The organism is Streptomyces sp. NPDC030798 (assembly GCF_055572275.1).
Genome location: NZ_JBVIDR010000004.1, coordinates 150,991 through 266,333, shown reverse-complemented (window position 1 = coordinate 266,333; position 115,343 = coordinate 150,991). Strand labels below are relative to the sequence as shown.

Here is a 115,343-nt window from a genome sequence, read left to right as displayed (position 1 = left end):
TGGATCATGGCGGCGTCGGTGGACACGTCGAACTGCCCGCCGCCGAGGTCCACCTGGATGCGAGCGTGCCGGAACGCGGGGGCCAGACGATGGGCGATCTGGGTGGCGAGCTGGGTCTTTCCGACGCCGGCCATGCCGTGCAGGACCACCACCGGGGCGCTGTCCGCCAGCCGGTCGGTGAGCAGGACGGCCGCCCTGGCCATCGCCCGTTCCCGGTCGGTGAAGTCCGACACCGCGCGGTTCAGGGTGGTGTGACGGCTCGCCGGGCGTGCGGTGCTCGTCCCGGCATGCGGCAGGGCGACCCAGGTGCCCGGCTCGAGGTCCCGCCACCACGGCGTGTCCCGCAGCAGTTCCCTCAGTGCCGTCACCGGTGCCACGGTCAGGGCCGACGCTCCCTCGGGGAGGTGGTGCTCGGTGACGACGCCCACGGCCAGCGCACCGAGCTCGGGGTCCTCGGCGAACACCACCGCTCCGGACATGCCCTGCCACGGCGAGGCGCTGCCCGCGCGCGGTCCCGGGAACTGCGGCGCCGAACTCGTCTGCAGCGCCAGCAGTCCCCGCCGGACATGGGAGCCGGGTGGGATGACGCCGTGGATCTGCACGCTGTCGCGCAGGGGCACGTCGGCGTCGTCCACCACGTGTTCGTTCCATCCCGGATAGCCGATCGCCCAGCAGTTCTCCACCCGTCTGGTCTGGCCGCGGTCGATCCGGGCGAACCGCACGGCGGGCATGTCGTCGAGGGTGGGGTCGGCGTCCACCTGGAGCAGGGCGATGTCGTCGTCCCCGTCCGCGACGAGCACCTGGGCCTTGAGCCGGCTGCCGTCCGAGCGCCGCACGGTGACGAGGTCGTCGGCGAGGTCGCCGGTGAGGACGTTGTGCGCGGCGGTGAGCACCAGCCGGCCACCCACCAGGTAGCCGGAGCCGACGCTCCAGGTGCCGACGGCACGTCTGCGCAGCACTTCGACCGCGCGATCGAGCGGGCTGATCACGACGGGTGTCCCGGGCGGGCCGCGTCAGGGCTGGACGAGGGAGTCGCGCGTCACCTTGACCGGCCGTCCGGTGCGGTCCGTGGGCGCCTCCAGGGTGAGCAGGATCCGCTGGATCTCCTCCCGGCGGTACCCGGCGTCGCCGCCGAGTTCCACCACCCAGAACTTGGCCCGGCCGGTGCCGGACGCCTCCCGGGTGATGCCGACGTTCACCTCCAGCTGCACCTGGCCCACGGTGAAGCCGAAGTCCGCTGCCGCGCCGGCGCCGACGGCCTCGGCGAGTTCCTCCCGCAGCGCGGCGATGGTGTCGGCGAGCCCAAGGTTTCCCACTGCGGTTCTCCCCCCGGTTTCCGCGTCCCCCGGACGCGTCTGCGAGGCGAGTATGCCCCGCAGCGGGGGACGGGAAAGCGGGAATGGCCAGAACTCTCCCAGGCCCTGTGCAACGGTGTGCAACCGTGCGATTCTGGCCAGTTGGGCGGCCGGCTGCTCAGTCGCCGGCCAGGGCGAAGACGTGCAGGTCGGGGTTGCGGGGAAGGCGGACGGACGTGATGGTGCGGCCGGCCGGTGCCGTGACGGGGCGGGTGGCGAACACGTAGGTGGCGACCGGGTCCTGGCCGGCGCCGGCGACGTTGCGGTACGCGGTCCTGGCGACGACCTCGTTGCCGTACTGGACGGTGCCGCCCCCGCCGCCGACGGTCCAGTCGGTGAAGGAGAGGTCGACGGTGCCGGTGGTGCCGTCGGAGTAGGTGACGGTGGCCTCGGTCCGCTGGTTGCCGTTGACCGCGCTGCCGACGAAGGAGAGCCGGGTGGCCGGTGCCGCCAGGTCGATCGTCCGGCCGGTGCCGGAGGCGTTGTCCGGGCGGCCCGCGGGCGAGGCGGGCCAGGTGAAGGTGAGGCCGTCGACCGTGCCCCGGCTGCCCGGGGTCAGGCCGGCGGCGGCGAGGGCCTGGCGGGAGTAGCTCCAGCCGCCGCCGTCGTAGTCGGCCTCGTCGTGGTCGCCCCGGTCGTCGGAGATGCCGGTGTTGTCGTAGGCGGCGAGCAGGGTGCCGGGGGCCGCGACGGTCAGGGTGACCGGCTGCTCGTAGGAGGTGTCGCCGGAGGTCACCGTGACCGTGACGTCGTAGAAGCCCTGGGGGGTGTCCTTGCCCGGCGTCAGGCTGATCCGCCGGGAGCCGTCCGTGACCGTGCCCTCGGCGGGGGTGGCCGTGACGCCCGCGGGGGTCCGGACCTGGAAGCGCACCTCGGGACCGGTGCCGCCGCTCAGCGCCAGGGCGCGGACGGCGACCGTGGTGCTGTCGCCGGGGGCGACGGTGGCGGCGGTGGGACCGACGCCGATCTGGTACGGCTGCTCGCCCTGCCGGAAGGAGGGCGGCGGGGAGTCCGCGCCCCAGGTGCGGTCGGGGGTGGTGGAGAGGGTGAGGTCGAGGCGGCCCCCGTCGCGGACGAAGGAGGCGGGCAGCCAGGGGCGGGCGGAGGTGCGGCCGTCGAGCTTCAGGGAGTGGATGTACGGGGCGTCGGGCGCCGCTCCCCGCGCGTGGAGGGAGATGTCGTTGCCGTGCGGGCGGCTGATCTCCACACGCTCGAACAAGGGTGAGGCCAGGACGAGTTCGGCGCGCGAGGGAACCTGCGGGTACATGCCGAGGGCGGAGAAGACGTACCAGGACGACATCGCGCCGAGGTCGTCGTTGCCGGGGATTCCTCCGGGCTCGGTCGACCACAGCGTGCGCATGGCCGCGCGGACGGTCTCCTGGGTCTTGTACGGGGCGCCCGCGTAGTCGTACAGGTAGGGCACGTTGATCGACGGCTCGTTGTCCAGCTCGGACTTGGTGCCGCCGCTGCCGGTGAAGGCCCAGCCGCCGTCCGCGTCGTGGAAGAAGGCGTCGAGGCGGGCGAGGGCCTTGTCCCGGCCGCCCATCGCCGCGAAGAGTCCCGCCGGGTCGTGCGGGACCATCCAGGTGTACTGCGCCGCCGTGCCCTCCACGAAGCCGGTGCCGGTGCCGGGGGTGAAGCCGGTGGCCCAGCTGCCGTCGGCCTTGCGGTCGGCGATGTAGCCACCGCCCGGGTCGGCCGCGATGTCGAAGGCGTTCTGCCACCACTGCGCGCGCCGGGCGAAGGCCGACGCCGTTTCCTTCTCCCCCGCCGCCGTGGCCAGTTGGGAGAGGGCGAAGTCCGCCGTGGACATCTCCAGGGTCTCGGCGGCCCCGCCCCAGGCGTTGGACACACTCGGCATGTAGTGCAGCTTCAGGTACTTGTCGAGCGAAGGGCGCTGGCCCACCGAGAGCACCGGCTTGCCGGCCGCCGACAGGTCCTGCCGCGTCGGTACGGTGGCCGCCTCGACCAGGGAGCGCAGCGCGCCCCTGAGGTCGAAACCGGTGCCGCCGAAGGCGTGGATGCCGGCCAGGGCGGTCGCCGAGGGGTCGCCGTTCATCACGTGGGTGCCGCTCGCGCCGTGCAGCCAGCGGTCCCAGACGCCGCCGTTCTGCCGGGCGAGCGCGTAGAGGGACTGGGCGATGTCGGAGCCGGTGCGCGGGTCGAGGAGGGTGAGCAGCTGGACCTGGTCGCGGTAGACGTCCCAGCCGGAGAAGGTGCCGTACTGGGCGCGGTGGCCGTGGCCGACCCGGTGCACCCGGCCGTCGCTGCCCCGGTAGCGGCCGTCGGCGTCGCTGATGACGTTGGGGTGCAGCAGGGCGTGGTAGAGGGCGGTGTAGAAGGTGGTGCGGTCGGGGTCCGTGCCGCCGCCGACCCGGACCGCGCCCAGTCGGTCGCGCCAGGCGCGGCGGGCCGCGTCCAGGACGGCGTCGAAGGACCGCTTCGGCGGGTTCTCCGCCCGGAGGTTGGCCTCGGCGGCCGCCCGGCTGACGTAGGAGATGCCGACCTTGACGTTCACCGGGCCGCTGCCCGGTGCGAACTCGACGTACCCGCCGGCGCCCTTGCCCGCGACGGGCCGCCCACCGTGGGAGAAACCGCCGGTGCCGCCGGTGGCGCTCGTGGAGCCGGGGTCCAGCCTGTCGTCCTGCCAGGTGCCGGCGGCCTTGAAGGCGCGGTCGAAGCGGGCGGTGAAGTACAGGGTGTAGTAGGAGCGTTGGCCCTCGGGGTCGAGGTAGCCGCAGAAGTTGCCGGAGGTGACCGAGCCGGAGACGGTGCGGGTCTTCGGGTCGATCGTGACCTTGGAGTCCGCCGAGCCGACCTCGGAGTTGGCGGTGCGGATCAGCAGCGATGCCGGGGTGTCCGCCGGGTAGGTGAGGCGGGCCGAGCCCGTGCGGGCGGTCGCGGTGAGGTCGGCGGTGACGCCGGAGGCGAGGCCCACCCGGTAGTGGCCGGGCTCGGCGGTCTCGTCGGCGTGGCGGAAGTCGGAGGCGTAGACGGCGTCCTTGGTGTCGCTCGCCGGCGAGGAGGTGACCGTGCCGGCGTAGGGGAAGAACGGGATATCGCCGCTGCCGCCCGCGCAGCCCGTGCCGGACATGTGGGTCAGGCTGAAGCCGCGGATGCGGGTGGCGTCGTACTGGTAGCCGCCGGGCGCGGCCGTTCTCGTGGCGTCGCCGCGCGTGTTCTCCGGGCTCCAGGAGAGCATGCCGAACGGTACGACGGCACCGGGGAAGACGTTGCCGCCGTTCCGGGTGCCGATCAGCGGATCGACGTACGGCGTCGGGTCCTTGACGAGTCCGGGGGGCGCGGCGGTCGCCGCGAGGGCGGGGGTGGCACCGCCGGCCGCGAGCACCGCGGCCAGCAGCAGGGACGTGGGACGGAAACGCATGACGCGGCCCTTCCTCCTGAGCGGACGGGTCGCGCACCACAGGTCGCACAAGCCGCTGGGACAGTAACGTGCGCCACCGCCGGCACGGAAGACCGCGTACGCCCCGCGGGGTGCGCGCCGGGTTCACCCGGTCGGGCTACCTCAAGTGGGTTGACGGGGCTGTCGGTTGAGGCGGTACAGTCATGTACAGACCATTCGACAACGTTGTCGCACTCAGGTCGCTCCACAAGCCGGCACCACCCGGGCAGGGCGTCACCCCCCTCACCTGCCCGGCTCGCGGACCCGGTGCCCAAGGCCACCGGGTCCGCCCAGAGCGGTTCAACCGACCTGACAGGCAAGGCCGGTGGGGCTGTCGTCGCCCGACCCCCGGACGACATGGCCGAAGGTCGTGCTCTGGCCCGGGCTCAACGAGCCGTTCCAGTCGGCGTTGTGGACCATCACGTCCTGCCCGGTGTAGGTGGCGTTGCCGTTCCACAGGTCGGCCACCGACTGTCCGGCGGGCAGCGTCCAGTCGACCATCCAGCCGAGCATCGGCACGTCACCGGTGTTGGTCACGGTCACCTCGGACTGGTGGCCGCCGGGCCAGGTGCCGGTCGTCCTCCGGGTGGCGGTGCAGGCGCCGGGCGGGGGCTCGGTGGGGTTGCCGGGTTCGTGGACGCCGGTCACCTCCCCGTTGCCGCCGTCGAAGATCACGTCGGAGCAGGAGTAGAAGGTCTCCGGGCTGTCCGGGCGCTGCCACACCATGTAGATGATGTGCCGCCCCGTCTTGTCCGAGGGCAGCTTGCCGGTCCAGGAGTAGTGGGCCTCGACCGTGCCCGGGGTGCCGTTCAGCGGCGGGTGGTCGGCGGTGAGGAACGGCTGGTCCTCCATCTCGTCCCAGGTCAGCGGCTTGGTCGGGTCGTAGCCGTCCCTGGTCACGTAGAGGTGGAACGAGCCGGGGTGCGCGGCCCAGGCGTTGTAGGAGAAGTCCATGGCGGCGCCCGCCGTCAGATGGGTCACCGGCCAGTCGTCGCGGGCCAGGTCGAAGCCCGTGAAGTCGGGGTTGCCACCGCTGCACAACCGGCCGTCCGGCACGAAGCCGCGGGTGCGGCCGGCGCCGTCCGAGCGGAGCACCGAGAACCAGTTGTAGAACGGCGTGGTGCCGCCGGTCTGCTGGGCCGCCCTGCAGGCCGGGTTCACGGGCTTGATCTCTCCGGTTCCGGTGAGCGCGTCCTGCCGGCACAGGAAGGTGCGGCTGCCCGGCTCATGGGGGTGCCGTGGGCGGAGGCCGGGGTGCTCGTGGCGAGGATCAGGCCGAGGGCGGGGAGGGCGGTCAGCAGGGCCAGGAGGGTGAGGAAGAGGGCTCTGCGGCGGGTGCGGTGCGGTAATCGCGGGCGGCGCGGCCGGTCCGACGCGCGCCGAATAGACGTGAACATGACAGGTTCACCTCCGGGTTCCGTCGTGCGGGAAGGCCGTACGAGATGTGGTGCGAGAGGTGGTGCGGAACGGTCACGCAGCGGGGTCGCACGGAGATGCGGTGCGACGACGGGCGGGGTGGGAGCGATCCGTGCGACCCAGGCGGGTTCCGGTCCACCGAGGCCGCGCACGCTGCCATGGGAGCGCTCCCACCCCTCATCCGTGAAGCTAGCGCGCCGAGCGCGCGCTGTAAACGCTCACCGCCAGTGCTGTGACAGAAGGGTTCGGGCCATAGCCACCCGGGAAAACACAGTGCTAGAAATGTCGCATGTCGGACCCAATCGCCCGATTCGGGCGCATCTCCTGGCGGTCCGTGATCGGCAGGAGTCGGCGCAGCCTCGCGGGACAGGTCTTCCTGCTCCAGCTTGCCCTGGTGGCACTGCTCGTGGTCTGCGCCGTCATCGCCCTCGTCATGCAGTCGGAACGCGACACCAGCACGGAGGCCAAGCGGCGGTCCATAGCCGTCGCGCAGACCTTCGCGCACTCCCCCGGTGTCGTGCAGGCGCTGCACACCCGCGATCCCTCCAAGGTGCTCCAGCCGCTCACGGAGGCGGGGCGCAGGTCGGCGGGCGTCGACTTCATCGTCGTCATGGACACCCACGGCATCCGCTACACCCACCCCATGCCGAGCAAGATCGGCAAGCGGTTCGTGGGCACCATCGGCCCCTCGCTGGCCGGGCGCGTCTACACCGAGAGCGTCCACGGCCCGCTCGGGCACGAGGTGCAGGCGACCGTGCCGATCGACGATGCCCACGGGCATGTGGTCGCTCTCGTCTCCGCGGGGCTGAAGGTGAAGAGCGTGACGAGCCAGATGGACCGGCAGCTGCCGCTCATCCTGGTCGCCGGGGCGGTCGCGCTCGCGGTCTCGACGGGCGTGACGGTCATGGTGGGCCGCTGGCTGCGGCGGCAGACGCACAGCCTGGCCCCGGACGAGATGACCCGCATGTACCAGCACCACGACACGGTGCTGCACTCGGTGCGTGAGGGCGTGCTCATCGTCGGGGGCGACGGGCGGCTGCGGCTCGCCAACGACGAGGCCAGGCGCCTGCTGGAGCTGCCCCTGGAGGCCGAGGGGCGCCCGGTGCGGGAGCTGTCGGGCCTCGACGCCGACATGGTGGAGCTGCTGGCCTCCGGGCGTACGGCCACCGACGAGGTCCACTTCGCCGGGGGACGGCTCCTGGCGGTGAACCAGCGGCCCACGGAGCGTGTGGGGTGCCGGGGCACCGTGATGACGCTGCGGGACTCCACCGAGCTGCAGGCGGTGTCCGGCAGGGCGGAGGTCGCGCGGGAGCGGCTGGAGCTGCTGTACGACGCCGGGCTCGGCATCGGCACCACCCTGGACGTGGTCCGCACCGCCGACGAGCTGGCGCGGGTGGCCGTGCCGCGCTTCGCCGACTTCGTCACCGTCGACCTGGCCGACGCCGTGCTGCAGGGCGAGGAGCCGGCGCCCACGGCGGCGGACCTGCGGCGGGTCGCGGTGGGCGGCATCCGTGACGACCATCCGCTGTACGAGAAGGGCCGGCTGATCGACTTCCTGCCCTCGACCCCGCAGGCCCGCGGCTACGGCGGTCGGTCCGAGGTGGTCACCGACCTGGCCACCGCCGACGGCTGGCTGGTGCAGGACCCCGAGCGGACCCGGCAGATCCTGGACTACGGCATCCACTCGCTGATCTCCGCCCCGATCCAGGCCCGTGGTGTCGTGCTGGGCGTGGCCAACTTCTACCGGTCCAAACGGGAGCCCTTCGACGTGGAGGAGCTGTCGCTGGCGGAGGAGCTGGTGGCCCGGGCCGCGGTCAGCATCGACAACGCCCGCCGGTACACCCGCGAGCACGCCCTGGCGGTCACGCTGCAGCGCAGCCTGCTGCCGCGGGCGCTGCCCGAGCAGAGCGCCCTGGACGTCGGCTACCGCTATCTGCCCGCGCACTCGGGGGTGAGCGGCGACTGGTTCGACGTGATCCCGCTGCCGGGCAGCCGGGTGGCGCTGGTCGTCGGCGACGTGGTCGGCCACGGGCTGCACGCGGCGGCGACGATGGGGCGGCTGCGCACCGCGGTGCACAACTTCGCCACGCTGGATCTGCCGCCCGACGAGCTGCTCTGCCATCTGGACGACCTGGTCGGACGCATCGACCAGGACGAGGCGTGCGTGGAGGCGGCCGCGGAGATCGCCGGCGCCACCTGCCTGTACGCGATCTACGACCCGGTGACGCGCCGCTGTGTCATGGCGCGGGCCGGTCATCTGGCGCCGGCTCTGGTGCGGCCGGACGGCAGCGCCGAGTTCATCGACCTGCCGGCGGGGCCGCCGCTGGGGCTCGGCGGGATGCCGTTCCAGACGGCCGAGGTGGAGCTGGCCGAGGGCAGCCAGCTGGTGCTGTACACCGACGGCCTCGTCGAGGACCGCCGGCGTGACCTGGACGTGGGCATGGAGCTGCTGCGCCGGGCGCTGGCCGGGCATCCCGGGCGGGCGCCGGAGGACAGCTGCCGGGCGGTGCTGGAGGAGCTGCTGCCCGAGCGGCCCAAGGACGACGTCGCCCTGCTCGTCGCCCGCACCCGGGCGCTGCCGCCCGACCGGGTCGCCGACTGGGACGTGCCGCGCGACCCGGCCGCGGTGTCGAAGATGCGCCTCGCCGTCTCCGGGCAGCTGGAGGAGTGGGGGCTGGCGGAGCTGGGCTTCGGCATGGAGCTGGTGCTGAGCGAGCTGATCACCAACGCCATTCGCTACGGCTGCGACCCGGTGCATGTGCGGCTGATCCACGACCGGACGCTGATCTGCGAGGTGGCCGACGGCAGCAGCACCTCACCGCATCTGCGGTACGCCGCGACGACGGACGAGGGCGGGCGCGGTCTGTTCCTGGTCTCCCACCTGTCCGAACGCTGGGGCACCCGGTACACCCCCCAGGGGAAGGTGATCTGGGCGGAACTGGCCCTGCCCGACCTCGCCGAGCTGTCGGGGCTGATGGAGCCGCCCGGGATCGATGGCCGGGAGCTCGACGGTGAGGTCCCTTCGGCCCGGGGCGCCGGCGACGTCGAGGGTGCGAGGTGATCCGGCCTGAAGCGGTCCTGCCGGACCGGGCGGAGCTGTCGGGCCCCGGGGAGCCGCCCGAGGCCCGAGGGCGCCGTGCAGGCGGCTGACGTCCCTCACGGTGCCCCCCCCGACGCTGCGGGGGCGGCGGCACGACCGGGCCGGTCCGGGTGATGGCCGCGAGCCCGACGGTGAAGGCCGATCGGCCCGGGGCGCCGGCGACGACGAGGGTGCGAGGTGATCCGGCCTGAATCGGCCCTGCCGGACCGGGCGGAGCTGTCGGGCCCCGAGGAGCCGCACGAGGCCCGAGGGCGCCGTGCAGGCGGCTGACGTCCCTCACGGTGCCCCCTGACGCTGCGGGGGCGACCGCGGCACGCCCGGGCCGGCCCGGGTGGTGGCCGCGAGCCCGACGGTGAAGCCGATCGGCCCGGGGCGCCGGTGACGTCGAGGGTGCGAGGTGATCCGGCCTGAAGCGGTCCTGCCGGACCGGGCGGAGCTGTCGGGCCCCGGGGAGCCGCCCGAGGCCCGAGGGCGCCGTGCGGGCGGCTGACGTCCCTCACGGTGCCCCCTGACGCTGCGGGGGCGACCGCGGCACGCCCGGGCCGGTCCGGGTGGTGCCGGGAGGGCGACGGTGAGGTCCGTTCGGCCCGGGTGCCGGCGACGTCGAGGGTGCCGCCGTGGGCCCGGGTGATCGCGGCGGCGACCGCCGGGCCGAGGCCGGAGCCGGGCGTGGAGCCGGAGGTGCGGGAGCGGGAGGGATCGGCTCGGGTGAAGCGGTCGACGACCCGTATGACCGGGGCGGAACGGGCGAAGGGCCGCACCCCCGGCACCGGGGATGCGGCCCTCGACGGCTCTGCCGTGCCGTACCGCCTACTTGCGGATCAGGCTGCGCAGCACGTACTGCATGATGCCGCCGTTGCGGTAGTAGTCGGCCTCACCGGGGGTGTCGATGCGGACGACCGCGTCGAACTCGACACCGGTGTCGGTGGTGACCTTGACCGTGCGCGGCGTGGTGCCGTCGTTCAGCTCGGTGACGCCGGAGATGGAGAAGGTCTCCTCGCCCGTCAGACCGAGGGACTCGGCCGTCCGGCCCTCCGGGAACTGCAGCGGCAGCACACCCATGCCGATGAGGTTCGAGCGGTGGATGCGCTCGTACGACTCGGCGATGACGGCCTTGACGCCGAGGAGCGCGGTGCCCTTGGCGGCCCAGTCGCGGGACGAGCCGGAGCCGTACTCCTTGCCGGCCAGGACGACCAGCGGGATGCCGGCGGCCTGGTAGTTCTGCGAGGCGTCGTAGATGAAGGAGACCGGGCCGCCCTCCTGCGTGAAGTCACGCGTGTAGCCGCCCTCGGTGCCCGGCGCGATCTGGTTGCGCAGGCGGATGTTGGCGAACGTACCGCGGATCATGACCTCGTGGTTGCCACGGCGGGAGCCGTAGGAGTTGAAGTCACGACGCTCCACACCGTGCTCGGTGAGGTACTTGCCGGCCGGGGTGTCGGCCTTGATGGCACCGGCCGGGGAGATGTGGTCGGTGGTGACCGAGTCGCCGAGCTTGGCGAGGACGCGGGCGCCGGAGATGTCCTGGACCGGCTCCGGGTCCATGCCCATGCCCTCGAAGTACGGGGGCTTGCGGACGTAGGTGGACTCCGGGTCCCACTCGAAGGTGTTGCCGGTCGGGACCGGGAGGGACTGCCACTGGGCGTCGCCGGCGAAGACGTCGCTGTAGGACTTGGCGAACATGTCCTCGCCGATGGCGGCGGCGACGACGTCGTTGACCTCGGCCTCGGACGGCCAGATGTCCTTCAGGTACACCGGGTTGCCGTCCTGGTCGGTGCCCAGGGCGTCACGGGTGATGTCCACCTTCATGGAGCCCGCGATGGCGTAGGCGACGACCAGCGGCGGGGACGCCAGGTAGTTCATCTTGACGTCGGGGTTGATGCGGCCCTCGAAGTTCCGGTTGCCGGAGAGGACCGAGGTGACCGCGAGGTCGTGGTCGTTGACCGCCTGGGAGACCTCCTCCGGCAGCGGGCCGGAGTTGCCGATGCAGGTGGTGCAGCCGTAGCCGACGAGGTTGAAGCCCAGCTTGTCCAGGTACGGGGTCAGACCGGCCTTCTCGAAGTAGTCGGTGACGACCTTCGAGCCCGGGGCCAGGGTGGACTTGACCCACGGCTTGCGGGTCAGGCCCTTCTCGACCGCCTTCTTGGCGACCAGGGCGGCGCCGATCATGACGTACGGGTTGGAGGTGTTGGTGCAGGAGGTGATGGCCGCGACCGTCACCGCACCGTGGTCCAGCTCGTAGGTGGTGCCGTCGGGGGCGGTGACCTGGACCGGGTTGGACGGTACGGCGCCGGTGCCCTGGCCGTGCTGCGGGGCGCCGGCACCGTTCTCCTCGTGGCCGTAGGCCGGGGCGTCGGAGGCCGGGAAGGACTCGGCGCTGGCCTCGTCGACCACGGAGGAGGCGGCGGCAGGCGTCTGCGCGACGGGCGCCTCGACGTAGTTGAGGACGTCCTTGGCGAACTGCTGGGCGGCCTCGGCGAGGACGATGCGGTCCTGCGGGCGCTTCGGGCCGGCGATGGACGGCACGACCGTGGACAGGTCCAGCTCGAGCTTCTCGGAGAAGTCCGGCTCGGCCTTCGGGTCCAGCCACAGGCCCTGCTGCTTGGCGTAGGCCTCGACGAGGGCGACCTGCTGGTCGGAGCGGCCGGTCAGGCGCAGGTAGTTCAGGGTCTCGTCGTCGATCGGGAAGATCGCGGCGGTGGAGCCGAACTCGGGCGACATGTTGCCGATGGTGGCGCGGTTGGCGAGGCTCGTCGCGGCCACGCCCTCGCCGTAGAACTCGACGAACTTGCCGACGACGCCGTGCTTGCGGAGCATCTCGGTGATGGTGAGCACGAGGTCGGTGGCGGTGGTGCCGGTGGGCAGCTCGCCGGTCAGCTTGAAGCCGACGACGCGCGGGATGAGCATGGAGACCGGCTGGCCGAGCATCGCGGCCTCGGCCTCGATGCCGCCGACGCCCCAGCCGAGGACGCCGAGGCCGTTGACCATGGTGGTGTGCGAGTCGGTGCCGACCAGGGTGTCGGGGTAGGCCTTGCCGTCGCGGACCATGACGACGCGGGCCAGGTGCTCGATGTTGACCTGGTGGACGATGCCGGTGCCGGGGGGTACGACCTTGAACTCGTCGAAGGCGGTCTGGCCCCAGCGCAGGAACTGGTAGCGCTCCTTGTTGCGGCCGTACTCCAGCTCGACGTTCTGCTTGAAGGCGTCGTTGGTGCCGAACTTGTCGGCGATGACGGAGTGGTCGATGACCAGCTCGGCCGGCGCCAGCGGGTTGATCTTGGCCGGGTCGCCGCCGAGCTCCTTCACGGCCTCACGCATCGTGGCGAGGTCCACGACGCAGGGGACGCCGGTGAAGTCCTGCATGATCACGCGGGCCGGCGTGAACTGGATCTCCTGGCTGGGCTGGGCCTGGGAGTCCCAGCCGCCGAGGGCGCGGATGTGGTCGGCGGTGATGTTCGCGCCGTCCTCCGTGCGGAGCAGGTTCTCCAGCAGGACCTTGAGGCTGTACGGCAGGCGGGCCGAGCCCTCCACCTTGTCCAGCCGGAAGATCTCGTACGACTCGTCGCCCACCTGCAGCGTGCTGCGGGCGTCGAAGCTGTTCGCCGACACGACAGTCTCCTTCATTGATGTGCGCGTACCACCGTCAATCGTGCCGCCACGCCGACGTGGCCGGAGCAGTAAGGTCAGGCTAAGTTAGGCTCGCCTTACTGAAGTGGCGGCTGCGGTGCGCCTCGGCAGATATCTCGATGTCGAGATAACTCTAGTACATGGGGGCTGGCTGGTCATGTCCGACCGCCCCCCGAAGCGCTGCCGCGCTCCGGCAACGGCCCGCCACTGCCCCATCGGGCGACAATCCGCACCAATCGCCCACATCGCCACCGTCCCCTCATCGCCCCCGTTTTCGCTGGTCACTGACACCTCATCACCCGAACGGACCCCTCAACAGGCGCCATCTCATATCTGAGATAACCTCAGGCTCATGGCAGACGACTACCTCGTACGCATCGGCAAGCTCATCCGTGACGCCCGGCAACACCGCGGCTGGACACAGGCGCAGCTCGCGGAGGCGCTCGGCACCAGCCAGAGCGCGGTCAACCGCATCGAGCGCGGGAACCAGAACATCAGCCTTGAGATGATCGCCCGAATCGGTGAGGCCCTGGACAGCGAGATCGTGTCGCTGGGCTACGCGGGGCCGATGCATCTGCGGGTGGTCGGCGGCCGCCGGCTCTCCGGTGCCATCGACGTCAAGACGAGCAAGAACGCCTGCGTGGCCCTGCTGTGCGCCTCGCTGCTGAACAAGGGGCGCACGGTACTGCGCCGGGTGGCCCGGATCGAGGAGGTGTACCGCCTGCTGGAGGTGCTGGGCTCCATCGGCGTGCGCACCCGCTGGATCAACGACGGCGTCGACCTGGAACTCGTCCCGCCGGCCGAACTGGAGATGGCGGCGATCGACGCGGACGCCGCCGTGCGCACCCGCTCGATCATCATGTTCCTCGGCCCGCTGCTGCACCGGATGGACCGCTTCAAACTGCCGTACGCCGGCGGCTGCGACCTCGGCACGCGGACCATCGAGCCGCACATGATCGCGTTGCGCCGGTTCGGCCTGGACATCGCGGCCACCGAGGGCCAGTACCACGCGCAGGTGGACCGCGCGGTCCGCCCCGACCGCCCGATCGTGCTGACCGAGCGCGGCGACACGGTGACCGAGAACGCGCTGCTGGCCGCCGCCCGGCACGACGGCGTGACGGTCATCCGCAACGCCTCCTCCAACTACATGGTCCAGGACCTGTGCTTCTTCCTGGAGGCGCTGGGCGTGAAGGTGGAGGGCATCGGCACCACCACCCTCACCGTGCACGGCGTGCCGAACATCGACGTCGACGTCGACTACTCCCCCTCCGAGGACCCGGTCGAGGCGATGAGCCTGCTGGCCGCCGCCGTGGTGACGGAGTCGGAACTGACCGTGCGGCGCGTCCCCATCGAGTTCCTGGAGATCGAGCTGGCGGTCCTGGAGGAGATGGGTCTCGACCACGACCGGTCGCCCGAGTACTTCGCGGACAACGGCCGCACCCGGCTGGTCGACCTCACCGTGCGCCCCTCCAAGCTCGAGGCCCCGATCGACAAGATCCACCCCATGCCGTTCCCGGGCCTGAACATCGACAACGTCCCGTTCTTCGCGGCCATCGCGGCGGTGGCCTCCGGCCAGACCCTGATCCACGACTGGGTCTACGACAACCGCGCGATCTACCTGACCGACCTCAACCGCCTCGGCGGCCGCCTGCAGTTGCTCGACCCCCACCGCGTCCTGGTCGAGGGCCCCACCCGCTGGCGCGCCGCCGAGATGATGTGCCCGCCCGCCCTGCGCCCCGCCGTGGTCGTCCTCCTGGCCATGATGGCCGCCGAGGGCACGTCGGTCCTGCGCAACGTGTACGTCATCAACCGGGGTTACGAGGACCTGGCGGAACGGCTGAACTCGATCGGGGCACAGATCGAGATCTTCCGGGACATCTGAGCCAGGCGCCGGAACGACCCGGCGAGGGTCTCAGGCGGAGCCGGTCTCGAGGCGGTGGAGCCCCTGCACCGGGCCCCGCATGCCCGTCCACTCCTCCCACACCGTTCGGGGGCCCTCGTCGGTGAGGTAGGTGGCGAGGAGCCGGCCGTCGGGGGTGCGCAGGAGGCGCACCTGGTGGGCGGGGTCGTCGATGTGCCAGGTGGTGGAGTCGGTGGAGGTGGTGAGGGTGATGGTGAGGCCCTCCTGCGACGCGGTGGCCTGGGCGTTCAGCCGGCGGTCGCCGAGGAGGGCGACGTCGGTCGTGGCGGGGTCGGCCGGGCGTGACCGCTCCATGCGGAGCCAGCCGTCGGCGAAGTGGTCGCACCACAGTTCCCGGCTGCCGTCCGGGCGGACCAGGGCGGCCTCCAGCTCGCCCCAGACGTTGAGGGCCAGAGCGGCGCGGGTCGCCGGGCCGGTGCCGACCGGGCGGCGGTCGGGCAGGCCGTGCGGCGGGCCCGGCCAGGTCCACAGCTCCACCCGGCCCGGGAGCCCGACCAGCAGGCAGGGGTGGCCGTCGCGGTCGCGGGACGCCGCCAGGACCTCCGTCGGGGCCCCGGTCGGCGTCGACAGCGGCTCCGGCATCTGCTCCGGGCCCGGGTCCGATGCCGGTCGGGGCCGGTACAGGTGGACGCCCGAGGCGTGTCCTGCCCACAGCAGCGTGGACGCCCCGGGTGTGTTCAGGGCCACGACGCTGCGGACCTCCCAGGCCACCTCGCGCCAGCGGGCAGCCGTGCCCAGCCAGAGAGCGCCGCGTGTGTCGATCGCGGCGACGGCCGGGCCGTCACCGCCGAACGGGCCGGACAGGCAGGCGAGATCGCGTACGCCTCGCGGGGCGCCGGGGGCGACGGGCGGAGGGTGCCGGGAGTGACCGGGCGGGGCGTACCAGTGGATTCCGGAACGGCCGCCGGTCACCACCAGGGGGTGACCCACCCCCTGGGGCAGGGCGTCGAGGCAGGTGTGCGGGGCGTCCCGGTCGGCGGTCAGCAGGTCGCGCAGCTCCTCGGCCCAGGCGGTCAACGGGGCGGGGCGCCGGGCCGGGTCGGGGTCGAGGGCCCGGACCAGGCAGTCCGCGACCTCCGACGAGTAGCCGTGAGCGAGGAGTTGGCGGTGTGTCGTGCGGGCCGCGTCGTGGTCGCCGAGGCGGCCGAGGTGCGGCAGCAGCAGGGCGCGGGCCACGGCGCCCACCGAGAAACGGTCCCGGGCCGGGTCGGGGCGCCTGCTCGTGCGCTCCTCGACGGCCGGGGCGTAGCCGGGAGTGTGCGGGGTCTGGGTCAGGGTCCGCTCGAGCGGGGCCAGGAACGTGATGTCGATCAGCCGGACCTGTCCCTCGTCGGTGACCAGGACGTTGCCGCCGGAGATGTCCCGGTGGACGTAGCCGAGGTCGTGCAGCCGGTCGACGATCACGCACAACGCCCGCAGCACGCGGGCCCGTTCGACCGCGTCGGCCGGCGAGGCCCTGGCCCACAGATCGGCGGGCGTGCCGTCGTACCACGGGGAGAGCAGGTAGACGATCTCGGCGCCGGACGGCCGCTGGTGCGGCGGGCGCGGCACCGGGCCCACGAAGTAGTTGTACGGGGTGGCCAGGCCGGGTATGTCGAGTCCGATCCGCCGGTGCACGCTGTCGCCCCAGCGGTCCCGCCAGACAGCGCGCTGTTCCGGGGGCACTTCCTCCTCCGACGCCTTGAGGATCTTCAGGGCGATGTAGCTCTCGTCCCCGTCCCGCAGCCGTCGGGAGGCACGCCAGACCTCGCCCTCGCCGCCGGTGTGCAGATGACTGACGAGGGTGTACTCGTCGGGCCGCTCCGGGGGGCCGCACTGCCAGCCGGGTTCCCAGCGGGGCCGCTCCTGGCTCACTCCTCACCCCGGTAGCGGAACAGGGGTGTCGTGACCGAGGGCTGCTCCTCCGGTTCCGAGGCCGGCGGGGTGTGGCCCGCGGCGACGGGCTGGGCTGCCGGTGCGTAGGGGCCCGTGTCGGTGCGGTCGTAGCCGCCGTCCGGCGAGGCCGGGGTGGCAGCCGGCGGCGCGTCGTACCGGCCGTTCGCCCCGGTCGTGGGCGCCGTGGCCGTCGCCGGGCCACCGGGGGCGGCGGCCGGCGCGTCGGGCAGCGGCTCCAGCGCGCGCACCAGTGCGTCCATCGCCGCCGCGAGTTCCTGCACCCATGCGGCGCGGCGCCCGGTGTCCCAGGCCGGGCCCTGCCGGGCCTCGCCGAGCTGCTCGACCAGCGCGTCGAGGGTGTCCAGCGGCGCGGTGAGCGCCGGGGGGACCGAGGCGGGGCGAGCGGGGGCGAACGAGGCCAAGTCCCGTTCGAAGGTGCGGCTCGGCCGGGTGTGCAGGGTGACGACGGACCGGTTCACGGCCGTCATCACCCGGCCCTCCTGGAACAGGGGCCGGCCCAGCGCGCGCCGGGACTCGCGGTTGGCGACGCCTGTGGACTCCCTGAGGCGGTCGCCGAGGGTCCGGCCGTCCGCCCCGGGCTGGTGGGCGGGCCCGCCGGCCGCGCGCACGCGGCTCTGCTCGGCGAGCAGGCGCAACTCCTCGGCGAGCCTCGGGGGCAGCGCGGTCTCCGGACGGGGGCGCCGGCCCAGGGAGACCCGGCGGGTCATGCCCGCGCCGAGGCCGGAGAAGTAGCGGGCGAGCACGTCGAACCCGCCGATGGCCGCCTCGTCGCCGCCCCCGACCCGGACGAGCTGCTGGAGCAGTTCGTGGTTGGGCTCGAAGACCTCGCCGCCGCGGTTGCCGGCGGCGATCCACCGCCGGTACATCGCCATGGTGCTGACGCCCACGGCGTGCAGCCGCACCTTGGTGTTGAGGTGGAGGTGTTCCATCAGGCTGACGGGCTCCCGGTCGGCGAACACCACCTCGCCGACCCCGTCGTTGCCGCGGCGGGTCCAGTGCGCACCGTCGCTGACCAGGACGATGAGCCGCTCGTTGCCCGGCTTGCCGTGCAGGTAGAGGAGGTTGGCGGCCTCGTGGAGGGCGTTGCCGATGTCCGTGCCGGCGTCCTCCGGGCGCAGCAGCGCCACGGCGTTGCGGAACTCCTCCACTGCGGGCCCGGTGGTGCCGGCGTCGAGTTCGGCCATGCCGCCGGTCCGCGGGAAGACGTGCTCGACGGTGTGGGTGAACTTCAGCATCGCCAGCCGGGAGACGCGGCCGCTGATCCTCAGCCGCATCTCCAGCAGGTCGGTCAGGGCGCTGCGCAGGACGTCCATGCGCGGGCGGCCCCGGGTGCCGCCCCGGCCGAAGGAGCCGCCGTAGGCGCTGCCCTCGCTGTACTCGGGGATGTCGGGGACGCTCATCGAGCCGGAGCAGTCGGCGAGGATGACGATGTCGACCCCGTTGCGGGCGCTGGAGACGAACAGTTCCACGTCGGTGCGCTCGCCGATCTCCACGAGGACGCCGCGTCGGCCGCCCGCCTCGAGTGCCCTGACCCGGAAGGAGGCGGAGCCGGGGACGTCGATCCAGAGTTCGGTGTCCTGCGGCGGGATCCACACCAGCGTGCCCTGCAGGCCCGCTTCGCCGATCTCGCGGGCCAGCACGTCGAACGGCGCCTCCACGGAGGATTCCAGGGTCAGCGACTTCACCGGCTCGACCGGTACGGCGTCCAGCCGCCAGTCCCGGCCCTCGGTGTTCCCGTCCAGCCCGAGCCCGGCCGCCAGGTCCTCGTTGACCGCCACGACGCCGTCCGGGACCGCGTCGAGCGGAACGAGGCGTACGGCGGCGGAGACCGGCTCGCCGGCGGGGTTCGTCGTGAGCAGGGCGGGTACGCCGTCGGGTCCCGTGTGCGCGGGCAGACTGGCCGCCGGGACACCGATGCGCTGTCCGGTCAGCGGTCCCTCGGCGGGCACGAGGTGGAGCCGGTGGCGGTCGGGGCCGGGCATCGGCAGGCTCATCGGGACGTCCTCCTCCGGCCGTGCACGTCGACCATCACACCGAGGATTTCGGAGTACTTGTCCACGCGGGACCGCTGTCTGCCCTTGAACGCGCCGATCAGGTGCTCGGGCAGACGCACCCACAGGCCACCGCCGAACTTCGGCGGACGCGGGGGTTTGTACTCGCCGAGGGACAGGGCGGACGCGATCTCGGCTCCGAAGCGGGCGTCCTGTTCCCGTACGAGCGCACGGAGCCGTTCGAGCAGCCGCTCGCCCTGCTCCACGTTGATCATCAGCTCCTCGAGCTGGCGGTCCCAGTCGGTCCCGGCCCGCTCCACGGCGCGCAGCGCGGGCGAGGGGGCCATGGAGCGCAGCCGGTTGTGCAGCCCGGTGAGGCGGGCCCGGATCGAGGGGTAGTCGGCCGAGAGGTCGGTGTGCCCGGCGGTGCGCAGGTTGTGTCCGAAGGCGGCGAGGGACGGCATGCGCTGGCCACGACGGCGGCCGGCGGTGCCGCAGATCTGCCAGAGGATCTCGTCGGGGGTCAGGGAGCGCACCCGGTGGTGTTCCTGGCACAGGCCGATGCCGACGCGCTCGTACCCGAAGACCTGCCAGCGGCGGGCGTGCCGGGTGCAGGCGGAGCGGCCGCAGGCACGCCCGGCGGGGTCGAGCCAGTCGCAGTGCGCGGTGCCCACGGCGGTGCAGCCGGGCTGCTCGCAGACGGGGAAGGCGCGCCGGTAGCAGTCCGGGCAGTAGTCGGTGTCGGGGTCCTGCGGGTGCCGCTTGCGGTGCTCGGCGCACCAGGCCACGGTGGCCCTGCAGTCACGGCCGGCGCACCAGAACACGGCGGCGCGGCCGCAGCCGTGGCACGCGGGCCGGTGGTCGGGACAGGAGGGGACCAGCGCTCCGTCGAGGACCACGGCGTGCTCGACGCAGATCCGGTCGGGGCGCCCGGCGTCGGCGCAGCCGCGGCAGCGGAAGGAGCCGTAGCCGGACCGGTTGCCGCGCTCGCACACGGCGCACCGGTAGACCAGTGCGGCGCGCTGGCGTACGGCGGCGATGGCGAAGTGCGTGTCCGGGCCGGGCTGTCCCAGCCGGGAGTCGACACGCACGATCTCCACCGTGATGCGCCCGGCGTCGGACTCCCACACGTGGACGGCACCGGCGGCGAGCGGCTTGGCGTGGAGAGCGGGTTCCAGTTGCTGCCAGAGGCCGACGAGGGCCTCCTGGCCGTCGGTCGGGGTGGGCCAGTGGCGCAGGTCGAGGACGACGTCCACCTGGCTGTCGGGAGTGAAGGTCGCTGCTGTGGTCACGTGTCACTCATTCCGCTGCGTGGCGAGCCGGGTCCTTGTCCACCCGAGCCTCCGGGGTCCCACCCGCGCCGGCCGTCGGTGGAGCCGCGCCGGCCGTCCCGGCCGGAGGAGCCGAGCTGAGGGTCCCGGAAGGGGGCGCCATCGCTGCCGGGACCGCGCCGGGAGCCACGGCCGGAACCACCGCCGTCACGCCGGCCGTCACGAGCCGGGGCACCCCCGCCGTCGGAGCCACGCCGGGCGTCACGCCCGGAACCACCACCCTCACCGGAACCCCGCCGGCCGTCACCAGCCGGGGCACCCCCGCCGTCGGAGCCACGCCGGGCGCCACGACCGGAAGCACCACCCTCACCGAAGCCCCGCCGGCCGTCGCGACCGGAAGCACCGCCCTCACCGGAGCCCCGCCGGCCGTCACCAGCCGGGGCACCCCCGCCCTCGGAGCCACGCCGGGCGCCACGACCGGAACCACCACCCTCCTCGAAGCCCCGCCGGCCATCGCGACCGGAAGCACCACCCTCACCGAAGGCCCGCCGGCCGTCGCGGCCGGGAGCACCGCCCGCACCCGGGTCGTCGCTGGGGCGTGGGGTGCGGTCCTGGTCGTTTCGGGAGCGGTGGGGGTTGCCCCGCTGGGGGCGGCCGGAGCGGTCCGGTCGGGCCGAGCGCCTGCCGGTGCCGCCGGCACCCCGGGCGCGGTCGGAGCCGCCCTGAGGAGCCTTCCCGCCGGGCTTCCCACCGGGCTTGTCGCCGTTCTTGCCGTTCTTGCCGTTCTGGCGGCGGCCGCCGGAGGCGGAGCGGCGGCTCTCCTCGGACCGCGCCAGGCGGCGGGTCCAGGAGCCGAGCAGCAGCTCGACGCGGCCGGGGGCGTCCCGGCGGAGCGAGTCGAGGAGCAGGCCGCCCGGGCGGGAGTCGAAGAGCAACAGCTCGGCGGTGGCGGCGAGTTCGTGGGGACCGCGGCGCGCGGCCGCCGTCAGGAGGTCCTGGCTGCGACTCGGCGGGAGCCCGGTGTCGGGCCCCTCGACGGGCACCAGCAGCGGGACGAGTTCCTCGGGGCTCGCCTCCAGCCGGCCGAGCGGCAGCAGCAGTTCGTCGAGGAGCCGGCGCACACTCTCCCGGGCCGGGACGGTCTCCGTCGCCTTCGCCCCGCGGTCGCCCTCGGGCAGGAACCGGGCCCTCAGCCCCTGGGTGACGGCACGGGCCCGGTTCTTCTCCAGGGTGGCCTGCGGAATGTTGCCCTCCCGGTTGCCCGCCCGCACCTTGCGGCGGGCGTACAGCGCGAGGGCCGCCAGCAGCACCGCCTGCGCACGCAGGTCGGTCACGGAGAGCTGGGCGTCGATGCAGCGGACGAGGACGGCGGCGGGACGCGTGCCCGACTCGGGCACGGGGGCGACGTCCATGCGCGTCAGGTCGGCGATTCCGTCGCGGCGCCGGATGTCGGCGCGGACGTGTTCCAGGTGCCGGGGGTCGGCGGAGGCGAGGTAGCGCGTGGTGAGGTGCTCGCGGGAGTCCGTCAGCCAGCGGGACCCCACCCGGTCCGGCTGCGGCCCGACCGCGCCCCGGCCGCAGAGCGCGATGAGGGCGGGGCTGTACCGGCGCAGGAGGTTGACGAGGACTTCCTGTTCCGCCGCGTCGGTGACGTACAGGGTGTGCAGGTCGCCCGCGGCGGGCGGCGAGGAGGGGCCGAGCGAGACGCCCGGGGCGTGCAGGATTCCGCCGAGCCGCTGGGCGGCATCGGCCAGCGCCCGTAACTGGGCCAGCAGATACCCGCAGGCCTCGTCGCGTGCGGCGGGCGTGCCGAGCCAGAGACCCTCCAGGGTCACCCGTAAGAGGCCCGGCCCGCGCGGGTCCGCCTCGGTACGGGCGGCAAGGCCCGGCGGCGGCGCGGGCGGCCATGCGGAGGCCACCACCTCCTGGGCGTCCGCGCCCGTCACGGCCAGCGTCTTGGTGAAGGACTGGCGGGCCGCCCCCACCACAGTCAGGCTTACCAGCACCTGGTCACGATATCCGAGTCCGGTGAGCCGTGAGGAGTGTTCATACGTCAAACACCCCTGCGGTGACTGGAGTCGACAGGCCTCTGTCACATCAGCTCGGTGGCGGCCGCGGCCGTCCCCGATGCCGGAGGCAGCCCGCGCTCCCCGGGGAAGTGCAGCCGGCCGGACAGCCTGAGCCGCACCGACCCGGCGAGCACGAGTGCGTCGTCGGAGCCGATGACCGTCTCCTCGCCGGGGACCAGTTCCCGGGTCCGGCCGCCCTTCCCGCAGGGCTCGAGGACGGTGCCGTTGCTGGAGCCGAGGTCGGTGACGGCGAGGCGGCCCCCCTTGCCGGCGCCGTGGAGGCCGGACAGCGACAGCAGGAGGTGCTTGCGGCTGATGCGGCCGGTGGCCGCCGGGTGGGGCAGGTCGGGGGCGGCGAGGCTCACCCCGTGCGGCAGGGCGCCCCGGCCGACGAGCACGGACGTCTCCGTGGCGAGCGGGAAGCGCAGGATCTCCGCGTCCGTCGACGCCTCGGACACCACCACCACGCGCACCGGGGGCCGCGAACCCCGCGCCTGGAGGCGTGCGCCGCAGGACGGGCACCGTGCGCTGCCGTCGCGGCGGGCGATGGCCGGCCAGAGCAGCAGGCGGTCGGGCCAGAGCATCGCCTGGTAGCACGAGGCCGACACGCAGCGCCAGTCCTGTTCCAGGACGCGGGCGTGGGCGTCGCGCCGCGGGTTGATGCCGCTGCCGTGGACGAGTTCCTTCTCCTCCTCCGCACGCGACTTGCGCTGCTCGGGCACCTCGCGGACGCCGCTGCGCACGAAGCGGAGGCCGTCCGGCCCCTGGCGCCAGGCGAGGAAGCGCGCGGACGCGGACGGGATCCACGGATGGGCGCGCCGGAGGTCGATGAACTGGTCCCTGCTGATCACGTACAGCTCGGAGTCCCGGGCGAGGGAGAGGAGTTCGGGGTCGGCCGTGGGCGCGAACCTCAACTCCCCGGCCCGCGCCAGGGCGTCCAGGCGCGGCCGTTCCCCGACGGGGAGTTGCCGGCGCAGGGAGTCGTCGGCGATGAGCGTCAGCCGGGCGCCGGGGCCCCGGCTGCGGCGCCAGGCGTCGCGGAGCAGGTCGAGGCGGCCGAGGAGGGGGCGTTTCACACCGAGCGGGTCGATCTCGGGCGACCAGCAGACGTTGGACACGTCGACGACGGCTCCGGGCTCGCTGGGCGGCACGCGCGGCTCCTTTGCGTCAAACCCCGGCAGGGGGACGAGAACCGCTCGGCGTCAGGCCCGCCGTGCTCCCCCTGGGCAAGGTCGTACAGGAGGCGTGACGGCCGCGCAACCCGGCGGGGTGGGCCGGCGGACTTGCCGATGCAAGCTGCCGTTCGCCGCGCTCGCGGCCGTGCTGGCGCTGCTGTGGACCCGGGTCCTGCGCCCCCGCCTGCCGCACCGCCGGCAGCCGGCCCCGGCGCCGATGACCGCGACGGGCCCCCTGCCCCATGCGCGCCCCGTACCGTCTCCCTTACGGAACGGCGGGCGGGCGGCCGTCAGGCTGCCGGGGCCGGGACGACGGGGGCGCGCCACGGGATGCGGGTGGCGGTCAGGGTGACGATCAGGGCCGAGGCGGCCACCGTGGCCATGCCCAGGGTCAGGCCGCCGGCGCCCGCGACGAAGCCGATCAGGGCGGGGCCGGCCAGCAGTCCCGTCGTACCCATCGCGGCGACCAGCGACAGCGCGTCCGAACCGCGCTCGGCGGCGGCGACGTACACGCACGGCGTCACGGCGGCCGCTCCCAGTCCGACGCAGGCGAAGCCCAGCAGGGTGGCCGGTACTCCGCCGGCGGCCAGGGCGAGGGCGAGGCCGAGGCCGGCCACGGCGCTGCCGATGCGCACGACGCGCCCGTCGCCCCAGCGGGCGCGCCAGCCGTCGGCGCGGACGCGGGCCAGCAGCATCATGACCGAGACGACCGCGATGCCCAGCGGCGCCACCGTGGCGGAGGCCTTGACGGCGTCCCTCAGGTAGAGCGTGGACCAGTCGTTCATGGCGCCCTCGGTGATGGTGCCGAACGCCATGGCGCACCCCATCAGCAGGGTCTTCCCGGACGGCGGGGTCAGCCGCGCCCGCTTCGTGGGCGGGTCCGCGGGCCCGGGTTCCCGGTGCGGCAGCAGACCCCGGCGGGCGTGGGCGAGCAGGCCGAGCAGGAGCACGGCGGCCACCGCGAAGTGGGCCGGCACGGAGGCGGTGACGGCGGTGACGCCGGAGGCCAGGAGGGCGGCGGCGAGCAGTCCGGCGCTGAAGGTCGCGTGGAGCCGGGACATGGCGGTACGGCCGTACGCCCGCTCCAGTGCGGCGCCCTGCGCGTTCATGGCGACGTTCAGACAGCCCACGGCGACGCCGTCCGCGCACAGGACCAGCAGGGCCAGCGGATAGTCGGGCACCACCGCCAGCGCGGCCAGGAGTGCGGTCAGGCACAGGGCGGCGGCGAGCGACAGACGGCGGGAGCCGAGTCGCCGCATCAGCACGGCGACGAGCGGGAACGAGGCCGCCGCGCCGGCGCCGCAGGCCATCAGCAGCAGACCGAGTTCGCCGGCGCCGAGGTCCAGCCTGGCCTTCAGCGCGGGCAGTCGGGCGGCCCAGGTGGCGTACTGCAGGCCGAGGAAGCAGAACAGCGCCGCGATCGCCCCCTGGGCGCGGCGGAATCCGGCGGGGTCGGGGGTCGTCATCGTCAGCCCGCCTTCCGGCGCGCGGCCACCGGGGCCGACATGTAGACGGCGCCCGGGCCGTAGGCGGACGGCAACCGGGCCTCGCGGTGCGCCCGGTAGCCGTTGGCCCGCCAGAAGGGCTCCTTGCCGGCGACCGCGATCAGCGAGGTCGTCCGGAAGCCGCGCATGCCGGCCGCGTCCCGCAGGTGCCGTGCCAGTGCGCTGCCCAGGCCCCGGCGGCGCAGGGGCGCGTCGACGACGAGGTCGTGCAGGTGGAGGTTGGCCGAGTGGGGGGCCGTCGGCTCGGGCCGGGTCAGGTCCGGGTAGCGGTACATGGGGTACGGCAGGGCGAGGACGTAGCCCGCGACGCGGCCGCCGAGGTCGAGGACGAAGCAGGTGCCCGCCGCGGCCCGGGTGCGCAGCGCGGCCTCGCCCTCCGCCAGCCCGGTGCCCGCGTAGGCTCCGGCCTCCAGAGCGGCGACCCGGGGCCAGTCGGCCTCGGTGAGGGCGCGTACGAGGCCTGTCATGTCAGTGGTCTCCTTCGGGGGCGCGGACGCACACGCAGGGCAGCGGGCGGATGCCGTTGAAGCCCCGGGTGGTGTAGCTGGTGGCGTAGGCGCCGGCGGACAGGATCCAGACCGGGTCGCCGGAGGCGGCGGCGCGCGGGACGGGCAGCGGGTGCCGGCCGCCGCCGTAGGCGTCGTCGCTGTCGCAGGTCGGGCCGGCGACGACCGCGGGGACGTACCCCCCGAGGTCCGGATGGCCGGGGAAGACCAGTCGGTGGGTCACCTGGTCCATTTCGTAGAGGCCGTTGAAGCGGCCCACGCTCAGGTAGAGCCAGCGGGCGTGCGTCCCGTCCGGCTGTGCCCGCAGGGTGAGCCGGCCGACGTGGGCGCGGACGGCGCCGTGGTCGGCGACCAGGTGGCGGCCCGGTTCCATGACGAAGGCGAGCGGGGCGGTGGTGAGGCCGCTCAGGTGCTCCATGCCCTCGCGGATCACGGTGAGGATCTTGTCGAGGGGCGGGTCGAGGGGGTGGCCGTGGCGGTCCAGGTAGCCGAGCGCGGGCAGGCCGCCGCCGAGGTTCACGTGGTCCGGTACGATCCCCAGCCCGCCCAGCGCCGTCAGGGCCTCGGCGAGCGAGTCGAGTGCCTGCCGCCAGGCTTCGCCGGTCATCTGCTGGGAGCCGACGTGGACGGACAGGCCGGCCGGGGTGAGGCCGCGGGCGCGGGCGGTGGCGAGGACGCGGACGGCGTCCCCGGCCGAGCAGCCGAACTTGCGGTTCAGGCCCCACAGGGCGCCGTCCCCGCTGGTGGCGAGCCGGCAGAACACGCGGGCGCCGGGGGCGTGCCGGGCGAGGGCGGTGACGTCCTGGAGGCTGTCGGTGGCGAAGGTGCGCACGCCCAGCCGGTGGGCCTCGGCGATGTCCGCGTCCGACTTGACGGTGTTGCCGTAGTGGACGCGGTCCGCGGGCACGCCCGTGCGCAGCGCCTGCCGGATCTCGGCGGGGCTCGCCGCGTCGAAGCCGGCGCCCCGGTCGGCGAGGCAGCGCAGCACCTCGTCGACGGGGCAGGCCTTCAGCGCGAAGCGGACCCGTACGCCGGGCAGTTCGGCGGTGAGCCGGTCGTACTGGGATTCGATGCCGGTGAGGTCGTAGACGATGCGGTCGGTTCCGGCGGCGGCGAGCGCGCCGGCCAGAGGGGTGCCGAGGGGGCCGCTCATGGGCGGGCCGCCTCGATCAGCGCGGGCCATGCCTCCGCCAGGTCGGCATGGGCCTCGATGTCGGCCGGGGCCTCGTGCAGCAACCGGTCGCGCTCCGCGCCGAGTTCGTCCGCGAACGCGGCGTATCTGCCGCCCAGTTTGCGGTAGGCCGTGTCCACGCGGTCCAGGCGCCAGAGGTTCTCGGTGCGGTCCAGGCCGCTGCTCTCGCGCAGGAACTCCACGACCCGTTCGGTCCGCACCTGCCGGCGGTCGTTCAGCAGCCGGTCGCCCTCGGCCGCCATCCGGTCGTACACGTCGTGGAGGTAGAGCATCGACAGCAGGAACTTCACGAACCGGCGCTGGTAGGCCGGGAAGCCGGTGTCGGTGCGGCGTTCGGGGGTGTGGAAGTTCTCTATGTGGCGGTTGTGCAGGATGCCGGGCAGGCCGGCGTCGTGGACCAGGTGGAGCAGGAAGTAGTCGCTGCCGATGGTGTCGGTGGCGGGCGGCAAGGGCATCCGTTCGTAGACCGCGCGGTCGAAGGCGATGTTGCACATGTCGACGCGCAGGGGGTCGACCCGGGTGAGGAGCGCGCGGTCGCCGGTGAACGGGGTCGTGCCGGCGCCGGTGAAGGACTCCTCGACCAGTGCGCGTCTGCGGTCCTCGGGCCAGTCGCCCGGCGCCCAGAGGCCGGCCACGTCGTGGTAGACGCCTTCGTCCAGGCGCCGTATCTCGCCGATGTCGACGGAGAGTTCGCCGATGAAGGAGGCACCGGCCAGGGACACCGGGCGGTCCAGCAGCGCGGGGGCGAGGTCGGCGCGCAGGCCTCCGCCGGCGGCCTCGGCGGCGGTCCTGCCGAGCCAGGGCAGTTCGTGGTGGACGGGGAACACCGGTGCACCGTCGTGGAGTTGGTAGGTGCTGTCGGAGTCCCTGCGGTGGACGGAGGAGCAGCCGAGGGCGGTGGCGAGCAGGAAGGCGCGGTTGGTGCAGGCGCCGTAGGAGACGGCCGGCGGGAGCATCAGGTGCAGGAGCCGCTCGGGGGCGGGCAGTCCGGCGCGCTCGATGGTGCGGCGCAGGAAGGCCTGTTGGGCGGTCTCGTCGAGGTGGTGGACGGTGACGCCGGGTGCCGGGGGCAGTGCGGCGACGGTCCGGGCGTGTCCGGCGCGGGTGCGGTCGTCGGAGGAGTCGAGGATCAGGAGCTGGACGTCGGCGCCGAAGCGGCTCGCGGCGTGGGCGGCCTCCGCGTGGATCGCGGTGAGGGTGGCGGCGCAGGCCCGGTTGGTGGGCAGGCACAGGCAGATGCGGTTCACTGTGCCCCTTCCGGGGCGGTGGTCCAGGGATCCAGGCCGAGCAGTCGTCTGCCGAGGGGGTTGAGCGTGGCCGGCCCGTAGCGGTCGGCCTCCGGCTCGCGGGCGTCGCCCAGGAGGGTGCCGTTCCAGGTGGGGGTGGCGAGCGTGCGCCAGGAGTCGACGCGGGAGTCGCGCAGCGCCGTGTGCTCCTCCAGGGCGGGCATCATCGACAGGTACTGCACGGCCCGGACGCCGCTCGCGGAGAGGTTCGGGGCGACGCCGTGGGCCAGCAGCCCGTTGAAGATGAGCAGGTCGCCGGCTTGGAGGTCGGGGCGTACCACGGGGAACTCGGCGTGGTCGATCGCGGGCCGGACCGGGTCGCGGCCGGCCGGCTGGGCGACGCGCCACTGCTCGAAGCGGCGGAACAGCTCGGGGGCGCACTGGAAGCCGCCGAGTTCGGGCCGGGTGTCGGTGAGGGCGAGGATGCCCTGGACGCGCTGCGGGAGCACGGCCAGGGTGGTGTCGACGTCCCAGTGCAGCTCGATGTCGAAGCCCTCGTCGGAGGGGTCGATCAGGGAGCGGGAACGGGTGCGGACGTTGGGCGGGTTGAGGTTGAGCCGGTCCAGGGTGACCCACAGCTCCGCGCAGTCCCACACGTCGGCGAAGGCGTCGTACACGCGTCGGCTCTGGCGGCTGTCCCACAGCAGTTGGTGGTGGTAGGCCTCCACGAAGCCGTAGATGTACAGGTGCCGGTCGAGTTCGGAGCGGAACTCCGGCTCCTCGTACCAGGTGTCGGGGCGGTCGGGGTCGAGGCCGGTGAAGTCCCAGGCGAACTCCAGCAGGCTCTTGGCCTCGCCGGGGGTGACGGCCTCGCGGAGGACGACGTGGCCGTAGGTCTGCCAGTGGGCGAAGTCCTCCTCGGACAGCACCCGCAGGGGCCGGGTCTTCTCCAGGTCGCGCAGCGGGGTCGGGGCGAGGTAGGTCTCGCCGTCGGCGCTGAAGTAGGGGCGGGCGGAGGCCGCTCGGTGGAGGTAGGGGGCGGTCTGGTGCATGCCGTCACTTCCGTGGTGGTCGAACGGTGGCGCCCCCTCAAGCTGGACTAGACCAATTGCGGGTGTCAACGACTACCGGGCGGTACCCCTCGGGAAATGCCGGTCGACTGCCGCCCGGATGCCGGTCGTCGGGCAACGCGAAGGCCGGCACCGAGTGCTCCGGTGCCGGCCTTCGCGTGCGCGCGGTTCAGCCCGCGACGACGGCCTCCGCCGCCGCCACGCCGCAGACGCGGGCGGCGCCGTGGGTGGCGATGTGCAGGGCGCCGCGCGGCGGGGCCTGCGGGACGCCCATCTCGACGACCACGGTGTCCGGGCGGGCAGCGAGCAGGGTGTCCAGGGCGGCGCCCATCCAGGCGTGCCGGTGCTCGTCGCGGACCACGGCGACGATCCGCCGGCCGTCGGCGGCCGCGAGGGCGTCCCGGCCCGCGTCGGGGCCGCTGAAGGTGCCGGCCGTGGTGCCGGGCAGCAGCCGCGTCAGCTCGGCGGCCGGGCCCCAGGGGGTCTCGTCGCCGACGGCGATGTTCGGCGCCGGGCTGAACCGGGCCACGTGGACCGGCTCCGTGAGCGGCGCTCGGACCCCGGCCCGGGTCACGGTCAGCGCGCGGCGGGCCGCGACCAGGCCGATCTCCGGCTCCGGTACGGCGCCCCCGGCGCCGCTTCGCGCCCCGGTGGTCCAGCGCGCCAGCTGCCGCACCCGGGCGGCGGCGTCGGCCAGGCGCTCCTCGGGCAGCTCGCCGGAGCGCACGGCGGCCACCAGTGCGTCCCGCAGGCTGAGCACGGTGGCCTCGTCGCACAGGCCGCCGCCCACGCAGATCGCGTCGGCGCCCGCGGCGATCGCGAGGACGACGCCGTGCTCCAGGCCGTAGGTGGCGGAGATCGCGCGCATCTCCATGCCGTCGGTCACGATCAGGCCCTGGTAGCCGAGCTCACCGCGCAGCAGGTCGGTGAGGACGCGGCGGGAGAGGGTGCCTGGGCGGTCCGGGTCGAGGGCGGGGACCAGGATGTGCGCGCTCATGACGGCCCGGGTGCCGGCCGCGATGGCGGCGCGGAACGGCGGCAGTTCGCGCGCGTGGAGGGTGTCGGCGTCGACGTCGATGCGCGGCACGGCGTGGTGGGAGTCGACGTTGGTGTCGCCGTGACCCGGGAAGTGCTTGGTGCACGCGGCGACACCGGTGGACTGCAGCCCCTCGACCCAGGCGGCGGTGTGCCGGGCGACCAGGGCGGGGTCGGCGCCGAAGGCGCGCACGCCGATGACGGGGTTGTCGGGGTTGGCGTTGACGTCGGCGGAGGGCGCCCAGTCGAAGTTGACGCCGCACGCCGCCAGGCGCCGGCCCAGCTCGCGGGCCACGCCCCGGGTGAGGCCGGGGTCGTCGACGGCGCCGAGGGCGTGGTTGCCGGGGAAGGACGAGCCGGTGCGCACGTCCAGCCGGGTGACGTCGCCGCTCTCCTCGTCGATGGCCACCAGCAGATCGTCCCGCTCGGCGCGCAACTCGGCGGTCAGGGCGGTGACCTGCTCCTCGCTGACGACGTTGCGGCCGAACAGGGCGACGGAGGCGAGACCCTCGCCGACACGGCGGCGCACCCAGTCCGGCGCGGTGGTGCCGTCGAACCCCGGCTGCAGCACCGCGAGGGCGTCGCGGGTGAGGGTGTCTGCGCCCGTGGCAAGTGTGGTCATCGGCGGTGTCATCCCTTCACGGCGCCGTCGGTCAGCCCGCTGACAGCCTTGCGTTGCAGGAAGATGAAGAGGATCAGGATGGGCAGCGCGAACAGGGACGAGGCGGCCATCGTGGCACCCCAGTCGTCGCCGAAGGCGGTCTGGAACTGCGACAGCCACAGCGGCAGGGTCTGCTTCTCGATGTCCTTGTTGAGGATCAGGACCAGCGGGAACTCGTTCCAGGCGGTGATGAACCCGAACAGCGAGGTGGCCATCAGGCCGGGCGCCAGCAGCGGGAAGATCACCTTGGCGAAGGCCTGGGGGCGGGTGCAGCCGTCGACCATCGCGGACTCCTCCAGCTCCTTGGGCACGGCGGCCACATAGCCGCGCAGCGTCAGGATGGTCAGCGGCAGCACCATGATCGCGTAGAAGACGGTGAGCGGGACCAGGCTGTCGAGCATGTCGTTGTCGCGGACCAGCATGTAGATGGCGATGACCATGACCTCCCAGGGCGCCATCTGCGCCAGCATGAAGGTCACGATGAAGCCGCGCCGGCCCTTGAACCGCATCCGTGCCAGCGCGAAGGCGGCGAACAGGGCGATGACGAGCGACAGCAGCACCGCGCTGACCGTGACGGTGACGGAGTTGGCGACCAGGGTCCAGAAGTGGTCGGCGTGCACGGCCTTGCCGAAGTGGCCGAAGGTGACGTGGGCCGGGAACCACACCGGGTTCTCGGAGATGATGTCGCCGGTCGGTTTGAGGGCCGTGGCGAACATCCAGTAGACGGGGAACGCGAAGCCGACGAAGAGGACGAGGGCGGTCGCGTTGGGCCAGATACGGCCGAAGACGGAGCGCTTCACAGCTCGTCCTCCTCTTGCTTGAGCACCATGCGCAGGTAGTACGAGGTGATGACGAGCAGCACCAGGATCGTCAGGAAGGAGATCGCCGCACCCACGCCGAAGTGCTGGTTGCCGACGCCCTCGACGAAGGCGTAGATCGGCAGCGTCTCGGTGAGGTGGTCGGGGCCGCCCTCGTTCAGGGCGAAGATCTGCGGGAACGCCTTGAACACCCAGATGACCTCGAGGAACGTCGTGGCGTACAGGAAGGGCCGCAGGAACGGGAAGGTGACCGAGGTGAAGCTCTTCCAGGCACCGGCGCCGTCGAGCGACGCGGCCTCGTACAGCTCCCGGGGGATCGTGGTGGTGGCGGCGTACAGGTTGATCGCCACGAACGGGATCGACTGCCAGACGATCAGCAGGGTGATCACGGAGAAGGTGGAGAACTGGGAGCCGAACCAGTTGTAGTCGGCCATGGAGTGCCACCCGAGCTTGTCCAGGACCCAGTTGACGACACCGAAGCGCTGGGCGAACAGCCACTGGTAGACGGTGGTCGCCGCGATGACGGGCATGGCCCAGGCGAGGACGAGGCCCAGCATGAGCAGCAGCCGCATCTTCCGGCCGAGGCGGGCCAGCAGCAGGCCGATCAGGGTGCCGGACAGCATGATCAGGACGACGTTGGCGGCGGTGAAGATTACCGAGCGCTCGACGACGTGCCAGAAGTCCGAACCGCTGAGGACTTCGCGGTAGTTGTCGATGCCGTTCCACTCGGTGAGGTGCTGGATGAGCTGCCGGGGGTTGAGGTTCTGGAACGACAGCATGCCGTTCTTCACCAGCGGCCAGCCGAGCAGGACCAGGGTGGCCAGCAGCGCGGGCAGCAGGAGCAGATAGGGAGCGGCGGCGGCGCGGCGGGCGGGCGAGGGTCCGGGCCCGCGGTCCTCACCCCTCGGCGGCGCCGGCACCCGGGCCTTGTGGACAGCGGGCTCCCCGGCCGTGTCCGTGCCTTCGGTCTGCACTGACATGAGTTGCCATCTCTTCCGTGGCGGTACCGGCCGTAGGGGCCGTACGAACGACTGAGCCGGGGGCGTCCGCCGACGCCCCCGGCGCGGGTCATCAGTTCTTTTGGGCCAGGCGCTTGTTGATCTCGCCCTCGACCTGCTTGGCGGCGGCCGCCGGGGACTTACCGTTCAGCACGGCGGTCATGTAGGACTTGATCGGGTTGGGGGTGTTCTCCACCGCCGCCCACTCGGGGATCAGCGGGGTGGTGCCACCCGCCGCGGCGCCCGGAGCGGCGGCCTCGGCGACGGCGTTGCCCTTGAGGTTGGTCTCCAGGGACTGCTTGTTCGGGATGACGCCGTTGAGCTTGGCCAGCTCGCCCTCGTACTGGTCGGACAGGGCGATCTTCAGGAACTCCTTGGCCAGGGACTGCTTCTTGCTGCCCTGGGCGACGGCCAGGTTGGAGCCGCCGAGGAAGACGCCCTCGGGCTTGTCGGCGGTGGCACCCGGGATGGTGAAGTAGCCGAGGTCCTTCTCGATGGCCTTGTTGGCCTGGACGGCGGTGCCGGCCTCCCAGCCCATGCCGATGAACGCGCCGGTTTTGCCCTTGGCGAAGACCTGGGCCTGCTGCGGGGTGGCCTCGTCCTTGTCCTTGGGCGCCTTGGAGTAGGAGGCGTACTTCTTGTAGATCTCCATGGCCGCGGACACCTTGGGGTCGGCCAGGTTGGAGACGTACTTGCCGCCCTGCTTCTTCACCAGGTCGGCGCCCTGGCCGATGGTCAGGCCGTCGAAGAAGTACCAGTTCTGGCCGGGCAGGTAGAGCGGCTCGGCGTCGGTCTTCTTGCCGATGGCGTCCAGGTCCTTGAAGAACTCGTCCCGGGTCTTCGGGGTGCCCTTGATGCCGGCCTTGGCCCAGATCTTCTTGTTGTAGATGACGACGCGGTTGGCGAAGTACCACGGGGCGGCGTACTGCTTGCCGTCGTAGACGGAGGACTGGGAGACCGACGGGGTCCAGTCCGAGCCGATCTGCTGCTTGAGGTCGCTCAGTTCGGCGAGGCCGCCGGTGGCGGCGTAGGCCGGGGTCTGGGTGTTGCCGACCTCGAGGACGTCCGGCGGGTTGTCCTCGGAGAGGGCGGTGGTGATCTTCTGCTGGATCCCGTCCCACTTCTGCGTCTCGAACTTCAGCTTGGCGCCGGTCTTCTTCTCGAACGCCGCCTTGACGTCCTTCGTCCACTGGGGCGGCGCCGAGCCGTCCATCGTCCAGACGGTGAGCGTCTGGCCCTTCCAGCTGTCCGGTCCCGCGTCCTTGCCGCTGTCGTCGTCGTTCCCGCCACACGCCGAGACGGAGACCATCATGCCCGCGATCACGATCGCGGCCGCAAGCTTGCGCTTCACGCCACCCTCCTCAGGGATGCCACCAACCCCCCACGCCCTCGCGGTGACCTGCGTACGACGCTGTTGCACGTAGGGCTCGGGACCGGCCACTAATGGTGTAGACCAGTAGGGTGGAGCTTGGCCTAGACCTTTTGGAGTGTCAAGGGTGGTTCGGCAAGGCGCCGCGGCCGTTACGAGAAAGTCACCGGAGGGGATCCATCCCCTTTTTCGGGCGCCCCGCCCGCCGCACCACCCGTCGCGCCTACTGGACTAGACCTCCCGCAGGGGTTGGACTAGACCATAGGACGGTGGGTCGCTATAACGGGAGGCCCACCCCACAGCCGGGAAGGCAGGCATGGCCACCGACGTCAGCAGCGCCCAGCACCCCGCGGGGGTGCCCGGTCGCACCGCGCGCGTGCCGAAGTACTACCGGATCAAGCAGCAGGTGCTGGAGATGGCGCAGGCGTTGCAGCCCGGCTCGGCCATGCCCGCCGAGCGCCTGCTCGCCGTCCGGCTCGGCACCTCGCGCACCACCGTCCGGCAGGCGCTGCAGGAGCTGGTGGGCGAGGGCCGGCTCGACCGCATCCAGGGCAAGGGCACCTTCGTCGCCCAGCCCAAGCTGTACCGGACCCTCCAACTGACCTCCCACACCGAGGACATGCGCGCCCAGGGCCTCACGCCCGCCTCGCAGGTGCTGGACATCGGCGAGATCCCGGCGGACGCCGATCTGTCCGGGCTGCTGGGCATCGCGGCCGGGGAGCGGGTGCTGCGCATCGAGCGGCTGCGGCTGGCCGGCGGCGACCCGATGGCGATCGAGACGACCCATCTGTCGGTACGGCGCTTTCCGGGGCTGCGCCGGTCGCTCGCGACGTACCCGTCGCTGTACACGGCCCTCGCCGAGGTGTACGGCGTCCATCTCGCGGAGGCCGACGAGACCATCGAGACCTGTCTGTCGACCCCGCGCGAGGCCCAGCTCCTCGCCACCGACGTGGGCCTGCCGATGCTGCTGCTGTCCCGGCACTCCCGGGACGCCGAGGGCACGCCGGTGGAGTGGGTGCGCTCGGTGTACCGGGGCTCGCGCTACAAGTTCGTCGCGGCCCTGCGCCGGCCGGACGCCGGTACACGCGCGGTGCCCGGCCGGGAGAACGGGTGACGGTGCACCGGCACCACCCGTCCGGGCCGCCGCCGAGTCTCGCCGCCGCGCTGGTGCGGGCCCGGGAGGCGGCCTGTCTGACCCAGGACGAGCTGGCCGTGCGCTCGGGGCTGAGCGTGCGGGCCATACGGAACCTGGAGACCGGCCACACCGCCCGGCCCCGCCGGCAGTCGCTCGTGCTGCTGGCCGAGGCGCTCGGGCTGGAACCGGCCGAGGTGCGGGGGCTGTTACGGCTGCCCGGGGCACTCCGGTCACCGGTGCGGAGCGGGCATGCGCCCGGTCCCGCCGTGCCGGCCGAGCTTCCCCCGGCGCCCCGGCACCGGCTCGTCGGCCGGGAGGCGCCGGCCGCCGGTCTGGCGGCGCACCTGCCCGGCAGGGGCGGGCCGGCGGTCGTCGTGGGCCCCCCGGGCGCCGGGAAGACCGCCCTGGTCCTGCGCACCGCCCACACCGTGCGGGACCGGTTCCCGGACGGCCAGGTCTTCGTCGACCTGCACCCCGCCTCCGGCCTGCCCTTCACCTCGGACCAACTGGTCGGCCGCGTGCTGCGCTCCCTCGGCCGGGCGCCCGGCGCCGAGGACCCGGAGGAGGCGCGGGCCCGGCTGCGGGACGCGCTGAGCGGACGTCGGGTGCTGGTGGTCCTCGACAACGTCACCACCGAGGCGCAGGTGCGTCCGCTGCTGGTGGACGGCGGGCGCAGCGCCGTCCTGGTCGCCGCCCGCCGTGAACTGTCCGCCTTGCCCGGGCAGTTGTGCTGCAGGATCGGCACGCTCGGCCCGGCGGAGGCCGGCCGGCTGCTGGAGGACCTGGTGGGCACGGCCCGGGTACGGGCGGATCGGGCGGCCGCGCGGGACATCACACGGCTGTGCGACAGGCTGCCGCTCGCCCTGCACCTCGCGGGACTGTGGCTGACGGCCCGCCCGCACCGGCCGCTGCGCGACCTGGCGGACCGGCTGGCGGACGAGCGGCACCGGCTGGACACACTGTCCGTCGGGGACCTGTCCCTGCGGGCGAGCGTCGCCGCGTACCACCGGCCCCTGCCGCCCCCGCTGAGGACGTCGCTCCGGCACCTGCGGGAGGTGGAAGGCGACTTCGGGGTGGCGGAGATGCAGGCCCGGGTGACGCCGTCCCGGCGGCTCGCCGAGGACCTGCTCGAGGACCTGCTGCACCGCCAACTCATCGAGACCGGCGCCGGGCAGGCGCGCTACCGGCTCCACGACGCGGTGCGCCTGTACCTGAGGGACGGCGCCTGACCGAAGGCGCGCGGTCCCGCACCGGGTCGGGCCCGGTGACCTGCGGCTGCGACCGGCTCGAGCGGCGGCCGAGTCGGCCCGGGTAAGCAGTCTGTCAGCCCCCGGTCAGCCCGTCCTGCCCCGCTCGACGGGCCGCGGCCTTCGGCGAGCGGCCGCGTCGGCTGTGCACCTGACGTTGCTTCACTTTCGTACCACAGGGGGAGACATGAGGTCCCAGGTCGAGGAACTGGCCGGCATCCGCGCCCGCGTGCTCGCCGGACCCGGTGAGCGGGCGACCGCCGCCCAGAAGGCCAAGGGCAAGCTCACCGTGCGGGAGCGGATCGCGCTGCTGCTGGACGAGGGGTCCTTCCACGAGGTCGAGCCGCTGCGCCGGCACCGGGCGACCGGGTTCGGGCTGGAGGCGAAGCGGCCCTACACCGACGGGGTGGTCACCGGCTGGGGCACGGTGGAGGGCCGCACGGTCTTCGTCTACGCCCATGACTTCCGGATCTTCGGCGGCGCCCTCGGCGAGGCCCACGCCACCAAGATCCACAAGATCATGGACATGGCCATCGCGGCCGGTGCCCCGCTGGTCTCCCTCAACGACGGCGCCGGGGCGCGCATCCAGGAGGGGGTGACCGCGCTGGCCGGCTACGGCGGCATCTTCCGCCGCAACACCGCCGCGTCCGGGGTCATCCCGCAGATCAGCGTGATGCTGGGCCCGTGCGCGGGCGGCGCGGCCTACTCGCCGGCGCTGACCGACTTCGTCTTCATGGTCCGCGAGACCTCGCAGATGTTCATCACGGGCCCGGACGTGGTCAGGGCGGTGACCGGCGAGGAGATCACCCAGAACGGGCTCGGCGGCGCCGACGTGCACGCCGAGACCTCCGGCGTCTGCCACTTCGCCTACGACGACGAGGAGAGCTGCCTGGAGGAGGTGCGCTACCTGCTCTCGCTGCTGCCCCGCAACAACCGCGAGACCCCGCCCGCGGTGCCCTGCGCCGACCCGGCGGACCGCCGCTGCGAGGCGCTGGCCGACCTGGTGCCGGTCGACGGCAACCGGCCGTACGACATGGCCAAGGTCATCGAGGAGATCGTCGACGACGGCGAGTACCTGGAGGTGCACCAGCGCTGGGCCCGCAACATCATCTGCGCCCTGGCCCGGCTGGACGGGCAGGTCGTCGGGATCGTCGCCAACCAGCCGCAGACCCTGGCCGGCGTCCTGGACATCGAGGCGTCCGAGAAGGCGGCCCGCTTCGTGCAGATGTGCGACGCGTTCAGCATCCCGATCGTCACCCTGCTCGACGTGCCCGGCTTCCTGCCGGGCGTCGGGCAGGAGCACGGCGGCATCATCCGCCACGGCGCGAAGCTGCTCTACGCCTACTGCAACGCGACCGTGCCGCGCATCTCGCTGATCCTGCGCAAGGCCTACGGCGGCGCCTACATCGTCATGGACTCCCAGTCGATCGGCGCCGACCTCACCTACGCCTGGCCGACGAACGAGATCGCCGTGATGGGCGCGGAAGGCGCCGCGAACGTCATCTTCCGCCGGCAGATCGCCGAGGCCGACGATCCCGAGGCCCGGCGGGCGGAGCTGGTCAAGGAGTACAAGGCCGAGCTGATGCACCCCTACTACGCCGCCGAGCGCGGCCTGGTGGACGACGTCATCGACCCGGCCGACACCCGGCGCGTCCTCATCGGCGCGCTGACGATGCTGCGCACCAAGCACGCCGAGCGACCCGCACGCAAGCACGGCAATCCCCCTCAGTGACGGAGGTCCCCATGTCGGTATCCCCCACGTCCCCCACGTCCCCCACGTCCCCCAAGTCCCCCACGTCCCCCGCATCCCCCACTCCCCCCATCCGCGTCGAGAAGGGGGAGGCCACCGAGGAGGAGCTGGCCGCCCTCGCGGTGCTGCTGCTCAGCCGCAGCGCCCAGGCCGGTCCCGGCACCGAGCCCGGCTCCCCCGGCACCGCGTCCTGGCGCCCGCACCCCTTCCACGCCCCGCACAGCTGGCAGCACGTCTGAGGAGGGCCGCCGCGCGCCGGGCGGGTGGGCGCTCGGGGGCCGGCCCGCCCGGCACGGCAGGGCTCACTTCTTGACGAGCTTGACGTCCTGCTCCTTGACGACGTGGAAGTGGGGCAGCAGCAACAGCAGGCCGCTGGAGCGCAGTTCGGTGACGGTGGCCTGCACATGGGCCTTGCCGGCCTTGAGCGGGTTCGGCGCGAGCATGCTGGAGTTCTCCCAGTGGTGCGTGGCGCCGTCGCACACGGCCTCGGTCCCGCCGATGCCGTAGACGACGCTGCGGTCGCCCTGGCTGAGGGAGGAGCTGACGAACACGGGTCCGCTGCTGCCGGTGCAGCGGTAGGTGCCGGAGAGGGTGATGGTGCCGTCCTTCGCGATGCGGCCCTGGGCGTCGACGGTCACCGTCTCGGACGGGGCGGCGCCGGAGGGGGCGGCGCCGGCCGGGCCGGCGGCGGCGCACAGCAGGGCGACGGCGCCGAGGGCGGCGGCAAGGGCGGGGCGTGCTGACATGGAGTGCCTCCCGGTATGCGTGGAGCTGGGCTTCCACTGGTACCGGGCCGCGATCCCCGGGCGCGTGACCGTCACCCCATCGGTGGCGCGTCCCGGAGCCGCCGCAGGGGCCTCACGGCAGGACGGCGAAACCGTCCAGCTCGACGAGCGCCTGTTCGTCCCACAGGCGTACGACCTCCACGACCGCCATCGCCGGATAGTCCCGCCCGGCCAGCTCGCGCCAGATGCCGCCCAGCCGGCGGGCGTGGGTGCGGTAGGCGGCGACGTCGGTGGCGTAGACGGTGACGCGGGCGAGGTCGGCGGGGGTGCCGCCGGCGGCGCGCAGGGCGGTGAGGAGGTTGATGAGCGCCCGCTCGAACTGCTCGGGGAGGGTGGCGCCGGTGACCTTGCCGTCGGGGTCGAGGGCGGTCTGGCCGGCCAGGAACACCACCCGGGTGCCGGCGGCGACGACGGCGTGGGAGAAGCCCGTGGGCGGGGACAGGTCGGGCGGGTTGATGCGCTCGGTGGTCACCGGGCCTCCCTCTCGCGCTGCTGCGCGTACAGCTCCTTGGCGATGATGCCCCGCTGGACCTCGCTGGCGCCCTCGTAGATCCGGGGGGCGCGCACCTCGCGGTAGAGGTGTTCGAGCAGATGGCCGCGGCGCAGCGCGCGGGCGCCGTGCAGTTGGACGGCGGTGTCGACGACGTACTGCGCGGTCTCGGTGGCCAGCAGCTTGGCCATCGCGGCACGTCCGGGGACGCCGGGGGCGCCTTGGTCGTGGGCCGTCGCCGCCGCGTAGACCATCAGCCGGGCCGCCTCGGTGCGCAGCGCCATCTCGGCGACCTGGTGGGAGACGGCCTGCAGGTCGCCGAGGTGCCCGCCGAAGGCCTCGCGGTGGGCGGTGTGCGCGAGTGTCGCGTCGAGCGCGGCCTGGGCCATGCCGACGGCGAAGGCGCCGACGCTGGGCCGGAAGAGGTTGAGGGTGCCCATGGCGACGGCGAACCCGCGGTCCACCTCCCCGAGCACGTCGTCCTCCGTGACCGGGACGCCGTCGAAGTCGAGGGTGCCGATGGGGTGCGGCGACAGCATCTCCAGCGGCCTGCCGGTCAGCCCCGGCCGACCGGCGGGAACCAGGAAGGCGGTCACCCCACGGGCGCCGGCACCGGGCGTGGTCCGAGCGAAGACGGTGTAGAGATCGGCCTCGGGCGCATTGGAGATCCAGCACTTCTCCCCCGTGAGCCGCCAATGCCGGGGACCACGCGCCCCACCGCTTCCCCCTGCCCCGACCGGGCCGGGGCGGCGCCCTGCGTCCTCCGGATCCGCACCCGGGTCCGGGTCCGCGCGGAGGGTCAGGGCCGCCGCGTCCGAGCCCGCTCCCGGCTCGCTCAGGGCGAAGGCCGCGACCGCCGTGCCGGCCGTGACGCCGGGGAGCCAGTGGGCTCGCTGGGCGGGGGTGCCGTGCGCGTGGATCGGGTGGGCGCCCAGGCCCTGCAGGGCCAGAGCGGTCTCGGCCTCGGTGCACACCTGGGCCAGCGATTCCCGCATCAGGCACAGCTCCAGCGCGCCCGAGGTGAACAGGCGGTCCAGCAGGCCCAGTTGGCCCAGCTCGGCCAGAAGGGGGCGGTTGACGCGGCCCGGCTCGCCCTTGTCGGCCGCCGGGCGCAGCCGTTCGGCGGCCAGCCGGCGCAGCTCGGCGCACCAGGCGGTCTGTTCCGGTTCGAGCGAGAATGCGGGCACGGCCGGTCCTCCCTCCGGGGCGGCTCCCGATGGCCCTCCCCGTCACCCTCCGACGTTATCGCGCACAGTTGACTGCCGTCACCAACACGATACGCTCGATCCACGAGCGCACCAGGACGCCCGTCTCGACGCCTGTCACGGCATAGGGGGCGAACCGCCATGCACGTCTCGGCCCACGTCGACACCTTCGCGCGCGACCACCTCCCGCCGCCGGACGAGTGGCCCGAGCTGCGCTTCGACCTGCCGGAGCTGCACTACCCCGAACGGCTGAACTGCGCCGCCGAACTCCTCGGCCACGCCGACCCCGGCCGCCCTGCCTTCCGCACTCCGGACGGTGGCGTCTGGACCTACGGCGAGCTGCGCGCCCGTGTCGACCGCATCGCCCATGTCCTCACCGGAGCCCTGGGCGTCGTACCCGGCAACCGTGTCCTGCTGCGCGGCCCCACCACCCCGTGGCTGGCCGCCTGCTGGCTGGCCGTGCTGAAGGCGGGTGCGGTCGCCGTCACGGTGCTGGCCCAGCAGCGCCCGCACGAGCTGGCCACCCTGTGCGGGATCGCCCGGGTCCGGCACGCGCTGTGCGACATCCGGTCGGTGGACGACCTGGCGAAGGCCGAGATACCGGACCTGGCCATCACCACCTACGGCGGCGACGGCCCCGACGACCTGCTGCGCCGCCCGGCGCCCGACGCCCCGTACCCCGCCGTCGCCACCGCCGCCGACGACGTCGCCCTGATCGCGTTCACCTCCGGCACCACGGGCCGCCCGAAGGGCTGCATGCACTTCCACCGGGACGTGCTGGCCATCGCCGACACCTTCTCCCGCCATGTGCTGCGCCCGCGCCCCGACGACGTGTTCGCGGGCAGCCCCCCGCTCGGCTTCACCTTCGGCCTCGGCGGACTGGTGGTCTTCCCGATGCGGGCGGGAGCCAGCGCCCTGCTCCTGGAACAGGCGGGCCCGCGGCAGTTGTTGCCCGCGATCGCCGAGCACCGGGTCTCGGTGCTGTTCACCGCGCCGACCGCCTACCGGGCGATGCTCGACGCCCTCGACGGGCACGACGTCTCCTCCCTCAGACGCTGTGTGTCGGCCGGCGAGAACCTGCCCGCCGCCACCTGGCGGGCCTGGTACGAGCGCACCGGGCTGCGCGTCATCAACGGCATCGGCGCCACCGAGCTGCTGCACATCTTCATCTCCGCCGCCGACGAGCACATCAGACCCGGCACCACCGGCGTCCCGGTGCCGGGCTGGCAGGCGCGCGTCCAGGACGCGAACGGCGAGCCGGTGCCCGACGGCGAGCCCGGCCTGCTCGCGGTGCGCGGCCCGGTCGGCTGCCGCTACCTCGCCGACCCCCGCCAGCGCGCGTACGTGCGGGGCGGCTGGAACGTCACCGGCGACACCTACGTCCGCGAGAGCGACGGCTACTTCCGCTATGTGGCCCGCGCCGACGACATGATCATCTCCGCCGGCTACAACATCGCCGGACCCGAGGTGGAGGACGCCCTGCTGCGCCACCCCGACGTGGTGGAGACGGCGGTCGTCGGCCGCCCCGACGAGGCGCGCGGCCAGGTGGTGGTGGCGTACACGGTCCTCAGGGACGGGGCCGCCCGCGACCCGGAGGCGCTGCGCGTCTTCCTCACCGCCGAACTCGCCCCGTACAAGTGCCCCCGCGAGTTCGTCTTCCTCGACGCACTCCCCCGCACGGCCACCGGCAAGCTGCAGCGGTTCCGGCTGCGCACCGCGGGTGACCGGCAGTGACGCCGACGACCTAAAATGATCAACGTGTCCGAGCAGCACGCCCCCAGGTCCCTCATCGTCACGCTCTACGGCGCGTACGGCCGCTTCGTGCCCGGTCCGGTGCCCGTCGCCGAGCTGATCCGGCTCCTGGCCGCGGTCGGCGTGGACGCACCCTCCGTACGCTCCTCGGTGTCCCGGCTCAAACGCCGCGGACTGCTGCTGCCGGCCCGCACCCGGTCCGGCGCGGCCGGGTACGAACTGTCCGCCGAGGCACGTCAGTTGCTGGACGACGGCGACCGACGCATCTACGCCACGACACCGCCCGGCGACGAGGGCTGGGTGCTGGCGGTGTTCTCCGTGCCCGAGTCGGAGCGGCAGAAGCGGCACGTGCTGCGCTCCAGGCTGGCCGGCCTGGGCTTCGGCACGGCGGCGCCCGGGGTGTGGATCGCCCCGGCCAGGCTGCACGAGGAGACCCGGCACACCCTGCACCGCCTGGGCCTCGACCCGTACGTGGACTTCTTCCGCGGCGAGCACCTCGGCTTCGCGCCCACCGCCGAGGCCGTCTCCCGCTGGTGGGACCTCACCGCGATCGCCAAGGAGCACGAGCGCTTCCTGGACGCCCACGCCCCCGTCCTGCACGCCTGGGAGCAACGCGCGGACACCCCGCCCGAGGAGGCCTACCGGGACTACCTCCTCGCCCTGGACACCTGGCGCCACCTCCCCTACACCGACCCCGGCCTGCCCGCCCGCCTGCTTCCCGCCGACTGGCCCGGCGTCCGGTCGGCGCGGGTCTTCCAGGGGCTGCACGAGCGGCTGCGGGACGCGGGGGCGGAGTTCGTCGGCGCCGCGCAGTGACGGGGCCGGCGGGGTGACGGGGCCGGTGGGTCACACGCAGCAGCGGCAGTACAGACTCGCGCCGGCCGCCTTCGCGCGCCGGGCCAGGCCGACGAAGAGACGGACAGCGGCCTGCGCGTCCAGGAAGTCGGCGAACCGGACCTCCTCGATGTCGTACCACTGGAGCGCGAGCATGGGCACCGCCTCCTCCTCCACCCCGGCGAGCGTGTCCCGCCAGCCGTCGGGCAGTTCCTGCAGCACCAGCCCGGTGTCCCAGGGGGAGGCGACCCCCGACGGCGCCGGACGGCCGTAGGGCCAGGCGACCGGGTCGGGCCAGACCATCTCGGGCTCGGCGACGCTGCCGAACGGGATGCCCTGGGCGAAGCCGACCAGCTTGCCGAGGACGACGTTGGGGTCCATGTTCTTGGCGTCGAACCAGTCCGCCCCGGCCTCGTCCAGCGAGCGCCCGTTCATCCGGTCGCCGTCCGGTCCGATCGCCCGGTCGACCGCCGTGGCGCGGTCGGCCGCGTGGAAGTAGTCGTACAGCACACCCATGGAGATCTCCGTCCGCCTGCCCTGCGAACCGCAGTACACCAGACGGAACCGGCCAGCGGTCAACGGCCGAGCGTCAGGCGCGGCTTGGGGGCGTCCGTGCGTCCGGTGCGGGGGCGGCGGCTGCCCGCCCGGTACGGCGCGGGCCACCCGGCGCCGGGCCCTTCGTAACCCTGCTCGGCGGCCGCGTGCAGGGTCCAGTTCGGGTCGTACAGGTGTGGCCGGGCCAGCGCGCACAGGTCCGTACGGCCGGCCAGGATCAGCGAGTTGACGTCGTCCCAGGAGGAGATCGCGCCGACCGCGATCACCGGGACGCGGGCCTCGTGCCGGATGCGGTCGGCGAACGGCGTCTGGTACGACCGTCCGTACTCCGGCCGCTCCTCGGCCACCACCTGTCCGGTGGACACGTCGATGGCGTCGGCGCCGTGCGCGGCGAAGGCCCGTGCGATCGCGACCGCGTCCTCGGCGGTGGTCCCGCCCTCGGCCCAGTCGGTGGCGGAGACGCGCACGGTCATGGGCCGCTCGGCCGGCCACACCGCGCGTACGGCGTCGAAGACCTCCAGCGGGAACCGCAGCCGCTTCTCCAGCGAGCCGCCGTAGGCGTCGGTGCGCCGGTTGGTGAGCGGGGAGAGGAAGCCGGAGAGCAGGTAGCCGTGCGCGCAGTGCAGTTCGAGCAGGTCGAAGCCGGCCCGCGCGGCCCGCCAGGCCGATGCGGTGAACTGTTCACGGATGTCGGTCAGTTGGGCGCGGGTGAGCTGCCGCGGAAGCTGGCTGTCCGGCTTGTACGGCAGCGGGGAGGCGGCCACGAGCGGCCAGTTGCCCTCGGGCAGCGGCTCGTCCATGCCCTCCCACATGAGCTTCGTGGAGCCCTTGCGGCCGGAGTGCCCGAGCTGGACGCCGATCGCGGTGCCGGGGGCCTGCGCGTGCACGAAGTCGGTGATGCGCCGCCACGCCTCGGCCTGGCGGCCGGTGTAGAGGCCGGTGCAGCCCGGGGTGATCCGGCCCTCCGCGCTCACGCACACCATCTCGGTCATCACCAGGCCCGCTCCGCCGAGGGCGCGGGCGCCGAGGTGGACGAGGTGGAAGTCGCCGGGGACGCCGTCGACCGCGGAGTACATGTCCATCGGGGAGACGACGACCCGGTTGCGCAGGGTCAGGCCGCGCAGCCGGAACGGGGTGAACATCGGCGGCGTACCCGGCGGGCAGCCGAACTCGCGCTCCACGGCCTCGGTGAACCGGGCGTCCCGCAGCCGGAGGTTGTCGTGCGTGACGCGGCGGCTGCGGGTGAGCAGGTTGAAGGCGAACTGCCGGGGCGGCTGGTCGAGATACAGGCCCAGGTTCTCGAACCACTCCAGGCTCGCCCGCGCGGCCCGCTGCGTGGAGGCGACGACCGGCCGCCGCTCCTCCTCGTACGCCGCCAACGCCGTGCGGATGTCCGGCTGTTCCTCCAGGCAGGCGGCGAGTGCCAGGGCGTCCTCGACGGCGAGCTTGGTGCCGGAGCCGATGGAGAAGTGCGCGGTGTGGGCCGCGTCGCCGAGGAGGACGACGTTGCCGTGCGACCAGTGCTCGTTGACCACCGTACGGAAGCCGGTCCAGGCGGAGTTGTTGGAGCGCAGCGGACGGCCGCGGAGCGCCTCGGCGAAGATCTTGGCGCAGCGGTCGACGGACTCCTGGGGGCCCTGCTCGTCGAAGCCCGCCGCCCGCCAGACCTCCTCGCGCATCTCGACGATGACGGTCGACGCGTCGGATGCGTAGGGGTAGCCGTGCAGCTGCATCACGCCGTGCTCGGTCTCGGCGATCTCGAAGCGGAAGGCGTCGAAGGGGAAGTCGGTCGCCAGCCAGATGTAGCGGCAGCGGTGTTCGGCGATGCGGGGCCGGAAGGCCTCGGCGTGTGCCGCCCGTGTGGTGCTGTGCACCCCGTCGGCGGCGATGACCAGGTCGTAACCGGCGCGGAGCCGGCCGGCGTCGGGTGCCTCCGTGCGGAACCGGATGTCCACCCCGAGGGAGCGGCAGCGCTCGTGCAGGATCTGCAGCAGCCGGCGGCGGCCGAGCGCGGCGAATCCATGGCCGCCGGAGCGGTGTCGTACGCCGCGGTGCACGACGTCGATGTCGTCCCACCGCACGAACTCCTGCTGGAGTGCCCGGTAGACCACCGGGTCGGCGTGTTCGATACCGCCGAGTGTCTCGTCGGACAGGACGACCCCGAAGCCGAAGGTGTCGTCGGGGGCGTTGCGCTCCCAGAGGGTGATCTCCCGGGCCGGGTCGAGGCGCTTGAGCAGTGCCGCGGCGTACAGGCCGCCGGGGCCACCGCCGATCACGGCGACCTTCATGTCACCGCCCCCGCCACTTCGGGGCGCGCTTCTCCGTGAAGGCCGCGTGGAACTCCGCGTAGTCCTCGCCGTTCATCAGCAGGGCCTGGGTGGAGGCGTCCAGCTCGACGGCTGCCGCCAGGGGCATGTCCAGCTCGGCGGTGAGCAGGGCCTTCGTCTGGGCGTACGCCAGGGCCGGCCCGTCGGCGAGGCGGCGGGCCAGGGTGAGGGCGGCCTCGTCGGTGTGGCCCTCCTGGGTCAGCTCGCTGATCAGGCCGATCCGCTCGGCCTCGGGGGCCCGGACCGGTTCGCCCAGCATCAGCAGGCGGGTGGCGTGGCCGAGGCCGACGACGCGGGGCAGGAGGTAGGCCGCCCCCATGTCGCCGCCGGAGAGGCCGACGCGGGTGAAGAGGAAGGCGAAGCGGGCCGAGGGGTCGGCCACCCGGAAGTCGGCGGCCAGGGCGAGAACGGCGCCCGCACCCGCGGCCACGCCGTGCACGGCGGCGATCACCGGGAAGGGGCATTCCCTGATCGCCCGTACCACCTGGCCGGTCATCCGGTTGAAGTCGAGCAGCCCGGCGGTGTCCATGGACAGGGTGGCGCCGATGATCTCGTCCACGTCGCCGCCCGAGCAGAAGCCGCGCCCCTCGCCGGCCAGCACCAGGGCGCGCACGGACCGCTCCCGGGACAGCTCGGCGAGCAGGTCGCGCAGGTCGGCGTAGGCGCCGAAGGTGAGGGCGTTGAGCTTCTCGGGGCGGGCGAGGGTGACGGTGGCGACGCCGTCGGTGAGCCGGACCCGCAGGTGCTCCCAGTCGGAGGTGCGGGCGGCGGAGCCGGTGAAGGGACTCATGACGTGCGGCCTCCTAGGGGGCGGTGCCTCACGTTGCGCTGTACCAGGAAGCTATCACTTGTTTGTGACTGCCGTCACGACCACGCGACAACGTGCGCCGGGACGGCCGAGTCCCGTCACGGGCGTCACCGGACGTCCACAGCGGCGTAACAGTGGGCACGGCCGGGCGAGGCGGGGCGTTGGCGCGGGTAAGCACGCCGGTACCGGGCCGGAAGGCCTGGTACCGGGGCCCTGGGGCCCCGGGCGGTGCCCGACGACGGCCCCCCGTGGCCGGGCCCGTACCCTTTTCTACAGTCGAAAGCAGGACAGCCTGCTCCATGAACGGACTCGCCTTGCACGAACGCCCCACCGAATCGGCCTCCTGGCGCATCGCGCTGCCGCACACCACCGCGGCCGTGCCCGTGGCCCGTGCCCTGGTCCGGACGGCTCTGGCCGAGGTGGAGCATCCGGCCGACAGTGACACGGCCGAGCTGCTGACGGCGGAGCTGGTGGCCAACGCGGTGGAGCACACCGCCGGGCGCGGCCCGATAGAGCTGGTGGTGGAGCTGCTGCCGTCCGGCTGCCAGGTCGAGGTGCACGACCCGGACCCGGCGCCGCCCGGCCATCTGACCCGGCCGGTGATCGAGGAGCCCGACCCCTGGCAGGAGGGAGGGCGCGGACTGCTGCTGATCCGGACCCTCAGCTCCTCCTGCGGTCACCGCCCCACCCCGTCGGGCAAGGCGGTGTGGTTCAGACTGCCTGCAATTCCGGCTCAGCGGCGTCCGCTGTGACCTCGGGGGCGGTCCGGGCCAGCGTGGAGTGCCGGCGGCCGTAGGCGACGTAGACCAGCAGGCCCACCACGAGGAACACCGCGAACTGGATCCAGGTCCGCGGGCCGGTCTCGTACATCAGGTACAGGCAGAAGGCGACGCCGAGCAGCGGGCCCACGGGGTACAGCGGCGCGCGGAAGCTGCGGGTGAGGCCCGGTTCGCGGCGGCGCAGGGCGATCACCGCGATGTTGACGACGGCCATGATCGCGAGCGTGCCGATGGTGCACAGGTTCATCACCGCGTCGAGGGAGGCGAAGGCCGCCGGGACCGCGAAGACGACCGCGACGATCAGCGTGCCGGCCACCGGGGTGGAGGTGCGCGGCGAGACCTTCTCGAAGACGCGCGGGATCAATCCGTCCCGGGACATCGACATCAGGATGCGGGTCTGGCCGTACATCACCGCGAGCACGACCGAGGCGATCGCGACGACCGCGCCGAAGGCGATCACTCCGCCGCCGACGGTGGAGCCGGTGACCGCGTTGACGACGTAGGAGAGGGCCGCGGGGCGGCCGGCGACCTGCCTGCCGCCGATGGCACCGATCGCGGCCAGCGCGACCGCGCAGTACAGCAGGGTGACCAGGCCCATGCAGACCATGATCGCGACGGGGATGTCCCGGCGGGGGTTCTTCGCCTCCTCGCCGGCGGTGGTGATCGCGTCGAAGCCGATGTACGAGAAGAACGCGGCCGTGGTGCCCGCGCCGATGCCGCCGAGGCCGGCCGGGGAGAACGGGGTGAGGTTGCCGTGCCGGAAGGCGCTGAAGCCGATGGCGCAGAAGGCCAGCAGGATGACCAGCTTCACGGCGGCCATGGCGGCCGTCGCCCGGGCACTCTCCCGCACCCCGCGCACCAGCAGCACACTGGCCAGGGCGATGACGATCACGGCGGGCAGGTTGACGATCCCGCCGTCGCCGGGGCCCGCCGACAGCGCGGCCGGGAACTGGTGGCCGGTGAGGCTGTGCAGCAGTTCGTTGACGTACTGGCTCCAGCCGACGGCGACGGCCGAGATGGACACGCCGTACTCCAGCAGCAGGCACCAGCCGACCAGGAAGGCGGTGGATTCGCCGAGGCCGGCGTAGGCGAAGGAGTACGAGGAGCCGGAGACGGGGATCGCGCCGCCCAGCTCGGCGAAGGACAGGGCGGTGAAGATGCAGGTGACGGCCGCGAGGACGAAGGAGACGACGACGGCCGGGCCGGCCTGGGCGACGGAGTCGGAGAGGCCGACGAAGATGCCGGTGCCGACGATGGCGCCGACGCCGAAGCAGATGAGCTGGAAGAGGCCCATCGTGCGCCGGAGGCCGTGGCCTGCGCGGTCCGCGCCGGATTCGGCGACGAGCAGGTGGGGGGACTTGATGCGGGGAGCGGGCATGCGGGTGGTGCTCGATTCTGGTGGTGCGGGCGACCGTGATGGGGTCGCGGCGGCGGCACCGGAAGGGGTGGCTCCGGGCCGCCGGTCAGGATAAGGCCCGTCAGGCGAGTGTGGCGACCAGCACGGCCTTGATGGTGTGCAGGCGGTTCTCGGCCTCGTCGAAGACGACGGAGTGGGCGGACTCGAAGACCTCGTCCGTGACCTCCAGCGAGGTCAGGCCGTGGCTCTCGAAGATCTCCTGCCCGACCTTCGTGCCGAGGTCGTGGAAGGCGGGCAGGCAGTGCAGGAACTTCACGTCCGGGTTGCCGGTGGCCCGCAGGACGTCCATGGTCACGGCGTACGGCGCGAGCGCCTTGATCCGGTCGTCCCAGACCTCCTTCGGCTCGCCCATGGACACCCAGACGTCGGTGGCGACGAAGTCGGCGCCCGCGACGCCCTCGGCGAGGTCCTCGGTGAGGGTGATCCGGGCCCCGCTGGAGGCGGCGAGCTCCTGGGCGCGGTCCACGACCTCCTGGGCGGGCCAGTAGGACTTCGGGGCGGCGATCCGGACGTCCATGCCGAGCAGGGCGCCGGTGACGAGGTAGGAGTTGCCCATGTTGAAGCGGGCGTCGCCCAGGTAGGCGAAGGTGATCTCCTTCAGCGGCTTGCCGCTGTGCTCGGTCATGGTGAGCACGTCGGCGAGCATCTGGGTGGGGTGCCAGTCGTCGGTGAGGCCGTTGTAGACCGGCACGCCCGCGTGCGCGGCCAGCTCCTCGACCTTGGCCTGGCTGTCGCCCCGGTACTCGATGCCGTCGAACATCCGGCCGAGGACGCGGGCGGTGTCCTTCACGGACTCCTTGTGCCCGATCTGCGAGCCGGAGGGGTCGAGGTAGGTGGTGTGGGCGCCCTGGTCGGCGGCGGCGACCTCGAACGCGCAGCGGGTGCGCGTCGAGGTCTTCTCGAAGACCAGCGCGATGGTGCGTCCGTGCAGGTACTGCGTCTCGGTCCCGGCCTTCTTGGCGGCCTTCAGTTCGGCGGCCAGCTCGACCAGGCCGCGGAACTCCTCCTCGGTGAAGTCCAGCTCCTTGAGGAAGTGGCGGCCGGCGAGGGCGGTCGGGACTGTCGCCATGGGGGCGCTCCAGGGGTACGGGTGCACGGACTATGGAATTCTATACGACCTTCCACATTTCTATACAGCTCCGGGGAGTCCGCTCGGTCACACCGCGTCCCGCTCGACGGGACAGCTCATGCACCGCGGGCCGCCCCGGCCCCGGCCCAGCTCGCTGCCCGGGATCTCGATCACCTCGATACCCTGCTTGCGCAGATGCGTGTTGGTGGTGGAGTTGCGCTCGTAGGCGACGACGACTCCGGGCTCGACGGCGAGCACGTTGCAGCCGTCGTCCCACTGCTCGCGCTCGGCCGCGTGGACGTCCTGCGTGGCGGTCAGCACCCGGATCTCCCCGAGGCCGAGCGCGGCGGCGATCGCGCGGTGCATGTGCTCCGGCGGATGGTCGGTGACCTTCAGCTCCCGCTCGCCGACCCCCGGCTCGATGGTGTACGAGCGGAGCATGCCGAGCCCGGCGTACTGGGTGAAGGTGTCGCCGTCGACCATGGTCATCACCGTGTCGAGATGCATGAAGGCGCGCCGCTTGGGCATGTCGAGCGCCACGATGGTGCGCGCGGAGCCCGCCGCGAACAGCTTGTGGGCCAGCATCTCCACGGCCTGCGGGGTGGTGCGCTCGCTCATCCCGATGAGCACGGCGCCGTTGCCGATCACCAGCACGTCGCCGCCCTCGATGGTGGAGGGATGGTCGGCCTGCCCGCGGGACCAGACGCGGAACGTTTCGTCACGGAACACCGGGTGGTGCCGGTAGATCGCCTCGAAGTGCACCGTCTCCCGCTGCCGGGCGGGCAGCCGCATGGCGTTGATGGCGACGCCGTCGTAGATCCAGGCCGAGGTGTCACGGGTGAAGAGGTGGTTGGGCAGGGGCCGCAGCAGGAAGTCGTCCAGGTCCATCACATGGAACCGCACGGACGTCGGCTCCGCGTGCGCCTCGAGGAACTCCCGTTTGGTCATCCCGCCGACCAGCGCCTCGGCCAGCTCGCGCGCCGGCATGTCCTCGAAGGCCGCACGCAGATGGTCGGTGGCGAGGGGGCCGTACTCCTTCTCGTCGAAGACCCGGTCGAGGACCAGGGAGCGGGCCTCGGGGATCTCGAGGGTCTCGGTCAGCAGGTCGCCGAAGAGGTGGACGGCGACCCCGCGGTCGCGCAGGACGTCGGCGAACCCGTCGTGCTCGGCGCGCGCCCGGCGCACCCACAGCACGTCGTCGAAGAGGAGGGCGTCCTTGTTGCTGGGGGTGAGCCTTTTGAGCTCGAGGTCGGGCCGGTGCAGGATCACCCGGCGCAGCCGCCCGGCCTCGGAGTCGACGTGGTATGCCATGCCTCCATCCTGGCCGGAGCCGCCCGTCTTCACGCCCTTCTCGGCCGTTTCCGACGGTTCCTGTTTTCATCCCGGTGACGAGAACACAGGGGCGCCCCCGGTCAGATCGCCGTGCAGGGGACCGGCCAGCGGTTCAGGCGTGGCGGCAGGGCGACCGCGCGGCCTGCCTCCACGCGCACCAGCCGCTCGGCGGTGAGCAGGCGGACGGCCTCCCGCTGGACGGGGGTCAGGGCGCCGAGGGGGGTCGGCTCGGCGAGGAGGTCGAACGTGGCGAGGAGGTCGGGGTGGTCGAGGGTGAGCCGGACCGCCGTGCCGGGCTCCCTGCGGTCCATGACGGTGACGAATCCGGGACCGCGCCGGTGGTAGAGGACGCCGTCGGCCCCGTCCGGCAGGCGTTCCGGCTCGCCCCGGGTGGGCAGCGCGACGTATGTGGCGCCGTCGCGGAACAGCAGCCCCAGCGTCTGGGTGTGCCGTACCCACGCGCCCAGGGAACCGGCCGTCGTCGCGTGGCCGTCGGCGGTGAGCAGCCGGTGCAGGGCCGGCACCGTACGGCCGTCCTCCAGGAGGCGCAGGGCCGCCGCCCGCCAGCCGGTGAAGCGGTGGGTGGTCCGGGGCCAGCCGTGCCGGCGGTCGTGCACCAGCAGCGCCTCCCCCGCCTCCTCGAACAGCAGCCGGGACTTTGCGTGCCCGGCCCGCCACGCGGCGACGGCGTCCCGCAGCCGCTGCTCCGCGGCGCCCCCGATCCCCGCGTCGTCGGTGTCGAACAGGTACACCAGGTCGGCGAGTTCGCCCTCGGGCAGGTCGTAGACGTGCTGGTACATCTCGGCCGGGCTGCGCTTGGCGAAGCCCAGGCCCGGGTCGGTGAAGTGCGGGCTGAAGCGCTCCAGCTGGATGCGGTGGGCGCCGCTCGGCGGCTGGAGGTGGACGAGCGCGGGGAGCTGCTCGACGACGGGCGCGTAGTCCTGCGCCGTCTCGCCGGGGAAGCCGTAGAGGAGGTTCCAGGAGCAGGTCAGCGCGTGGTTCTCGCACTCGCGGAGCGTACGGACGTTACGGGCGCCGGTGACCCCCTTGTCCATGAGGTCCAGCACCCGGCTGCCCAGGCTCTCGATGCCGGGCTGGATGTGGACGGCGCCGGCGTCGGCGAGCAGCCGGAGCTGAGCGGAGGTGAGGTTGGACTTGACCTCGTAGTGCAGCCTGAGGTCCCAGCCGCTGGCGGCGGCGCGGGGCAGGAAGTCACGGAAGTAGGCCATGTCGAGGATGTTGTCGACGGTGACCACGTCGAGCAGCCGGTGCCGGCGGACCAGCCGGTCGACCTCCGCCCACAGCCGCTCCCCCGGCTTGGCCCGGAACGCCATGGCCGAGCCGTTGAGCCCGCAGAAGGTGCAGTGGTGCTTCTCGCCCCACCAGCAGCCCCGGGCGCCCTCGACCACCAGCTTCGGGTGGACGAACTCCCGCACCGGGGAGGCGTCCAGCGCCGCCTGCCACTGGTCGTAGTCGGGCGAGGGAATGTCGGCGGGGGCCACCGTCCGCCGGGTCTCGGTGTTGGCCCGCGACACCGGGCCGTCCCACCAGCACAGGCCGGGCACGTCCACCGGCGGGGTGCCCGCCTCCAGGTGCCGCAGCAGCGCCGGGAAGGCGTGCTCGGCCTCGCCGCGCACCACGTGGTCGACGAAGGGGTGGTTGCGGTGCAGGGCGTGGCCCATGGGCCCGTCGCAGTTGCTGCCGCCGAAGACCACCGTCAGCCCCGGCCTGCGCGCCTTGAGTTCGCGGGCGAGGGCGAGGGAGGAGACGTTCTGCATGAACGTGCTGGTGAACCCGACGACGTCCGGCTCGGCCGCCAGGATCTCCCCGGCGCACGCGGCGACGAACCCGGCGGCGTGGGGGCGCATGGCGACGGCGGTGTCGATGGGGACGTCCCGGTCCGCCGCGTAGGCGCGCAGCCGGGCCAGGCCCCAGCCGGGGTCGTCGTACAGGACGCCGGAGAAGACCCAGTCGCCGAGGCCGTGGAAGATCGCGTCGCTGCCGACCGCCACGTAGTCCCCCGGCCGGAGCCGGCCCCCGGAGCGCTCCAGCAGGTACTCCGCCCAGCGCAGGGAGCCGTGGAACTCGGTCACCTCGGCGCCGGGGCAGGCCGTGTGCACCAGCCGGTTCAGCAGGCCCAGTTGCAGGGACGGCAGGTCGATCGGCTGCCAGGGCATCGTGACCAGGTGAACGCGCATGCTCAGCGGGTCGGCCGCTTCTCCAGGATGGCCGGCCGGCGGCTGGTGCTGCGGTCCTCGCGGACCACGATCTTCTTGATCTCCATGTCCCGGCTCCCCTCAGGCCCGTGCGAACGCCCTTGCGCCGCACAGCCGTCCACCATATGGACGGATGTGTGTGCGACACAAGGGCGTTCTGTGACGGCCCGTCACTCTACAGACGCGGGTCGACCGGCTCCGACTCCAGGGCGAGCACCCCGAACACCGCTTCGTGGACCCGCCACAGCGGCTCCCCGTCCGCGAGCCGGTCCAGGGCCTCCAGGCCGAGGGCGTACTCGCGCAGCGCCAGCGACCGCTTGTGGTTGAGGAACCGCCGGCGCAGCTGGTCGAGGTTGTCCGGGCGGGTGTACTCGGGGCCGTAGATGATCCGCAGGTACTCGCGGCCGCGGCACTTGATGCCGGGCTGCACCAGCCGCCCCTGCTCGGAGCGGACCAGCGCGCCGAGCGGCTTGACGACCATGCCCTCGCCGCCCCGGCCGGTCATCTCCAGCCACCAGTCGACACCGGCCCGGACCGACTCGGGGTCGGCGGTGTCGACGTACAGCCGCCGGGTGGTCTGCAGCAGCCCGGTGCCGTCGTGCTCCACCATCCGGTCCAGCAGGGCCAGTTGCTCGTCGTGCGGCAGCGCGGCGAGGCTGCGGCCCTGGACGGCCAGGATCTGGAAGGGCGCCAGGCGGACCCCGTCCAGGCCGTCGGTCGTCCAGCAGTAGCGGCGGTAGGCACCGGTGAACGCGGCCGCGTCGGCGGCGCGTGCACGCTGCCGGTCCAGCAGATCGCCCAGGTCGGTGCCGCGGGCCGCCGCCGACTCCAGCGCGGCGAGCGCGGCCGGGAACACCGCACCGGACGCGGCGCCCACCGCCGCGTACTGGGTGCGCAGCAGACCCGAGGCCTTCAGCGACCACGGCATCAGCTCGGCGTCCAGCAGCAGCCAGTCGGTGGCGAGTTCCTCCCACAGACCGGCCGCCCCGACGGCCTCCCGCAGCCGGCCGAGAATCTCCTCGGTGACCCGCTCGTCGTCGAAGAACGGCCGGCCGGTACGGGTGTACAGCGCTCCGGTCGGCCCCTCGACGCCGAAGCGCCGCCGCGCCGCCTCCGCGTCCCGGCACACCAGTGCCACGGCCCGCGAGCCCATGTGCTTCTCCTCGCACACGACCCGCGCGACCCCGTCGGCCGCGTACTGCGCGAACGCCTCCGCCGGGTGCTCGAGATAGCCCTCCATCTGCGAGGTCGCCGTCGGCGCCATGGTCGGCGGCAGATACGGCAGCAGGCGCGGGTCGACGGCGAAGCGGCTCATGACCTCCAGGGCCGCCGCCGCGTTCTCCTCGCGGACGGAGACGCGTCCGGCGTGCCGGGTCTCGACGACCCTGCGTCCGTGCACGTCGGCGAGGTCCAGCGGCCGGCCGTCCTGCCCGCCGGGGGCCTCGGTGCGCAGCGGCTTCGCCGGCTCGTACCAGACCCGCTCGGCCGGTACGTCGACCAGCTCGCGCTCCGGCCAGCGCAGCGCCGTCAGCTTGCCGCCGAAGACCGCGCCGGTGTCCAGGCAGATGGTGTTGTTCAGCCAGGTGGCCTCCGGCACCGGGGTGTGGCCGTAGACGACCGCGGCCCGGCCCCGGTAGTCCTCCGCCCACGGGTAGCGCACCGGCAGCCCGAACTCGTCGGTCTCGCCGGTGGTGTCGCCGTACAGGGCGTGCGAGCGGACCCGGCCCGAGGTGCGGCCGTGGTACTTCTCCGGCAGACCGGCGTGGCAGACGACCAGCTTGCCGCCGTCGAGGACGTAGTGGCTGACCAGCCCGTCCAGGAACGTGCGGACCTCGGCCCGGAACTCCTCGCTCTCGCCCTCCATCTGCGCGATGGTCTCGGCGAGGCCGTGGGTGTGCTGGACGTTGCGTCCCCGGAGGTAACGGCCGTACTTGTTCTCGTGGTTGCCCGGCACGCACAGCGCGTTGCCCGACTTCACCATCGACATCACCCGGCGCAGCACGCCGGGGCTGTCCGGACCGCGGTCGACGAGGTCGCCGACGAAGACGGCCGTACGGCCCTCCGGGTGGACGCCGTCGGTGTAGCCCAGCTTGCCGAGCAGGGCCTCCAGTTCCCTCGCGCAGCCGTGGATGTCACCGATGATGTCGAACGGGCCGGTGAGGTGGGTCAGGTCGTTGAAGCGCTTCTCGGTGACGACGGTGGCGTGCTCGACCTCCTCGACGCCGCGCAGCACATGCACCTTGCGGAAGCCCTCGCGCTCCAGGTGGCGCAGGGAGCGCCGCAGTTCGCGGGTGTGCCGCTGGATGACCCGGCGGGGCATGGCGGCGCGGTCGACGCGGGCCGCGTTGCGCTCGGCGCACACCTCCTCGGGCACGTCCAGCACGATCGCGATGGGCAGCACGTCGTGCTTGCGGGCCAGTTCGATCAGCTGCCGCCGGGAGTCCTGCTGCACGCTGGTGGCGTCCACGACGGTGCGGCGGCCGGCGGCCAGCCGCTTGCCGGCGATGTAGTGCAGGACGTCGAAGGCGTCCGTGGTGGCGCTCTGGTCGTTCTCGTCGTCGGAGACGAGTCCGCGGCAGAAGTCGGACGAGATCACCTCGGTCGGCCTGAAGTGCCGGCGGGCGAAGGTGGACTTGCCGGAGCCGGAGGCGCCGACGAGGACGACGAGGGAGAGGTCGGTGACGGGGAGGACCCGTCCCGTGCGTGTCTCGGTCATGCTGCCTTCGCCTCCTTCTCGGTGTTCGGACCGGCCGTCTTCGGGCCGGCCGGGTGGATGTGGAACACGGCCATCTGGGTGGGCGGCCCGACCTCCGGGTCGTCCGGTCCGACCGGGGTGAACGTGACGTCGTAGCCGTGCCGTTCGGCGACCGCCGCGGCCCAGGTGCGGAACTCCTCGCGGGTCCACTCGAAGCGGTGGTCGCCGTGCCGGACGTGTCCGGCGGGCAGGGACTCCCAGCGGACGTTGTACTCGACGTTCGGGGTGGTCACGAGGACCGTGCGCGGGCGGGCGTGGCCGAACACGGCGTACTCCAGGGCGGGCAGCCGGGGCAGGTCCAGGTGCTCGACGACCTCGCTGAGCACGGCGGCGTCATAGCCCTTGAGTCGCTTGTCGGTGTAGGCGAGCGAACCCTGGAGGAGCCGCACACGGTCGGCCTGCCGCTCGCCCATGCGGTCCAGCTTGAGCCGGCGCGCGGCGATGGTGAGGGCCCGCACGGACACGTCGACGCCGACGATCTCGGTGAACCGCACGTCCTTGAGCAGTGCCTGCACGAGCTGGCCCTGCCCGCAGCCGAGGTCGAGGACCCGGGCGGCGCCGGACTCCCGCAGGGCGGCGAGGATCGCGTCCCGCCGCTGCTCCGCGAGCGGAGTCGGCTTCTCCTCCGCCTCCGTCTCCTCCCCGACCGCGTTGTCGATCTCCTCGACCTCGCTGTCGTCGGCCTCGGCCAGACGCACCAGCTCCAGGCGCTCCATCGCCTGCCGGGTCAGCGACCAGCGGCGGGAGAGGTAGCGGCTGGTGATCAGCTTCTGCTCCGGGTGCCCGGCCAGCCAGCCCTCGCCGGCGCGCAGCAGCTTGTCGACCTCGTCGGAGGAGACCCAGTAGTGCTTGGCGTCGTCGAGGACCGGGAGCAGGACGTACAGGTGGCGCAGCGCCTCGGCGAGGGTCAGCGTCTCGGACTCCAGCACCAGCCGCACGTACCGGGACTCGCCCCACTCGGGGAACTCGCTGTCGAGCGCGACCGGCTCGGCGGTCACCGCCCAGCCGAGCGGCTCGAAGAGCTTTCGTACGAGGTCCGCGCCGCCCCGGGCGGGGAGCGCGGGCACCTCGATGCGCAGCGGCAGCGGCGCGGCCGCCCGCTCCGGGCGGGCGTTGCACACACCGCGCAGGGCGCTGGAGAACACGGCGCTCAGCGCGACCGCGAGCAGCGAGGAGGCCGCGTAGGGGCGGTCGTTGACATACTGCGCGAGCGCCGCGTCGGCCGCCCCGCCACGGCCCTTGCCCCTGCCCCGGCGCACCAGCGCCAGCGGATCGACCTCCAGCAGCAGTGCGGCCGTGCAGCGCTCGGCGTCCGCCTCGGGATAGAAGACGTGCGCGACGCCGTAGGAGGTCGAGAACACTTGCGCCTTCTCGGGATGCTTGTGCAGCAGATACCCGAGGTCGGTGGCGGGAAGGGCGGCGGTGCCGCGCGTGGAAATCGTCAGGAACACACGTCCGAGTCTCCCGGCGAAACGGCCCGATGACCACCGGTTTTACGACTTCGGACGCGTTGTGGGGGCGGTGCGGCCCGCGAGCCCCTGGGACTCGGGGGCCGCTTCGCTCCTTGGTGCGCTGGTGCGCAGGTGCGGTGGCCCCTCAGTGCATCGGTGCGCTACGCCAGCTGTGCCTGGACCTGGGTGGAGATCAGTTCCAGGTGGGCCAGGTCGTGCAGGTCGAGGATCTGGAGGTAGACGCGGCTGCAGCCGACGGCGGCATAGCGGCCGAGCTTGTCGACCACCTCGGCCGGGGAGCCGGCCAGTCCGTTGGCCTTCAGCTCGTCCACCTCGCGGCCGATCGCCGCGGCACGCCGCGCGACCTCCTGATCGTCCTTGCCGACGCACACCACCAGCGCGTTGGAGTACGTCAGGGCGTCCGCGCCGCGGCCCGCCTCCTCGGCGGCGGCACGCACCCGGCCGAACTGCCGCTCGCTGTCCTCCACGGAGGCGAACGGCATGTTGAACTCGTCGGCGTACCGCGCCGCGAGGCGCGGGGTGCGGGTCGCGCCGTGACCGCCGATCAGCACCGGGATCTTCTCCTGGGCCGGCTTGGGCAGCGCGGGCGAGCCGGTCAGGTCGTAGTAGGTGCCGTGGAAGTCGAACGTCTCGCCGAGCTTGGTCGCCCACAGCCCGGTGACGATCTCCAGCTGCTCCTCCAGGCGGCCGAACTTCTCCTTGGGGAAGGGGATGCCGTACGCCTTGTGCTCCTCCTCGAACCAGCCCGCGCCGAGGCCCAGTTCGACCCGGCCGCCGGACATCTGGTCGACCTGCGCCACCTGGATGGCGAGCACGCCGGGCAGCCGAAAGGTACCGGCCGTCATCAGGGTGCCGAGGCGGATGCGGCGGGTCTCACGGGCCAGGCCGGCCAGGGTGATCCAGGCGTCCGTGGGACCGGGCAGGCCGTCCACGCTGCCCATCCGGAGGTAGTGGTCCGAGCGGAAGAAGGCGTCGAAGCCCAGGTCCTCGGTGGCCTTCGCCACGGTGAGCAGGGTGTCGTACGAGGCCCCCTGCTGGGGCTCGGTGAAGATTCGAAGGTCCATGCACCCATCCTGCACGCCTCCTGCCCCGCCGGCCGACCCGACCGGCGCTCTTTTCACACCCCCGACGTGCTGCCCTCCGCGCTCTCCGGCAACACCTCCTCCCGCGCCGCCAGCTTGCGCAGCATCTCCATGACCCGGTCCCGGGACTCGTCCGCCGCGTCGATGGCCTCCATGCACTGCCAGTACGTCGTCTCGTCGGCCGCCGCACTGGCCATGCCGACCAGGGCCATGCCGACCTCGCCCAGCAGGCCGCCCAGGCAGAGAAGGGCCTGCCGGGCGTCGTCCAGCTCGGTGAGCTGGGCCGCGCGTAAGTCACCCGGGTCGAGCACCGGAGGGTCCAGGACGCCGCAGCCCCGACCCGCCAGCTCGGTCAGGCCCAGCGCCTCGCCCCGCAGCTCCGGCGGCCCCGACACCGCGAGGCGGCTGCCTATCGCCTGGGCCAGCGCCTGCGCCTGCCACACCTCCGCCATCATCTCGGGCATGTCGGCGCCGCCCGCCAGCGCCCGCCTGCTCGTCGCAATGAGCCGCACCGCATCCATGCGCTGCCCCCGTTCCGTCCGCCGTGCGCCTTCGCACGTCCAGCCGAACTCCCCTGTCCACTACCCAGAGTGAAGGCGAGTGGGGCGAAAAGCCAGAGGAAGGCGGAAATCTGTGGACAACATTTCGGATTCGACGCAGACGTTAACTCCGGAGAGTGATAACGGATCCTGACACTCCGCACTCATCCACAAGCCGGCGCCGGTCAGGAGCCGCCCTCCGTCCCCGGAGCCGGGAAGCGGTGCTCGTTGCGGTCGATCTTGGCCGACAGGGCGGCGAGCGGATCGACGCCGAGGACCTCGCAGAACTGGAGGAGATAGGCGAGGACGTCGGCGACCTCGTCCCTGACCCGGTGTGCGGTATCGGGGTCGTCCATGACCCGGGCCGACTCCTCGGGGGTCAACCACTGGAAGATCTCGACGAGTTCGGACGCCTCCACACTGAGGGCGGTCACGAGGTTCTTGGGCGTGTGGTAGGGCTGCCAGTTGCGCGCGGCGGCGAACTCGGCCAGCCTGCGCTGGAGTCCGGCCAGGTCAGGGTGTTCCGTCACGGGTTCAGGTGTACCACTGTGACACCCTCGGCCCCCGTGGCCCACGAGGCGTCGCTCACCGCGCCGACGCAGCGGATGTGCCCCCGCTCGCCCATCCGGACCGCCGTCCGCAGCAGAGCGCCGCGCTGGCCGGGGTCGAGGCCCCGGTCGAAGCCGTCGGCGAGCACGGTGAGGGTGCGCAGGGCGTCGGGCACCTCCCCCGGCGTGTCCACGTCCAGCACACCGGGGCCGGTCAGCAGCACCAGGGCCAGTGCCACATAGCGCAGCTCGCCGTCGCCGAGCCGCGCCAGTTCGGTGCGCAGGCCGTCGCCGCGCTCCAGCAGCGCCCGTACCGTGCCGTCGGTCAGCGGCTCGGCGACCAGATCGGCCACCGGGCCCCAGCAGCCCTCGCGCAACGCCTCGACCAGCAGGGCGTGCCGGCGGCCGCACTCGTACCGGGTGCGCCAGACGACGTCGGCGAGGTTGCCGCAGTCGCGCAGCAGCCGTCCCGAGCCGGTCGGGACCGGGGCGCGCATGTGCTCGGGCCGGGGGTCGCAGGGGAAGACGGAGCGCAGCGCGACGACCATCTGCTCGGCGGCGGCGAGGACCTGCCGCTGTCCGTCCGTCTTGCCCGCCACCCGCAGCGGCAGCAGGGCGGTGCCGAGCCGGTCGTCGGGCAGCGGGGCGCGGGTCACCGGGGCGGAGCCCGCGGTGTGCCAGGCGGCCTGCACGGCCCGGCGGCCGGGGTCGCGCAGGGCGGTCTCCAGCAGCACCACGCCGCCGGCCGTCAGCCGCTCGCCCACGATGCGCAGCTGCGGCTCGGCCTGTACGGCGACGTCGAGCCGGACCGGACCCTCCGCGCCGTCGGCCGTACACCCGATCCGGAACCCCCGCCGGCCCTGCCCGTCGGGCCGCGCCCGCTCCGGCACACAGGCGTCCGGCTCCAGGAACACCTCCTCGAGCGCCGCCCCGCCGCCGAGCCGCGCCAGCGCCTCGTAGGCCGCCAGCGCGGTCGACTTGCCCACGCCGCTGGGCCCGGCGAACAACGTGACCGGCCCCAGCGGAAGCACCGCCCGCCGATGCCCGGCGAACGCGGACAGCCGCAGCTCGGTGGTCCGGGCCCGGACGTCGACAGCCCCGTCCGCCGGACCCGCTTGCCCGGTGGGTCCGTAGGCATCCCGGCCCGCCGGATGCGCGGGCGGCAACGACGGGGGCGCCGGGGCGGAGTCGGCGGACAAGGAAGGCACGGCCATAGGCGGACGCTAGGCCTCCGCGAAGACGCCGAACCGTTTAGTCGTCCGGCCCTTCCCACGAACGAGGGACCGGCCCCGCACGAGCTGACCGCCGGCCCGGGCGGCTCAGCCCTCCGAGACGCCCGCACCCTCCATCAGCCCGCTGACCTCCGTGCCCGGCGGGGTCAGGAGGAACACGTTGCGGTCCACCCGGTGCATCCCGCTGCCCAGCCCGAAGACGACCCCCGTGCTGAAGTCGAGCACCCGCTTGGCGACTTCGGTCTCCGCTCCCGAGAGGTCGAGGAGGACCGGCGCTCCGGCCATCAGCGTCTCGGCGACGTCGCGGGCGTCCGCGAAGACGTTGACACGCAGGACGACGAACCGGCGCCGGGTCTCGGTCTCGGCGTCCGGCAGCGAGCGGTGGTTCACCGCGGACGGCCACGCGTCCCGGCCCCGCAGCGGCACGACCTGGGCGAGCCCTTCCCACTGTTCATCGGTGACGTCGTAACGGCTCACCGGCTCCCCCTGCCCTGACTCGCACTCGATGCCTGCACCAGCCAATTCTTACGCCAAGTCACCCGTTCGGCCCAACAACGACACACTGCGCGACCGATCCGGCGCCGCATCCCCTGCGGCACATGTACGAATACGCCCGCTTCTTACCGCCCTCACACCGGACTCTTCACCTCCCGCCACACCCCGCTCACCGGCTGCCACTAGCGTCCGGTGCCGTGCACTTGGCAGAAACACAACAGGTGACACCCGGCCGGCGGACACAGTCGGCGGTGTCCGCCGGACCCGAAGCCGTCGCGCGAGCCACGCAGGCGCTCGCCGCCAAGGCCCTCGCGCGACCCCCGGAGGGCCCCGCGCAGTGGCACCGCGTCCTGACGCTCCTCGCGGACGTGAGCCTCTTCATCGGCACGCGCGCGGTGTGGACGCAGGCGGCGAGCCACCGGCTGGTCCTCGCCGGCGTCATCTGCGTCTGCTACGCCTCGATCCTGATCAGCGGTGTCCTGACGCTGACCGTCCGCCGGGCGCGCTCACTGGCCCGGCTCGACCTGGTCGTACTGCTGACCGCGATCGCGCTCGTGCTGTGCACCTGGGCGCTGAACCACGCCGGCGGCGACGAGGCGGTCCTGACCTCGCAGGCGGCGCGGGAGATGGTCGCCGGGCACCCGATGTACGCGCAGCCCTGGCCCTGGCTGTTCCACATCAAGGGCGTCGCCCTGACGGCGACCATAGACGGCGGGTACGACTTCACCTACGGCTATCCCCCGCTGGCCCCGCTGCTGACCGCACCGCTGCTGTGGCTCGGCGACGGCGGTGCCCCGGCGACGGCGGCGGCCACGCTCGCGCTGATCGCCGGCGCGGTGGTGCTGTGGCGGATGCTGCCGGTGCCGTGGCGCTCGGCGGCGACGATGGTCTGCTTGGGCTTCGGTTTCCTGCCCATGTACGCCCGCCAGGGCTACCCGGCGATCATGGCCCTGGCCCTGCTGCTCCCGGTGGTGGTGCGCTGGCCGCGGATCGGCGCCGGGGGCCGGCTGGGTGCGGCGGGGATCGCGCGGGCCGTGTGCCTGGGGGCCGCCTGCGCGACGCAGCAACTGCCGTGGTTCGTCACGCCGTTCCTGCTGGCCGGTCTCTACGCCGTGCGCCGGGGCGAGCTGGGCGGCCGGGCGGCCGCCGGGGCGGTGCTGCGGATGCTCGGCATCGCGGCGACGACCTGGCTGCTGGTCAACACGTACTTCATCGCGCACGAGCCGGGGCCCTGGCTCGAGGGGATCGCCCTGCCGCTCACCCAGGGCGCCGTGCTGCACGGCCAGGGCCTGGTGGACATTTCCCTGTACTTCACGCACGGCAGCGACCGGCTCGACTGGTACGGCCACGCCAGCATGCTGCTCGCCGCCGCCCTGTTCGGGCTCTTCGTGCTGTTCGTGCGGCGGCTGGGCCCGGCGGCGACCGTGCTGCCCTGGTGCGCGTTCTACCTGGCGACCCGTTCCCAGGACGGCTACTACCTGATGATGACGCCGCTGTGGCTGGCGGCGGCGGTCACCGCGCCCCTGTCGGACTTCGGCCGTGCCTGGCAGCCGCGCCCGCGGTGGCTGACCGGTCCGCGCCGCCGCCCGGTGCTCGCCGGGGCGGTGGTGCTGCTGGTGCTGCCCGCGCTGGTGAGCGCGACGCTGGCCGTGACGGGCCGGCCGCCGCTGCGGATGGACATCACGGCGGCGCGCCGGGCCTCGCCGCACGCGATGGCCGCGCTGACCCTGCGGGTGACCAACACCGGCAGCACCCCGCTCACTCCGCACTACATGCTCACCACCGGCCAGGGCATGGCCCGGTACTGGTCCGTGCGGCGCGGCCCGGCCACGATCCCCGCGCACAGCACGGCGAGCGTGGAACTCCGGGCGCCCTCCGGCAGGTTCCCGATGCGGGTCGGCGAGGGCGCCCAGATCCGGCTGCGCGCCTTCACGGCGACCCCGCAGACACTCTCCAGCCGGGACGTGCAGCCGGCCGAGCTGGGCCTGAAGGGCTGAGCGGGGCCGGTCCGGGCCCGCGCCGGGGCCGGACCGGCGTCAGGCCCCGGCGCGCGTGAACCGCAGCGTGGCCGTGACGGTGGTCAGGCCGCGCATCATGCCGAGCTGGTTCCAGCCCATGCCGAACTGGTCGCGGTCGACGGTGAACTCCGTCTCCAGGGCGAGCGCCTCGGCGGTCGCCGAGGCCAGACGCGCGGTGAGGGTCAGCGGCCTGCTGATGCCCCGCACGGTGAGCTGACCGGTGACCCGGACACTGTCGCCGTCGAGGCGTTCGGCGGCGCGCACCGCGAAGGTGATCCGGGGGTGCTGTTCGGCGTCGAAGAAGTCCGCCGTGCGCAGGTGCGCGTCCCGCTTGGCGTGGCCGGTGTCCAGGGAGGCCGCCTCCAGGTCGAGCGTGCCGGTGGCCGTGCCGTCCTCCCGCACCTCGCCCCGGCCGGTGACGGCGGTGAAGGTGCCCTTGACGGTGACCAGACCCCAGAAGGTCTTGTGCCGTACGGCGACGACGGAGGCCGTCGGGTCGAGCTGCCAGAGGCCTGTTTCCACGGCGACGGTCATGGTCGTGACTCCTTCAACGGTTTCGACGATTCAACGATTTCGGCGACTTCGGCGACTCGGCGACTTCGGCGACTTCGGCGAACGGCGATGGTTCAAATTTGGATGACATCACGCTAGCCCATACTCCAAATTTGGACAACAGGTAGACTCGAACCCATGGCAGCCTCCGCCGAAGACCCCGCCGACCAGCCGCAATGCCCGTCCCTGACCGGCACCGGGCTGCTCCCGCCGGAGCTGCGCGCCTGGATGCTCCTGCTGGCCGCGACCGGCGCGGTGGAACAGCGCCTGCGCACCGCCGTGAAGGACACCCTCGACGTCTCCCACGACGAGTTCCTGATCCTCTGCCTGCTCGCCGAACAGCCCGGCGGTCTGCGCATGACGCAGGTGGCCGACCTGCTGGGCCGCCCGAAGACCCGGCTCACCTACCAGATCGCCTGCCTCCAGCACGCCGGCCTGGTCACCCGCAGGTCCGTCTGCGGCGACAAGCGCGGGGTCGAGGTCGCCCTCACCGACAAGGCCCGCCGACTGCTGGGCGAGGCGTCCGCCGCCCTCGCCGACACGGTCCGGCAGGGCCTCACCCAGGTCGTCGGCCCCGAGCAGCGCGAGGCGCTGTGCGCGCTGGTCCCGGACCTCGCCGAGGAGCCGTACCAACCGTAGGAAACCGGGCGCCTTCGGTGCCGGGAGGCGCAGGTCACAGGCACAGCGAGGGAAACGTCACAGCCCCCGCTCTGCTCTCACTTGAGCGGCCTGCCCTAGCATCCGAGCCATGACGGTCCTGCCTGACGACGGGCTCTCACTGGCCGCCGAGTTCCCTGACGCGACACACGAGCAGTGGCAACGCCTGGTCGAGGGTGTGCTGCGCAAGTCGGGCAAGGAAGTCTCGGGCGCGGCAGCTGAGGACGCCCTGTCCACGATGCTCGAGGACGGGCTGCGCACCCGGCCCCTGTACACCGCGCGCGACAGCGCGCCCGACCCCGGCCTGCCCGGCTTCGCCCCGTATGTGCGCGGCGGCCGCCCCGAGGGCAACACCGTGGCCGGCTGGGACGTACGGCAGCGGCACGCGGCGCTCGCCGAGGGTGCCGTGCTGGCGGACCTGGAGAACGGCGTCACCTCGCTGTGGCTGGCGCTGGGCGAGGGCGGCATCCCGGTCGACGGACTGGGCCGGGCGCTCGACGGCGTCCACCTCGACCTGGCGCCGGTCGTCCTGGACGCCGGCCGCGACACCGAGGCCGCCGCCGAGGCGCTGCTGCGCCGCTACGAGGAGCAGGGCGTCGACACCGGGGCGGTGCGCGGCAACCTGGGCGGCGACCCGCTCGGGTACGAGGCCCGCACCGGCACCCGGCTGGACTTCGCGCCGTTCGCCGCGCTGGCCGCGCGCTGCGCCGACGGCTATCCGGGACTGCGCGCGCTCACGGTGGACGCGCTGCCGTACCACGAGGCGGGCGGCTCGGCCGCACAGGAGCTGGGCGCCTCCCTCGCCACCGGCGTGGCCTACCTGCGGGAGCTGACGGAGGCCGGGCTCGGCGTCGACGCGGCCGCCGCCCAACTGGAGTTCCGTTACGCGGCCACCGCCGACCAGTTCCTCACCATCGCCAAGCTGCGCGCCGCGCGCCGGCTGTGGGCGCGGGTCGCGGAGGTCTGCGGGGCCGGCGGGGCTCAGGTGCAGCACGTGGTGACCTCGCCGGTGATGATGACCCGCCGCGACCCGTGGGTGAACATGCTCCGCACGACGGTCGCGACGCTGGCGGCCGGCGTCGGCGGGGCCGACTCGGTGACCGTGCTGCCGTTCGACCACGCCCTCGGCCTGCCGGACGCGTTCGCCCGCCGTATCGCGCGCAACACGTCCACCATCCTCGTCGAGGAGTCCCACCTGGCCCGGGTCATCGACCCGGCGGGCGGCTCCTGGTACGTGGAGCGACTCACCGACGAAATCGCGCGGGCCGCCTGGGAGTTCTTCCGCACCATCGAACGCGACGGCGGCCAGGCGGCCGTCCTGCGCTCCGGCCGGCTGCGCACCGACCTCGCGACCACCTGGGCGGAGCGCTCCAAGCGGCTCGCCAAGCGGCGCGAACCCGTCACCGGCGTCAGCGAGTTCCCGCTGCTCGCCGAGAAGCCTCTGGAGCGCGAGCCCGCGCCCGAGCCGCCGTCCGGCGGGCTGCCCCGGGTGCGCCGCGACGAGGCGTACGAGGAGCTGCGGGCCCGCTCGGACGCCCACCTCGCGGCGACCGGCTCCCGCCCCCGCATCTACCTCGCCGCGCTCGGCTCCGCCGCCGAGCACACCGCGCGCTCGACCTTCGCCGCCAACCTCTTCCAGGCGGGCGGCATCGAGCCGGTCACCGAGGGCCGATTCGAGGACAGCGGCGCCACCGAGGCCGTGCTGTGCTCCAGCGACGCCCGCTACGCCGAGCAGGCCGAGCAGGCGGCCGAGTCCCTGCGCGCCTCCGGCGCCCGGCACGTGTTCCTGGCGGGCCGCCCGGCCGACCACTCCGGCATCGACGGTTACGTCTTCGCGGGCTGCGACGCCGTCGACGTACTGTCCGCGACCCTCGACCGCATGGGAGTGTCCTGATGGGAATCCCCGACTTCACCGGCATCGAGCTGGGGACCCCGGTGGCCGACGGCAGTGACGCGGAGTGGCGTACGGCCGTCAAGCGGGCGACCGGCGCCGAGGAGCCGCTGTGGGAGACCCCGGAGGGCATCGGGGTCAAGCCGCTGTACACCGGGCGTGATCTGGAGGGCCTGGACTTCCTCGGGACGTACCCGGGCATCGCGCCGTATCTGCGCGGCCCGTACCCGACGATGTACGTCAACCAGCCCTGGACGATCCGCCAGTACGCGGGCTTCTCCACCGCCGAGGAGTCCAACGCGTTCTACCGGCGCAACCTGGCGGCGGGCCAGAAGGGCCTGTCGGTCGCCTTCGACCTGCCCACGCACCGGGGCTACGACAGCGACCACCCGCGGGTGACCGGCGACGTCGGCATGGCGGGCGTGGCCATCGACTCCATCTACGACATGCGCCAGCTGTTCGACGGCATCCCGCTGGACCGGATGACGGTGTCGATGACCATGAACGGCGCGGTGCTCCCCGTACTGGCGCTGTACATCGTGGCGGCGGAGGAGCAGGGCGTTCCGCCCGAGAAGCTGGCCGGGACCATTCAGAACGACATTCTGAAGGAGTTCATGGTCCGCAACACCTACATCTATCCGCCGAAGCCGTCGATGCGGATCATCTCCGACATCTTCGCGTACACCTCGCAGCGGATGCCCCGCTACAACTCCATCTCCATCTCCGGCTACCACATCCAGGAGGCCGGTGCGACGGCCGACCTGGAGCTGGCGTACACCCTCGCGGACGGCGTGGAGTACATCCGGGCGGGACGTGAAGCGGGCCTGGACGTCGACGCGTTCGCACCGCGCCTGTCCTTCTTCTGGGCAATCGGCATGAACTTCTTCATGGAGATCGCCAAGCTGCGCGCGGCCCGGCTGCTGTGGGCCAAGCTGGTCTCCCAGTTCGAGCCGAAGAACACCAAGTCGCTGTCCCTGCGCACGCATTCGCAGACCTCGGGCTGGTCGCTGACCGCGCAGGACGTGTTCAACAACGTCACCCGTACGGCCGTGGAGGCGATGGCGGCGACCCAGGGCCACACCCAGTCGCTGCACACCAACGCCCTGGACGAGGCCCTCGCCCTGCCGACGGACTTCTCGGCGCGCATCGCCCGCAACACCCAGCTGCTCATCCAGCAGGAGTCGGGCACCACCCGGGTCATCGACCCCTGGGGCGGCAGCGCCTACGTGGAGCGGCTGACGTACGACCTCGCGCGCAAGGCCTGGCAGCACATCCAGGAGGTCGAGCAGGCGGGCGGCATGGCCCAGGCCATCGACGCCGGCATCCCGAAGCTGCGCGTGGAGGAGGCGGCGGCCCGCACGCAGGCCCGCATCGACTCCGGGCGCCAGCCGGTGATCGGCGTCAACAAGTACCGCGTCGAGAACGACGAGCAGATCGAGGTCCTGAAGGTCGACAACTCCTCGGTGCGCGCCCAGCAGATCGAGAAGCTGCGGCGGCTGCGCGCGGAGCGCGACGAGCAGGCCTGCCGGGACGCGCTGGACGCGCTCACCCGGGCCGCCGCCGGCAACGGCAACCTGCTGGAGCTGGCCGTGCACGCGGCCCGCGCCAAGGCGACCGTCGGGGAGATCTCGGACGCCCTGGAGAAGGTGTACGGCCGGCACGCGAGCCAGATCCGTACGATCTCCGGCGTGTACCGCAACGAAGCAGGCCAGTCCCCGTCGGTGGACCGCACCCGCGCCCTGGTGGAGCAGTTCGAGGAGGCCGAGGGGCGCCGGCCGCGCATCCTGGTCGCCAAGATGGGCCAGGACGGCCACGACCGCGGCCAGAAGGTGATCGCGACCGGGTTCGCCGACCTCGGCTTCGACGTCGACGTCGGCCCGCTGTTCCAGACGCCGGAGGAGGTCGCCCGGCAGGCGGTCGAGGCGGACGTGCACGTGGTCGGCGTGTCCTCGCTGGCCGCCGGTCACCTGACCCTCGTACCGGCGCTGAAGGAGAAGCTGGCGGAGGAGGGCCGCGAGGACATCATGATCGTGGTCGGCGGGGTGATCCCGCCGCAGGACGTGCCGACGCTGCTGGAGATGGGCGCGGCGGAGGTGTTCCTGCCCGGGACGGTGATCCCGGACGCGGCCCACGACCTGGTGAAGCGGCTGTCGGCCGACCTCGGCCACGACCTGTAGCGCCGGCGATGGCACCGATCGATCTCGACACGTATGTGAAGGGTGTGCTCGACGGCAAGCGGGCCCTGGTGGCCCGCGCCATCACGCTCGTCGAGTCCACCCGGCCGCAGCACCGGGCGCTGGCACAGGAGTTGCTCACCGAGCTGCTCCCGCACAGCGGCCGGGCGCGGCGGATCGGCGTGAGCGGGGTGCCGGGGGTCGGCAAGTCGACGTTCATCGACGCGTTCGGCACGCTGCTGACCTCGCTGGGCCACCGGGTCGCGGTCCTGGCCGTGGACCCCTCCTCCACCCGTACGGGCGGCTCCATCCTGGGCGACAAGACGAGGATGGAACGCCTGGCGGTGGATCCGAACGCCTTCGTCCGCCCCTCCCCCAGCGCGGGCACGCTGGGCGGGGTGGCGAAGGCGACCAGGGAGTCGATCGTGGTCATGGAGGCCGCCGGCTACGACGTGATCCTCGTGGAAACCGTCGGCGTGGGCCAGTCCGAGACCGCGGTCGCGAACATGGTCGACTCCTTCCTGCTGCTCACCCTGGCCCGCACCGGCGACCAGCTCCAGGGCATCAAGAAGGGCGTCCTGGAACTGGCCGACGTGATCGCCGTCAACAAGGCCGACGGCCCCCACGAGCGGGACGCGCGGGCGGCGGCTCGTGAACTGTCCGGCGCGCTGCGGCTCATGCACGGCAAGGACGCGTTCTGGACCCCGCCGGTACTGCACTGCAGTGCCCGCGAGTCGACGGGTCTGGACACGGTCTGGGACCGGCTGGAGCAGCACCGCACGCTCCTCGACTCCACCGGCCGGCTCACCGCCAAGCGGCGCGACCAGCAGGTCGACTGGACATGGTCCATGGTCCGCGACGAACTCCTGGGCCGCCTGCACGCGAGCCCGGCGGTACGCGAGGCCGCTCCGGGCCTGGAACAGCAGGTCAGGGCAGGCACCTTGACGGCGACCCTGGCAGCGGAGGGCATCCTACGAGCCTTCGCCACGGGCCAGGAGCGAACACCGGGGCAGTGAGGCGACGCCGTGGGTGGTCGGACCGGCTCGGGGGGCCGGCTCCGGGGGTCGGGCCGGCTCCCGAGGCCCGCGGCGGGGCCGTGAGGCCGTACTGAGCCCGTGCCCGTCCCCTGGCTCCTGCCCGCCGCACCCTGTGGCCGTGAGGGCGTGCCCGCCCCTCGCACCTGCCCGCCCCCCGCGTCCGGGCCCGGGCCGGCGCCGAGCCGGTGATGGTGACCCCGGAACTGGACCTCGGCACCACCGGGGAACTGGGCGTCTACGCCTGGCACCGCGGCACGGCGCGGGGGTCAGGGCTTGAGCAGAGCCTTGATGGCGCGGCGTTCGTCCATGGCCTGGTAGCCCTCGGCGACCTGCTCCAGGGGCAGGGTGAGGTCGAAGACCTTGCCCGGATCGATCCGCCCCGACAGGACGCGGTCGATCAGGTCGGGCAGGTAGCGGCGCACGGGCGCGGGGCCGCCGCGCAGCCCGACGTGGGAGAAGAACAGTTCCTGGCCGTCGACGGCGACCTCGTGCGGGACGCCGACGAAGCCGACGTTCCCGCCGGGACGCGTGGAGTGCAGGGCCTGGCGCATGGCCTGGGCGGTGCCGACGCACTCCAGGACCGAGTCGGCCCCGATGCCGCCGGTCATCTCCTTGATCCGGGCGACGCCCTCGTCGCCGCGCTCGGTGACGATGTCGGTGGCGCCGAACTCCCGAGCGAGCCGCCGGCGCGACTCGTGACGGCTCATCGCGATGATCCGCTCCGCGCCCATCTCCTTCGCGGCGATCACCGCGCACAGGCCGACCGCGCCGTCGCCGACGACCACGGCGGTGGAGCCGGGCTTCACCTCGGCGGCTTCGGCGGCGTACCAGCCGGTGCCCATCACGTCGGAGACGGCCAGCAGGCCGGGCCAGAACTCCTCGCCCGGGACCTCGTCGGTGGCGACCAGGGTGCCCTGGGCGTTGGGGATGCGCACGTACTCGGCCTGGCAGGTGCTCATGAACTCGCGATTCAGGCAGTTGGACTGGAAGCCGTTGCGGCAGTTGGCGCAGGTGTTGTCCGAGGTCGCGAACGAGCCGACGACGAACTGCCCGGGCCTGACCGCGGTGACCTCGGCGCCGACCTCCTCGACGAAGCCGACGTACTCGTGACCCATGGGGTGGGCCTCGTCGGTCGCGTCCAGGCCGCGCCAGGGCCACAGGTCGGAGCCGCACACGCAGGTCACGGCCGTGCGGATGACGGCATCCGTCGGCGTCAGGATCTTCGGGTCGTCCAGGGCCTCGAAGCGCACATCGCCGGGGGCGTGGATCACTGCTCCGCGCATGGGGAAGTCCTTACGTTCGTTGGAGGGGCGGGGCCGGGGGGCGGCCCCTGGGCCGGACGCGCGAGGGCGGGCATGGGGGGAGCCCCTGGGCCGGGCGCGCAAGGGCGCCGTTGTCCTTCGCGCGCCGCCCGGCCGAGTACCCCTTCGATGCGGCGGCCCCGCTCGTGGAGTACCTCTGCTCCAGGTAACCGCGCATGGCGGCGGCGAGCGAGTCACCAGCGAAAGGTGTACCGGCAGTACATCCCTCCGGCGGCGGGCAGGCCGTACGGTCGGGACATGGACAACCGTGAGGAGGTCCGCGAGTTCCTCACCTCGCGGCGCGCGAAGATCACCCCAGAGCGGGCCGGCCTGCCGGCCGGTCCCCGACGGCGCGTGCCCGGCCTGCGCCGGAGCGAGGTCGCCGCGCTGGCCGACGTGAGCGTCGAGTACTACGCGAAACTCGAAGCTACGTCGTGGCCTCCTCCGGTGACAGGTAGGAGCAGAAGACGCCATCCGGGTCGTACCGCGTTCTCAGGTTCCGCAGGCGCTCCCAGTCGTCCGCGGTGAAGGAGCGGCGGGCACGGGACGATGCCGCGGTGAGATCCGCCTCGGCGATGTAGTGCCCCGTACCAAGGGGTTCCACCCTGCGCATCGCTTCCCGCAGCCAGCCGATGTTGGCGGCGTCCTGGCCGGGGTCGTCCCAGACGGCGTAGGGAACGACATAGCTCTCCCCGAGCACCGAAAAGGCCATGTCCGGCGGCGGCCGGCCGGCCGGCGAGAACGGCGCGAGGACCAGCGATCTGCTCGAAGGAGCCGAGTCCACGACGTCGGCGAGCTCGCTGAGCAGTGCGGGGAAGCCGGCGTCGGACCACAGGGTGTCCGCTGCGTACCGGAGCTGCTGGGGCCACAGCGCGGCGGCGGAGTCGTACAGGGCCTCGAACGTCGTCGGCTCGTCGAGTCGGTGGGAGAGGGAGCTGTGGCGCAGGGGACAGTCGCGCAGCGGCAGGAGGAACTCCCTCGCTTCCTGTTGCGACGCCGCGAAGGCGGTACCGGTGACGGTCACCGCTTTGGGGCCCGGCTCCGTCCCGGGGTCCACCGTGCCGAGGGAGAAGCTCAACTCCACGTCGGGGGCCAGCCCTACGGCCAGCTCGGTGGTCCAGTGCGCCACCTCGGTGACGTCCGCGAGGGAGAAGGTCCAGCTGGTGCTCGTGATCGCGCCGGGACGGGGATACAGCCTCAGGCGGAAGGCGGTGACCGCCGCGAAGAAGCCGGGACCCGCTCCCCGGGCCGCCCAGAACAGGTCCCTGTGCTCGCTCTCGCTGCAGATGACCGGCTCTCCGTCCGCGGTCACGGCCTCTATCTGCTCGACACTGGCGCACGCCGGCCCGCGGAGTCCGGAGTTCCAGCCGAGCCCTCCGCTGAGGAGGTATCCGCCGACGGCGACGGATCCGCAGTGGCCTGTGGGAAAGGCGAGTCCGTGACGGCCGAGTTCCGAGGTGAGCTGCGCGCCTGTGACGCCGGGTTGCACCGTCGCCGTCGCCGAGCCGGGGTCGACGGCGCAGCCACGCAGCCCGGACAGGTCGATGAGCATGCCCCCGTCGCGCAGCGGCGACCCGCACCAGCTGTGTCCCCCCGACCGTAGGGCGATCGGGAGGCGCTGGGACCGGGCCAGGCGCACCGCTTCCACGACGTCACGGGCCGACGCCGCGCGAACGATGACGTCCGGGAACCGCGCCGGTGTGAGCGTGTTCCACACGACGGCTCCGCGGATGTCTTCGTAACCGGTGTCGTTCCGCCGTACCGACAGGTCCCCGAGACCGCGCATCTGCGTGTAGCGGCTCATCCTGCACTCCTTGCCTCGGCACCCCGCGGTCCAGCGCCCTCGGACGGACCGGAGGGTTGCGGGGACCGTCGCGGTGCACGACGGTGAAAGGAGTTCGCTGTTTCAGTGACGAACCAGGGTAATTTGGACGCTTACAGCTTACCGCGCCACCTTCAGACGGTGAGACCGAAAACAGCGAGGAGCACGCCGTAACACACCACGACGACGGCCGCACCCAGCAGGTCGGTGCGGCGCGAACGTGGTCGGTCGGGTGCCAGCCAGAAGGCCAGGGTGCGATTGACGACCAGGGGCATCAGAAACCAGGTCAGAATCGAGACACTCAGCACGTTCGAGATGAAAAGGCCGAGGTAGCCGGCAACGCCGACCTGTGTGAGGGCGCGCCCCACGGTGAGGTTGAGCACGATGACGGTCGGATAGAGAGCGAGCAGAACGGACATGGCCTGCTTCCAGTTGGGCGGGACACCCGCCTGCTCCTCCTGACCGAAGGGGAACCATCCGCTGAACGCCGACGCGATTCTGCGCACGTCGTAGTCGGCGAAGTATGCGCGGCCCTCGTCCAGCAGTTTCCTGCGCGCGTCCGACTGCAGCCACTGGTCGAGGTGTTCGCGGGTGTCGAACCGGAACACCACCACCCAGCGGTCCTGGATGCCCTCGACGGGCCTGAAGAGTTCGGACCCCATGAAACCCCGGCACTTCTGCTGGGCCCTCAGCACCTTGTCCTGCCACCGCTCGAAGTCCTGCTCGCGACCTCGCCGCACCGTGTGGGAGATGACGGCGGTCACGGCTTCCTGAGCCGGTTGCCCTCCGCGCAGAACCTCCTGGGAGGGTTCCCCCTCGAACAAGTCGCCACTGCCGTCGAGGAGTTCTCGGCGGGTGGCCGATCCCAGCCAGGCACTCAACCGGTCGACGTCCGAGAAGCGGAACACCACGACCCATTGGTTGTCCTCGGCCGAGTCGGGCGGGTACAGCTCCGTTCCCTCGAAGCCGTCGAAGGCCCGTACCGCCCGGTTCACTCGTTCCTGCCAGCGCTTGTAGTCCTCCTCGCGACCGGGGACGACCTTCTGCGAGGTCACCACGGTCGCTCCGGCCGTGCCACGGCCGCGGTTTGCGCTGGCACCCATACGGAGTAGCGTAGACACAAAGGGACTTGTGGGACAAATGGGAAACTCAGCCCACGCGGAGTGGAGGTCGCCATGGGTCACAAGGAGTTCCTGGCGGAAGCGGTACGACTGGCCACGGAATCGGTGGAGCTCGGCTGGGGCGGCCCGTTCGGCGCCGTGCTCACCCGGGACGGCGAGATCATCGCCCGCGGCCAGAACCGCGTTCTCCTGACCGGTGACCCGACCGCGCATGCCGAGGTGGAGACCATCCGAAAGGCATCGCAGCTCCTCAACCCGGAGGCTCCCACCATCTCGGGAGAGCACCAGAACGAGGGCACCCTGGAATACGTGCCGCGCCCCGAAGGCTCCCCCGACCCGGTCCCGGAGCGGGCCCGGATGCTCAAGGGTTGTTCGATCTACATCAGTGGCGCGCCGTGCCCCATGTGCATGAGCGCCATCTACTGGTCGCGCATCGACAACGTCTACTTCAGCTGCGACCTGGACGCCACGCGGAAGATCGGCTTCGATGACGCCTTCCAGTACGAGGACTTCCAGAAGCCGCTGGACCAGCGCCGGATCCACATCGAGCAGATCCACCCGGAACTGGGCGCACGCGCGTACGAGGCCTGGGAGGCAAAGCCCGACCGGCACGCCTACTGAGCGTCAGGTCAGCGGCTCTTGCGGACCGGCCGCCCAAGGCTTCTCGCAGACGCACGCCGCACCGACGATGGCTGTCGCCGGCGGTCGAAGTCGGCCAGCAGCCCGTACGTGGTCAGTCCGTAGAACAGATGCGGCACCACGTCGGACGTCCAGTCCTTCGCCGACCAGCTCTTCGGATCAGTCACGCCCAGCCGTGCCATCGGAAGGTCGGTCGCCACCATGGCCAGCGCGCCGGTGACCACCCCGCCCAGCCACCAGGGCAGTCGGACACCCGCGCTGCGCGTGAACGAGACGGCCATGCCGATGCCGCAGCCGACGGCCATGCCCGACAGCGCGCCCAGTCCCGACAATCGGTTGTCCCGGGTCTCACCCGCACCGGGAACCGGATGCCCGGTGTCGCGAGCGATCTTGTCCACGGTCTGGGCCGGGGTCTGGCTCGACGGCCGGCCCCGCAGCGCCATGTCGGCATAGGTCACGGCGTTCAGTACCGTCGTCCCGGCGGCACCGGCGGCGCCACCGCGCACCATGCTCTCCATCATGCTCGACCGAGTCCCCCCTGCTCTTCAGCCGAACCGCGCGGGGAGGGCGCGTTCCTCGCGGTGAACCCTGCTCCGCCCTCGAACGCCGGCGCGCCGGAGCCGCGGGACCCTTGCGACACACCTTCGCCACCGCGCAGATCCTGTCGGACGTCGGCGCCCCGGTGCGGGTACGGACCGGCACGTGGAGCGAGGAACTCGGCCGTGCGGAGACGCTCCCGCTGCCCGCGGCGTGCGGTGACGTCGAGATCACCGGGCCGGCCGACGTCCTGATCGACTGCCTGCCCGACCTCGACCGGGAAGCGGGCCCAGCACCTGCCGGGGGAGGCAGCCCTCTCACCGGTGTCCCCCACGCACTCCACGTGATGCGTCATGGGGGCCGGCCAGGCCCAGACGACCTGCGGCTCCGGCCGGCCGGGAATCCGCTGCGGCCGGGGTTCATGCCGGAAGCGGTTGCAGGCTCCGTGCCGTCGATGGCGGCTGGGTCACTCGGCGCTGGCGAGGATCTCGGACAACGCCGTGACCGCCTGCTCGGCGTCGTGGCCTTCGGCGCGGACGGTCACGGTGCTTCCGGCGGTGGCACCCAGACCCATGACCGCGAGGACACCGGTCGGATTGACCGTCCGGTTGCCGTACTCCAGCTGTATGGCACTGGTGAAGGTCGCTGCGGCCCTGGCGAGCCGGCCCGCGGGACGGGCGTGGAGGTTGGCGGGCAGGACGACGGTCGCCTCGTGGCCGGACGCGGTCGACGCGGTCGTGGTGGTGGATTCAGAGCTTGTGAACATGGCGGGCCTCCTTGGCGGCGTCGGCGACGGTCTTGAGGTCGGCGCCGGATGCGGCGGTGACGACGGCTGCGACGGCTCCTTCGACGAAGGGCGCGTCGACGATCAGCACGTCGGGGCGGGGATGGTCTTCCAGGACGGTGCGGGCGGTCAGGACGGAGCTGCCGAGGTCCGGCAGGACGACGACACCCGCGCCCCGGTCGACGCTGCGGATGGCGTCGAGGACAAGGTCGTAGCTGGTGCCGATCCGGCCGTCGTCGGTGCCTCCGGCGGTGGCCAGGGGGACGGCGTCGGAGCCGATCTGCTGCACCAGCAGGCGAAGGCCCGCGGCGAGCTCGGCGCTGTGGGACACGAGTACGATGCCGACAGATGTGCTCATGAACAAGTACCGTAGATGTCGGAATGCTGTTCATCAATAGTGAACGAGGGTGGAATTTTCGATGGTGCAGGCGGTGCAGCGAGCGGTGCAGATCCTGCGGGAGCTCGCGTCCACCGGGCCCCGGCTCGGAGTGACCGAGCTGGCCGACCGCCTGGGCGTGGCGAAGCCGACCGTGCATGCGCTGCTGCGCACGTTGGAGCTCGAGGGGCTGGTGGTGCAGGACCGGGACAGTTCGAAGTACCAGCTCGGGCCCGACCTGGTGCAGCTGGGCAATGCCTACCTGGACACCCAGGAGCTGCGGACCCGCTCGCTGACCTGGGCGGACCAGCTCGCGAACCGGACGAACGAGGCGGTCTGGGTGGCCGTGCTCACCGGTGACCACGTCCTGGTGGTGCACCATGCCTTCCGGCCCGAGGGAGCGGTGCAGATCCTCGAGGTGGGCGCCAGCATCCCGTGGAGCACGTGCGCCCTGGGCAAGGCCATCGTCGCCTTCCTCCCCGCCACCGAGCGTGAGCGGCTGTCCGCCGGCGAGCCGGCGGTGCTCACCGGGGCCAGCATCACCGACCCGGAGGAGCTGGCGAGGCAGCTGAAGGAGGTCCTCAAGACGGGCTATGCGATCGAGGACCAGGAGTCCGCCATTGGTGACGCGGGTATCGCCTCTCCCGTCTTCGATCGCTCGGGCGAGGTGGTCGGCGCTCTCGGTATCGTCGGCCCCGTCGAGCGCCTGCTGGCTGAATCAGCTCGTCAGGAGCTTGCCGTCGCCGTTCGGGAGACCGCCCGCAATCTCTCCCGCGACCTTGGCGCCCCCCGCGGGACGGCCGCACGCGCCGCCATGACGTAACCCGTCCCCGCATCCACGCCGGCGGACAGCGGCCTCCCCGCCCGTGTCCTCTGATCCAAGCCCCTCGGCACGCCGCCGGGGGGCTTTTTCGTATCGGCTTAGCGTCGGCGGACGCGAGCATCTGCCGAACCTCTTGACAGGCCGGAAACGCAGGCCTAATTTCCGGAACAACGTTCATCCATGGTGAACAGAATGCCAGCCGGAGATGCTTGATCCGCCCGGCTTCCCCTGAGCGGCCGCCAGGTTGCCCCGACCCTGATGAACCTGGCGGCCCCCTCCCTTCACAGCCCGCTCCCCGCGGAGGAGGTGAGACGCCCGAGCCGCCGTTCGGCGCTGGGCGCCTTTCATGGAAGAAAACACCTACTCACAGAAGCTGCTCGCCGAGGTGCTGGGCACCGCGATGCTGGTGTTCATCGGCGTCGGTTCGGTCCCCGCCACGCTCATCGTCAACGGCAAGGCCCCGTTCACCTTCGCCGATCTGGGCATGATCTCGCTGGCGTTCGCCACGGTCGTCATCGCGATGATCTACGCGATCGGTCACATCTCCGGCTGTCAGATCAACCCGGCCATCACCCTCGCGCTCGCCGCGACGAAGAAGATGCCCTGGCGGGACGTCCCCGGCTACATGGCCGCCCAGGTCGTCGGCGCGGTCGTCGGCGCCCTCGCGATCATCGGGGTGCTCGGCCACCAGGCCGTCACAGTCGGTCTGGGCATCGCCAACTACGGCCCTCAGGTCAGTGCCGGCCAGGCCTTCTTCGCCGAAGCCGTCGGCACCGCCATCCTCGCCTTCGTCGTCTTCGGCGCCATCGACCGCCGTTCCGCCGGCGGCTTCGCCGGACTCGCCATCGGGCTGGCCGTGTTCGCCGTCATCATGGTGGTCGCACCCGCCACGAGCGCCTCCATCAACCCCGCCCGCACGATCGGCCCCATGCTGGTCGGCCAGGTCTTCAACGGCACGGTCCACTGGAACCAACTGCCCGTCTACCTGATCGCCGAGGTCGTGGGCGCGGTCACCGCCGGATTCCTCTACGCCGCCCTGAACGCCCGTCGCGGCATCGCCACCGCCACCGATGTGGCGGCCGAGCCGGTCGCCACCGCCGAAGGAGCCCTGTCGTGAAGAAGTTCATCAACGCCCCCGAAGCGGTACTTGCCGAGGCATTGTCCGGGATCGCCGCCGCCCACCCCGAGCTGAAGGTCGACGCGGAGAACAAGGTGATCGCCCGCGCCCTGGGCACCAAGCCGGGCAAGGTCTCCCTCGTCTCCGGCGGCGGTTCCGGGCACGAGCCGCTGCACGGCGGCTTCGTGGGCACGGGCATGCTGGACGCCGCATGCCCCGGCGAGGTGTTCACCTCTCCCGTGCCCGGTCAGATGCTGGCCGCGGCCCAGGCCGTCGACGGCGGCGCAGGCGTGCTGTTCATCGTGAAGAACTACACCGGTGACGTCCTCAACTTCCAGATGGCCGCCGAACTGGCCGCCGAGGAGGGCATCACGGTGGAGACCGTCCTGGTCGACGACGACGTCGCCGTCCAGGACTCCACCTGGACCGCCGGACGCCGAGGCACCGGGGCAACCGTCTTCGTCGAGAAGATCGCCGGCGCGCTCGCCGAGCAGGGCGCCGACCTCGCCGCCGTGGCGGAGATGGCCAAACGGGTCAACTCCGCCTCACGGTCCTTCGCCGTGGCGCTGACCGCCTGCACCACCCCTGCCTCCGGCAAGCCCGGCTTCGAGCTGCCCGAGGACGAGATGGAGGTCGGCGTCGGCATCCACGGCGAGCCCGGACGCAGCCGCGAGAAACTGCGCCCGGCCAAGGAGATCGTGGCCGCCGCACTGGACGCGATCCTCGCCGACCAGCCGCTGACGGCCGGCGACGAGACCATCGTCATGGTCAACGGCCTGGGCGGCACCCCGCTCATCGAGCTGTACCTGGTCTTCAACGAGGTCGCCGCCGCACTCACGGACAAAGGCGTGGTCATCGCCCGCAGCCTCGTCGGCAACTACGTGACCAGCCTTGACATGGCGGGCGTTTCCTTCACCGTGTGCCAGGCCGATACCGACATGCTGTCCCTGTGGGACGCGCCTGTGAACACCCCGGCGCTGCGCTGGGGAATCTGAACCGAGCCGGGGGCGGGGCCACGCGCGACGCGAGGGGCCGGGCCGGTGCCTTCCCGCTGCAGGCCCGCCCGGACCGCACCCCTCGCGTCTTCCCCCCGCCCCCGGCTCACCCAACGCCCGACCAGCCCCGTACCGACCATGAACGGAGACTCCGTGGACACCGACCTCGCCCGCACGTGGGTGCAGGCCATCGCCGCCGCCGTGGACCAGCACAAGGACCACCTCACCCAGCTCGACTCGGCCATCGGCGACGCCGACCACGGCACCAACATGCACCGCGGCTTCTCCGCCGCCGTGACAGCCCTGGCCGACTACGAGCCGGACACCGTCGGGGCCGTCCTGGTCAAGACCGGCACCACCCTCATCTCCACCGTCGGCGGCGCCTCCGGACCGCTCTACGGCGGCGCCTTCCGCGCCATCGGCAAGGCCCTGGACACCCCCGCCGCCGACGCCCAGCAGGTCGCCGCCGCACTGGCCGCCGGTCTCGCGAGCATCGAGAAGCTCGGTGCCGCCGCACCCGGCGACAAGACCATGATCGACGCCTTCGCCCCGGCACTTGCCGCCTTCCGGCAACAGGCCGACGGCGGAGCCGACTTGGCCGCAGCGGCCGTGGCCGCCGCCGACGCCGCCGAAGAGGGCATGCGCGCGACCACCCCGATGCAGGCCCGCAAGGGCCGCGCCTCCTACCTCGGCGCCCGCAGCATCGGCCACCAGGACCCGGGCGCCACCTCCACCGCCCTGGTCTTCCGCGCCCTCGCCGAGACGCTGAGGTCACGCGCCGAGTCGCTGGGGGCCCGATGAGCGACCGACGCACCTACACCGGGCAGGTCGCCGCACCCGGCACAGCCCTCGGTGCCGTCCACCGAACCGACCGGCCACCCACCAGGACGCAGCTGCCCCACCGGGCCGGCGGCGACCCCACGCAACTGATCACCGACGCCTTCGACGCCGTCGCCGCCCGCTTGCTGGACCTGTCGACCTCGCTGCGTGCACAGGGCAAGGACGAAGAGGCCGACATCATGGAGGTCAACAGCTACATCGCCCAGGACCAGGATCTGCGCGACCAGGCCGTCAAGAGGGCGAACGGCGGACAGCCGATACCCATTGCCGTGAGGCAGGCCGTCGACACCTACGCCGCAACCATCGCCGCCCTGGACGACCCCACCCTCGCCGAACGCGCCGCGGACGTACGACAGGTCGGCCGCCGCGTCCTGGCCCACCTCCACGGCGAGACAGGCCCCGCCGCCGACCAGCCCCTCGTCCTGATCGCCCACGAGATCGGCGCCGCCGACCTGCTGGAACCCGGCCTGACGGTGACAGCCGCCATCTCCGTGACGGGCGGCCCGAACTCCCACGCGGCGATCGTCGCCCGCTCGCAGGGCATCCCCTTCCTCCTGGCCGTCGACCCCCAGCTCCTCGAACTGCCCGACGGGCAGGAGATCCTGCTCGACGCCGACAACGGCAACGCGGTCGCCCACCCCGACGACGAGGAACGCACCAGAGCCCTGCACGCCATGGAGAGCGCCCGAGCGCGCAGACTCGCTCTCGCCGAAGAGCGCCACCTGCCCGCCGAGACACTCGACCGGCACCGCATCGTGCTGCGGGCCAACGTGGCCACCCCGGCCGAGGCCCGCGCCGCCATGACCACGGGCGCCGAAGGCGTCGGCCTCCTCCGCACCGAACTGCCCTTCCTCAACCATCCCGCCTGGCCCACCCGCGACCAGCACGCGGCCACCCTCGTCCCGGTCCTGCGCGCGCTCACCGGGCAGGTCGTCACGGCCCGCACACTCGACTTCGCCGACGACAAACTGCCCCCCTTCCTCGCCCGCGTCCAGGGCGCGCGAATCGGCCGCGGCCTCCCCCTCATGCTCGCCCGACCGGACGCCTTCGCCGAACAGTTCCGCAGCCTGCTCGGCGCCGGGGCCGACACCGACCTGCGCATCATGATCCCCATGGTCGCGAGCGTCGACGAACTCCGCGCCTGCCGACGCCTCCTTGAAGCCGCAGCCGCCGAAGCCGGCGTACCGATACCGCCCCTGGGCATCATGGTGGAACTTCCGGAAGCCGTCGCCGCGGCCGACGACCTCGCCCGCGAAGCCTCCTTCTTCTCCATCGGCAGCAACGACCTCACCTGCCAGATCCTGGGTCTGGACCGGCGCGACCCCACTGCCACCCCGGCCATGGCGGCACATCCCGCCGTACTCGACGCCATCGCCCGCGTCGTCACCGCCGCCCACCGCCACGACCGTCAGGTCTCCGTCTGCGGCGACGCCGCCGCACATCCCCTCGTGACACCCCTCCTCATCGGCCTCGGCTGCGACGGCCTCTCGGTCGGCCCTGCCGCCCTCGACGAGGTCCGCGCCCGCATCCGCCGCCTCCGCCACGACACCTGTGCCTCCCTGGCAGCCGTCGCCCGCACCCGCGAAACACCCGAAGAGGTCTGGCGACTCGTCGAGCAGTGCTGCGGGCCGTCGCTGCCCTGAGAGCAGGAAGGGTCGGCCTGGTCTCAGGCGGCGGATCCCCGTGGACGGCGGGGCCGGGCTCCTGCACATCGTGAAGTTGGCACTTCGTCACACTTCGCCAGGACCCGGCCGACATGTTTTTTGACGGTGGATTCCGTGAGGACCAGCCGCTCGGCGATCTCCGCGTTGGTTCAGCCTTTGGCGTCCGGGCGGTCAGGTGGTGCGCTTCTGGAACTGCTGGTTGCTGCCGGTGCCGCAGGGCCACTGGATGAGGCGGGCGCCGTCGGCGGTGGAGGCGTCCTTGACGTCCAGGCACTTGCCACTGTGCCGGGCGACGAGACGGTAGTAGCCGTTGCCCTGGTCCTGGAGCAGCCACTGCTGGTTGGTGCCGGTGGTGCAGCGGTACTGGTTCACGTACGCGCCGTCCCCTGTGGAAGCCCCCGAGACGTCCAGGCACTTGCCGCTGTGCTCGGCGATGACCTGCACGTAGCCGCCTCCGGCGTCGCTGAGCCGCCACTGCTGGTTGAGGCCGCCGTCGCAGTCCCACTGGAGGACGACCGCGCTGTCGGCGGCGGAGTTGTCCGAGACGTCGACGCACCTGCCGCTGTGCCGGGCGACGAGGTTGTAGTAGGGCCCGCCACCCACGCCGGTGACCGTCCCTGCCGCCGTGTCGACGGCGATCTGCGGGTACCACGGCAGGTCCATGGTCGTCCTGGTGGGGAAGGTCAGGGGCAGCCAGATGTACTGCGAGTCCTCGACCGTGCCGCCCATCGAGTTGCCCCAGCGGTCGCCCATGTACAGGTACGAGGTGCCCGAAGTGCCCTGGACGGGGAGGACGAAGGCGGTCTGCGAGCCGTAGGCCGTGTCGTTGCCGACGTCCGTCATGGCCGTCCACGGGCCGGCGGGGCTGGTGGCAGTGGCGTACCTCTGCTGGTTGGGCTTCCATCCGCTGTTGGCGGAGGTGAGCATGAAGTAGACGCCGCTTCGCTTGAACAGCGCCGGCGCCTCGCGGAAGGTGCCGGGCCACGGGTTGGCGACCAGGCTGTCGACCCCGGTGTAGTCGGCGGTCAGTCTGAAGATGTCGAGGTCGGCGTTCTCGTTGGCGGAGGAGACCAGGTAGGCCGTGCCGTCGTCGTCCTTGTACAGGGTCATGTCCCGCGAGGTGATGCCGAGCGGCCGGAAGCTGCCCAGATAGGTGTAGTTGCCGTCGATCGTGTCCGAGACCGCGACGGCGACGCGGGCCTGGGTGTAGTCGGTGGCCAGTTCCTTGTGCATCCACATGACGTACTTGCCGGTGGCGCTGTTGTAGATGACCTTGGGCCGCTCGATGTTGGCGGAGGCCAGTTCGGCGGCGCTGTTCCGCGTGAGGACGTTGTTGCGGAACTCCCAGGTCTTCAGGTCGGTCGACCGGTAGACCGAGACGTACTTGAAGGAGTTGTCGGGATTGCGGTTCTCGCCGAACCAGTAGTAGTACGAACCGGCTTTGATCACGCCACCACCGTGGGAGTGGACCACGGCTCCGGTGGTGTCGGTGAACTGGGTCGCGTTGGTCACGGTGACCGAAGCGGCCAGCGCGGGCGCACCGGTGGCCAGAAGCCCGAACGCGCCCATCAGGACGGCCGACAGAAGCAAGCAGACACGACGGAGCATGGGGATTCCTTCGTCGAGGGTTCGGCTCCACAGGGAGCGGCTCACCCACCCGGGACGTGGATAAATGTCAGAAGGTGTGCGTTTCTGATGGAGCACGGTAGGGCGCGACAGAACCATCGTCAACGGTTCGGACCGATCCGAGCTTGGCCCCTCACAGAGAATCGCCCACCATATACATCCCATGTTCACAGCAGCGACTGAGGCGCGTCGCTGGGCTGAGGCAGGAAACCCCGCCGCTACTCTAGACGGACATGGCCCACATGGTCGTTAATACATCCAATGAATCCGGGCGATGCGGGACGGACGCCGGGCCTGCACCGGCTCGCGGACCCGCCGGTCGGCCCCCGCTGTCGACGGTCGCCGACCCTGCGCTCGTTCCGACGATCGAACAGGAGGAACCACGTTGCCGGAATCCGTCTCACGCAGATCGGTTCTCGCCGGCATGGCGGCCATGACGGCAGTCGCCGCGGTCGGCTCCGTCGCGGTGGCGACGCCCGCGTACGCCGCGACGGCCGACCCCCTGCCCCTCCCGCCCCTGCGCATGCCCAAGGTCGACCTGGGCCTGGAGCAGCAACCCGACTCAAAGATCCAGTGGCTGCAGGACGCCAAGCTGGGCATGTTCATCCACTGGGGCGTGTACTCGGGCCCGGCCAAGGGCGAGTGGTGGATGCACAACGCCCCCATCACGCCTTCCGACTACCGCAAATACCTCACCGACGCCACCAGTGAGCAGTTCACCGCGGACGCCTACGACCCCACCACGTGGGCCCAGTTGGCCAAGGACTTCGGCGCGAAGTACGTCACGCTGACGACGCGTCACCACGATGGCTTCGCACTGTGGCCGTTGAACCATCCCAACGCCTGGAGCTCGGGGCAGGCCCCGCTGAACCGGGACTTCGTCAAGGACTACGTCGCGGCGGTGCGGGCGGCCGGGCTGAAGGTGGGCCTGTACTACTCGCCGATCGACTGGCGCTACCCCGGGTACTACGACGTCACCGGCACCAACTGCGCACCCAACCCGTGGAACTACACCACCGACCCCGCGCACAAGGAGAACGCGCGGGTCATGAAGACCGAGGTGTACGAGTCCGTCAAGGAGTTGGTCACCCAGTACGGCGTCATCGACGACCTGTGGTGGGACGGCGGCTGGCTGGCGGAGAAGGGCAGTGACGCCGACGCGGCGTTCTTCTGGGAGCCCGGCCAGTACCGGGACACCGCCAACCAGTGGCCGGTGGACGCCGCCTACGGCGAGACCGACGCCAGTGGCAAGCCGCTGGGGCTGATGGGCATGGTGCGCAAGCACCAGCCCGACATCGTCGCGAACCTGCGGTCCGGCTGGATGGGCGACTACCTCAACGACGAGGGTCCCGGGGTACCCACGGGGGCGATACGCACCGGCAACCTCGTCGAGAAGGTCTTCACCGTCGGCAGCTCCTGGGGCTACAACTCCGACAACAAGGTGATGAGTTACGGCACCGCGATGAACATCCTGGTCAACTGCTGGGTGCGGAACATGACCGCGATGGTCAACGTCGGCCCGGACCGGCACGGCACCGTCTCCTTGGGCCAGGCGAACCTGCTGCGCCAGATCGGCACCTTCATGACCGCCTGCGGCCAGTCCGTCTACGGAACCCGCGGCGGACCGTGGAACCCCGTCGACGGCCAGTACGGCTTCACCTACAAGGACAGCACCTTCTACGTCCACCTGCTGCCCGGCTACAGCGGCACCTCCTTCACCACCCCGCCGATCGGCGACGCCCAGGTCACCCGCGTCTTCGACGTACGCTCCGGCACCAACCTGTCGTACACGGTCGCCGGCGACGGCCGGGTCACGGTCAACGGCATCGACCGCACCACCCACCCCCAGGACAGCGTCGTCGGCGTCACCCTGGACCGGTCCGTGCAGCCGGCCGACATCGCCGTCGGCAAGACCGCCACCGCCGACAGCGAGGAGACCTCCAAGGGCAACTACGCCGCCAAGGCCGTCGACGGGTCCACCTCCACCCGCTGGTGCGCGAACAACGGCAACACCGGCCACTGGCTGAAGGTCGACCTCGGCTCCACCCGCTCCCTGACCGGCACCCGCATCGCCTGGGAGCTGGACAAGACCAACTACCAGTACAAGATCGAGGGTTCGACCGACAACACCACCTGGACCCTCCTCGCCGACCGTACCGCCACGACCAGCACCAGCCAGGTGCAGATCGCCCAGTTCCGGGCGCAGGCGCGCTATGTGCGTGTCACGGTCACCGGGCTGCCGACCGGCGTGTGGGCCTCCCTCCGCAACCTGGAGGTCTACGATCGGCCCTTCGCCGCGGACCTCGGCACCTTCAAGCTGGTCAACCGCAACAGCGGCAAGGTGATGGACGTCAAGGACGCCTCGACCGGCGACGGCGCCTTGATCATCCAGTATCCCTGGACCGGCGGCACCAACCAGCAGTGGAAGCTGCTGCCGAACGCGGACGGCTCCTACCGGCTGGTCAGCGCCAAGAGCGGCAAGGTCCTCGAAAGTCCCGACGGCTCCACCCGGGGCGCGATCCTCGACCAGTCGACCGACGACGGCGGCGACAACCAGTGGTGGAACCTGGTCCCCTCCAAGACCAGCGGCTACTACCGGCTCGTCAACGTGCACAACGGCTGGTGCGCCGACATCAAGGACGCCTCGACCCTCGACAGCGCCTACGTGATCCAGTGGCCCACCACCGACGGCGCCAACCAGGACTGGCAGCTCGTCGCCCTCTGAACGACGGACCGTGGTGCCGGGCCGCCCGTACGTCCCGGCCCCACGGCCCGCACCCGCGGGCAGCCGGGGCCCATGAAAGCAGCAGGTCAGACGCCCTTTGCTGCGGGCTCCAGAATCGCCACGCACTCCACGTGCGACGTCATCGGGAACAGGTCGAACGCCCGGAGCGTCCGCACCCGGTACCCCCCGTCCCGGAAGTACGCCAGGTCGCGGGCCAGGGCGGCGGGGTCGCAGGCGACGTAGGCGATGCGGCGGGCGCCGAGGGAGGCGAGGTGGGCCACCGTGGCGCGGCCGGCGCCGGCGCGGGGCGGGTCGAGGACGATCAGGTCGACCTCGGTGATGCCGGTGCGCGGGAGGACCGACTCGACCTTGCCCTGCTCGACGCGGACGCGCGGGAAGTCGGCCAGGTTGTGCCGCGCGTCCTCCACGGCCCGCTTGCCGGACTCGATGCCGAGGACCGCGCCCTTCTCGCCGAGGCGGTCGGCCAGGGCGCCGGCGAAGAGGCCGACGCCGCAGTAGAGGTCCAGCGCCGTCTCGCCCTTGCGCGGGAGCAGGCCCTGCATGACCGCCGTCACCAGGGTGTCCGCGGCCTTCGGGTGGACCTGCCAGAAGCCGCCGCCCCCGACACGGTGCGTGCGGCCGTCCGCGCGCTCGCGGACGAAGGGGCGGCCGTGGACGCGGTGGACGCCGCCCGTCTTCTCGTCGACCCGCAGGACGGAGACCGGCCGGTCGAGTTCGACGAGCGGGAGGCGGCCGCCCGGGCGCGGCGTCAGGATCACCTGGCGGTCCTGCGAACCGCTCGCCGCGATCGCCTCGACGGACTCCATGCCGGTCCAGTCCCGCTTCTCGATGCCCAGCTCGCTGACGCCCTCGGCCGCGATCATGCAGTGGTCGATGCGCTCGACGTCGTGCGAGCGGTGCCGGCGCAGGCCCGCGTGCCCTTCGGCGTCGACGGCGTACTGGACGCGGGTGCGCCACTGCGGGACCTGGCCGGCGGGCAGCTTGTCGCCCTCGGCCGGCATCACCGTGCCGTCCCAGCCGGCCTCCTCGGGGGTGAGCCCCGCGAGCCGCTGGAGCTGCTCGGCGATCACCTCGCCCTTCAGCCGGCGCTGGGCGCCCGGCTTGGCGTGCTGCCAGTCGCAGCCGCCGCAGCGGCCGGGGCCGGCGAAGGGGCAGGGGGCCTCGACGCGGTCCTTGGAGGCCTCCAGGATCCGCACCGCGTCCGCGCGCAGGAAGCGGGAGCCCTCCTCGCCCTCGGTCACCCGGGCCACCACCCGCTCACCCGGCAGCGCGTGCCGGACGAACAGCACCTGGCCCTCGGCGGTGCGGGCGATGCAGTGGCCACCGTGGGCGACGGAGCCGATCTCGACCTCGTACTCCTCGCCCACCAGAGACTTCGTCGGTTCTGCCTGCATGGTGGGGTGACTCCAGATCGGGAGAGGGGGGAAGGAACGAGGCCGTGACCGGTGGGCCCGGCAGCAGCCCACCAGTCTACGGCCTCCCCGCCGGGCCTCAGTCCTTGGCGGCCGAGGACTCCTTGGGCCGTTCCACCGCCGGGCCGCGCCGGACGGCACCGGGCGCGTTCCACTCCTGGCGCCTGCGGGCGCGGTTGCGGGCCGCCTCGGAGGAGGCCAGCTGGTAAGGGACGGAGGTGACCATGACGCCGGCCGTGAAGAGCAGGCGGCCCTTCAGGCGCAGGGCGCTCTGGTTGTGCAGCAGGTGCTCGTACCAGTGGCCGACCACGTACTCGGGGATGATCACCGAGACCGCGTCGCGCGGGGACTCCTTGCGCAGGCCCTTGACGTACTCGATGATCGGCCGGGTGATCTCGCGGTACGGCGAGTCCAGGACCTTCAGCGGCACGTCGATGCCGCGCCGCTCCCACTCCTCGCGCAGCGCCTTGGTCTCCGCCGGGTCGACGTTGACGGTGAGCGCCTCCAGGGTGTCCGAGCGCATCAGCTTGGCGTAGGCGAGGGCGCGCAGGGTGGGGCGGTGGATCTTGGAGATCAGGACCACCGAGTGCACCCGGGACGGCCGTACGCTGTCGTCGCTCGGGCCCTCGGGGGCGGCGATCTCCTCGGCGACGCGGTCGTAGTGCTTACGGATCGCGGTCATCGTCGCGTAGAAGATGCACATGCCCAGCAGGGCGACCCAGGCACCGTGCGTGAACTTGGTGACGAGGACGACGACCAGCACCAGGCCGGTGAAGAAGGCGCCGAAGGCGTTGATCGCGCGGGAGCGGATCATGTGGCTGCGCTTGGCCGGGTCCTTCTCCACGGCGAGGTGGCGGTTCCAGTGCCGGACCATGCCGGTCTGGCTGAGCGTGAAGGACACGAACACGCCGACGATGTAGAGCTGGATCAGGCGCGTGGAGTCGGCGCCGTAGATGAACACCAGCAGGGTGGCCGCGCCGGCCAGCAGCACGATGCCGTTGGAGAAGGCGAGGCGGTCGCCGCGGGTGTGCAGCTGGCGCGGCAGGTAGCGGTCCTGGGCGAGGATCGAGCCGAGCAGCGGGAAGCCGTTGTACGCCGTGTTCGCGGCCAGGAAGAGGACCAGGGCGGTGGCCGCGGCCAGCACGACGAACAGGAAGCTGCCCTTGCCGAACACCGCCTCGGCGACCTGGGAGATCACCGGGTTCTGGACATAGCCGGAGCCGAGCGGGGTCCCGTTGTGGAGCAGGTCGGTGGCCGGGTTCTCGGCCATGCGGACCTTGGTCGACATGGCCAGCGCGATGATGCCGCAGAACATGGTCACGGCCAGCAGGCCCATCATCGCCAGCGTGGTCGCCGCGTTCTTCGACTTGGGCTTGCGGAACGCGGGGACACCGTTGGAGATGGCCTCCACACCGGTCAGGGCCGCACAGCCGGAGGAGAAGGCGCGCAGCAGCAGGAAGACGAGGGCGAAGCCCGCGAGGCCCTGGTGCTCGGCCTTGATGTGGTACGCGGCGGTCGGCGCGCGCATGGTGTCGCCGAGGACCAGGCCGCGGAAGGCGCCCCACGCGATCATGATGAAGACGCCCGCGACGAAGACGTACGTCGGGATCGCGAACAGCGTGCCCGACTCCCTCACCCCGCGCAGGTTCATCAGCGTCAGCAGGACGATCACGGCGACGGCGCACAGCACCTTGTGCTGGACGACGAAGGGGATCGCGGAACCGAGGTTCTCGATGCCGGAGGCGATGGAGACGGCGACGGTCAGGACGTAGTCGACGAGCAGGGCGCTGGCCACCGTCAGGCCGGCCTTGGGCCCGAGGTTGGTGGTCGCCACCTCGTAGTCGCCGCCACCGCTCGGGTAGGCGTGCACGTTCTGCCGGTAGGAGGCGACGACGGTGAACATCAGCACGACGACCGCGACGGCGATCCAGGGGCTGAAGTGGTACGCCGACACGCCCGCGATGGACAGGACCAGCAGGACCTCCCCCGGCGCGTAGGCGACGGAGGACAGCGGGTCGGAGGCGAAGACGGGGAGGGCGATGCGCTTCGGCAGGAGGGTCTCGCCCAGCCGGTCACTGCGCAGTGCGCGCCCGATCAGAATCCGTTTGGGCACGTCGGTCAGTTTGGACACGACAGAGGATCGTATGCCTTCGAACACGCAGACGCCCACCCGGCACCCGGGTTCTGCCTCACGAGTGAAATCAGAGGCGCACTGAACTGCGGATTCCGTGGTCCGCGCGCTCCCCGTGCCTAGATGGCAAACCCCGCCCGTCACGGCGCCTCGGAGGTCCCATGCCCGCGACCGCAGAGCTGATCGGGGCCACGGTCGCCCTGGCCTGCCTCGGAATCCTGACCCTGTGCAGCGTGCGCAGCATCACGCGCCGCAAGGCCCCGCCGCTGGCCACCGAGGGCGACCGGCGCCCGTGACCGGCGAAACCCCGGGCAGGGGGGTGCCCACCCCGAACCGCTCCTGTGTAGCTTTGGGCGTCGGTCTGAGACCCTGATGCTGAGCAGTAACTTTTGGACACCGGAAGGACGGTCGTGCACATCGTCATCATGGGCTGCGGAAGAGTGGGATCCGCTCTTGCCCAGACCCTGGAGCAACAGGGACACACGGTCGCCGTGATCGACCAGGACCCCACCGCCTTCCGCCGGCTGGGCCCGGGCTTCGGGGGCCGCCGGGTCACCGGGGTCGGATTCGACCAGGACACCCTGCGCGAGGCGGGCATCGAGGAGGCCGGCGCCTTCGCCGCCGTTTCCAGCGGTGACAACTCCAACATCATCGCCGCGCGTGTGGCCCGCGAGATGTTCGGCGTGGAGAACGTGGCCGCCCGCATCTACGACCCCCGGCGCGCCGAGGTCTACCAGCGCCTCGGCATCCCCACCGTGGCCACGGTCCGCTGGACGGCCGACCAGATGCTGCGCCGCCTGCTGCCCTCGGGCGCCGAGCCGCTGTGGCGCGACCCCAGCGGCGCGGTGCAGCTCGCCGAGGTGCACGCCTCCGCCAAGTGGGTCGGCCACAAGATCAGCAAGCTGCACGAGGAGACGGGCGTCCGGGTCGCGTTCCTGACCCGCCTCGGCGAGGCCATCCTGCCCACCTCGCAGACGGTGCTGCAGGAGGGCGACCTGGTCCACGTGATGATGCGGACGGACGACGTCGAGAAGGTCGAGGCGGCGTTCGCTTCGGGCCCGGAAGAGGAGGCCGGTCACTGATGAGGGTCGCCATTGCCGGAGCCGGCGCCGTCGGCCGCTCGATCGCGGGCGAACTGCTGGAGAACGGCCACGAGGTCCTGCTGATCGACAAGGCCCCGACCGCCATCTCGGTGGAGCGGGTGCCCCAGGCGGAGTGGCTGCTGGCCGACGCCTGTGAGATCACGTCCCTGGACGAGGCGGCGCTCCAGCGCTGCAACGTCGTGATCGCCGCGACCGGCGACGACAAGGTCAACCTGGTCGTCTCGCTGCTGGCGAAGACGGAGTACGGCGTTCCGCGCGTCGTCGCCCGGGTGAACAACCCGAAGAACGAGTGGCTGTTCAACGAGGCCTGGGGCGTCGACGTCGCCGTCTCCACCCCGCGTCTGATGTCCGCCCTGGTGGAGGAGGCGGTGAGCGTCGGCGACCTGGTCCGGCTGCTCCGCTTCAGCCACGGCGACGCCAACCTCGTGGAGCTGACCCTGCCCGAGGAGTCGGCGCTGGCCGGCACCCAGGTCGGCGAGGTGCAGTGGCCGGAGGACACCTCCCTGGTCACGATCATCCGCGGCACGCGCGTGCTGACCCCGTCCAAGGAGGACTCCCTGGAGCCGGGCGACGAACTCCTCTTCGTGGCCGCGCAGGCCCGTGAGGAGCAGCTCGAGGAGCTGCTGTCGGTGCGGCGCGAAGAAGGCTGACGCCGACCGGAGGCCGGCCGGCAACGCGAAGGGCGCCCTTGTTGCCAAGGGCGCCCTTCGCGTCGTACGACGGCCGTCTACGCCTCGCGGCGGTGGCGGCCGGCCGTCGGCTCGCCGCTCTCGGCGGCCGGCGCGGCCTTGCGTTCCTTCTCGGCCTGCTCCTCGGCCTCCATCTCCGCGAACACGTCGATCGGCGCGGGTGCCTTCGCCAGGAAGACCCAGGTGAGCCACACCGCCAGCAGGAAGGGCGGGATCTTCAGGATGACGAGGACCCAGCCGAGCTGCGTGGTGTCGGCCCACCAGTACAGCGGGAAGAGGATCGCGCACTTGCCGAGCAGGATCAGGCCCCAGGCCCAGCTCGCCTTCGTGTACGCCTTCTTGCGGCCGGGGTTACGGGTGCGCCAGGAGAGGTTCTCCTTGAAGACCGGCCCGAGCATCAGGCCCATCAGGGGCACGCCGGCCACGGCCGTGACGATGTAGGCCACCGCCAGGCCCAGGGTGTAGAGCATGCCCGGCAGGTAGAAGTTCTTGGCGTTGCCGGTGAACATGGCGAACAGCACGCCGAACGCCACGCCGAAGACACCGCTGAAGGCGTGCTTGACGGTGTCCTTCCGCGCCAGCCGGACCACGACCAGGACCAGCGAGACGACGAGCGCGGCGATCGCCGACAGGTGCAGGTTCTTGTTGACCGTGAAGATCGCGACGAAGAGAAGGCCCGGCACGACCGTCTCGACCATGCCGCGGACCCCGCCGAACGCCTCGAACAGCGCGGCCTCGGTCACCGCCCGGGCGTCGTCGGTCCGGGTCTCTCCGGCGTGTTCGGTCGGCTTGTCGAGGGACGTCACCGGCTACTCCCGTCCGAGGGGTCGCAGTTCGTATTTCGGGTTGAACAGCACCCGGCGGCCCCGGCTCATCGAGATCCGGCCCGATGCGATCAGCTTGCGCCCCGGTTCTATGCCCACGATGGAGCGCCTGCCGAGCCACACCACGTCCAGCGCCGCGGAGCCGTCGAACAGCTCGGCCTCCAGGGCGGGGACTCCGGCGCGTGGGCGCAGGGTGACCGTGCGCAAGGTACCAGTTACGGTGACGATCTGCCGGTCCCGGCAGTCACCGATCTTGATACAGCCGGCCGTCTCGGCGTCCTCGCGCAGTTCCTCCGACTCCAGGTCCTCCTGCGACGAGGAGAGCCGGTCGAGCATGCGCCGGAACCGGCCGGCCGGCTTTTCGGAACGAGGAACAGCAGTCATATCTGAAGCGTACCGGGGGCCACCGCCAGGACCGGAAGTCACCTCACTGATACGGCAGACGCCCCTGAGAAGGCCCACTTCTCGAACCGGCCGACGGCTACTTCTCGAACCGGTAACCCATCCCGGGCTCCGTGATGAAGTGCTTCGGGTGCGAGGGGTCCGTCTCCAGTTTCCGGCGCAGCTGGGCCATGTACACGCGCAGGTAGTTCGTCTCCGTGCCGTACGACGGGCCCCAGACCTCCTGCAGCAGCTGCTTCTGACCGACCAGGCGGCCGGCGTTGCGCACCAGTACCTCCAGCAGGTGCCACTCGGTCGGGGTGAGCCGCACGTCCTTGCCGGCCCGGTTGACCTTCTTCGCGGCCAGGTCGACGGTGAACCCCGCCGTCTCCACGCTCGTCACGTCGTCCTCCCCGGGCCCGACCGGCTCGGCCCGGCGCACGGCGGCCCGCAGCCGCGCCAGCAGCTCGTCCATGCCGAACGGCTTGGTGACGTAGTCGTCGGCGCCCGCGTCCAGCGCCTGCACCTTCTCGTCGGAGGAGTGGCGGGCGGACAGCACCAGGATCGGCACCCGGGTCCAGCCGCGCAGCCCCCGGATCACCTCGACGCCGTCCATGTCCGGCAGGCCCAGGTCGAGGACGACGACGTCGGGGTGGCGGGACGCGGCGAGTTCGAGGGCGGTCCGGCCGTCGGCGGCGGCGTCGACCTCGTACTTGCGTGCCTTGAGGTTGATCACGAGAGCGCGCACGATCTGCGGCTCGTCGTCGACCACCAGCACCCGGGTCGTCATAGGGTCTGCCTTTCTGGTTCTGCGGAGTCCGCCGGCGCGTGCGCGTACTCGGGACGCGATCCTGCCGCGCGCAGGCTCAGCACCATGGTGAGCCCGCCGCCCGGCGTGTCCTCGGCGTCGAGGGTGCCGCCCATGGCCTCGGCGAAGCCGCGGGCCACCGCGAGCCCGAGTCCTACGCCGGCGCCGCGCGGGGCGTCCCCGTACCGCTGGAAGGGTTCGAAGATGCGGTCCTTCGCCTCGTCCGGCACCCCCGGCCCGCGGTCCACGACGCGGATCTCGACGCGGTCCACCAGGGCGCTGGCCGACACCAGGACGCGCCGCCCGTGCGGGCTGTACTTGACGGCGTTCTCCACCAGGTTGGCCACCGACCGCTCCAGCAGTCCGGGGTCGACGGCGACCATCGGCAGGGTCTCGGGCACGTCCAGCTCGACGCTGTCCTCGGGGACGCCGCCGAGCGCCATGGGGACGACCTCGTCGACGTCGATCTCGCGGATGAGCGGGGTGACCGTGCCGGTCTGCAGGCGGGACATGTCGAGCAGGTTGCCGACGAGGTGGTCGAGCCGGTCGGCGCCCTCCTCGATGCCCTCCAGCAGCTCCGCCCGGTCCTCCTGGGACCAGGCCACGTCGTCGGAGCGCAGCGAGGAGACGGCGGCCTTGATGCCGGCGAGCGGGGTGCGCAGGTCGTGGCTGACGGCGGCCAGCAGGGCGGTGCGGATGCGGTTGCCCTCGGCGAGGGCGCGGGCCTGGTCGGCCTCCTCCTGCAGGCGTCTGCGGTCCAGCACGACGGCTGCCTGCGCGGCGAAGGCGGCGAGCACCCGGCGGTCCTCGGCGGGCAGCACCCGGCCGGTGAGCGCCAGCGCCATGTGATCCCCTGCCGGCATGTCGACGTCGGCGTCCTCGGGCCGCTCCAGCGGCGGCCCGAACCCGGCGCGGCCGGCGCAGGTCCAGGGCTCGACGTCGCTCGCCCGTTCCAGCAGGGCCGCCGACTCCATGGCGAAGGTCTCCCGGACCCGCTCCAGCAGCTCCTCCAGGCCCGTCTCGCCGCGCAGTACGTTGCCGGCCAGGAAGGAGAGGATCTCGGACTCGGCGCGCAGCCGGGCGGCCTGGTGGGTGCGCCGGGCGGCGAGGTCCACCACCGAGGCGACCGACATGCCGACGCCGAAGAAGATCGCGATGGCGACGATGTTCCGGGGGTCGGCGATGGTCAGCCGGTGCAGGGGCGGGGTGTAGAAGTAGTTCAGCAGCAGCGAGCCGAAGGCCGCCGAGGCCAGGGCGGGCAGCAGACCGCCGAGCAGCGCCGCCGCGACGGTGACGGCCAGGAACAGCAGCATGTCGTTGGCGAGGCCGAGGTCGACGGTGTTCAGCAGCACCGCCAGGGCCGCCGGTCCGGCCAGCCCCACCAGCCAGCCCCAGACGATCCGCGCCCGGCCGAGGCGCGCGCCCCGGGCGACGGGCAGTCCGCGGCCCTTGGCGACCTCCTCGTGGGTGACGATGTGGACGTCGAGGTCGGGACCGGACTCGCGGGCGACCGTGGCGCCGACGCCGGGTCCGAAAACGTACTGCCAGGCCTTGCGGCGCGAGGAGCCCAGCACGATCTGGGTGGCGTTGACGCCGCGCGCGAAGGCGAGGAGGGCGGCCGGTATGTCGTCGCCGACCACGTGGTGGAAGGTGCCGCCGAGGTCCTCCACGAGGGTGCGCTGGACCGCCAGTTCCTTCGGGGACGCGGAGGTGAGGCCGTCGCTGCGGGCTATGTAGACGGCGAGCACCTCGCCGCCGGCGCCCTTCTCGGCGAGCCGGGCGGCACGCCGTATCAGGGTGCGCCCCTCGGGGCCTCCGGTCAGTCCGACCACGATCCGCTCGCGCGAGCCCCATATCTTCGAGACCCGGTGCTCGCTGCGGTACGCGTTCAGGTACTCGTCGACCCGGTCGGCCACCCACAGCAGCGCCAGTTCGCGCAGGGCGGTGAGGTTGCCGGGGCGGAAGTGGTTGGACAGGGCCGCGTCCACCTTGTCCGGCTGGTAGATGTTGCCGTGGGCCATGCGGCGGCGCAGTGCCTGCGGTGACATGTCGACCAGCTCGATCTGGTCGGCGCGGCGCACGACCTCGTCCGGCACGGTCTCCCGCTGCCGTACACCGGTGATCGACTCCACGACGTCGCCGAGGGACTCCAGGTGTTGGATGTTGACCGTCGAGACGACGTCGATCCCGGCGGCGAGCAGCTCCTCGACGTCCTGCCAGCGCTTGGCGTTGCGGGAGCCGGGGATGTTGGTGTGGGCGAGTTCGTCCACGAGGGCGACGGCGGGGTCCCGGCGCAGCACGGCGTCGACGTCCATCTCGCCGAAGGTGGCGCCCCGGTACTCCAGTTGCCGGCGGGGCACCTGCTCCAGGCCGTGCAGCATGACCTCGGTGCGCGGCCGCTCGTGATGCTCGACGACGGCCACGACGCAGTCGGTGCCCCGCTCGGTGCGGCGGTGGGCCTCGGACAGCATGGCGTACGTCTTGCCCACGCCCGGTGCCGCGCCGAGGTAGATCCGAAGCTTGCCGCGTGCCATGGCCCCATTGTCTTCCGGTGACTGCCGCCTACGCAGCGTCGACCCTACGTCCCGCGATGCGGACGAAGCGGACGAGAGGCCGGTCGACGGGGGCCTTTGACGCAACCCTGACGGGTCGGGCAGGGGGCAGGGGCCTGTCTTCCGGGGTCCTCGGCGAGGCCGGCCAGGGCGCGAGGCCGCCGGAGCCGCCCTGGCCGGAGGAACGGCCCAAGGGTGGGTCCGGCGGATCGTGCCGGCGTCGCGGGGCCTGGCACGACCATCCGCGGCGCTGTCGCAGGCTGCCGACTTCCCCTCGCGTCGCGGCCCCTCCGCCTTGAAGCTGCCCGCACCCCACACCGGCCCACCGGCGCCGACATGACGCCGTTGCCTGAAGCCGGTCCGGTCCGCCGGTCAGGGCCCTAGTGCTCGACGATCTCGCCGTCGCGCAGTTCCAGGACCCGGTCGGCCAGGTCGAGGAGGGTGGTGTCGTGGGTGGCGACCAGGGCGGTGGCCTGCTCGCTGCGGACGACGGCCCGGAGCAGCTCCATGACGGCGTGACCCGTCTCCGCGTCCAGCTGGCCGGTGGGCTCGTCGGCGACGATCAGCGCCGGGCTGTTGGCGAGGGCGCGGGCGATGGCGACGCGCTGCTGCTGGCCGCCGGACAGCTCGCCGGGCCGCTGCGCCGCGTGGTCGGCGAGCCCGACCAGGGAGAGCAGCAGGTCGACGCGCTCCTCGCGCTCGCGCGGCGCGGCCCGGCGCAGCCGCAGCGGTACGCCGACGTTCTCGGCGGCGGTGAGGATCGGGATGAGCCCGAACGACTGGAACACGAACCCGATCCGGTCCCGCCGCAGTTCCAGCAGCCCGCTCTCACCGAGCCCGGCCAGATCCCGCCCGTCGACCTCGACCCGCCCCTGGTCCGGGGTGTCGAGCCCGCCGACGATGTTCAGCAGCGTGGTCTTGCCGGACCCCGAGCGCCCCTTGAGGGCCACGAGCTCCCCGCGCGGCACCTCGAAGGACACCCCCCGCAGGGCATGGACGGCAGCGGCCCCCCGCCCGTACGACTTGTGGACGCCGTCGACCCTGACCATGGTGTCGGTCGTCACCTGCGTCATGCAGCCTCCCCCGTTTTCCGGCCGCCAGTATCACCGGCCGCCCGCGCACCCCGAAAGGGGCACGGGGCTGTGTCCGAGATGCGGCTGCCACCGCGCGGACGGTGGTGGTTGCTCGCGAGCCGCCCCCGGTGACGCACCGGCTCCCCCGCACCCCGCACCCCACACCCCGCACCGCGCACCGCGCACCGCGCACCGCGCACCGCGCACCCGCAGGAACGGGCCGCACCTCTGGGAGGTGCGGCCCGCACATCGACGGCTGAACCCGGCGGAGTGCCTAGCGCACCTCGGTGATCTCCGGCCCCCGCTGCAACTGCCCCATGCCGCCCGAGAACCGCGAGCCCTCCTCCTGGGAGATGCCCTCGGGGACCATCTGCGCGTCGTTGGGCAGCTTGAGGACGATCGGGTCGCGCGGGGCCATCGGGCCCTCGCCGCGGACCACGACCGTGTCCCGGAAGATCTGCTCCAGCAGCCCGGCCGCCTGCGGCTGCACCGCACCCTGGCCGGAGATCACACCGCGCAGGAACCAGCGCGGGCCGTCCACGCCGACGAACCGTACGACCTGGAAGCCGCCGGTGCCGTCGGGCAGCTGCACCGGCACCTGGGCGCGCAGCTCCCAGCCCAGCGGGCCCTCGACCTCGTCGACGATGCCGCCCTGCTGGGTGATGCCGGAGGCGATCTCCTCGCGGACCTCGCCCCAGATGCCCTCGCGCTTGGGCGCGGCGAACGCCTGGAGCTGGATGGCGCTGTCGCGCAGCACCACGGTGGCCGCGACGATCGCGTCCCCGGCGACCTCCACCCGCAGCTCCATGCCGTCGACGCCCGGCACGAAGAGACCGCCGAGGTCCACACGGCCCTCACCCGGGTCGCGCACCTCCTCGCTGTCCCACGGCCCGTCGGGCCGCGGCCCGGGCTCCAGCCGGACGCGCTCGCGCCCGGCCTCTGCTTCCTCGTCCGCCTCGGTGTCGACGCTGTCGACGACCTGCTCGGCCTCGCCGGCCGCGTCCTCGGCGGCACCCTTCTTCTTGCGACGTCCGAACACGTCACTGTCCTTCCCGGTCGGATACGACCGAAGCGTATCGATTCCCACCCGTCCGGCCGCCGTTGGCGGCCCGACCGCTTGTGCCGCTCCCGCCGCCCACCGCGGCATGGCCACCGGTGGACCCGAAGCCCCCCTCGGCCCGCGCCGAGCCGGGAAGTTCCGCGACCTCCTGGAAGCGGACCCTCTCGACCTGCTGGACGACCAGTTGGGCAATCCGGTCGAAGCGCTCGAACCGCACGGACTCGCGCGGGTCGAGATTCACCACGATCACCTTGATCTCCCCACGGTACCCGGCATCAACCGTCCCCGGGGCATTCACGAGGGCGACACCGCAGCGGGCGGCGAGCCCGGACCGGGGATGCACGAAGGCCGCGTACCCCTCGGGGAGCGCGATCGACACCCCGGTGGGCAGCACGGCCCGCTCACCGGGCCGCAGCTCGCACGCCTCGGTGGTGCGCAGATCGGCTCCGGCGTCCCCCGGGTGCTCGTACGCCGGAAGCGGTACGTCCGGATCGACACGCCGGATCAACACGTTCAGGGGACCGCGGCCGCCGGCCGGGGCGGGGGCGTTCACGGGTTCACCTCGAAGGCGCGGGCCCGGCGGACCTGGTCCGGGTCGCTCATGGCGGCCTGGATCTCTGCCGTGCGGCCGTGCTCGGTGAAGTGGTCGACCTTCACCTCGACGAAGAGCGCGTCGGCGCGGACCGCGACGGGCCCGTCGGGGCCGCCGATCCGCCCGGTGGCGGTGGAGTAGATCTTCCGTCCGGCCACGGCGGTGACCTCGGCCTGCAGATGCAGCGTGGTGCCGACCGGCACCGGCCGCACGAAGTCGGTCTCCAACCGGCCGGTGACGGCGATGGTCCGCAGCAGCCAGTTCAGCGAGCCGAGCGTCTCGTCGAGGGCGGAGGCGAGCACTCCCCCGTGCGCGAGGCCGGGAGCGCCCTGGTGGGCCGGCTGGACGGTGAACTCGGCGGTCAGCGAGACCCCCTCACCGGCGCGGGCCTCGAGGTGCAGTCCGTGCCGCTGCCCGGGGCCACATCCGAAACAGTGTTCGTAGTGGGCACCGAGCAGCTCGCCGGGTGCGGGAGCGTCGGGGTGCCGTACCGGTGTCACCGCGTCGGCGGGAGGCTGAAGAGCTGGGGAACTACCACTCACGACCGCAGACCTTACCCGCCCGCCGTCCCGCACCACCGCCCTGTCCGTCGGCGCTTCGCGCCGGCCGCCCCGACTCCGGCTCTCCCCCGCGACCGTGCCAAGCTTGGCTCCATGCAGATCTCCGCCACCCCCTACGAAGAACGCCTCACCGCCCCCCGCTCCTGGTGGCTGATCAGCTTCCTCGTGGGCGTCTCCTTCGCCCTGGTCCTGCTCCCCTTCGGCACCCTGCCGATGCTCGGCGGCCTGGTCGGCGGTACGGCCGCGGCCGCGGTGGTGGCCAGTGCCTACGGCTCGCAGCGCATCCGGATCGTGGGTGACTCCCTGATCGCGGGCGAGGCGAAGATCCCGGTGTCGGCGCTCGGGAAGTCGGAGGTGCTGGACCCGGAGGAGGCACGCGCCTGGCGGACGTACAAGGCCGACACCCGGGCGTTCCTGCTGCTGCGCGCGTACATCCCGACGGCTCTGCGGGTGGAGGTCACGGACCCCGAGGACCCCACGCCGTACCTGTACCTGTCGACGCGGGAGCCGGAGAAGCTGGCGGCGGCCATCGAGGCGGCGCGGGACGCGCAGGCCTGAGCGGCGTCAGTCGCCCCACTCGTCGTCCCCGGACTCCTCGGTGAGCTCTTCGGGGAGGTCGCTGAGCTTGAGGGGGTCCGCCGGCTTCTCCAGCGGCGGGAGCCCGGACAGCTCGTCCCAGGGCACCTGGACCTTGCGGAGGTCGGTTCTGATCCGCTCGGCGAGTTTCCTGGTGTCCCTGCGGTTGAGCGCCGCGCCGACCGCCGCGCCCACCATGAAGGGCATGAGGATGGGCAGGTCGCGGACCATGCGTTTCATGATCTGCTGACGCAGTTCGCGTTTCATCCGGCCGCCGAGGGCCGCGTCGACGGTGGCCGGCTTGAGCAGGTTGATGCCGCGCTGCCCCGACCAGGAGGACAGATACGCGGTGCTGCGGGCCTTGAGGTTCCCCGGCGGGCGTGCGCCGTACACCTCGTACAGCTCGGCGATGAGCTTCAGTTCGATCGCGGCGACGCCGACGATCTCGGCGGCCAGCTCGGTCGGCATGGCCGGGGGTACGGGCAGCATCGCCATCCCGCCGATGCCGGCCCCGACGGTGGAGGTCCCGGCCGCGGCGCCCGCGACGAGCTTGTCGGCGAGTTCTTCGCGCCCGAGTCCCGGGAACTGCGCGCGCAGCGTCGCGAGGTCGCGTACGGGGACACGGGGGGCGATCTCGATGATGCGGTCCGCGAGGTACCCCAGCCCCGCCCGGGCGTGGCTGCCGCCCTTGCGGGCGCCTTCCCGGGCCATCTCCCGGGCGCGCTCGCGGATCACCGCGGCCCGTCGCCGGGCGACGGGCGCGGGCTGCTGTGCCGGCGCCGGCCGGCCGCCCGGGCCGGACGCCGGTTCGAGCGGGGCTCCCGCGCCGGGGGAGCCCCGCTCGTCGTCACGCGCGCCGTGCGGGCCGTCGTGCGGCCCCTTGTCCGCTCCCGGCAGAGGGAAGCGGCGCTTCCGTGGAGGGGTCGAGCCAGTCACGGCCGACCCGTCCTCAGTCGCAGTCGCGGCAGATCGGCTGACCGTTCTTCTCCCGGGCCAGCTGGCTGCGGTGGTGCACCAGGAAGCAGCTCATGCAGGTGAACTCGTCCTGCTGCTTGGGCAGCACACGGACGGCCAGCTCCTCGTTCGAGAGGTCGGCGCCCGGGAGCTCCAGGCCCTCGGCGGCCTCGAACTCGTCGACGTCCACCGCGGAGGTGGACTTGTCGTTCCGGCGGGCCTTCAGCTCTTCAAGGCTGTCCGAGTCGACGTCGTCGTCGGTCTTGCGTGGAGTGTCGTAATCGGTTGCCATGTCGCTCTCCCCCTCTGGGTGTCTGCGGTGTCTCCAGCGCACGTAACGCGTGAGAGGCCGGACTTGTGCCCGACCTGAGGCGGAGATTTTGCCTCACATCAAGGTCTGTTACTCAATCGACACCCAACCCGACCTCTCAAGAGTGATCGGCTTGGATGGCGGTGAGGACCGTACACGGTTCGAATGCCGCACCTCAAAGGCGCCTCACCGTGTACTTCCCGTGATCAAGAGCCCTGAAAACAAGGATTTTCCCGGCTTTACGGCCCCTGTCATGATCACGGAGAGTACATGGCCGGAAATCCGCCCATGTGATTGATCACACAAGGCAAACCGCGAGGGGCGGTCAAAAAATTCCGCGCAAAGCGAACATCCCCCGCGTGTGTCGACCTCTGTCACAGCGGCAGGGTGACACGCATCACCAGGCCACCTCCCTCGCGGGGCTGGGCCACGATGTGGCCGCCGTGCGCGCGGGCCACGGACCGCACGATCGACAGGCCGAGACCCACCCCCTTGTCGCTGCCCGTACGGTCCGTACGAAGCCGTCTGAAGGGCTCGAAGAGATTGTCGATCTCGTACGCCGGCACCACCGGCCCGGTGTTCGTGACCGTCAGCACCGCCTGCCCGTGCTCCACCTCCGTACTCACCTCGACCCAGCCGTCCTCCGGCACGTTGTAGCGCACCGCGTTCTGGACCAGGTTCAGCGCGATCCGCTCCAGCAGCACGCCGTTGCCCTGCACCACGGCGGGCTTGCGCTCGCCGCGGATCTTCACGCCCCTGGCCTCGGCCTCGGCATGCACCTGGTCGATGGCCTGGGTGGCCACCTCCGCCAGGTCGACCGGCTTGCGCTCGACGATCTGGTTGTCGCTTCGGGCGAGCAGCAGCAGGCCCTCCACCAGCTGCTCGCTGCGCTCGTTGGTGGCCAGCAGGGTCTTGCCGAGCTGCTGCAGCTCCACGGGCGCCTGCGGATCGGACAGGTGGACCTCGAGCAGCGTCCTGTTGATCGCCAGCGGGGTGCGCAGCTCGTGGGAGGCATTGCCGACGAAACGCTGCTGGGCGGTGAAGGCCCGCTGCAGGCGCTCCAGCATGTCGTCGAAGGTGTCCGCGAGCTCCTTGAGCTCGTCGTCCGGGCCGTCCAGCTCGATCCGGCGGGACAGGTCGGAGCCGGCGACCTGGCGGGCGGTGCGGGTGATCCGGCCGAGCGGGGAGAGCACGCGGCCGGCCATGGCGTAGCCGAACGCGAAGGCGATCACCGCGAGACCCAGCAGGGCCAGCAGGGAGCGGCTGAGGAGGTTGTCCAGGGCGGTCTGACGCTGCTGGTCCACGCAGTGCGCGATCGCGTCGTTGAAGTCCTGGAGCTGCACACTGGCCGCGTTGACCTCGGGGCAGTTGGGGCTGGCGACCTTGAGCAACGAGCCCTGCGAGAGGCTGACGATCTTGAACAGCGGCTGGTTGCCCGAGCTGATCGCCTGCGCGGCCAGCAGATAGATGATCGACAGCAGCAGGATGCCGGCGATCAGGAACATGCCGCCGTACAGCAGGGTGAGCCGTATCCGGATGGTGGGCCGCAGCCACGGGAACGGGGGCTGGGGCCGGCGGGGGTCCCAGGTGGGTTTCGGTGGCGCCTGGGGCGGCGTGGGAGTCGAGGCCACGGCGGATCAGATCCGGTAGCCGGAGCCGGGCACGGTCACGATCACGGGCGGCTCGCCCAGCTTGCGGCGCAGCGTCATGACCGTCACGCGCACCACGTTGGTGAACGGATCGGTGTTCTCGTCCCAGGCCTTCTCCAGCAACTGCTCCGCCGAGACGACCGCACCCTCGCTGCGCATCAGCACCTCCAGCACGGCGAACTCCTTCGGCGCCAGCTGGACCTCCTTGCCGTCGCGGAACACCTCGCGGCGGTTGGGGTCGAGCTTGATGCCGGCGCGCTCCAGGACGGGCGGCAGGGGCACGCTCGTACGGCGTCCGAGGGCGCGCACGCGCGCGATGAGCTCACTGAACGCGAAGGGCTTGGGGAGATAGTCGTCGGCACCGATCTCCAGACCCTCGACGCGGTCGCTGACGTCACCGGAGGCGGTGAGCATGAGCACGCGAGTGGGCATGCCCAGCTCGACGATCTTGCGGCAGACGTCGTCGCCGTGCACCAGCGGGAGGTCGCGGTCGAGGACGACCACGTCGTAGTCGTTGACGCCGATGCGCTCCAGGGCGGCCGCACCGTCGTACACGACGTCGACGGCCATGGCCTCCCGGCGCAGTCCGGTGGCCACCGCATCGGCGAGCAGTTGCTCGTCCTCGACGACGAGTACGCGCACGTCGCTTGTCCTTCCTGTGTCCACCCGCGTAGCGCCCCGTGGGCGCGCGCGGGCAGGGGTGTCCGTGGGATGTGACTCCATCCTGCCCTTTTCGACCATAAGTCGGCTGTAAGGCGGCCTCCGGGCCGGACAGGACGGGCTCCTGGGGCGGGAATACGAGATTTTCTCCGGCGGTTGAGGTTTCCGCGGGAGGGAGTGGGGGGAGGACGGCATGTACACCCCGCGATCACGCTCTGCATGTGCCGCAGCACCATGCGGTACCTCGCGATCCGCTTCCGCAGAGTGGGCGCGGGTGTCCGGCACCGTCGCCGCCCAGCAGGGCAGCGCTGGGCACCTGCGAGAGACGTGATCGCCCCTTCCGAACGGCACACCCCCGTGCCACCGACCCACCGACCCTGGACGAGGGGGCGCAGCATGGACGCTTTCACCGCAGGACTTCTGCAGCGCATAAGGGCGACCGAGTCCGACCTGTCGCGGGCTCGTGACGAGGGCGACGACTTCCTCGTCGAGGTGGAGCAGGGCGAGCTCGACGACCTGCGCCGCCTCGCCGCCGAACACGGTGTGGAAGTCGGCGCGTCACGCGTCTGACCGGCCCGAGGCCGCCAGAAGGGACCCCGGTGAATCCAGCACCGGGGTCCCTTCGCGTCCGGGGGCCGTCCCTCCCGGCGTGCTCGACCGGTCAGTCGTGCCAGGCGCCGAAGTCCTCCAGGAGCCGCTGGAGGGGTTCGAAGACTCCCGGGGTGCCGGCGACCGTCAGGTCGCGGGAGGGGCGCTCTCCGGGGCGGCCGCCGGTCAGGGCGCCCGCTTCACGGGCGATCAGGTCACCGGCGGCCACGTCCCACGCGTTGAGCCCCCGCTCGTAGTACCCGTCCAGCCGGCCGCAGGCCACATCGCACAGGTCGACCGCCGCCGACCCCCCGCGCCGGATGTCCCGCAAGCGCGGGATGAGCCGGCCGGCCACCTCCGCCTGGTGCGCCCGCACCTCGGCGACGTAGTTGAACCCGGTGGAGACCAGCGCCTCCTCCAGCGGCGGCGCGGGACGGCACGACAGCGCCCGCTCGCCCTCCCACGCCCCGGTGGCCCAGGCCCCGCCGCCCCGCACCGCGTGGTACGTCTCCCCGCGCATCGGCGCCGCGACGACACCCACGACGGTCTCCCCGTCCTGCTCGGCGGCGATGGACACCGCCCAGGTCGGCAGCCCGTAGAGATAGTTCACCGTGCCGTCGAGCGGGTCGATCACCCAGCGGATGCCGCTCGTGCCCGGGGAGGAGGCGCCCTCCTCGCCGAGGAACCCGTCCTCGGGACGCTGCCCGGAGATCAGGTCGGTGATCAGCTTCTCCGCCGCGATGTCCATCTCGGTGACGACGTCGATCGGGCTGGACTTGGTCCTCGCCACCGCCAGGTCGGCCGGACGGCCGTCCCGCAGCAGCTCTCCGGCACGGCGGGCGGCCTCCCGGGCCAGTCCCAGCAGGTCCCGGTGCAGGGCGTCGGTCACGGGGCTCCTCACGCGTAGGGGCTGTCGGCACCGGCGGCGGCCGGCCGGGGCGTACGGGACGGGCAGCAGCCGACCGGGCAGACGTCGTGGCTGGCCCCCAGCGCGCCCAGGGCGCAGGGCGTGACCTGCTGCCCGCGCTCCCCGGCGGCCCGCTCGAGGATCAGTTCGCGGATCGCCGCCGCGAACCGCGGGTCGGCGCCGACGGTGGCCGAGCGCCGCACCGGCAGCCCCAGCTCCCCGGCCTTGGCCGTGGCCTCGGTGTCGAGGTCGTAGAGCACCTCCATGTGGTCGGAGACGAAGCCGATGGGCGCCATGACGACCGCCGGGACGCCGGCGGCGTGCCGCTCCTCGAGGTGGTCGCAGATGTCCGGCTCCAGCCAGGGGATGTGCGGGGCGCCGGAGCGGGACTGGTAGACGAGCCGCCAGGGGTGGTCCACGCCGGTGCGCTCGCGGACGGCGTCGGCGATCAGCCGGGCCACGTCGAGGTGCTGCTCGACGTAGGCGCCGCCCTCCCCGTGGGCCTCGACGGGTCCGGAGGTGTCGGCGGCGGCCGTCGGGATGGAGTGGGTGGTGAAGGCGATGTGCGCGCCGTCGCGGACGTCCTCGGGCAGATCGGCCAGGGACCGCAGCACGCCGTCAATCATGGGTTCGACGAAGCCGGGGTGGTTGAAGTAGTGCCGCAGCTTGTCGACCCTCGGCGGCTCGAGGCCCTCGGCCTGCAGCGCGGCGAGCGCGTCGGCGAGGTTCTCGCGGTACTGGCGGCAGCCCGAGTAGGACGCGTAGGCGCTGGTGGCGAGCACCAGGACGCGGCGGCGGCCGTCGGCGGCCATCTCGCGCAGGGTGTCCGTCAGGTACGGCGCCCAGTTGCGGTTGCCCCAGTACACCGGCAGGTTCAGGCCATGGTCGGCGAAGTCCTTGCGCAGGGCGTCCAGCAGGGCGCGGTTCTGGTCGTTGATGGGGCTGACCCCGCCGAACAGGAAGTAGTGCTGCCCGACTTCCTTCAGGCGTTCCTTGGGGATGCCGCGCCCGCGCGTGACGTTCTCCAGGAACGGGACCACGTCGTCCGGGCCTTCGGGACCGCCGAAGGAGAGCAGGAGCAGGGCGTCGTAGGGGGTGGCATCGAGCGCGTCTGGCATGGCTCGATCCTCCCACCCGGCGCTGACAGCCGAACAACGACGGGGTGAAGAGTCGCTTTCGAGACGATTCAAACCGGTATCTCCCAGCCCACCCCACCACAGCGGACAGTCGCACACAGCCCCCACCGCAGCCGCGCGCAGCGCGCAGCGCGCAGCCCCGGGGGCGCCCCAGCCACCCACAGCGCACGCCGCAACCCCGGGCACGCCACAGCCACAGCGCGCGGGAGCCCGGGGCCCCCGCAAAGCGCCTGCGCGCGTTCGCCGCACGCGCCCGCTACAGCCCCGCCGCGGCGTCCGCGCACGCCGCAGCCCCGGCCAACCCCCACCCGCAGCCACCGCGCACGCGGCAGCTCCGGCGCGCTGCCGCGACAGCCCTACGCGCACGCCGCACGCCTCCCGGTGCACCCCGGCGCAGCCTCGGCGCGCACCCGACGCAGCCCCTCACGCCCGCCACGGCCCCGCGGTGCACCCCCGACGCAGCTTCAGCACACGCCCGCCACGGCCCCTCGCGGCCACCCCAGCCGTCGCGCTCACCTCAGCCCCTCCAGCCCGCAACGGCCCCCAGCCCCCCACGACCACCGCCGCCCCAAACCCTCGTAATCCCGGTGCGCGAGTCGGGCCCCGCTTCGTAAGCTGTATCGCCCCCGTCGCGCCTTACCGCACCCGCACCGGAGACCTCGTGCCCAGCCCCTACCGAGCCCTGTTCGCCGCGCCCGGCACCAAGGGTTTCTCCGCCGCGGGCTTCATCGGCCGCATGCCGCTGTCGATGATGGGCATCGGCGTCGTCACGATGGTCTCCCAGCTCACCGGGCGCTACGGCCTCGCGGGCGCGCTGTCGGCCACCATGGCGCTGTCCGCCGCCGTGCTCGGGCCGCAGGTCTCCCGCCTGGTGGACCAGTACGGTCAGCGCCGGATGCTGCGCCCGGCGACCCTGGTGGCCCTCGCGGCGGCCGGCGGGCTGCTGCTGACCGCGCATCTGCGGGGGCCGGACTGGGTGCTGTTCGTCTGCGCGGCGGGGGCCGGCTCGGTGCCGAGCCTCGGCGCGATGATCCGGGCCCGCTGGGCGGCGCTGTACCGGGGCACTCCTCAGCTGCACACCGCCTACTCGTTCGAGTCGGTGGTCGACGAGGTGTGCTTCATCGTCGGACCGATCGTCTCCATCGGCCTGTCCACGGCCTGGTTCCCCGAGGCCGGCCCGCTGCTCGCCGCCTGCTTCCTGGCCGCCGGTGTCCTCTGGCTGACCGCCCAGCGCGCCACGGAGCCGGAGCCGCATCCGGGCGAGCGCCGCGGCGGCGGTACGGCGCTGCGCTCGCGCGGGCTCCAGGTGCTGGTGGCGACGTTCGTGGCCACCGGCGCGATCTTCGGCGCGGTGGACGTGGTGACCGTCGCCTTCGCCGACGAGCGCGGCCACAAGGGCGCCGCGAGCGTGGTGCTCGCCGTGTACGCGGCCGGTTCCTGCCTGGCCGGGGTGATCTTCGGTCTGCTGCGGGTCTCCGGTGCGCCGGAACGTCGTTGGCTACTGGGCGTGGCAGCCATGGCCGTGAGTATGATCCCCCTCCTACTGGTCGGAAACTTGCCGCTTCTGGCCGTGTCGCTGTTCGTTGCGGGGCTGTCCGTCGCGCCGACGATGGTCACCACGATGTCCCTCATCGAAGAGCACGTACCTCGCGCGCGGCTCACCGAGGGCATGACCTGGGTGAGCACCGGCCTCGCGGTCGGGGTCGCGCTCGGCTCTTCCGTGGCCGGCTGGGTGATCGACGCAGCCGGGGCGCGGGCCGGGTACGGGGTTCCGGCCGTGTCCGGAGCCGTCGCGGTCGCGGTCGGTTTTCTCGGGTACCGCCGGCTCCGCAGGCCGGCCGCGGGTCGGGGAGGCACCGTTGAGCACCACAGCGAGCGCGAAGAACGGCACCTGGCGTAACTGGGGCGGCAATGTCTCCGCCCGCCCCGCCCGGCAGGTCGCCCCTGCCTCGGTGGAGGAGCTGGCCGCCGCGGTGCGCCGGGCCGCCGAGGACGGCCTGAAGGTGAAGGCGGTCGGCACGGGGCACTCCTTCACGTCCATAGCCGCCACCGACGGTGTGTTGATCCGCCCTCAGCTGCTGACCGGTATCCGCGGCATCGACCGGGACGCCATGACCGTCACGGTGGAGGCCGGCACCCCGCTCAAGAGACTCAACGCCGCCCTCGCGCGCGAGGGTCTGTCGCTCACCAACATGGGCGACATCATGGAGCAGACCGTCTCCGGGGCGACCAGCACGGGCACGCACGGCACGGGCCGGGAGTCGGGTTCGATCGCCGCCCAGATCAGGGGGCTCGAGCTGGTCACGGCGGACGGCTCGGTGCTCACCTGTTCGGAGAAGGAGAATCCGGAGGTCTTCGCGGCGGCGCGCATCGGCCTCGGCGCGCTCGGCATCGTCACCGCGATCACCTTCGCCGTGGAGCCGCTGTTCCTGCTCACCGCGCGGGAGGAGCCGATGCCCTTCGACCGGGTGCTGGCCGAGTTCGACCAACTCTGGGCGGAGAACGAGCACTTCGAGTTCTACTGGTTCCCGCACACCGGAAGCACCAACACCAAGCGCAACAACCGCAGCGCGGGCCCGGAGCAGCCGATCGGGCAGCTGGCCGGCTGGTTCGAGGACGAGTTCCTCTCCAACGGCGTCTTCCAGGTGGCCCAGTGGGTCGGGCGCGCGGTGCCCGCGACGATCCCCGCGATCGCCGGTGTCTCCAGCCGGGCCCTGTCCGCGCGGACGTACACGGACATCCCCTACAAGGTCTTCACCTCACCGCGCCGGGTGCGCTTCGTGGAGATGGAGTACGCCGTACCGCGCGCGGCGCTGACCGACACGCTGCGCGAACTCAAGGCCATGGTCGACCGCTCCGGACTGCGCGTCAGCTTCCCGGTGGAGGTGCGCACCGCGCCGGCCGACGACATCACCCTGTCCACCGCTTCCGGCCGGGACAGCGCCTACGTCGCCGTCCACATGTACCGGGGCACGCCGTACCACGCCTACTTCACCGCCGCCGAGCGCATCTTCACGGCCCACGAGGGCCGGCCGCACTGGGGCAAGGTGCACACCCGGGACGCGGAGTACTTCGCCGGGGTCTACCCGCGCTTCGGCGAGTTCACCGCCCTGCGCGACCGCCTCGACCCGGAACGCCTGTTCCAGAACGACTACTTGCGGAGGGTTCTGGGAGCGTAGGGGGGCGCAGAGTCTCGAAACCATTCGTTCCGTTTCTGGGGATTGCGTGAACTTCGCCACCTTCGCGATCACGGATTCCGCTTGCGGAGCGGCCAAGTCGCGACCCTTGCGAGAAGTTGGGCGGCGCGCCCATCCACGCACATGGTCCAAATGGAGTACTGTTGCGAGCCCTGGGTCCGGTCTCCCACCAGGGTGTCCGGGGCCTTGCAGGACCGCCGGGAGGGGGCTAGTTGCGCAGGGTGACGAAATTCGTCACTGAGAGTTGCGAACAGGTAACCGTGCCATAACGGCGGTCCAGGGCCCGCGCCCGACACGCCGGGCAACTCGGCAAGGTTGTGGCAGGCTGCACCCGGGCAGGCCACACTCGACTAGCGGAAGCAGCGACGCACGTGACGTCGGCAGGCACCACCCGGGAGGTCCCCATGCCCGAACTGCGTGTCGTGGCCGTCTCGAATGACGGCACACGGCTGGTGCTGAAGGCTGCCGACTCCACGGAGTACACGCTTCCGATCGACGAACGGCTGCGTGCCGCCGTGCGAGGCGACCGGCCCCGTCTCGGACAGATCGAGATCGAGGTGGAGAGCCATCTCCGCCCCCGTGACATCCAGGCGCGGATACGAGCCGGTGCCACCGCCGAGGAGGTCGCCCAGCTGGCCGGCATCCCGGTCGACCGGGTACGGCGCTTCGAGGGACCGGTGCTGGCCGAGCGTGCCTTCATGGCCGAGCGGGCCCGCAAGACCCCGGTCCGCCGCCCCGGCGAGAACTCCGGCCCGCTGCTCGGCGAGGCCGTCCAGGAACGGCTGCTGCTGCGCGGCGCCGAGAAGGACACCGTGCAGTGGGACTCCTGGCGCCGCGACGACGGCACCTGGGAGGTCATGCTCGTCTACCGGGTCGCGGGCGAACCGCACTCGGCGAGCTGGACCTACGACCCGCCCCGGCGGCTCGTCCAGGCGGTGGACGACGAGGCGCGCTCCCTGATCGGCGAGTCCGACGACCTCGCCGTGCCGGAGCCGAGTTTCCCGTTCGTGCCGCGCATCGCCCGGCTGCCGCGCGACCGTTCGATGGACCGCGCGCTGGACCGGGGCGACCGGGAGCGGCCGAGCCTGCCGGCGCAGTCGTCGGAGCCCGCCGAGGAGAGCACGGGCGAACGCGACTCGCTGACCAGCCTGCTGGAGGCGGTGCCGAGCTTCCGCGGCGACCTGGTGGTCCCGGAGCGCCCCTCGGAGAGCTCGGAGGAGCCCGCCGAGGAGCCGGCGGCGGAGGAGCCCCCGGCGCCCGCGGCATCGGCCGGCTCGGCGTACGCGGACGTCCTCATGCCGCGCTCGGTGGGCAGCCACCGCGACCGGCTGATCGGCGCCACCGACCGTCAGGCCGAGGCCGACGGTGTCCGTCCCGGCCGCCGCGCCGCGGTGCCGAGCTGGGACGAGATCGTGTTCGGAACCCGGCGCAAGAAGCAGGAGTAGAGGCAGCGGCAAACGGGCCGTACGGCCGTATGAGGCGGGGTCACACACGCGTGACCCCGCCTCTGGCGTCGCTGCCCGCCTACTGCGGGTCCGGCCCCACCGCGACCGGCCGGGACGGGTCCGAGGACCACTCCGACCACGAACCCACGTACAGGGCCGCAGGAATGCCCGCCACCGCCAGGGCGAGCACCTCGTGCGCCCCGGAGACGCCCGAACCGCAGTACACGCCCACCTCGTCCCCCTCGGACACCCCGAGGGCCTTGAAGCGGTCCCTCAGCTCCTCAGCGGGCAGGAACCGGCCGTCGGGACCCACGTTCTCGGTCGTCGGCGCCGACACCGCGCCCGGGATGTGCCCGCCGACCCGGTCGATCGGCTCGACCTCGCCGCGGTACCGCTCCCCCGCGCGCGCGTCCAGCAGTACACCCGAGCGGGCGAGGCCGGCGGCCGCGTCGGCGTCGAGCAACCCGGCCGCGGCGGGCGCCGGCTCGAAGTCGCCCTCGGCCGGGTCCGGCACGTCGGTCGTCAACGTGCCCTGCCACGACGGCAACCCGCCGTCGAGCACCCGCACGTCCGGGTGACCCGTCCAGCGCAGCAGCCACCACGCGCGCGCGGCCGCCCAGCCCTGCCCGCCGTCGTAGACGACGACCGGCCGGCCGGCCGACACGCCCGCGCGGCGCATGGCCGCGCCGAACTCCGCGAGGTCGGGCAGCGGGTGACGGCCGTGCTCCCCGGGGGCCGAGGCCAGCTCCCGGTCCAGGTCGACGAAGACCGCGCCGGGGACGTGCCCGGCCGCGTACTCGGCCCGGCCGTCGAAGGCCGGGGCGCCCGCCGCCTTGGCCACGCTCAGCTGCCAGCGCACGTCCAGCACGACGGGCGGGTGCTCGCCGGCCAGCTCGGCGGCGAGTTCGGATGCGGTGATGATGGCTGTCATGGCGTCCATCCTTACGCCAGGGGTGGCCGCGGAGTCCAGGTACGGCTACTCTGCCCGCCGGACAGGCTCGATCACGAGGTGTAGGGGATCGGGCACACCCTGTACAGCCGGCGGACACCCGCCGGCCATCGCCTGGAAGCGGCGCACGACGGCAGACCGGGCATTCTCCGGGAGACACCGCCGCGCGGCGGCGCGGGACCGCACAGGAGGGACCGCGCAGGATGCGGGGTACCGGCACGGGCGTGCACGCGCCGGCGGCACACCCCTTCCGGGGAGCGGAAGCGACACGGCCACCACGAGGGCCGGGGAGAGAGTGATCGATGACCGAGGCACGGGAGTCGGCCGGTCCACGCGCGCGGACCGCGCCCGGCACGCCCTGCTGGGTGAGCCTGATGGCGCACGGGCTGGCCGCGACGGAGGAGTTCTACGAGGCGCTGTTCGGCTGGGAGTTCCGGCCCGGCCCGCAGCAGCTCGGGCCCTATGTGCGGGCGCTGCTCGGCGGGCAGGAGGTCGCGGGCATGGGCCAGTTGCCGCCCGAGAACCGGCTGCCGATCGCCTGGACGCCCTACTTCGCCTCGGACGACGTGGACAGCACGGCCGACCAGGTGCGGCTGTGCGGCGGCACGGTGGCGGTGGGACCGCTGGACGCGGCCGACGCCGGGCGGCTGGCCATCGCCTCCGACCCCTCGGGAGCGGTGTTCGGCATCTGGCAGGGCGCGGCCCGCCTCGGCACCGCGGTCAGCGGCGTCCCGGGCACCCCGGCCTGGAACGAGCTGCTCACCTACGAGACCGAGAGCGTCGCCAAGTTCTACGAAACCGTGTTCGGCTACGACGAGGAACCGGTCGTCTCCGCCGACTTCGACTACGTCACCCTGACCCTCGACGGCCGCCCGGTGGCCGGACTGCACGGGGTGGGCCACGCGCTGCCCCTGGACCGGGGATCGCACTGGCTGACGTACTTCGAGGTCGCCGACGCGGACGAGACGCTGCGTCAGGTCGCCGGCCTCGGCGGCCAGGTGCTCAGGCCGGCCCACGACAGCCCGCACGGCCGTGTGGCGACGGTGGCGGACCCGGAGGGGGCGGTCTTCTCGGTGATCCAGAACCCGACCTGAGCCGCTCGCCGGGGCTCAGGCGGGTGACACCGGCAGCACGTCCGGGGACAGGGCCGCCGCGCGGGCCGTCGCGGCGGTCATGCGGCGACGGTGGTGGCGGCGGCACAGGACCTCGTAGCCGACCTCGCCCGCGGAGTGGTTGACGTCGCCGACGACCACCTGGGCGCCCTCGACCACCATCACGCCGCCTATCGTCCGGGCGTTGTGCGTGGCGCGGGCGCCGCACCAGCACAGCGCCTCGACCTGGAGCACCTCGATGCGGTCGGCCAGCTCCACCAGCCGCTGGGAGCCCGGGAAGAGCTTGGAGCGGAAGTCGGTGGTGATGCCGAAGGCGTAGACGTCCACCCCGAGGTCGTCCACCACGCGCGCGAGCTGGTCGATCTGCTCGGGCGCGAGGAACTGCGCCTCGTCGGCGATGACGTAGTCCGCGCGGCCGCCCTGGGAGAGGTGTTCGACGATGGAGGCGTACAGGTCCTGGCCGTCCTCGACCTCCACCGCGTCGGTGACCAGGCCCAGCCGGGAGGAGAGCTTGCCCTCGCCCGCGCGGTCGTCACGGGTGAAGATCATGCCGACGAGGCCGCGCGCGGAGCGGTTGTGCTCTATCTGCAGAGCCAGCGTGGACTTCCCGCAGTCCATCGTTCCGGAGAAGAACACCAGCTCGGGCATGAGGAGTCGAGCACCTTTCGGCAAGGATGGCAGGAGGCGGGGAGGCAGGGGGGCAGGGGTGTCAGGAGCGTACTTCGAGCAGCGGCACCAGCTGCTCGGCGGGGGTCATCGAGCCGTGGTTGCCGACCAGCGCGGACTCCTTGGGCTCCCGCTCGGAGGCGATGATCAGGACGTCGTCGTGCGCCGCCGCGATCACGTCTCCGAGGCGCGCGTACACGCGCTCGTCGCAGGCGCCGGGCCGCCCGAACCAGCCCGCCGCGAGCGCCTCCTCCCGCGAGGCCACCCAGAACTGCTCCCCGAGCACTTCCCGCCAGACGGTCAGCACGTCGTTCTCGGCGCCCGGCACCGCGTACACGTGCCGCGCCCGGCCCTCGCCGCCGAGCAGGGCGACGCCGGCGCGCAGCTCCCAGTCCTCGTCGAAGTCGATGCGGTGCTGCTCGTCGAACGGGATGTCGACCATGCCGTGGTCGGCGGTGACGTACAGCGCGCTGCGCGGCGGAAGCTGTTCGGCCAGGCGCTGGGCGAGCCGGTCGACGTGCATGAGCTGGCCGCGCCAGGTGTCGGAGGCGACGCCGTAGCGGTGCCCGGAGCCGTCCAGCTCGGCGTAGTACGTGTACACCAGGGAGCGGTCCCCGGCGGCGAGCTGCTCGGCCGCGAGGTCCATGCGCTCCTCGCCGGACAGCCGCCCGTGGAAGGTGCCGCCGCTGAGGGCGACCTTGGTCAGCGGGGTGTGCTCGAAGGCGGGCGAGGAGACCTGGGCGGTGTGCACCCCGGCGTCGTGGGCCAGCTGGAAGATCGTGGGGTACGGCTGCCAGGGCCGTGGTTCGGTGTACGGGTGCCAGCGGAGCTGGTTCATCAGTTCGCCGGTGGCCGGGTTGCGGACCGTGTAGCCGGGCAGACCGTGGGCGCCCGGGGGCAGGCCGGTGCCGACGGAGGCCAGGGAGGTCGCGGTGGTCGCCGGGTAGCCGGCGGTGAGCGGACGTCCGGTGCCGCCGCGGGAGCTGCCGAGCAGCGAGGTCAGGAAGGGGGCCTCGTCGGGGTGGGCGCGCAGCTGATCCCAGCCGAGCCCGTCGACCAGGAAGACGCAGACCCGGTCGGCGGGGGTCAGCTCCGTGATCGCCGGCGTCGTGCCGGGGACGCCGAGGCCGGCCGCGAGGGTGGGCAGCAGGTCGGCGAGGGAGCCGGTGCCGTACTCGGGCAGCGGCGCGGTGCCGAGGGCGAGGGGTTCCGGGTGGTCCCAGGACGTGGGCTGGGCCATCAGCGCGTGGCGTCCGCGGTCGCCTCGGAGATGGCCTGCGCGAAGGCGAGCGCCTGGCGCACCGTCTCCGGACCGTCCCCGGCCTCGCTGACGCGGAGGCTGAGATCGTCCGCCGTGGAGTTGCCCGTGTAGCCGTGGTCGGCGTCGCAGTTGGGGTCGCCGCAGGCGGCGGGCTCGAGGTCGATGCGGTTGACCGCGCCCCAGCCGATGGTCAGCACGACCTCGCGGGGCGGCGTGCCCGGCACGTACTGCTCCGGGTTCGCGACGACCCGGCTGACCACCACGGAGGAGATCCGGCCGAGCTTGACGGACTCCGTGGACGTCGTGGCGTACGGCGTCGGGGAGGTGCTGTCGGCGGCCTGCTCGTCGGTGTGGCTGACGATGAAGCGGTTGCCGGTGAGGACCAGGACGGTGACGTGCCGGCGCACCTCGTTCTGGTCGAACGTCGTCTCCTGGTGGACCAGGTACGACCGGATGGGCTCGCCGCCCACAGCGGCCTCCACCGCCTCGGCCACGAGGGCCGGGTAGTAGCCACTGCGCTCGATCGCCGTGCGCAGCCCCTGGGTCGTCGTACTGGTCTTGGCCATGGCGTCCATCCTAATCCGTGGGCAAGGGGGGTCCGGG

94 protein-coding genes and 3 pseudogenes (2 of these 97 only partly in view) are annotated in these 115,343 nt (G+C 72.4%); 31 read left to right on the top strand and 66 right to left on the bottom strand.

Annotated features, from left to right (window positions below):
• From ACZ404_RS11840 to ACZ404_RS11825, 4 genes and pseudogenes are all read right to left on the bottom strand, one after another.
• On the bottom strand, positions 1-989 hold the beginning of the coding sequence (locus tag ACZ404_RS11840) for a tetratricopeptide repeat protein (protein ID WP_468438584.1). It extends 1,693 nt beyond the left edge of the window; only the first 989 of its 2,682 coding nucleotides appear in the window; its start codon is at positions 987-989; its stop codon lies beyond the left edge, outside the window.
• 24 nt (positions 990-1,013) lie between these two features.
• Complete coding sequence (locus ACZ404_RS11835; protein ID WP_468438582.1) at positions 1,014-1,316, bottom strand: trypco2 family protein; 303 nt, start codon at positions 1,314-1,316, stop codon at positions 1,014-1,016.
• A gap of 157 nt (positions 1,317-1,473) precedes the next feature.
• A complete protein-coding gene (locus tag ACZ404_RS11830; protein ID WP_468438580.1) occupies positions 1,474-4,740 on the bottom strand; it encodes a GH92 family glycosyl hydrolase in 3,267 nt (1,088 codons plus the stop codon).
• A 318-nt stretch (positions 4,741-5,058) separates the two neighbouring features.
• Positions 5,059-6,155 (bottom strand): annotated as a pseudogene (locus tag ACZ404_RS11825) (lytic polysaccharide monooxygenase auxiliary activity family 9 protein).
• A 308-nt stretch (positions 6,156-6,463) separates the two neighbouring features.
• Between ACZ404_RS11825 and ACZ404_RS11820 the strand changes: the two are divergent.
• Positions 6,464-9,235 (top strand): SpoIIE family protein phosphatase, encoded by a 2,772-nt coding sequence (locus ACZ404_RS11820; protein WP_468438578.1) that lies wholly within the window; start codon positions 6,464-6,466, stop codon positions 9,233-9,235.
• A gap of 849 nt (positions 9,236-10,084) precedes the next feature.
• Here ACZ404_RS11820 and ACZ404_RS11815 read toward each other — a convergent pair.
• On the bottom strand, positions 10,085-12,880 hold the full coding sequence (locus ACZ404_RS11815; protein ID WP_468438576.1) for an aconitate hydratase: 2,796 nt from the start codon (positions 12,878-12,880) through the stop codon (positions 10,085-10,087).
• A 370-nt stretch (positions 12,881-13,250) separates the two neighbouring features.
• On the opposite strand from ACZ404_RS11815, the gene ACZ404_RS11810 reads away from it, so the two are divergent.
• Positions 13,251-14,780, top strand: coding sequence for a helix-turn-helix domain-containing protein (locus ACZ404_RS11810; protein WP_468438574.1), 1,530 nt, complete (start codon positions 13,251-13,253; stop codon positions 14,778-14,780).
• A gap of 30 nt (positions 14,781-14,810) precedes the next feature.
• Here the strand turns inward: ACZ404_RS11810 and ACZ404_RS11805 are convergent, their stop codons facing one another.
• The 14 genes from ACZ404_RS11805 to ACZ404_RS11740 form a co-directional block, all read right to left on the bottom strand.
• Positions 14,811-16,673, bottom strand: coding sequence for a serine/threonine protein kinase (locus ACZ404_RS11805; protein ID WP_468438572.1), 1,863 nt, complete (start codon positions 16,671-16,673; stop codon positions 14,811-14,813).
• Entirely contained in the window at positions 16,670-18,709 is a 2,040-nt protein-coding gene (locus ACZ404_RS11800) for a vWA domain-containing protein (RefSeq protein ID WP_468438570.1), read from the bottom strand. The genes ACZ404_RS11805 and ACZ404_RS11800 overlap by 4 nt, the downstream gene beginning before the upstream one ends.
• On the bottom strand, positions 18,706-19,998 hold the full coding sequence (locus ACZ404_RS11795; RefSeq protein ID WP_468438568.1) for a hypothetical protein: 1,293 nt from the start codon (positions 19,996-19,998) through the stop codon (positions 18,706-18,708). Before ACZ404_RS11795 ends, ACZ404_RS11800 begins: the two co-directional genes overlap by 4 nt.
• The gene (locus tag ACZ404_RS11790) at positions 19,995-21,983 is read right to left on the bottom strand and encodes a hypothetical protein (protein ID WP_468438566.1); all 1,989 of its coding nucleotides are present in this window, start codon (positions 21,981-21,983) and stop codon (positions 19,995-19,997) included. Before ACZ404_RS11790 ends, ACZ404_RS11795 begins: the two co-directional genes overlap by 4 nt.
• 86 nt (positions 21,984-22,069) lie before the next feature.
• Positions 22,070-23,197 (bottom strand): hypothetical protein, encoded by a 1,128-nt coding sequence (locus ACZ404_RS11785; protein WP_468438564.1) that lies wholly within the window; start codon positions 23,195-23,197, stop codon positions 22,070-22,072.
• Positions 23,198-23,511: 314 nt separating this feature from the next.
• A complete protein-coding gene (locus ACZ404_RS11780) occupies positions 23,512-24,687 on the bottom strand; it encodes an MFS transporter (RefSeq protein WP_468438562.1) in 1,176 nt (391 codons plus the stop codon).
• 2 nt (positions 24,688-24,689) lie between these two features.
• On the bottom strand, positions 24,690-25,193 hold the full coding sequence (locus ACZ404_RS11775) for a GNAT family N-acetyltransferase (protein ID WP_468438560.1): 504 nt from the start codon (positions 25,191-25,193) through the stop codon (positions 24,690-24,692).
• 1 nt (position 25,194) lies between these two features.
• The gene (locus ACZ404_RS11770; RefSeq protein ID WP_468438558.1) at positions 25,195-26,385 is read right to left on the bottom strand and encodes a type III PLP-dependent enzyme; all 1,191 of its coding nucleotides are present in this window, start codon (positions 26,383-26,385) and stop codon (positions 25,195-25,197) included.
• The gene (locus tag ACZ404_RS11765) at positions 26,382-27,671 is read right to left on the bottom strand and encodes a DUF6271 family protein (protein WP_468438556.1); all 1,290 of its coding nucleotides are present in this window, start codon (positions 27,669-27,671) and stop codon (positions 26,382-26,384) included. Before ACZ404_RS11765 ends, ACZ404_RS11770 begins: the two co-directional genes overlap by 4 nt.
• On the bottom strand, positions 27,668-28,702 hold the full coding sequence (locus ACZ404_RS11760) for a phytanoyl-CoA dioxygenase family protein (protein ID WP_468438554.1): 1,035 nt from the start codon (positions 28,700-28,702) through the stop codon (positions 27,668-27,670). Before ACZ404_RS11760 ends, ACZ404_RS11765 begins: the two co-directional genes overlap by 4 nt.
• A gap of 187 nt (positions 28,703-28,889) precedes the next feature.
• Positions 28,890-30,377 carry a glycoside hydrolase family 3 protein gene (locus ACZ404_RS11755; RefSeq protein WP_468438552.1) on the bottom strand — a complete coding sequence of 496 codons (1,488 nt, stop codon included), beginning with the start codon at positions 30,375-30,377 and terminating at the stop codon, positions 28,890-28,892.
• Positions 30,378-30,385: 8 nt separating this feature from the next.
• Entirely contained in the window at positions 30,386-31,216 is an 831-nt protein-coding gene (locus tag ACZ404_RS11750) for a carbohydrate ABC transporter permease (RefSeq protein WP_468438550.1), read from the bottom strand.
• Positions 31,213-32,214, bottom strand: a complete 1,002-nt coding sequence (locus ACZ404_RS11745; protein ID WP_468438548.1) for a carbohydrate ABC transporter permease — start codon at positions 32,212-32,214, stop codon at positions 31,213-31,215. Before ACZ404_RS11745 ends, ACZ404_RS11750 begins: the two co-directional genes overlap by 4 nt.
• Before the next feature lie 91 nt (positions 32,215-32,305).
• Complete coding sequence (locus ACZ404_RS11740) at positions 32,306-33,583, bottom strand: extracellular solute-binding protein (RefSeq protein WP_468438546.1); 1,278 nt, start codon at positions 33,581-33,583, stop codon at positions 32,306-32,308.
• A 334-nt stretch (positions 33,584-33,917) separates the two neighbouring features.
• Here ACZ404_RS11740 and ACZ404_RS11735 point away from each other — a divergent pair, with 334 nt between their 5' ends.
• The 4 genes from ACZ404_RS11735 to ACZ404_RS11720 all read left to right on the top strand — a co-directional run bounded on the left by ACZ404_RS11735 (position 33,918) and on the right by ACZ404_RS11720 (position 37,972).
• Positions 33,918-34,715, top strand: coding sequence for a GntR family transcriptional regulator (locus ACZ404_RS11735; RefSeq protein WP_468438544.1), 798 nt, complete (start codon positions 33,918-33,920; stop codon positions 34,713-34,715).
• Entirely contained in the window at positions 34,712-35,965 is a 1,254-nt protein-coding gene (locus ACZ404_RS11730) for an AAA family ATPase (protein WP_468438543.1), read from the top strand. Before ACZ404_RS11735 ends, ACZ404_RS11730 begins: the two co-directional genes overlap by 4 nt.
• A gap of 205 nt (positions 35,966-36,170) precedes the next feature.
• Positions 36,171-37,715: an acyl-CoA carboxylase subunit beta gene (locus ACZ404_RS11725; protein WP_468438541.1), complete on the top strand. Its 1,545-nt coding sequence runs from the start codon at positions 36,171-36,173 to the stop codon at positions 37,713-37,715.
• Between the two features lie 11 nt (positions 37,716-37,726).
• Positions 37,727-37,972: an acyl-CoA carboxylase epsilon subunit gene (locus ACZ404_RS11720; protein WP_468438539.1), complete on the top strand. Its 246-nt coding sequence runs from the start codon at positions 37,727-37,729 to the stop codon at positions 37,970-37,972.
• Between the two features lie 63 nt (positions 37,973-38,035).
• On the opposite strand, the gene ACZ404_RS11715 is transcribed toward ACZ404_RS11720, so the two are convergent.
• The 3 genes from ACZ404_RS11715 to ACZ404_RS11705 all read right to left on the bottom strand — a co-directional run bounded on the left by ACZ404_RS11715 (position 38,036) and on the right by ACZ404_RS11705 (position 40,195).
• Entirely contained in the window at positions 38,036-38,479 is a 444-nt protein-coding gene (locus ACZ404_RS11715) for a DUF6299 family protein (RefSeq protein ID WP_468438537.1), read from the bottom strand.
• A gap of 112 nt (positions 38,480-38,591) precedes the next feature.
• On the bottom strand, positions 38,592-38,990 hold the full coding sequence (locus ACZ404_RS11710; RefSeq protein WP_468438535.1) for a RidA family protein: 399 nt from the start codon (positions 38,988-38,990) through the stop codon (positions 38,592-38,594).
• Positions 38,987-40,195 carry an acyl-CoA dehydrogenase family protein gene (locus ACZ404_RS11705; RefSeq protein WP_468438533.1) on the bottom strand — a complete coding sequence of 403 codons (1,209 nt, stop codon included), beginning with the start codon at positions 40,193-40,195 and terminating at the stop codon, positions 38,987-38,989. Before ACZ404_RS11705 ends, ACZ404_RS11710 begins: the two co-directional genes overlap by 4 nt.
• A 72-nt stretch (positions 40,196-40,267) precedes the next feature.
• Between ACZ404_RS11705 and ACZ404_RS11700 the strand changes: the two genes are divergently transcribed.
• Together ACZ404_RS11700 and ACZ404_RS11695 are read left to right on the top strand one after the other, a co-directional pair.
• Entirely contained in the window at positions 40,268-41,947 is a 1,680-nt protein-coding gene (locus tag ACZ404_RS11700) for an AMP-binding protein (RefSeq protein WP_468438988.1), read from the top strand.
• Positions 41,948-41,962: 15 nt separating this feature from the next.
• Entirely contained in the window at positions 41,963-42,781 is an 819-nt protein-coding gene (locus ACZ404_RS11695; RefSeq protein WP_468438530.1) for a PaaX family transcriptional regulator, read from the top strand.
• Positions 42,782-42,811: 30 nt separating this feature from the next.
• On the opposite strand, the gene ACZ404_RS11690 is transcribed toward ACZ404_RS11695, so the two are convergent.
• From ACZ404_RS11690 to ACZ404_RS11680, 3 genes are read right to left on the bottom strand one after another with little or no spacing between them, the layout of a single operon-like run.
• Positions 42,812-43,378 (bottom strand): hypothetical protein, encoded by a 567-nt coding sequence (locus ACZ404_RS11690; protein WP_468438528.1) that lies wholly within the window; start codon positions 43,376-43,378, stop codon positions 42,812-42,814.
• Complete coding sequence (locus ACZ404_RS11685) at positions 43,375-45,642, bottom strand: bifunctional salicylyl-CoA 5-hydroxylase/oxidoreductase (RefSeq protein WP_468438526.1); 2,268 nt, start codon at positions 45,640-45,642, stop codon at positions 43,375-43,377. Before ACZ404_RS11685 ends, ACZ404_RS11690 begins: the two co-directional genes overlap by 4 nt.
• 1 nt (position 45,643) lies before the next feature.
• Positions 45,644-46,471 (bottom strand): enoyl-CoA hydratase family protein, encoded by an 828-nt coding sequence (locus tag ACZ404_RS11680; RefSeq protein ID WP_468438524.1) that lies wholly within the window; start codon positions 46,469-46,471, stop codon positions 45,644-45,646.
• Between the two features lie 317 nt (positions 46,472-46,788).
• Between ACZ404_RS11680 and ACZ404_RS11675 the strand changes: the two genes are divergently transcribed.
• Positions 46,789-47,241: an ATP-binding protein gene (locus tag ACZ404_RS11675; RefSeq protein WP_468438522.1), complete on the top strand. Its 453-nt coding sequence runs from the start codon at positions 46,789-46,791 to the stop codon at positions 47,239-47,241.
• Here ACZ404_RS11675 and ACZ404_RS11670 read toward each other — a convergent pair.
• The 11 genes from ACZ404_RS11670 to ACZ404_RS11620 all read right to left on the bottom strand — a co-directional run bounded on the left by ACZ404_RS11670 (position 47,201) and on the right by ACZ404_RS11620 (position 61,407).
• Entirely contained in the window at positions 47,201-48,646 is a 1,446-nt protein-coding gene (locus ACZ404_RS11670; protein WP_468438520.1) for an amino acid permease, read from the bottom strand. The two genes, ACZ404_RS11675 and ACZ404_RS11670, sit on opposite strands and share 41 nt — an antisense overlap.
• 100 nt (positions 48,647-48,746) lie before the next feature.
• On the bottom strand, positions 48,747-49,754 hold the full coding sequence (argF, locus tag ACZ404_RS11665; protein ID WP_468438518.1) for an ornithine carbamoyltransferase: 1,008 nt from the start codon (positions 49,752-49,754) through the stop codon (positions 48,747-48,749).
• A gap of 87 nt (positions 49,755-49,841) precedes the next feature.
• Positions 49,842-51,065 carry an arginine deiminase gene (locus tag ACZ404_RS11660; RefSeq protein ID WP_468438517.1) on the bottom strand — a complete coding sequence of 408 codons (1,224 nt, stop codon included), beginning with the start codon at positions 51,063-51,065 and terminating at the stop codon, positions 49,842-49,844.
• A 101-nt stretch (positions 51,066-51,166) separates the two neighbouring features.
• The gene (locus ACZ404_RS11655) at positions 51,167-53,284 is read right to left on the bottom strand and encodes a RiPP maturation radical SAM C-methyltransferase (RefSeq protein WP_468438515.1); all 2,118 of its coding nucleotides are present in this window, start codon (positions 53,282-53,284) and stop codon (positions 51,167-51,169) included.
• Positions 53,285-53,477: 193 nt separating this feature from the next.
• Entirely contained in the window at positions 53,478-56,018 is a 2,541-nt protein-coding gene (locus ACZ404_RS11650) for a polynucleotide kinase-phosphatase (protein ID WP_468438513.1), read from the bottom strand.
• Positions 56,015-57,508 carry a 3' terminal RNA ribose 2'-O-methyltransferase Hen1 gene (locus tag ACZ404_RS11645; RefSeq protein WP_468438511.1) on the bottom strand — a complete coding sequence of 498 codons (1,494 nt, stop codon included), beginning with the start codon at positions 57,506-57,508 and terminating at the stop codon, positions 56,015-56,017. Before ACZ404_RS11645 ends, ACZ404_RS11650 begins: the two co-directional genes overlap by 4 nt.
• A gap of 161 nt (positions 57,509-57,669) precedes the next feature.
• Positions 57,670-58,593 carry an LLM class F420-dependent oxidoreductase gene (locus ACZ404_RS11640; protein ID WP_468438509.1) on the bottom strand — a complete coding sequence of 308 codons (924 nt, stop codon included), beginning with the start codon at positions 58,591-58,593 and terminating at the stop codon, positions 57,670-57,672.
• A 53-nt stretch (positions 58,594-58,646) separates the two neighbouring features.
• Positions 58,647-59,132 carry a DUF6099 family protein gene (locus ACZ404_RS11635; protein ID WP_468438507.1) on the bottom strand — a complete coding sequence of 162 codons (486 nt, stop codon included), beginning with the start codon at positions 59,130-59,132 and terminating at the stop codon, positions 58,647-58,649.
• A 203-nt stretch (positions 59,133-59,335) separates the two neighbouring features.
• Positions 59,336-59,680 (bottom strand): nucleotide pyrophosphohydrolase, encoded by a 345-nt coding sequence (locus ACZ404_RS11630; RefSeq protein ID WP_468438505.1) that lies wholly within the window; start codon positions 59,678-59,680, stop codon positions 59,336-59,338.
• Positions 59,677-60,912, bottom strand: coding sequence for an AAA family ATPase (locus ACZ404_RS11625; RefSeq protein WP_468438503.1), 1,236 nt, complete (start codon positions 60,910-60,912; stop codon positions 59,677-59,679). The genes ACZ404_RS11630 and ACZ404_RS11625 overlap by 4 nt, the downstream gene beginning before the upstream one ends.
• Positions 60,913-61,017: 105 nt before the next feature.
• A complete protein-coding gene (locus tag ACZ404_RS11620) occupies positions 61,018-61,407 on the bottom strand; it encodes a cell division protein SepF (protein WP_468438501.1) in 390 nt (129 codons plus the stop codon).
• A gap of 269 nt (positions 61,408-61,676) precedes the next feature.
• Between ACZ404_RS11620 and ACZ404_RS11615 the strand changes: the two genes are divergently transcribed.
• On the top strand, positions 61,677-63,422 hold the full coding sequence (locus ACZ404_RS11615; protein ID WP_468438499.1) for a hypothetical protein: 1,746 nt from the start codon (positions 61,677-61,679) through the stop codon (positions 63,420-63,422).
• A gap of 39 nt (positions 63,423-63,461) precedes the next feature.
• On the opposite strand, the gene ACZ404_RS11610 is transcribed toward ACZ404_RS11615, so the two are convergent.
• Positions 63,462-63,977, bottom strand: coding sequence for a YceI family protein (locus ACZ404_RS11610; protein WP_468438498.1), 516 nt, complete (start codon positions 63,975-63,977; stop codon positions 63,462-63,464).
• A gap of 156 nt (positions 63,978-64,133) precedes the next feature.
• Here ACZ404_RS11610 and ACZ404_RS11605 point away from each other — a divergent pair, with 156 nt between their 5' ends.
• From ACZ404_RS11605 to meaB, 4 genes are all read left to right on the top strand, one after another.
• Positions 64,134-64,634, top strand: a complete 501-nt coding sequence (locus ACZ404_RS11605) for a MarR family winged helix-turn-helix transcriptional regulator (RefSeq protein ID WP_468438496.1) — start codon at positions 64,134-64,136, stop codon at positions 64,632-64,634.
• Positions 64,635-64,743: 109 nt separating this feature from the next.
• Positions 64,744-66,546, top strand: coding sequence for a methylmalonyl-CoA mutase family protein (locus tag ACZ404_RS11600; protein ID WP_468438494.1), 1,803 nt, complete (start codon positions 64,744-64,746; stop codon positions 66,544-66,546).
• Entirely contained in the window at positions 66,546-68,720 is a 2,175-nt protein-coding gene (gene scpA, locus ACZ404_RS11595) for a methylmalonyl-CoA mutase (protein ID WP_468438492.1), read from the top strand. The genes ACZ404_RS11600 and scpA overlap by 1 nt, the downstream gene beginning before the upstream one ends.
• 8 nt (positions 68,721-68,728) lie before the next feature.
• Positions 68,729-69,733 (top strand): methylmalonyl Co-A mutase-associated GTPase MeaB, encoded by a 1,005-nt coding sequence (meaB, locus tag ACZ404_RS11590; RefSeq protein WP_468438490.1) that lies wholly within the window; start codon positions 68,729-68,731, stop codon positions 69,731-69,733.
• Positions 69,734-70,020: 287 nt separating this feature from the next.
• Here the strand turns inward: meaB and ACZ404_RS11585 are convergent, their stop codons facing one another.
• Entirely contained in the window at positions 70,021-71,037 is a 1,017-nt protein-coding gene (locus ACZ404_RS11585) for a zinc-dependent alcohol dehydrogenase family protein (protein ID WP_468438488.1), read from the bottom strand.
• Positions 71,038-71,313: 276 nt separating this feature from the next.
• Here ACZ404_RS11585 and ACZ404_RS11580 point away from each other — a divergent pair.
• Positions 71,314-71,481, top strand: a pseudogene (locus ACZ404_RS11580) (transcriptional regulator); the annotation flags it as partial.
• A gap of 1 nt (position 71,482) precedes the next feature.
• Here the strand turns inward: ACZ404_RS11580 and ACZ404_RS11575 are convergent.
• Both ACZ404_RS11575 and ACZ404_RS11570 read right to left on the bottom strand, forming a co-directional pair.
• Entirely contained in the window at positions 71,483-72,859 is a 1,377-nt protein-coding gene (locus tag ACZ404_RS11575) for an FAD-binding oxidoreductase (RefSeq protein WP_468438486.1), read from the bottom strand.
• Positions 72,860-73,011: 152 nt separating this feature from the next.
• On the bottom strand, positions 73,012-73,980 hold the full coding sequence (locus tag ACZ404_RS11570; protein ID WP_468438484.1) for an antibiotic biosynthesis monooxygenase: 969 nt from the start codon (positions 73,978-73,980) through the stop codon (positions 73,012-73,014).
• A 72-nt stretch (positions 73,981-74,052) separates the two neighbouring features.
• Between ACZ404_RS11570 and ACZ404_RS11565 the strand changes: the two genes are divergently transcribed.
• On the top strand, positions 74,053-74,619 hold the full coding sequence (locus tag ACZ404_RS11565) for a nucleoside deaminase (RefSeq protein WP_468438482.1): 567 nt from the start codon (positions 74,053-74,055) through the stop codon (positions 74,617-74,619).
• Between the two features lie 8 nt (positions 74,620-74,627).
• Here the strand turns inward: ACZ404_RS11565 and ACZ404_RS11560 are convergent, their stop codons facing one another.
• The 3 genes from ACZ404_RS11560 to dhaM form a co-directional block, all read right to left on the bottom strand.
• On the bottom strand, positions 74,628-75,158 hold the full coding sequence (locus ACZ404_RS11560) for a hypothetical protein (RefSeq protein ID WP_468438480.1): 531 nt from the start codon (positions 75,156-75,158) through the stop codon (positions 74,628-74,630).
• Between the two features lie 482 nt (positions 75,159-75,640).
• On the bottom strand, positions 75,641-75,940 hold the full coding sequence (locus tag ACZ404_RS11555; protein ID WP_468438478.1) for an HPr family phosphocarrier protein: 300 nt from the start codon (positions 75,938-75,940) through the stop codon (positions 75,641-75,643).
• Positions 75,924-76,316: a dihydroxyacetone kinase phosphoryl donor subunit DhaM gene (gene dhaM, locus ACZ404_RS11550; RefSeq protein ID WP_468438476.1), complete on the bottom strand. Its 393-nt coding sequence runs from the start codon at positions 76,314-76,316 to the stop codon at positions 75,924-75,926. The genes ACZ404_RS11555 and dhaM overlap by 17 nt, the downstream gene beginning before the upstream one ends.
• A gap of 61 nt (positions 76,317-76,377) precedes the next feature.
• Between dhaM and ACZ404_RS11545 the strand changes: the two genes are divergently transcribed.
• The 5 genes from ACZ404_RS11545 to ACZ404_RS11525 all read left to right on the top strand — a co-directional run bounded on the left by ACZ404_RS11545 (position 76,378) and on the right by ACZ404_RS11525 (position 81,752).
• The gene (locus ACZ404_RS11545) at positions 76,378-77,157 is read left to right on the top strand and encodes an IclR family transcriptional regulator (RefSeq protein ID WP_468438474.1); all 780 of its coding nucleotides are present in this window, start codon (positions 76,378-76,380) and stop codon (positions 77,155-77,157) included.
• A 346-nt stretch (positions 77,158-77,503) separates the two neighbouring features.
• On the top strand, positions 77,504-78,274 hold the full coding sequence (locus ACZ404_RS11540; protein ID WP_468438472.1) for an MIP/aquaporin family protein: 771 nt from the start codon (positions 77,504-77,506) through the stop codon (positions 78,272-78,274).
• Complete coding sequence (gene dhaK / locus ACZ404_RS11535; protein WP_468438470.1) at positions 78,271-79,269, top strand: dihydroxyacetone kinase subunit DhaK; 999 nt, start codon at positions 78,271-78,273, stop codon at positions 79,267-79,269. The genes ACZ404_RS11540 and dhaK overlap by 4 nt, the downstream gene beginning before the upstream one ends.
• A gap of 138 nt (positions 79,270-79,407) precedes the next feature.
• Entirely contained in the window at positions 79,408-80,070 is a 663-nt protein-coding gene (gene dhaL, locus ACZ404_RS11530) for a dihydroxyacetone kinase subunit DhaL (RefSeq protein ID WP_468438468.1), read from the top strand.
• Positions 80,067-81,752, top strand: a complete 1,686-nt coding sequence (locus ACZ404_RS11525) for a phosphoenolpyruvate--protein phosphotransferase (RefSeq protein WP_468438466.1) — start codon at positions 80,067-80,069, stop codon at positions 81,750-81,752. Before dhaL ends, ACZ404_RS11525 begins: the two co-directional genes overlap by 4 nt.
• Before the next feature lie 92 nt (positions 81,753-81,844).
• Here the strand turns inward: ACZ404_RS11525 and ACZ404_RS11520 are convergent.
• A pseudogene (locus ACZ404_RS11520) lies at positions 81,845-81,922 on the bottom strand (LuxR C-terminal-related transcriptional regulator); the annotation flags it as partial.
• Positions 81,923-81,944: 22 nt separating this feature from the next.
• Positions 81,945-83,381 (bottom strand): RICIN domain-containing protein, encoded by a 1,437-nt coding sequence (locus ACZ404_RS11515; protein WP_468438464.1) that lies wholly within the window; start codon positions 83,379-83,381, stop codon positions 81,945-81,947.
• 451 nt (positions 83,382-83,832) lie between these two features.
• Between ACZ404_RS11515 and ACZ404_RS11510 the strand changes: the two genes are divergently transcribed.
• Positions 83,833-86,124, top strand: coding sequence for an alpha-L-fucosidase (locus ACZ404_RS11510; protein WP_468438462.1), 2,292 nt, complete (start codon positions 83,833-83,835; stop codon positions 86,122-86,124).
• 86 nt (positions 86,125-86,210) lie between these two features.
• Here ACZ404_RS11510 and ACZ404_RS11505 read toward each other — a convergent pair whose 3' ends face one another.
• The gene (locus tag ACZ404_RS11505) at positions 86,211-87,539 is read right to left on the bottom strand and encodes a class I SAM-dependent RNA methyltransferase (RefSeq protein ID WP_468438460.1); all 1,329 of its coding nucleotides are present in this window, start codon (positions 87,537-87,539) and stop codon (positions 86,211-86,213) included.
• 97 nt (positions 87,540-87,636) lie between these two features.
• On the bottom strand, positions 87,637-89,688 hold the full coding sequence (locus tag ACZ404_RS11500; RefSeq protein WP_468438458.1) for an APC family permease: 2,052 nt from the start codon (positions 89,686-89,688) through the stop codon (positions 87,637-87,639).
• Between the two features lie 161 nt (positions 89,689-89,849).
• Between ACZ404_RS11500 and ACZ404_RS11495 the strand changes: the two genes are divergently transcribed.
• From ACZ404_RS11495 to ACZ404_RS11485, 3 genes are all read left to right on the top strand, one after another.
• Positions 89,850-89,984 (top strand): hypothetical protein, encoded by a 135-nt coding sequence (locus ACZ404_RS11495; RefSeq protein ID WP_468438456.1) that lies wholly within the window; start codon positions 89,850-89,852, stop codon positions 89,982-89,984.
• A 114-nt stretch (positions 89,985-90,098) separates the two neighbouring features.
• Positions 90,099-90,770 carry a potassium channel family protein gene (locus ACZ404_RS11490; protein WP_468438455.1) on the top strand — a complete coding sequence of 224 codons (672 nt, stop codon included), beginning with the start codon at positions 90,099-90,101 and terminating at the stop codon, positions 90,768-90,770.
• A complete protein-coding gene (locus ACZ404_RS11485) occupies positions 90,770-91,441 on the top strand; it encodes a potassium channel family protein (RefSeq protein ID WP_468438453.1) in 672 nt (223 codons plus the stop codon). The genes ACZ404_RS11490 and ACZ404_RS11485 overlap by 1 nt, the downstream gene beginning before the upstream one ends.
• A gap of 77 nt (positions 91,442-91,518) precedes the next feature.
• Here ACZ404_RS11485 and ACZ404_RS11480 read toward each other — a convergent pair whose 3' ends face one another.
• The 8 genes from ACZ404_RS11480 to ACZ404_RS11445 all read right to left on the bottom strand — a co-directional run bounded on the left by ACZ404_RS11480 (position 91,519) and on the right by ACZ404_RS11445 (position 99,312).
• The gene (locus ACZ404_RS11480) at positions 91,519-92,286 is read right to left on the bottom strand and encodes a DUF3159 domain-containing protein (RefSeq protein ID WP_468438451.1); all 768 of its coding nucleotides are present in this window, start codon (positions 92,284-92,286) and stop codon (positions 91,519-91,521) included.
• A 3-nt stretch (positions 92,287-92,289) separates the two neighbouring features.
• Positions 92,290-92,688 carry an OB-fold nucleic acid binding domain-containing protein gene (locus ACZ404_RS11475; protein WP_468438449.1) on the bottom strand — a complete coding sequence of 133 codons (399 nt, stop codon included), beginning with the start codon at positions 92,686-92,688 and terminating at the stop codon, positions 92,290-92,292.
• A gap of 97 nt (positions 92,689-92,785) precedes the next feature.
• Positions 92,786-93,475 (bottom strand): response regulator, encoded by a 690-nt coding sequence (locus ACZ404_RS11470; protein ID WP_468438447.1) that lies wholly within the window; start codon positions 93,473-93,475, stop codon positions 92,786-92,788.
• Entirely contained in the window at positions 93,472-96,027 is a 2,556-nt protein-coding gene (locus ACZ404_RS11465) for an ATP-binding protein (protein ID WP_468438445.1), read from the bottom strand. The genes ACZ404_RS11470 and ACZ404_RS11465 overlap by 4 nt, the downstream gene beginning before the upstream one ends.
• A 398-nt stretch (positions 96,028-96,425) precedes the next feature.
• Positions 96,426-97,118: an ABC transporter ATP-binding protein gene (locus tag ACZ404_RS11460; RefSeq protein WP_468438443.1), complete on the bottom strand. Its 693-nt coding sequence runs from the start codon at positions 97,116-97,118 to the stop codon at positions 96,426-96,428.
• 274 nt (positions 97,119-97,392) lie between these two features.
• A complete protein-coding gene (locus ACZ404_RS11455) occupies positions 97,393-98,157 on the bottom strand; it encodes a DUF3710 domain-containing protein (RefSeq protein ID WP_468438441.1) in 765 nt (254 codons plus the stop codon).
• Between the two features lies 1 nt (position 98,158).
• Positions 98,159-98,731: a dUTP diphosphatase gene (dut, locus tag ACZ404_RS11450; RefSeq protein ID WP_468438439.1), complete on the bottom strand. Its 573-nt coding sequence runs from the start codon at positions 98,729-98,731 to the stop codon at positions 98,159-98,161.
• Positions 98,728-99,312 (bottom strand): PaaI family thioesterase, encoded by a 585-nt coding sequence (locus tag ACZ404_RS11445; protein ID WP_468438437.1) that lies wholly within the window; start codon positions 99,310-99,312, stop codon positions 98,728-98,730. The genes dut and ACZ404_RS11445 overlap by 4 nt, the downstream gene beginning before the upstream one ends.
• 111 nt (positions 99,313-99,423) lie before the next feature.
• Here ACZ404_RS11445 and ACZ404_RS11440 point away from each other — a divergent pair, with 111 nt between their 5' ends.
• Positions 99,424-99,888 carry a DUF3093 domain-containing protein gene (locus ACZ404_RS11440; RefSeq protein WP_468438435.1) on the top strand — a complete coding sequence of 155 codons (465 nt, stop codon included), beginning with the start codon at positions 99,424-99,426 and terminating at the stop codon, positions 99,886-99,888.
• A 6-nt stretch (positions 99,889-99,894) separates the two neighbouring features.
• Here the strand turns inward: ACZ404_RS11440 and ACZ404_RS11435 are convergent, their stop codons facing one another.
• The 4 genes from ACZ404_RS11435 to ACZ404_RS11420 all read right to left on the bottom strand — a co-directional run bounded on the left by ACZ404_RS11435 (position 99,895) and on the right by ACZ404_RS11420 (position 103,461).
• Complete coding sequence (locus tag ACZ404_RS11435; protein WP_468438433.1) at positions 99,895-100,842, bottom strand: hypothetical protein; 948 nt, start codon at positions 100,840-100,842, stop codon at positions 99,895-99,897.
• Between the two features lie 13 nt (positions 100,843-100,855).
• Complete coding sequence (locus tag ACZ404_RS11430) at positions 100,856-101,152, bottom strand: DUF4193 domain-containing protein (protein WP_005481602.1); 297 nt, start codon at positions 101,150-101,152, stop codon at positions 100,856-100,858.
• 392 nt (positions 101,153-101,544) lie between these two features.
• Positions 101,545-102,801 (bottom strand): sensor histidine kinase, encoded by a 1,257-nt coding sequence (locus ACZ404_RS11425; protein WP_468438431.1) that lies wholly within the window; start codon positions 102,799-102,801, stop codon positions 101,545-101,547.
• A 6-nt stretch (positions 102,802-102,807) separates the two neighbouring features.
• Positions 102,808-103,461 (bottom strand): response regulator transcription factor, encoded by a 654-nt coding sequence (locus tag ACZ404_RS11420; RefSeq protein WP_003993508.1) that lies wholly within the window; start codon positions 103,459-103,461, stop codon positions 102,808-102,810.
• A gap of 414 nt (positions 103,462-103,875) precedes the next feature.
• On the opposite strand from ACZ404_RS11420, the gene ACZ404_RS11415 reads away from it, so the two are divergent.
• On the top strand, positions 103,876-104,049 hold the full coding sequence (locus ACZ404_RS11415) for a hypothetical protein (protein ID WP_199843157.1): 174 nt from the start codon (positions 103,876-103,878) through the stop codon (positions 104,047-104,049).
• Positions 104,050-104,140: 91 nt separating this feature from the next.
• Here the strand turns inward: ACZ404_RS11415 and ACZ404_RS11410 are convergent, their stop codons facing one another.
• Both ACZ404_RS11410 and ACZ404_RS11405 read right to left on the bottom strand, forming a co-directional pair.
• The gene (locus ACZ404_RS11410) at positions 104,141-104,956 is read right to left on the bottom strand and encodes an inositol monophosphatase family protein (RefSeq protein ID WP_468438429.1); all 816 of its coding nucleotides are present in this window, start codon (positions 104,954-104,956) and stop codon (positions 104,141-104,143) included.
• 8 nt (positions 104,957-104,964) lie between these two features.
• On the bottom strand, positions 104,965-106,092 hold the full coding sequence (locus ACZ404_RS11405) for a ferrochelatase (protein WP_468438427.1): 1,128 nt from the start codon (positions 106,090-106,092) through the stop codon (positions 104,965-104,967).
• A 679-nt stretch (positions 106,093-106,771) separates the two neighbouring features.
• Between ACZ404_RS11405 and ACZ404_RS11400 the strand changes: the two genes are divergently transcribed.
• The 3 genes from ACZ404_RS11400 to sepH all read left to right on the top strand — a co-directional run bounded on the left by ACZ404_RS11400 (position 106,772) and on the right by sepH (position 110,752).
• Positions 106,772-108,010 (top strand): MFS transporter, encoded by a 1,239-nt coding sequence (locus ACZ404_RS11400; RefSeq protein WP_468438425.1) that lies wholly within the window; start codon positions 106,772-106,774, stop codon positions 108,008-108,010.
• On the top strand, positions 107,970-109,289 hold the full coding sequence (locus tag ACZ404_RS11395) for a D-arabinono-1,4-lactone oxidase (RefSeq protein ID WP_468438423.1): 1,320 nt from the start codon (positions 107,970-107,972) through the stop codon (positions 109,287-109,289). The genes ACZ404_RS11400 and ACZ404_RS11395 overlap by 41 nt, the downstream gene beginning before the upstream one ends.
• A gap of 422 nt (positions 109,290-109,711) precedes the next feature.
• Entirely contained in the window at positions 109,712-110,752 is a 1,041-nt protein-coding gene (sepH, locus tag ACZ404_RS11390) for a septation protein SepH (RefSeq protein ID WP_468438421.1), read from the top strand.
• Between the two features lie 79 nt (positions 110,753-110,831).
• On the opposite strand, the gene ACZ404_RS11385 is transcribed toward sepH, so the two are convergent.
• Positions 110,832-111,683 carry a sulfurtransferase gene (locus ACZ404_RS11385; RefSeq protein WP_468438419.1) on the bottom strand — a complete coding sequence of 284 codons (852 nt, stop codon included), beginning with the start codon at positions 111,681-111,683 and terminating at the stop codon, positions 110,832-110,834.
• Between the two features lie 320 nt (positions 111,684-112,003).
• On the opposite strand from ACZ404_RS11385, the gene ACZ404_RS11380 reads away from it, so the two are divergent.
• Positions 112,004-112,795, top strand: coding sequence for a VOC family protein (locus ACZ404_RS11380; RefSeq protein ID WP_468438417.1), 792 nt, complete (start codon positions 112,004-112,006; stop codon positions 112,793-112,795).
• Positions 112,796-112,810: 15 nt separating this feature from the next.
• Here the strand turns inward: ACZ404_RS11380 and ACZ404_RS11375 are convergent, their stop codons facing one another.
• From ACZ404_RS11375 to ACZ404_RS11360, 4 genes are all read right to left on the bottom strand, one after another.
• The gene (locus tag ACZ404_RS11375; RefSeq protein WP_468438415.1) at positions 112,811-113,461 is read right to left on the bottom strand and encodes a thymidine kinase; all 651 of its coding nucleotides are present in this window, start codon (positions 113,459-113,461) and stop codon (positions 112,811-112,813) included.
• Between the two features lie 61 nt (positions 113,462-113,522).
• Positions 113,523-114,719 carry an alkaline phosphatase family protein gene (locus ACZ404_RS11370; protein ID WP_468438413.1) on the bottom strand — a complete coding sequence of 399 codons (1,197 nt, stop codon included), beginning with the start codon at positions 114,717-114,719 and terminating at the stop codon, positions 113,523-113,525.
• Entirely contained in the window at positions 114,719-115,315 is a 597-nt protein-coding gene (locus tag ACZ404_RS11365) for a DUF5998 family protein (protein ID WP_468438410.1), read from the bottom strand. Before ACZ404_RS11365 ends, ACZ404_RS11370 begins: the two co-directional genes overlap by 1 nt.
• A 1-nt stretch (position 115,316) precedes the next feature.
• A protein-coding gene (locus tag ACZ404_RS11360; RefSeq protein WP_468438408.1) for a hypothetical protein crosses the window boundary here: on the bottom strand, positions 115,317-115,343 show its 3' portion. The gene runs 147 nt beyond the window's last position; only the last 27 of its 174 coding nucleotides appear in the window; its start codon lies beyond the right edge, outside the window — the gene reads right to left on this strand; the stop codon is at positions 115,317-115,319.

Excerpts from the sequence above, each read along its gene's own strand:
- ACZ404_RS11830 (WP_468438580.1), bottom strand. The coding sequence starts at position 4,740 with ATGCGTTTCCGTCCCACGTCCCTGCTGCTGGCCGCGGTGCTCGCGGCC.
- ACZ404_RS11820 (WP_468438578.1), top strand. The coding sequence starts at position 6,464 with ATGTCGGACCCAATCGCCCGATTCGGGCGCATCTCCTGGCGGTCCGTG.
- ACZ404_RS11810 (WP_468438574.1), top strand. The coding sequence starts at position 13,251 with ATGGCAGACGACTACCTCGTACGCATCGGCAAGCTCATCCGTGACGCC.
- ACZ404_RS11800 (WP_468438570.1), bottom strand. The coding sequence starts at position 18,709 with ATGAGCCTGCCGATGCCCGGCCCCGACCGCCACCGGCTCCACCTCGTG.
- ACZ404_RS11780 (WP_468438562.1), bottom strand. The coding sequence starts at position 24,687 with ATGACGACCCCCGACCCCGCCGGATTCCGCCGCGCCCAGGGGGCGATC.
- ACZ404_RS11775 (WP_468438560.1), bottom strand. The coding sequence starts at position 25,193 with ATGACAGGCCTCGTACGCGCCCTCACCGAGGCCGACTGGCCCCGGGTC.
- ACZ404_RS11770 (WP_468438558.1), bottom strand. The coding sequence starts at position 26,385 with ATGAGCGGCCCCCTCGGCACCCCTCTGGCCGGCGCGCTCGCCGCCGCC.
- ACZ404_RS11760 (WP_468438554.1), bottom strand. The coding sequence starts at position 28,702 with ATGCACCAGACCGCCCCCTACCTCCACCGAGCGGCCTCCGCCCGCCCC.
- ACZ404_RS11755 (WP_468438552.1), bottom strand. The coding sequence starts at position 30,377 with ATGACCACACTTGCCACGGGCGCAGACACCCTCACCCGCGACGCCCTC.
- ACZ404_RS11745 (WP_468438548.1), bottom strand. The coding sequence starts at position 32,214 with ATGTCAGTGCAGACCGAAGGCACGGACACGGCCGGGGAGCCCGCTGTC.
- ACZ404_RS11735 (WP_468438544.1), top strand. The coding sequence starts at position 33,918 with ATGGCCACCGACGTCAGCAGCGCCCAGCACCCCGCGGGGGTGCCCGGT.
- ACZ404_RS11725 (WP_468438541.1), top strand. The coding sequence starts at position 36,171 with ATGAGGTCCCAGGTCGAGGAACTGGCCGGCATCCGCGCCCGCGTGCTC.
- ACZ404_RS11720 (WP_468438539.1), top strand. The coding sequence starts at position 37,727 with ATGTCGGTATCCCCCACGTCCCCCACGTCCCCCACGTCCCCCAAGTCC.
- ACZ404_RS11715 (WP_468438537.1), bottom strand. The coding sequence starts at position 38,479 with ATGTCAGCACGCCCCGCCCTTGCCGCCGCCCTCGGCGCCGTCGCCCTG.
- ACZ404_RS11695 (WP_468438530.1), top strand. The coding sequence starts at position 41,963 with ATGATCAACGTGTCCGAGCAGCACGCCCCCAGGTCCCTCATCGTCACG.
- ACZ404_RS11685 (WP_468438526.1), bottom strand. The coding sequence starts at position 45,642 with ATGAAGGTCGCCGTGATCGGCGGTGGCCCCGGCGGCCTGTACGCCGCG.
- ACZ404_RS11680 (WP_468438524.1), bottom strand. The coding sequence starts at position 46,471 with ATGAGTCCCTTCACCGGCTCCGCCGCCCGCACCTCCGACTGGGAGCAC.
- ACZ404_RS11675 (WP_468438522.1), top strand. The coding sequence starts at position 46,789 with ATGAACGGACTCGCCTTGCACGAACGCCCCACCGAATCGGCCTCCTGG.
- ACZ404_RS11670 (WP_468438520.1), bottom strand. The coding sequence starts at position 48,646 with ATGCCCGCTCCCCGCATCAAGTCCCCCCACCTGCTCGTCGCCGAATCC.
- argF (WP_468438518.1), bottom strand. The coding sequence starts at position 49,754 with ATGGCGACAGTCCCGACCGCCCTCGCCGGCCGCCACTTCCTCAAGGAG.
- ACZ404_RS11660 (WP_468438517.1), bottom strand. The coding sequence starts at position 51,065 with ATGGCATACCACGTCGACTCCGAGGCCGGGCGGCTGCGCCGGGTGATC.
- ACZ404_RS11655 (WP_468438515.1), bottom strand. The coding sequence starts at position 53,284 with ATGCGCGTTCACCTGGTCACGATGCCCTGGCAGCCGATCGACCTGCCG.
- ACZ404_RS11650 (WP_468438513.1), bottom strand. The coding sequence starts at position 56,018 with ATGACCGAGACACGCACGGGACGGGTCCTCCCCGTCACCGACCTCTCC.
- ACZ404_RS11640 (WP_468438509.1), bottom strand. The coding sequence starts at position 58,593 with ATGGACCTTCGAATCTTCACCGAGCCCCAGCAGGGGGCCTCGTACGAC.
- ACZ404_RS11635 (WP_468438507.1), bottom strand. The coding sequence starts at position 59,132 with ATGGATGCGGTGCGGCTCATTGCGACGAGCAGGCGGGCGCTGGCGGGC.
- ACZ404_RS11625 (WP_468438503.1), bottom strand. The coding sequence starts at position 60,912 with ATGGCCGTGCCTTCCTTGTCCGCCGACTCCGCCCCGGCGCCCCCGTCG.
- ACZ404_RS11610 (WP_468438498.1), bottom strand. The coding sequence starts at position 63,977 with ATGACCGTCGCCGTGGAAACAGGCCTCTGGCAGCTCGACCCGACGGCC.
- ACZ404_RS11605 (WP_468438496.1), top strand. The coding sequence starts at position 64,134 with ATGGCAGCCTCCGCCGAAGACCCCGCCGACCAGCCGCAATGCCCGTCC.
- ACZ404_RS11600 (WP_468438494.1), top strand. The coding sequence starts at position 64,744 with ATGACGGTCCTGCCTGACGACGGGCTCTCACTGGCCGCCGAGTTCCCT.
- scpA (WP_468438492.1), top strand. The coding sequence starts at position 66,546 with ATGGGAATCCCCGACTTCACCGGCATCGAGCTGGGGACCCCGGTGGCC.
- meaB (WP_468438490.1), top strand. The coding sequence starts at position 68,729 with ATGGCACCGATCGATCTCGACACGTATGTGAAGGGTGTGCTCGACGGC.
- ACZ404_RS11585 (WP_468438488.1), bottom strand. The coding sequence starts at position 71,037 with ATGCGCGGAGCAGTGATCCACGCCCCCGGCGATGTGCGCTTCGAGGCC.
- ACZ404_RS11575 (WP_468438486.1), bottom strand. The coding sequence starts at position 72,859 with ATGAGCCGCTACACGCAGATGCGCGGTCTCGGGGACCTGTCGGTACGG.
- ACZ404_RS11570 (WP_468438484.1), bottom strand. The coding sequence starts at position 73,980 with ATGGGTGCCAGCGCAAACCGCGGCCGTGGCACGGCCGGAGCGACCGTG.
- ACZ404_RS11565 (WP_468438482.1), top strand. The coding sequence starts at position 74,053 with ATGGGTCACAAGGAGTTCCTGGCGGAAGCGGTACGACTGGCCACGGAA.
- ACZ404_RS11560 (WP_468438480.1), bottom strand. The coding sequence starts at position 75,158 with ATGATGGAGAGCATGGTGCGCGGTGGCGCCGCCGGTGCCGCCGGGACG.
- ACZ404_RS11555 (WP_468438478.1), bottom strand. The coding sequence starts at position 75,940 with ATGTTCACAAGCTCTGAATCCACCACCACGACCGCGTCGACCGCGTCC.
- dhaM (WP_468438476.1), bottom strand. The coding sequence starts at position 76,316 with ATGAGCACATCTGTCGGCATCGTACTCGTGTCCCACAGCGCCGAGCTC.
- ACZ404_RS11545 (WP_468438474.1), top strand. The coding sequence starts at position 76,378 with ATGGTGCAGGCGGTGCAGCGAGCGGTGCAGATCCTGCGGGAGCTCGCG.
- ACZ404_RS11540 (WP_468438472.1), top strand. The coding sequence starts at position 77,504 with ATGGAAGAAAACACCTACTCACAGAAGCTGCTCGCCGAGGTGCTGGGC.
- dhaL (WP_468438468.1), top strand. The coding sequence starts at position 79,408 with ATGAACGGAGACTCCGTGGACACCGACCTCGCCCGCACGTGGGTGCAG.
- ACZ404_RS11525 (WP_468438466.1), top strand. The coding sequence starts at position 80,067 with ATGAGCGACCGACGCACCTACACCGGGCAGGTCGCCGCACCCGGCACA.
- ACZ404_RS11515 (WP_468438464.1), bottom strand. The coding sequence starts at position 83,381 with ATGCTCCGTCGTGTCTGCTTGCTTCTGTCGGCCGTCCTGATGGGCGCG.
- ACZ404_RS11510 (WP_468438462.1), top strand. The coding sequence starts at position 83,833 with ATGACGGCAGTCGCCGCGGTCGGCTCCGTCGCGGTGGCGACGCCCGCG.
- ACZ404_RS11505 (WP_468438460.1), bottom strand. The coding sequence starts at position 87,539 with ATGCAGGCAGAACCGACGAAGTCTCTGGTGGGCGAGGAGTACGAGGTC.
- ACZ404_RS11495 (WP_468438456.1), top strand. The coding sequence starts at position 89,850 with ATGCCCGCGACCGCAGAGCTGATCGGGGCCACGGTCGCCCTGGCCTGC.
- ACZ404_RS11485 (WP_468438453.1), top strand. The coding sequence starts at position 90,770 with ATGAGGGTCGCCATTGCCGGAGCCGGCGCCGTCGGCCGCTCGATCGCG.
- ACZ404_RS11475 (WP_468438449.1), bottom strand. The coding sequence starts at position 92,688 with ATGACTGCTGTTCCTCGTTCCGAAAAGCCGGCCGGCCGGTTCCGGCGC.
- ACZ404_RS11470 (WP_468438447.1), bottom strand. The coding sequence starts at position 93,475 with ATGACGACCCGGGTGCTGGTGGTCGACGACGAGCCGCAGATCGTGCGC.
- ACZ404_RS11465 (WP_468438445.1), bottom strand. The coding sequence starts at position 96,027 with ATGGCACGCGGCAAGCTTCGGATCTACCTCGGCGCGGCACCGGGCGTG.
- ACZ404_RS11460 (WP_468438443.1), bottom strand. The coding sequence starts at position 97,118 with ATGACGCAGGTGACGACCGACACCATGGTCAGGGTCGACGGCGTCCAC.
- ACZ404_RS11440 (WP_468438435.1), top strand. The coding sequence starts at position 99,424 with ATGCAGATCTCCGCCACCCCCTACGAAGAACGCCTCACCGCCCCCCGC.
- ACZ404_RS11430 (WP_005481602.1), bottom strand. The coding sequence starts at position 101,152 with ATGGCAACCGATTACGACACTCCACGCAAGACCGACGACGACGTCGAC.
- ACZ404_RS11415 (WP_199843157.1), top strand. The coding sequence starts at position 103,876 with ATGGACGCTTTCACCGCAGGACTTCTGCAGCGCATAAGGGCGACCGAG.
- ACZ404_RS11405 (WP_468438427.1), bottom strand. The coding sequence starts at position 106,092 with ATGCCAGACGCGCTCGATGCCACCCCCTACGACGCCCTGCTCCTGCTC.
- sepH (WP_468438421.1), top strand. The coding sequence starts at position 109,712 with ATGCCCGAACTGCGTGTCGTGGCCGTCTCGAATGACGGCACACGGCTG.
- ACZ404_RS11385 (WP_468438419.1), bottom strand. The coding sequence starts at position 111,683 with ATGACAGCCATCATCACCGCATCCGAACTCGCCGCCGAGCTGGCCGGC.
- ACZ404_RS11380 (WP_468438417.1), top strand. The coding sequence starts at position 112,004 with ATGACCGAGGCACGGGAGTCGGCCGGTCCACGCGCGCGGACCGCGCCC.
- ACZ404_RS11375 (WP_468438415.1), bottom strand. The coding sequence starts at position 113,461 with ATGCCCGAGCTGGTGTTCTTCTCCGGAACGATGGACTGCGGGAAGTCC.
- ACZ404_RS11370 (WP_468438413.1), bottom strand. The coding sequence starts at position 114,719 with ATGGCCCAGCCCACGTCCTGGGACCACCCGGAACCCCTCGCCCTCGGC.
- ACZ404_RS11365 (WP_468438410.1), bottom strand. The coding sequence starts at position 115,315 with ATGGACGCCATGGCCAAGACCAGTACGACGACCCAGGGGCTGCGCACG.